A 114543-nucleotide genomic window follows, 5' to 3' on the forward strand; every position below is an offset into this window, starting at 1 on the left:
CTTCACTTCGCGGCCGCGTTCGCCGATCAGTCCGACCACGACCACCTCGGCCGACGTGAAGCGCGCCATCATGCCCAGCAGCACCGACTTGCCGACGCCGGAACCGGCGAACAGGCCGATGCGCTGGCCACGGCCGACGGTGAGCAGCGAATTGATCGAGCGGATGCCAGTGTCCATCGTGCGGCGTATCGGTTCGCGCAGCAGCGGATTCACCGCACGACTGGCCACCGAACGCGAATGCCGCGTAATGACCGGGCCGAGCCCGTCGAGCGGACGGCCGGCGCCATCGACCACGCGGCCGAGCAGGGCGTCACCGACCGGCAGGTGCTTGGCGCGGTCGGATGCACGCCGGCGCGGCTCGAGTCTTTCAGTCGGGGTGGGGCGCTGCGGTACCGCTTCGAGCGGAATCACCTGCGCGCCAGGCGCAAGCCCGACGACGTCATCGGTTGGCATCATGAACAGTTTGTCGCCGTTGAAACCCACCACTTCGGCTTCGCAGCTGTTGCCGCCCGGCACCATGATGCGGCAGCCGGAACCCAGCGGCAGCTTCAGGCCGGCAGCTTCCATCACCAGACCGTTGATGCGGGTCAGCCGCCCCGCGTGCAGATACGGGTTGACGCGTCCGGCCAGCGTGCCGCAGTCGGTCATGAAACCCGCCCACTTCGCGACGTGCGGGTTCGCTACCGCCGGTGCGGTCGCCTCCGGCGATGCGGTGTCCGGCGCATTGTCGAGCGAAGCCTCGTCGGCTGCGATGTCCGGGGTGTCAGTCATGTTCTATCCAGTCCGCGTCATCGATCAGCGCCTCGACGATGCGTGTCCAGCGCGTGGCCAGCGTGGCGTCTATGTGACTGCCGCCTGCTTCGATCTTGCAGCCGCCGCGCGCGATCGCCGCGTCCTCGAATATGCGGTGGCCGGCATGCGCCAGCTGGTCGCCGGCATGCGAGCGCACGAGTGACGCGTCGTCAGGGTTCAGATAAACCGCCGTGTGCTGATGTGGCAGCTGGTTGATCGCCTCACGCACCACCCCCACGATCACTTCCGGTTTGACCGCGATCGCCTGCCGCACAACCTGGCGGGCGATCTCCACGCCCAGGTGCAGCACCCCCTGCGCCACTTCGGTGTCGAGCGACGCCAATGCCTCGTCGAGCTGTTCGATCACGCTGTGCAGGCGCATCGCTTCCATGCGCACGCGCGCCGTACCTTCTTCGTAGCCGGCGGCATAGCCTTCGCGGTGTGCGTCGGCCTGCAGCTTCTCGAGCTCATCGGCCGTGGGCAGCTTGAATTCGGGTTGTGTCTCACTGTCCGCTTCCGCTTCGGCTTTCTCGTCTGTTGTCGGTGCCGGCGTTGCAGATGCGCGGCCACGCGACCCGCCCTGAGCCTCTCCGATGCCCGCAGTCGGCGCGATGCCTTGGTCGAACACTTCGAGCTTCCAGTGCGTGAAAGCGAGTGCGCCGTCCGGTGTCATCGGTTGCATCCGCATGCGGTGCTGGCATTGAACCGGATCACAGCATTTCCTCGCCGCCCTTGCCGCCCATGACGATCTGGCCCTCTTCCGCCAGACGACGTGCGATCTTCAGGATTTCCTTCTGCTCGCCCTCGACTTCGGACAGCTTGACCGGGCCACGGCCCTCGAGGTCTTCGCGCAGCGATTCGGCGGCGCGCGACGACATGTTCTTGAAGATCTTCTCGCGCAATTCGGGCGAGGCGCCTTTCAGCGCCAGTACCAGCTGGTCGCCGCTGACTTCGCGCAGCAAGGTCTGGATGCCGCGATCGTCGATGTCGAGCAGGTTCTCGAACACGAACATTTCATCGACGATCTTCTGTGCCAGTTCCGCGTCGTATTCCTTGACCGCATCGAGGATGGCCGATTCATTCGCGCTGCCGACAAAACCCAGTATTTCGGCGGTTGCCTTGATGCCGCCGAGCGCGGTCTTCTTCATCTTTGCCGAGCCCGCAAGCACGCGTGACATCGCGTCGTTCAGCTCCTTCAGTGCCACCGGCTGCACGCCGTCCAGCGTGGCGATGCGCAGGATGACGTCGTTGCGCAATCGTTCCGAGAACAGTTTCAGCACCTCGGCGGCCTGGTCGAATTCCAGATGGGTCAGGATGGTGGCGATGATCTGCGGGTGTTCGTTCTTGATCAGGTTGGAGATGGTGGCGGCGTCCAGCCATTTCAGGCCTTCAATGCCGGCGGTGTCCGAGTCGTTCAGGATGCGCGACAGCAGGTGGCCGGCGCGTTCCTCGCCGAGCGCCTTGGTCAGCATGTTGCGTATCAGGGTTTCGTCGGCCGAAACGCGGCTGCCTGCCGACGTGGCTTCGTCGAACAGGTCGAGCACCTCGGTCACCTTTTCGCGCGGCACGTTGCGCAACCCGGCCATCGCGGTGCCGATTTTCTGCACCTCGCGCGGACCGAGATGCTTGAGCACCTCGGCCGCGGCGTCTTCGCCCAGCGTCACCAGAAGCAGGGCGCTACGTTCGATTCCAGCATCATTCATCGCCGTTCACCCAGTGCTTGATCACTTCCGCGATCGCCTTCGGATCATTCTTCGCCATCGTGCGCGCCGCTTCGAGCTTGGTTTCGAAATCGAGCGCGGCGCGCGCCTCCGGTGACAGTTCGAGTTGTGCTGCCGCGCTGCCGGGCAGGGCTATTGGCTGGCCATCGGCATCCAGCGTGACGTCGCGCACGTCTTCCTCGTCGCGCTCGACCGGCTCGGTCAGCGTGCGCACCAGCGGCTTGAGCACACCGAACAACAGGTAGGCGGCGACGCCGGCGACCAGCAGGTACTTCAGCAGGTCGCCTGCCATGCCGGTCAGTTCCGGGTCCTTCCAGATCGGCGTATCGATCACCTCCTGCTGCACTTCGGTGAAGGGGGCCGACGCCACGTTCAGCGTGTCGCCGCGCGCTTCGTTGAAGCCCATCGCCTCACGCGTCAGGTCGTTGATGCGCTTGAGTTCGTCGTCGGTCAGCGCCACCGGCGTGGCATTGCCCTTGTCGTCGGTCTTCACCTTCTGCGCCACCAGCACCGCCACAGAGAGCCGGCGGATCTGGCCGGTCGGCTGGCGTACGTGCTGCACCGTCTTGTCCAGCTCGAAATTGGTCGTCGAATCCTTGCGTGTGTTGATCGGCACCATCGGCGGGGTGCCGGGGGCGCCCTCCGCAGCCGGTGTTCCCGGTGCCGGCGGGGTGGTGATCGGTGCGGTGGCCGGCGTCGGCGGCTGATTGGTCAGCGCACCCGGCACGCCACCGGCGGCCGGCTGGTTGCTGACCGATTCGCTCATCTGCTGGCTGCGGATCGCGGCGTCCGGCGTCGGGTTCGGCTTGTAGGTTTCGGCCGTCTGTTCGGTCTGGCTGAAATCGATGTCGGCGGCGGTCTGCACGCGGTAGTTGCCGCGTCCCATGAGTGGCTCCAGCATCGCTTCGATGCGCCGGATGGTGGATGCCTCGATCTCGTTCACGTACTTCAACTGAGTCGGGTTGAGCGCCGCGCCGTCCTTCAGGTCGCGGTTGCCAGACAGCAGATTGCCGTTCTGGTCGAGCACCGACACGTTTTCGGTGGCCAGCTGAGGCACGCTCGATGCCACGAGGTGCACGATGCCGCCGACCTGTTCCGGGCTCAGCGTGCGGCCGCCGAGCAGACCGAGCACCACCGAGGCCGACGGCTTCTGGTCGTCGCGCAGGAAGGCGCTCTGCTTCGGAATGGCCAGATGCACGCGGGCGTTGTCCACTGCGGCCAGCGTGCCGATGGTCTGCGCCAGCTCGCCTTCCAGCGCGCGCTGGTAGGTCACCTGCTCGGAAAACTGCGATTGCCCCATCTTCTGCTTTTCCATCAGCTCGAAGCCGATGGAGCCGCCGCGCGGCAGGCCCTGGGCGGCCAGCTTCAGCCGCGCGTCGTGTACAAACTGCGACGGCACCAGAATGGCGTGACCGCCTTCGGAAAATTTGTACGGTACGTTCTGCTGCTGCAGCATCGCGACGATGGCGCCGCCGTCCTTGTCGTTGATGTTGGAGAACAGCACTTCGTAGTCGGGGCTGTTGCTCCACAGCGTGAGGCCGACCAGTAGCGCGATCGCCATTGCGAGACCGCCAGCCAGTCCCATCTTCTTCTGCATCGGCAGGGCAGCCAGCCTCTGCTGGGCCAGCGCGAGCGGGGTCGCTGCTCCGGCGAGGGCGGTGTTCGGATCAAGTACGGCGTTTGCAGCGGCCATGTTTCGTCTCGCGCAGGTGACGGATGAAGGGTCTGCGGCAGGCAGACCTTGCAGGATGAGACGGATTGTCGGCGTCCCTCGCGCGAGCCGTTCCGCGGATAAGGCGGGTTTTTGGGCGGCTGATCCGCCCGAAAACGTGGCCTGCGCCTTGCTACGCTGGCACGGTCGATCAATTCCTGCGCCTGCCGGCGCTCCGTACATGGCCGAACCCGCTGCTGCCACTGCTGCCGTCACCACCGCCACTGCCGCGGACGCGCCGCGCATTGCGCCGGAGGAAGCGGCACGCCTGGCCGAAGCCTTCCGCCTGTTCAATGCCGCGTCGGCGGAGCTGTCGGAAGCCTACGGCACGCTGGAACGTCAGGTCGCCAGCCTGACCGAAGAGCTGGCCGCGGCCAATGGCGAGTTGCGTCGCCAGTATGAACAGAAGGCGCGCCTGACCGACCGGTTGACCACCTTGCTGAACCAGCTGCCGGCGGGTGTCGTCGTGGTCGATGGTGCCGGCGAAATCGAACAGTCCAACCCGGTCGCGTTCGACATGGTGGGCGCGCAGGCGGGGCAGTCGTGGTCGTCCTGTACCGGCCGGCTGGTTCAGGCCGATGCCCCCGCCGAATGGGACTGCACTGACAGCGAGGGCGCGCACCGGCGGTTGTCGGTCAGCGACGCGCCGCTGACCGGCGAGAACGCCCGCATCGTGCTGCTGCATGACATGACGCGCCAGCACGCGCTGAAGATTGCCGCCGCCCGCAACGAACGTCTGGCTGCGATGGGCGAAATGGCCGCCTCGCTGGCGCATCAGCTGCGCACGCCGCTGGCCGCCGCCACGCTTTACGTGGGCACGCTGATCGGCCGCGAACTGCCGCCGGCCGACATGCGTTCGATTGCGTCGCGCGCGCAGGACAGATTGCGCCATCTTGAGCGGCTGATCCGCGACACATTGATGTTTGCGCGCGGCGAAGTGCTTGGCCGCGAGGCGATCGACATCGCAGGATTGCTTGAAGAGTTGCGCCACACCATCGAGCCGGTGGCGCGTGCCGCTGGCGTCGAACTGATTGTCGATGCCGCATCGGCAGTCGGCACGGTGTCGGGCGATCGCAAGGCGGTTGCCAGTGCGCTGGTCAGCCTGCTCGAAAACGCGGTGCAGGCCTGCGGCACGGAGGGCGAAGTCTGCCTGTCGGTCGGCACCGATGGCAATCGCCTCGGTTTCACCGTGCGCGACACCGGGCAAGGCATTGCGCCGGAGATTCAGGAAAGACTGTTCGAACCCTTCTTCACCACCCGTGATGAAGGAACCGGACTCGGGCTGGCGATCGCACGCGGTGTGGCGCGCGTGCACGGCGGCGACATCGAATGTGTGTCCGCGCCTGGCGCGGGCAGCCAATTCACGCTGCGCCTGCCGATCACGGCAGGCAGTGGTGCCCCGGAAGACGTGCTGGAGAAGCTGCAATGAGTGAAAAGCTGAACATTCTGGTGGTCGAGGACGAACCGAATCTGCGCGATGCGCTGTGTCTGGCCATCGAATGCGCCGGCCACCGCGTGATCGGTGCGGCCGACGGCCCGCAGGCGCTGCGCATGATCGAGCGCAACACGGGCGAGCACGCGCTGAATCTGGTCATCACCGATCTGAAGATGCAGCCGATGGACGGGCTGACGCTGCTGCGTGAAATCCGCGCCCGCGAAGCCGCGCTGCCGGTGCTGCTGATGACGGCCTTCGGTGACGTCGAGAAGGCGGTGGCCGCGATGCGCGCCGGCGCCTGCGACTTCCTCCTCAAGCCTTTCGAGCCGGACGTGCTGCTCGCCCATATCGATCGCTATGCCGCACCGGTGGTGACACCGGCCGACATGGTGGCGGAGGACGCGCGCACCCGGCAGGTACTCGGTCTCGCTGCGCGGGTCGCCCGCTCCGAAGCCACTGTGCTGCTGACCGGCGAATCGGGCACCGGCAAGGAGGTGTTTGCGCGCTACATCCACCAGCAGTCGGCGCGCGCCGCCATGCCGTTCATTGCGATCAACTGTGCCGCCATTCCCGACAACCTGCTCGAAGCGACGCTGTTCGGCTACGAAAAGGGCGCGTTCACCGGTGCCGCCGCCGCGCAGGCCGGCAAGTTCGAACAGGCCAATGGCGGCACGCTGCTGCTGGACGAAATTTCCGAAATGCCGCTGGCGCTGCAGGCCAAGATGCTGCGCGTGCTGCAGGAGCGCGAGGTGGAGCGGGTCGGCGGCAAGAAGCCTATTCCGCTCGACATCCGCGTGCTGGCGACCAGCAACCGCGACATGGAAGCCGAGGCGCGCGCTGGCCGCTTCCGCGAAGATCTGTATTACCGCCTGAACGTGTTCCCGATAGGCATTCCGTCGCTGCGCGACCGCCCGGGCGACATCGTGCCGCTGGCCCGCCACTTTCTTGCCGACTGCGCGAAGGCGCAGGGTCGCGTGCTGCGGCTCGGCAATTCGGCAGCGGCAATCCTTGCCGGCCACGACTGGCCCGGCAATGTGCGCGAACTGGAAAACACCGTGCAGCGCGCCGCCATCATGGCACCCGATGACCTGATCGAAGCCGAGCACATCATTCTCGGTGGTCAGCGCAGCCTGTCGCGCCCGGTCGCAGTGCCGGGACCCGCGCCCGAGCCGGTCATGCCGACGCCCGCAGCCAACGATGCACCGCCCAGTGCCACGCCTGACGCGCCGTTGAAGGTGAGGTCGGTGCGCGACATGGAACGCGACCTGATCCTCGAAACGCTCGCGGCGGTGGGAGGCTCGCGCAAGAAGGCGATCGAGAAACTGGGTATTTCCGAGCGCACGCTGCGGTATAAACTGGCGCGCTACAAGGCAGACGGGTTGCTGCGGGAAGGTTGAATAGCGCCATGCAGCGCGTTGGCCCGGGATTTGCTAAAGAATCTGCAACCGGGTCAAAACCCCTGAACGGGCAGTCCGCGGGCGGCATTTTTTGCCGCCGGTCGGCGAAGCGTCGGACAGCAATGCCGTACGGCAACGGAGAAATGACATGAACACCAGCCTGAACCAGATGATCACCGAACTGCGCTCCACCGCGCAGGTCGCCGCCGGCAAGCCTGCCGCTCAGGCGGGCGCTGATTCGGGGGCTGACTTCGGCGATGCGCTGAAGAACGCGATCGAGCAGGTCAATGCGGCTCAGGCGCAAGCCAAGCAGATGTCGGAAGGTTTCATCACCGGCACTTCGGAGGCCAATCTGCAGGACGTGATGATCGCGTCGCAAAAAGCCAGCCTGTCTTTCCAGCAGATGGTGCAGGTGAGGAACAAGCTGGTGAATGCCTACCAGGACATCATGAACATGCCGGTCTGACCGCTCGGACCACTCGGGAAAACCGGCCGTCGGCCGGTTTTTTTTTTGCCTGTCAGCGGCGGCGCCATGCCAGCAGCGCGAGCAGGCCGCTGGCGAGCAGGACGGCCGGGGCGGGTTCCGGCACCGCGCTGACATAGGCCTGACGGTAGTCGAAACCGGAATCGCCAAGCGCGGAATAGGTGCTGGTCGGCGCACCTTCGGCGGTTGTCAGCATCACGATGCCGCCCCAGCCTATCGTGTTGCCGAGGTTGGAGAAGGCCGCGAACTGACCGGACGAGGGTTCGTAGGGCGTGCTGCCAAGGCTGACCGAAGCCGAGGCATTGCCACCCAGGCTGAACGGAAGCACCGTACCCAGTATCACCGGCACCGTGATGTCGAGGTTGCCGAACCGGCCGTCACCCAGCAGGCGCGGGTCGCTGCCCGGGGTCCAGTCATGCAGCAGGCTGCGAAACGTGGACGACGAGCCGAGCGTGGCGGTGAAGCTCCAGTACGACGAGGCGTTCCAGCCACCGTTCCAGCTGTTGCTGCCTTGAATGCCGAGGTCACCCGACACACTGACGCGGTAAGTGAGCAGCGCGGCTGTACCGGCGGCGAGCCCGGGTGCGCTGATGATCAGTGTGTCGCTGAAGCTGGCGTGGGCGGTGGAACTGGCCGCCACGGCGAGATTCAGGTTGTAGTCCGGATTGTTCAGGCGCACGTTGGCGTCGGCCACGACGTGAACGCCACCGGGTTCGGCCCGCGCCGTGCTCTGCGCGCCGCCTTCGATCACCCTGTTGCCGCTGCTGCTGAGCACCGCGCTGGAAGCCGCCGAACCACCGGGCACGGTAGCACCGTGGTTGGTCTGGTCGTTAGGCCCGTTGGCAACGCTCGATAGCGATGCAGCGGTGGTGCCCGTCGAGTAGTAGGCGGCGTGGGCACCTGCGCTGCCCAGTGCGCAGACGATCAGTGCGCAGCCAAAGCGGCGCGTGTGCGCCTGCAGAAACGGGACGTTGAACATGGACCAGCCTTTCCGGAGAGGGAGGGAGCGACGGCTGTCATTCAAGCACCGAAGTGCGTCAAACGCATCGGACTAGGCGAAACGACTGAGTCACCGCGTCGATCCCGCGACGCGCTAGGGCGCCGATAGCCATCGGCAAGGTCAGGTCAGGCACGTGAGTCTGCAGTTGACAATGATTCTCATTTAACGGATTCTTCACTCGTCCGCGGTGACGGCTTCCGAATGACATGGAAGTCGTCACCGCGGCGACTGCAAGCCAGGCGTCGACACCCCGTCCGTCACCCAGCAAGTCCTTCGCCAGCCACCGCCCGGCCCGCACGGGCACGCAAGCCGTCCGTTCCGCAGTTCGCGCCCGACCTGCCAGCAGCGACCGTATCGGTCCGCCAGCCTCCGACTGCACACCCGTCATGTCGCAAAGCCATGCCCTTCAGTGCGACCGGGTGCAGATAACTTTCAAGATCCAAGAGGTGACACGATGACCATCCGCACACATGCCCCGTATGCCGCCGCTGCCCTGATGCTGGGGGCACTGCTGACCGTTACGCCCGCGCACGCGGTGACGATAGACGTGACCGAAGACGTCACGACGTCTTCCTTCTTCCAGGGCGCGAATGCCGTGCGCGGCTATGCGGGCGACAACCGACCCGTGTTCCGCGTATCGACGGGAAATCCCTTCGGCACGATCGGCGCAGAAACCATCTATCTCGCGTTCGATTACGACTTCTCGTCCTTCACCGGACCGGTCAGCGCGCTGCTGACGGTGCAGTCGACGAGCGGCGGATTCGGTGCCGACGCCAGCGCCGACACCCCCTTCACCGTGTCGGCGCACGGTGTGGCCGCCAACCCGTTCACAGCGATCAGCGATGACACGAATCCCGCGGGCAGCGTGAGCTGGCTGAACTTCTACAACCAGAGCATCCTGCCGGCCGACGCCGCGGCGCGCAGTGTCGTGACCGGGCCGGGCGCCGTCAGCTTCGATGTGTCGGCACTGGTGGGTAGCTGGATCAGCGGCGGCAATGCGGTGCAGGTGATCGCTCTGACCGGCCTCAACGACACCTCGGGCAACGAATTCCTGCATGGCTTCCTGAACAACACCGAAGCGCCCGGTTCGGTCTTCCTGACGGTTTCGGCGGTGCCCGAACCCGAGACCCATGCGATGTTGCTCGCCGGTCTCGGCCTGCTGAGCCTGGCGCGTCGCCGCCAGCGCGCTGCCGGGGAAACGCGGTGAGCGGCACGATCCTTCCGTTACGTCAGCTGGTCGGCGCACTGACCCTCGCCGGACTGTTTGTCGCAGCGCCCGCATCGGCCGGCCACTATCCGATGTACGCCAGCTGGGCCCAGCCGGACGGACCCGGCAGCGATCTCACGCTGACCTACAGCTTCAGCAATCTGCTCGACGGAGGGCTGCGCGATGCAGCCGGCGTGGCGCTGCCGGTGTCGGTGCTGCGCAGCGCGTTCGAGCAGGCGCTGTCCGATTATGCGGCGGTGCTGCCCATCCATTTTGTCGAGCAGACCGATGGTGGGCCGATGCCGGAAACCGGCGAATACGACCCGGCTGGTCTGGCCGACATCCGGGTCGGTCTGGTCGCCCACATCAGCGACGCGAATGCCTACGCCTACTTCCCGTTTTCGCCTGCCAGTGGTCTGGCGGGCGACATCGTGTTCAATGCCGGACGCTTCGGTGCCGGCTGGACGCCGCTGTGGTTCTATGCGGTGGCTCAGCACGAACTCGGACATTCACTGGGCATGGGGCACTACGACAGTGGCGATGCGCCAGCGGCTGCGCCGGCGCAGCTTTCTGTCTACGAAGGTCCGGTGTTCGCGCTCGACGGCGAAATGGTCAGTGCGCTGCAGGGTGTCTATGGCAGCGGCACCGGTTCGGTCACGCCGCTGTCGGCGGTGCCCGAACCGCACGCCTGGGCCACGCTGCTGGGCGGCCTGGGTCTGGTCGCCGCGCGGGCTCGCCGCGCCGCATGCGCGGGTTGCCGCGGGGAGACCGGCCATGCGTGATCGCACACCGAAGTCATGGCGACGCGGCGCACCGATGCGGCTGCTCGCATGCCTGCTGATCGCTTCCGCGTCGCCAGCTTCCGCACTCGAGATCGAATTCGACTACACCTACGACACGCGCGGCTTCTTCACCGACCCGGCGACCGGTGCACCGCGCATCGATCGCCGCGCCTTGCTCGACCTGGCCGCCTCCCATTACAGCGGCTTCACGGATACGCTGAGCGCGATTACGCCGGCTGAGGGCGACCAGTGGTCGGTGTCCTTCCTGCACCCGAGTCTGGGCGGGCCTGGCGTGACGCTGAACAACGTCGCCATCGAAGCCGACACGTTGCGCATCTACGTCGGCGGCTCGCCGTCGGCGCCGGGTGTGCTGGGCTTCGCCGGTACCGGCGTCAACCTGCAGGCCACCGGCAGTGCCGCTTTTGTCGACGCGGTCATGACGCGTGGCCAGCTCAACACCACCGGTCCGGATGCCAGCGACTACGCCACGTGGGGCGGCTACATCTGGTTCAACGCCAGCAATGACTGGTACTTCGGCGCGGACGCCGGAGGGCTGTCGACCGGCGGCCCGGATTTCCTGACCACGGCCACGCACGAAATCGGTCATATCCTCGGTTTTGGCGAAGCCGATTCGTGGCGGGCGCAGATCGATGCCAACACCGGTCTGTTCACCGGCGCAGCGTCGGTGGCGGCGTACGGGGGCGGCGTGCCGCTCGACCGCTACGGCAGTCACTGGGCGGAAGGAACGAACAGCGTGCGTGATGGCCGGTTGCAGGAAACGATGATGGATCCGAGCACGCCCTTCGGCGAACGCCAGTTGCCCACCGCGCTCGACTATGCCGGCTTCGCCGACATGGGGTGGCAGGTGTCGGCAGTGCCGGAGCCCGACAGTGCGTTGATGCTGCTGGCCGGCCTGACCCTGATCGGTCTGCGGGCGAGACGCGCTGTCGGTATCCGTCGCGACGCGTGATGAATCTGGATCCGGTCGAAATCAAGGCCTTCGTGCCGGCCACCGACCTCGAACTGTCGCGCCGGTTCTACCTCGCGCTCGGTTTCGAAGTGTCGTGGACGGACGACCGCCTCGCATACGTTCGCCACGGCCACGTGAGCTTCCTGCTGCAGGCGTTCGACGCGCCGGCGTTTGCCCGGCAGTTCCAGATGCATCTGCTGGTTGCCGACGTCAACGACTGGCACGCACATGTCGTGTCCACCGATATCGCCCGCCGCTTCGGTGTGTCGGTCGGCGGGCCCGAAGACCGGCCGTGGGGCATGCGGGATCTCGTGTTGTTCAATCCTGCCGGCGTGCTGTGGCGCATCGCCCGGAATCTTCCGCAAACGGGCTGACGGGCGCGCCTGTCGCTTGTCGCCATCGGGGCCTACACTCGTGGCGGGAGGACGACAACGATGAAAATCCGATTTCTGGGCGCCGCCGGTACGGTGACCGGCTCGCGCTATCTGCTGACGCACGAGGGGCACTCGCTGCTCGTGGATTGCGGCCTGTTCCAGGGCGTGAAGAACATCCGCAGTCGCAACTGGAAGCCATTTCCGGTCGATGCGGCCGGGCTGTCGGCCGTCGTGCTGACGCATGCCCATCTCGACCACTCCGGCTACCTGCCGCGGCTGATGCGCGAAGGCTTCGACGGGCCGGTGTGGGCGACGCCGGCCACGCGGGAACTGGTGGACATCCTGCTCGAGGACAGTGCCCATCTGCAGGAAGAAGACGCACGTCACGCCAACAAGTACGGCTACAGCAAACACCATCCGGCCGAGCCGCTGTACACGGCGGATGACGCGCGTCACGCGATGAAGCATCTGCGCAGCACCGGTTTCGGCGAGCCGTTCACGATCGGCCCGTATCGCGTCACCTTCCAGCGTGCCGGGCACATCCTCGGCGCGGCCAGCGTCTGCATCGAGTGCGCCGGGCAGCGCATCACCTTCAGCGGCGATCTGGGGCGGCCGGACGATCCGGTGATGCACGCACCCGAGCCGCTGCCCGACACCGACTGGCTGGTGGTCGAGTCGACCTATGGCGACCGCCTGCATCCCGAACATGACCCGTTCGCCACGCTGGCCGACATCGTCAGCCGCACCGCAGCGCGCGGCGGCACGGTGCTGCTGCCGTCGTTCGCGGTCGGGCGCGCCCAGACGCTGATGCATCTGCTGGCGACGTTGATGGACGAGCGACGCATTCCGGCCTTGCCGGTCTTCCTCGACAGCCCGATGGCGATCGACGTGACCGGTGTGTTTCGACGTTACCGGCACGAGCACCGGCTCAGTCAGGAGGCGTGCGACCGCATGCGTGACGCGGTGACCTTCACCCGCACGCCGGAGGAGTCGGAAGCGCTGTCGGGCAACCGTTATCCCAAGGTGATCATCGCGGGGGCCGGTATGCTCAACGGTGGCCGCATCCTGCATCACCTGCTGGCGTTTGGCGCCGACCCGCGCAACACGGTCGTGCTCGCCGGTTACCAGGCCGAAGGCACGCGCGGCGACGCGCTGCTGAAGGGCTCGCGCAGCCTGCGCATCTTCGGCCGAGATGCGCCGATCGCTTGCGAAGTGGCCAAGGTTGACGGCGTGTCTGCGCACGCCGACTACCGCGAGATTCTCGACTGGCTGCGCCCGGTCGGGCGCGCGCCACGCCGTGTATTCGTGACGCATGGCGAAGCGACGGCGGCGGACAGCCTGCGCCAGAAGCTGGAGCACGAGCTGGGGTGGTCAGCCGTGGTGCCCGAACAGGATGAAACCTATGTGCTCGACTGACGACCGGGCTGTGGGCACATGGATCCGGCGGCGGGTCGTATGAAGGTGCAGCGGGCGTGCCGCGTTGCGGCCCTGGCCTGTTCGCTTTGGCTGGACGGCGTCGCGCACGCTGATGTAGCGGACGTTGCGGCGACCATATCGTTCGCCGCGATCGTCGTGGCTTCCGCTGCGCCCGAGCCCGCGGTCGATCCCGGCGCGGTCTGCCCGCCGACCGACGGCTGCCCGGCCTGTCCGCCGCCGCAGATCGTCTGTGCCTCTCCGCCTGATCTGCTTCCCGACCTGCCACCGGATGAACGTGTCTGGGTCCGATGGGGCAAGGATGCAGCCGGCGCGCTGCTCGGCATCCTGTTCGGTACGCTGCTGTCGCTCTACGTGACGGTGGTGTTCGACCGCTACAAGCGATTCCGCGAAACGCTGATCGACATCGCCCAGGCACGCCTTCATAACGATGCCTACCCGACGGCCGTCACCGGACTGCAACCGGTGCGCGACGCCGCGGTCGCCTACGCCCAATTGCTCGAGCGCAAGCAATGGACGCTCGATGCCGACGGCCATCTGGACGCGGCTGCCGAGGTCGGCAGGCTCACCGCGTTTGCGCGGCTGTCCGCGCTGTGCATCGAAAACCTGCTGCATGGCACCACCCGCGGACTGACCCCGGATGCCTACCTTGCGGCCTTCCAGAGCGAATACAACCGGATCAACGGCCAGCACTTCGTGCAGTTCGAACAGCGCCTTTCGCCGGATCGGGGCGCCTTGCTGCGACCCTGGCCGCGGCCGCCGGCACCGCTGGCGCGCAAGGTCGTTCCGGTTGATTTTTTCGACCTGCTGCTCGGCTGATCCGGACCGGCGCCATCCGTCGTCTGGCACGGACGAAAAAAGGGCTTCGCACCCCGCGGTGCAAAGCCCCTGAAGTTCGCGCGAACCGAAGCCCGCGCGAGGTGCAGCGTGCTCAGGCCCTGCGCATGCGGCGGCGCGCCATCAGGCCGATCAGACCGAGACCGGACAGCAGCATGCCCCAGGTTTCGGGTTCCGGCACCGGCGCCATGAAGGAGGCCGACGTGAAGCCGCGCAGGTTGGCGTTCAGTGCGCCATTGAACGTCGCCAGACCGGTGCCCAGGTCGATCGAGTACAGACCGCTGTCGCCGTTGTCCAGCGTCAGTGCCGCCCAGCCCATGCCGCTGGCGTCGATTTCGAAGCCGTTGGCGCCGATCACGTTGCCCGAAATGCCGAGCGAACCGATGGTCGTGATGGTCGGAGCATTGAAGGCGGTCGGCGCGACGTGCAGCGTATCGGTCGTGGTGTTCAGGTAGTACAGCGCAGTCGATGCCGGGCCGCTCATCGCCGAAGCGTCCGAGTTGGTGTAGGCGACGGCGCTGAAGCCGGACGGGACGACGCTGGCGGCATTGCCGATGACACCTGTATCGACGTTGATCGCCAGGTTCTGACCGACGTTGCTGACGTAACGCAGCGACCCTGCTCCGGCGAAATCGGCCACCGGATTGAAGTCGATGCCGTACGACAGCGACGGGTTGACCAGCGGGGTGTCGAGTGCCGCCATGAAGGTGGCCATGCCGCTCGACACGTCAAGCGTGTAGATGCGGTTCAGGCTGCTGACGCCATACACCATGTTGTTGCTGGGGCGCAGATCGATGCCGAGGATACGTTCGCCGGCGCCCAGACCGGTGATCGACGTGAAGGTGGCGGCTGAACTGTTGCTGCTGCTGATCATGCCGATTTCATTGCCGGTCGTCAGACCGATGAATTCGGCAGCACTGGCCGGCGTTGCAAGGGCGAGCGCGACGGTGGATGCTGTTGCCAGAAGGGATGTTCTGTACTTCCGGGTTTTTTCGTACATGTCTGACCTCTCCGAAGAAAATGGTTGGGGAAATGGACGAGACCGCAACTCGAGAGCGCGTCGTCGTTCCCTCTACTCGGCAGAGGACAAAACGGATGCAGGTGTCACAGAACATTCTTGTTTCGTGGCAGAAGAATCTGCGACGGGGCAAAAAATCGTTCTTGATCAGCCGTATGGGTGGTTGGTCCTAAGGTTCAGATCCGCGGTGGCGGCTCGTTTATCAGCGCCCAGAAAACGCCCAGGTTGGTCACAGTGCGCGAAAACTGGTCGAAATCCACCGGTTTCACGACGTAGGCGTTGATGCCCAGGTCGTAGCAGCGGCGCAGGTCCGGATCTTCGCGCGAAGAGGTCATGATCACCACCGGAAGGGTGCGCAGGCTGTCGTCGCGGCGCATTTCGACCAGCATGTCGATACCGCCCATGCGCGGCATGTTCAAGTCGAGCATCATGAACAGAGGCTGGCCACCTTCGCGCGCGGTGAAGCGGCCGCGCTTGTAGAGGTAGTCCAGCCCCTCCACCCCGTCGCGAACGATGACGATATCGTTGGCGAGCTTGAGCTCGCCAAGGCTGAGCAGCATCAGTTCGACATCGTTGGCGTTGTCCTCGACAACCAGAATGTCACGCAAGTGCAGGGGCATTTCTTACTCCTGTGAAGGGGTCTGCCGGACGTTCGGCAGCAGTGCGGGCCAGCCGCGGCAGGGAGACGAAGAAACTGGCGCCTGCGCCTGTTTCGCCGGTGGCCCAGACGCGGCCGCCGTGACGCTCCACGATGCGCTTCACGTTCGCCAGCCCGATGCCGGTGCCTTCAAATTCGCTCGAATGGTGCAGGCGCTGGAACACGCCGAACAGCTTGCCCGAATACTGCATGTCGAATCCGGCGCCGTTGTCGCGGATCCGGAAAACAAGGTCGTCGCCGCTGGCATCGATGCAATCGACTTCGATCACTGCCGGTGCACGGTCGCGCGAATACTTCAATGCATTGGCCATCAGGTTGTAGAGAACCTGGTAGAGCAGCTTCGGATCGGCCTGCACGTCCGGCAGCAAGCCGACCTTCAACTCGACGACACGACTGTCCATGTCGGGGGCAAGTTCTTCCACCACCTCGGCGATCAGCGTGTTCATGTCGCAACGCTCGCGGCGCATCTCGGTGCGGCTGGCGCGTGAAAATGCGAGCAGACCTTCGACGATATTGCTCAGGTGATGGACTGATGCCCGGATGCGCTCGATGTAGCGCTGAGCCGGGTGGTCAGGAGGTGCCGGGTGCTTGTCGGCCAGCGCGCGCGCGAATCCTTCTATGTGCCGCAGCGGACCGCGCACGTCATGAGAGATGGCGTACGACAGCGATTCGAGTTCGTCGATCTGTTGCTTCATCTGGCTGTTCAGCGTGCGCAGTTCGGCTTCGTACTGCTTGCGGCGGGTGATCTCGGCCTTCAGTTCGGTGTTGGCCCGGCTGAGTGATTCGGGGCTGGGCAGCGACAGCGCGATCGGGATCAGCCGCCACAGCATGATGGCGGTTGCGATCGACACGCCTGCGGTGAATAGACGCAGCCAGCCGTCAAGCCAGAAATCCGGATACCACAGGGTCCACACATCCATGACGTGGGTGATGCCGCAGGCCATGATGAAGATGCCGAACATCACGAAGATCGGGCCGAAACTCAGATCGGTGCGACGGCGCACGAAGGTCCACAAGGTGACCGGGATCGTGAAGTAGGCGACCGCGATCAGCACGTTGGCTACGACATGCAGCAGTACCAGGTCCTTCTGCCACGAGAAACAGTAGCCGTGGGGCAACAATGTCTGCAGTTCGTTCACCATATTCATTGCCTCTCGGTCTCGATCGTGAATGGCACTGCCGTTTGCACCATCGTAAGACCTTAGCGCGCTTATTAGTTGCCGTCAGCAACGGAACGATCTGCAGCAAGGCGCGAATGCAGTGTCGAGTCGTGGCTAGTCGACGCTGCGCGCACTTGTACGTTCCTGCTCGATGCGCAGGATGTAACGCTGGATCAATGCATCGGCGGTGGCCGGCAGGCCGATGAACTGGCAACCGGCACGAAGCTCGCTGCCGCCGCGCTCGGTGACGCGGAACATGTTCCGTACCTGAAGTGTGGCGGTGATGGTGCCCAGTTCGGGCAACATTATCTGGCACTGGTCGATCAGGCTGTCGACCGACAGGTTCAGACTGCTCGGCGGCGCCACGACGGCCAGGCCTCCGCCCGAAATGTCCACGATGTTTGCTTCTGTCATGCGTCCGTTGCCGTCACCGGTCGGGATCAGGCAGCGCAGGCGCGGATTGGGCGGCACGATGAGGCGATAGTAGTCACGTCGCTGCAGGCGCAGCATGCGCGTCGGCAGCGGAATCTCCAGCGCCCGGCCACCCTCGAAATCGACGCCGCGGCAGCGCGGAACCATGAATTGCACCTTCACCTTTTCCAGCGAGGTAAGGCAGACGAGTGGTGAGGACTTGAGCGCCTTTTCGAGGTGCTTCTCGTCCCGCGGCGCATCGAGCACCACGGCGCCGCGCGCTTCGTCGATGTCCAGTACAGCGGTCAGAAAGGATTCGTTCGAACGGCCGGCATAGACCGAGATGTTGGCCTTCTGGTCCTTGATCGCGCGCAGGTAGAACAGGATGTCGGTCGTGCCGTCCAGCACGTAGCGGGCGAAGTCGTCGGCTTCTAGCAGATCGAACCGGATGTCCTCGGTCATGGAATGCGTCCTGTCGGTGTGCCGCGCCTGCTTGTGCAGGACTGCGGCGGTGCGTTGGAGGGTAGGTCAGGCTGGTACCCTGATGGTCGATGGCGGAGCGGCGTTCAGCCCCTTTTCGACACGATAGATCCACGCCAGCAGTTCGGCTACGGCGACATACAGTTCGGGCGGGATGCGCTGGTCGAGATCGAGCCCCATGAGCAGCGCAACCATTTCACGCGATTCATGCACGAAGACGCCGGCTTCCCGCGCGCGCCGGATGATTTCGTCGGCCACCAGCCCTTTGCCCTTGGCCACGACGCGCGGCGCGGCATCACCGGCACCGTAGGCCATGGCGACCGCCTGGGCGCGGGCAGATTGCGTCATGCCAGCACCTGCGCGCCAGCGGGATCGGACGTGTTGTCTTCGGCCGACCCGGTCATATCACTTTCGACGACAGGTTCTGCATCGACGAAGGTCACCTGACCCAGACGCAGTCCGGCGTCGCTCATGCGCTGCTGCAGCTCCAGCAGGGCGCCACCCATGCGCAGCCGCGCATCCGGATCACTGGAAAAATTGAGTGCGATACCGTGATCGCGCCACAGCGTGAGGGACGTTTCGACTTCCCCGAGACCGGGCAGCACCAGACGCAGGCGCGAGGTCCAGGGTACATCGGCGTCTGCCTCTGCAGCAGCCTCGTCGGCGCGTCCGTCGGCGCGCGGGTCGTCGATCTCGATCTTCATCATCTGCCCTGGCCAGGCAAGACCTTCCCAGGCGAGCGAGTGCTGTGCCAGGCCCAGCAACTGGTTGTGCACCAGCGGTCGCAATTCGGCGGGCGTTGCGGAATCTGCGCGCGCGGCTTCGGCCCTTTCGGGGGCGGATGCGTCGCTGACCTGTGCGAATTCTGCGCCGGCCCGTGCGAGCGGTGCGGCATCGGCGCGCTGCGGGGTGGCCGGCGTCGCACGGGTGGGGGGATCAAAGGCACGCTGCGGTTCGCGCTCGGTGGATTCGATCGTGCGCTCGCCGCTGACCCACTGCGCCTGGTGCGACTCGTAGAACAGGCCGCTCTGGCCGATCGCGTTGGCCAGCCGGCCGGCGATAAGTGGCGTTGCGGCGGCATCGGTCACATTGGCGCTCGCACGCAGCATGGCCGGATCAATCAGTGCCTGCCCGGCGGACAGGCGAGTCGGCGGTGGTGTCGGGCGGTCGAGCAGGGCGCTGATGGCGCGCGCCGGCTCGCTGATGCTGACATCGGCAGTTTCGCCGGTCGCGGACTCCGGGACCAGCGTGGCAATGAGTGTCTGCGCATTGCGCGCAACGTGGGTGAGGGTGACCGTGCTGCCTTCGCGCGCACCCTGCGGAAGCTGCAGCGTGACCAGCTGGCCGGCCACCTGAGCGCGCGCGCGCCCGTCCTGCAGGTTCTGGATGATCTGAGCGGTGTAGCGTTCGCCGGGCTGGAATTCAGGCAGCTGTTCGCCGATCGGGCTGACCGGACCGGCGACCTGTACCGAGCCGCGGGCCAGTTCCGCAAGACGTTGCGAGATGCCCGGCAGCAGGTTGTACATGTGTTCAGCCGTTTTCGGCCCGGCCTGCCGGCAGCTTGCCCAGGAACACCTTGACCTGAGCCATCCAGGGTTCGATGTGGCGGCGCACTTCGGCGTCGTGGGCGAGTATCTGTTTCATCAGCGCAACCTTGCGGGCACGCTCGGAGGGCGAAGTCGCCTCTTCGTCGTTGTCCGCGATGCGCTGGCGCAGCGCGGACACGTCGAGTTCGAGCGTGACCAGGCGGTCCCAGTCGTTGGCGCGCGCGGCATCAACCATGTGACTGGAGATCTGGTGCATGTCTTCGAGCAGGGGCAGTGAATTCATGTCGTCGGGCCGTCGTGCAGGAGGTACCGGTTAGTCAATGAGCGTACAGGCGGTCGGCGGTTCGGAGGCGCACATGTAAGTGGTAATTACCGTGCAATTTCTGCTTTTGCCTACATGGGCGCGCCTTGCGACAGCTTCTGCCTGATTTCTTCCCAGGCATCCTTCAATTCGCCCAGCAGGTGACTGACTTCTTCCAGTGCTGCGCGGTCGTTGTGGGCATTGGCGTGCAGCAGTCGCGCGCACATGTAGTCGTAGAGCGCGTACAGCCGCTGCGCCAGTTCGCCGCCGGCATCCAGATCCAGGCTCACCTTCAGACCGTTGCCGATGATGTCGATGGCACGCGAAATCGACAGGCCCTTGCCGGCGGTTTCACCCATTTCCATCTGGTGGCTGGCGGTGGACACCGACATCAGCGCACCGTCGAACAGCATCAGGATGAGCAGGTGTGGGTCCGCACCGGCCACCCGGGTTTCCATGCCGACCTGTGCGTAAGCCATGTGAGGATTCGAAAGCGATGCAAACATGAAAGTCCCTTTTTTCCGGTCGAGCTGACTGCATCAGCTCGACGAGATCGTCGGCAGATTGGCCAGTTGTTGCGTCAGATAGTTGCTGGTGGCGGTCATGTTGCTGATCAGTGTGTCGAGGGCGCTGAATTGCTTGCGGTAGCGCGCTTCGATCGTCAGCAGGCGGTCGGACATCGCTTCGGCGCGTTTCTGGTACGCCTTGGCGGCTGCGGTCAACCCTTCGGTGCGGCTGGAAATAAGGCCGCCGGCATCGATCATGTCGTCCATCAGGCTGGTCAGGCGGCTCCCCATGCCCTTGACGTCGTCGAAGCCGCGGAAAAGTTTCTCGACGTTGCCGTTGTCGAGCGCAGTCGTGAGTTTGGTCGAGTCGATTGCCAGCTTGCCGTCCTTCTCTACCGATACGCCGATGGACGACAGATTCAGGCCGGGGGCGATCGAGGTGCCGACGAGGGCACTCAGGCGGTTGCGCAATCCCAGCATCGTGCTCTCGCCATTCAGCGTGGCGGCCTGGTTGGTCTCCGTGTTGTAGCTGGTCTGCGTCTTGATGACGCCGAGTGCATCGTTGTAGGCCTTGACGAGACGCTCGACGCCGCTGCGGGCGACGCTCGTGTCATTGGTGACCGACACCACGGTCGGGGCGCCGACGTTGGTCTTCTTCAGGCTCAGCGTCACGCCCTCGATCGCATCGGTCAGCGTGTTCGTACTCGATGTGATGGCGATGCCATTGACCGTCAGCGTGGCATCGGACGCAGGAATCATCTGCGACAGGCGCGACGTGCCGCCGGTCGATGCGTCGTAGATCAGGCGCGACAGCCCTGCGTCATCGGTGTTGTTGCCGTCGTCGTCGGTGGCGGTGATCTTCACCGTGTTCTCGGTTCCGCCATCGACCGAGCGCAGCACCAGGCGTTGGCCGGTGCCGTCATTGACGAGCGAGGCGGTGACGCCCGCGTCGGCGTCGTTGATGGCGTCGCGCACGTCGGCCAGCGTCATCGCATCGGTGCCGATGGTGATGTTGACGGCGGCCTTGTCCGGGTTGGCGGTGAATGCGCCGGCGTTGTATTTGCCCAGCTGTATGGTCAGCGTGCCGCTGCCGACGCTGGCCGTGGTGCCGGCGAACTGGCCGGACGCCACCACCTGCGATTCGGCGAGCGTGTTCACCTCAAGTGTGTAATTGCCGGCGACTGCCGTTTGCGTGCCGGCAACTGTTGCCACGTCGGCGTTGCCGATTGCTGCTTTGCGTGCGGTAAAAGTTGCCGCATTCGACAGCGCGGTGGCGGCAGACTGGATGGACGACAGCGCACCCTTGATGGAACCGTAGGCGGAAATCTTTGCCTGTACGCCGGCTTCCTTCTGCGCGAGCAGCGTCAGGGGGCGCTGCTCGAGTGTCATCAACTGCGATACGAGGCCTGAAACGTCAAGCCCGGAGCCGATTCCTGCGGAAGAGATCGCCATGATGCCGGGCCCCTCAGGCCTTGCGCTCGATCAGACCGCTCTGGCCCTTGCCGAGCGCGCGCGCAATCGCGATCAGTTCCTCAGACGGGATCTGCCGCAGGATTTCCTTGGTGCTTGAATCGATGAGTCTCACGATTGTCTTCCCTGTTTCCTTGTCAATCGTGAAAAGCAAATTCTGGTCCACCGGTTGAATCTGGCGACGGATTTCATTCACCGTCTGTTCGATCTGTTCGCTTGTGAGCGAGGTGTTCTGCGCGGGTTGTTCACGAACACTGGCGGACACCACGACATTCACTCCGGTGCTCTGCGTGAGGGCCGGAGTGAGCGGTGGCGAGGTACTTGGGACTGGCTGGATCGCCATGACGATTTCCCCTTGCAGTTAGCGGGGCACGGCGAACCGTGCCCCGTTTCTTTCAATTGCCGCTGCTTAGCCGCGGAGCAGGCTGAGCACGTTCTGCGGCAGCGAGTTGGCTTGCGCCAGCATCGCCGTACCCGCTTGCTGAAGGATCTGCGAGCGGGTCAGATTGGCGGTTTCCATCGCGAAGTCGGCATCCTGGATGCGGCTGCGGGCTGCGCTGACATTTTCCGATGTGGTCTGCAGGTTGCTGATCGTGTTCTGCACGCGATTCTGGATGGCACCCAGCGAAGCGCGTTGCGTGTTGATCGACTGCAGCGCGGCGTCGATGACGTCGATGGCGGAATTTGCACCGCTTTGCGTACCCACGTTGATCGAAGCGACCGCCGACAGCGAGCTCGCGTTTGCCGTGGTGGCAGTGAAGAGGCCGCCGGCCGAAGCGCTGGTGACCGAGAAGGCGTCCGACGACGAGAACTTCAGCGTACCGCCGACCGTCGAGGAGTCCGTGGTGGCAGTGGCACCTGTCAGGACAACCGCAGCACCGGCCGTTGCGCTGGTGAATGCGTTGCGGCCCTGCAGGCTGATATTGCCGGCACCGGCAAAGTCGGTGAGCGAGATGTCTGCGCCGTTTTCCGACTTCAACGTGACCGAACCGCCGCTGACCGTGGCGGTAATGCCGGTGGTGGCCGCGTAGTTGTTGATTGCGGTCGAGAGCGAACTCAGATCGGAGGTATTGCCGATGGTGGCCGACACGGCGACACCGGTCGTGTTTTCGCCGAACAGCGTGAAGGTGTAGGTGCCGGTGGCGGTCAGGCCGCTCAGCGTGGCTTCGGTCGCCGCCGTTGCGCTCACGCCGGTGGTGGCGCTCTGCGCATTGACGGACGCAGCGACAGCCTTGGCCGTATCGGCGAGATTCACGGCAACCGCTGCGGTGCCGAGCGAACCGGTCACGGTCAGATCTTCGGCCGCGACGACGGTGTTGGCGACACGGGCGCCGGCACCGGCTGCGAGGGCGGCTGCATTGTTCAGCGTGCCGTTGGCGCTGACGGTATTGGCACCGATATTGGTGGCCTTGGTGTTGCTGAGGCTGATGCCGATCGACTGGTTGGCGTTTGCGCCGACCTGGAAATACTGGCCGGAGAACGAGCCATCGAGCAGGTTCTTGCCGTTGAACTGGGTCGTCGAAGCGACGCGGTTGATTTCCTGCTGCAACTGCGAGACTTCCTGCTGCAGGGCCTGACGGTCGCTGGCGCTGTTCGAATCATTGGCGGCCTGAACCGACAATTCACGCATGCGCTGCAGACCTTCGGTGATCGAGCCCATCGCGCCTTCGGCCGTTTGCGTCAGCGAAATCGCGTCATTGGCGTTGCGCACAGCCTGGTTCAGACCGCGCACCTGGGAGGTCATGCGTTCCGAGATGGCGAGGCCGGCGGCGTCGTCCTTGGCGCTGTTGATGCGCAGGCCCGATGACAGGCGCTGCAGCGAAGTGGCGAGCGAGCTCTGCGAAGAGTTCAGGTTGCGCTGCGCGGTAAGCGACGGCACGTTGGTGTTGATGGTTTGCGGCATTTTATTTCTCCTGTCACGAAGTAGTGTGTAGTTACGGCGCTCCGGGCTGCATGGCCCGCTGTTGATGTCGCCGATGTTTCAAGTAACGGAGTTGCCGCTGCAAACTTTAGCGGGGCACCTTAATGAAAGCCTTTGTCGTCTTGGCTTCCAGGCGGCTGCCGATATGAAATGGCTTGCCCTTGCGGCATGTACGGGCGTTCATGCTCACGTGAGGTTGCCGCTGCAATCTCTTTTGCCTGCAAGGTCGGCCCGATTGGTGCTGCGGTCATCGTGCCGGACCTGCTCAGGACTGTTACGGAATGTCAGCGGAGCGGGCTGTGAGTGGCTGCTGACGGGCCGCTCAGTGGCCGCCGTGGTGCGTAACGGGCAGGGTTTACGTTGGGCATCGCCTGCGGCTCACCCCAACCTACGAGTGCTTCCCATGGCGGCGGTGCGGTCGGCAGTGCGTAGGTTGGGGTGAGCCGCAGGCGATGCCCAACAACCCAGCGTTGATCAAACCCCACGTCCGCATGAAAAGCACTCGTAGGTTGGGGTGAGCCGCAGGCGATGCCCAACAACCCGACGTCGATCAAACACCTCATCAATATGGAAGGCGCTGATTGCTGCGACGTCTGGCGATCGCTGACCGGGGGCGTGTGCAAACTGCGCACCGCATGATCACCCTGGAACCGATTGCGCTTGGCACATGGCTTCGCGCCGGGCGCGCATGCCTCCCGATCAGGAAGGGCCGCCAGCACCGGCAGCCCGGCGCAGATCACGATTGAATGTTGTCGGCAACGTGGAATGGACGACGGGCGAGGCGACTGCCGGCCCGGCTCACGCGGCGATCGGCTGTTCGGGTGCGATGACCACGCGATTCTTGCCGGTTGCCTTGGCCTGATACATGGCCACGTCGGCGCGCTCAATGGCCGACGTCTGCGGTTCTTCCTGGCCGACTACGGTGACGCCGGCGCTGAAGGTAATCAACAGCTTGTCGTTGTTGGCCAGGAAATAGCGTTTCGTAAGTTCGCGCTGCAGGCGCTGCAGCACGATGACCGAATCCTCGACCGAGGTTTCCGGCAACAATATGACGAATTCCTCGCCGCCGTAGCGCGACAGCGTGTCGTGCGGACGCAGGCAGTCGCGTACCGTGCCCACCAGGTGCAGCAGCGCCTCGTCGCCTGTGTTGTGACCGTAGGTATCGTTGAGACGCTTGAAGTTGTCGATGTCCAGAACGGCAAGGCACAACATCGAACCGCGCCGTGCGGCGCGCGACACTTCCTTGGCGTACGACTCTTCCAGCCCCTTGCGGTTGAGTGCGCCGGTCAGCGGGTCGTGGCGCATCTTTTCGCTGGTCTGTTCCAGTTCGATCTGCAGGCGCTGGATTTCGTTTTCTGCGGCACGCACGCGGTCACGCATGTTGTCGACCTCGGCACGCGACTTTTCGGTCGTGGCACGCATGGAATGCGTGGCGGCGATCACTTCGGCGATGACGTCCTGCAGCGAACCGATGTCGTCGGCGGCAGCGATCGTTTCCGCATAGCCTTCCATCTTTTCACCGAAGCCCGATGTGGCTTCGGTGAAGCTGCCGAGCTGCTCGACGAAACCCGCCAGCATCAGCTTGATCTGGTGCTTCGCGTCGTCGATGTTGCCGCGCAGCGAGCCCTGACGCTCGATCACTTCGCGCAGCCTGCGCTCCACTTCATCCAGTTCGCGCGCGGTCAGCGGGTGATCGCACAACGCACGCAGCGAATCGATCTGACCGCGCATCCAGCGGTCGTCCAGCACGAGTTCGCCGATATTCTTCAGCAGCAGGTCAAGCAGCGACAACAGACCGGCGCGGATTTCGGCCTGATCGTCGACCACCCAATTCAGGCGATAGACAAGGTTGCGCAACTTGGACGCCAGATCATCGACGCCGCTCATGTCGCGCACGTCGCGCAACGCCTGGCCCAGCATAAGGGCTTCATCGCGCACTTCGGGCGCCGAAATCAGCAGGCTGCCCACCACACTTTCGAGCGTGCTGGCGAACAGGTCGCGCAGCGCGGCATCACTGTTGTCCAGCGCAGAAACGATATTGTGGGCGCCATGGCCATGATGCTCGGCAGCGGATGCCTCACTGCTCTCGCACGATTCCCAGTTGTCGGCAAGCTTGCTCAGGCGCGCGTAGAGGGCGTCGAGTTCGCCGCTGGACGAATCGAGCACCTGCTGGATGGCCACCTGCTTCTGTGCGTAGGTGATCGAGTCGTGATTGCGTTCGAATTGCTTGAACAGGTCCTTGAGCAGCGCCGTCCATTTGCGCTGAGGCGCCGCCTGGGCGCGCAGCAGGCCGACCAGCGATCCGCTGATCGCCGACCAGCTGCGGCTGACGACAGCGCTTTCGAGCCGTTCGACGAATTCGATCTGCGATTGATTGAGGCGGGGCAGGGTGCTGCAGACCAGCTTCAGCGCGCGTTCCGGGAACAGGTCGTCGGCCTTGGTGCCGGCAATTTCGTGATAGAGCGACCGGTAATTCTCCGGTGTGGGCTGAAGCTGACGCATGGCGAGACGTCGCAAGGCTTCACGGGCGATTTCGAGCGGCTGCATGGCGTCAGACATTTCAGTGGCAATTCACAGTCCGTAACGAATGCATACAACGGCACGCGGACGACGGGCTTTAGGGCGGAACCGCAAGTTATTCCACACTCCACAGCGAGAGGCAGGCGGACAGCCGACCTCAGTCGGTGAGCCCGTGCTTGAGGCCGTAGTGGGTCAGCTCTGCGTTGTTCTTCATGCGCATCTTTTCCAGCAGGCGTGCACGATAGACGCTGACCGTCTTGACGCTGAGGCTCAGTTCCTCGCCGATCTGCGTCAGCGTCTTGCCGGAGGAAATCATCACCAGCGTCTGGTACTCGCGGTCGGACAATTTCTCATGCGGCGGCCGCTCGTCGTCGTCTGTGATCGCATTGGCCAGTTCCATCGCCAGCGTGGGTGAAACGTACTTCTTGCCGCTGGCGACCTGACGGATCGCGGTGACCAGCTGTTCGGGTGCGCTCTGCTTGGTCAGATAGCCGGAGGCGCCGGCTTTCAGCGCGCGGATCGCGTACTGGTCCTCCGGGTGCATCGACAGTACCAGAACCGGCAGGCGCGGAAATTCCTTGCGCACCAGCTTCAGTGTGTCGATACCGTTGCGGTCAGGCATCGAAACATCCATCAGCACGAGGTCGAAGCTGCCGTCGCGGAGTTTGTGCATCGCTTCGACACCGTTCTGCGCCTCGCCGGTGACCAGCAGGTCAGGACTGTCGGACAGGATCTGGCGCAGCCCGGAGCGCACGATGGCGTGATCGTCTGCAATAAGTATACGGATGCTGCTCATCGGGAGAACTCCAGTACGGTGCGGCGGCAGGCCGGCACCCTCAGCAGCAGGCGGGTACCGCCATGTTCCCGGCTGCTCGCTTCAAAACGTCCGTTCAGGTGCACCACGCGCTCGCGGATGCCGCGCAGGCCGAATGATTTGGGCTTGTTCAGGTCTTCCGGCGCGAGGCCGCGGCCATCGTCGCCCACTTCGAGCACGATGTCGTCGTCTTCCTGGGTCAGACGCACTTCCACAGTGTGCGCGCCGGCGTGCTTGGATACATTGGTAAGTGCTTCCTGGAACACACGGAACAGCGCGATGGCGGTTTCCTCGTCCGGGTCGATGTCGTGATCAATGCACAGCAACTCGCACTTCAGGCCGGTACGGGCGGCAAAGTCTTCCGCATGGCTCTCGACCGCAGGCGCCAGGCCGAATTCCTTCAGGATGCCCGGTCGCAGTTCGCGTGCGATGCGCCCGACCGTGGTGATCGCGTCATCCACCAATTTGCCCATGCTGACCGAGCGCGCCTTGATCGCGTCCGGATTGGGCGCGGTCTTGTTCGCCAGCAGCGACACTTCGAATTTCAGCGCCACCAGCAGGCCGCCCAGCTCATCGTGGATGTCGCGCGCAATGCGTTCGCGTTCCTCTTCCTTGGCGATCTGCAGGTGCGATGACAGCTCGGCCAGCTGGCCGCGCGACTGGCGCAGCTCGCGTTCGGTCAGCTTGCTCTGCGTGATGTTGGAAACGATGCCTTCCCAGATCAGCACGCCGGACGCGAGCACGCGCGGCGACGAGCGCAGGTTCACCCACTTGATGTCCTCATCGGGCAGGCGGATGCGGCCGTCCCAATTCACCGTCGCATGGGTATGTGCCGACAGATGCATCGCGCGGTCGAGCTCCGGCATGTCGTCCGGCAGGATCATGTCGAGAAAACGACGCGGCGCAGCCACCAGCTCACTGGCCTTGAAACCGAGCAGCGCGAGGCAGCCTTCGCTGACGAACAGGAAGCGCCAGCCACCGTCGTCGTGTCGCAGCAGCTGGAACACCATGCCGGGAATGTTGGCCGCCAGTGCGCGAAAGCGCGCCTCGCTATCGCGTACGGCATCCAGCGCGCTGTGCCGCTCGGCCCGGTTGCGCGCCTCGCGCATTTCGCGCTCGACCGCCGGAATCAGCCGGTCGAGCTTGCCCTTGCTGAGATAGTCATGCGCGCCAGCCCGCATCGCCGACACTGCAATATCTTCCTCAATGACGCCCGAAACGATGATGAAGGGCAGGTCGAGCTCCAGCTTCTGCAGGATGGACAGCGCCGCCATCGCCGAAAAGCGCGGCATGTTGTGATCCGACAGCACCAGATCCCAGGTGCGCGACGACAGCGCCTCGCGCAGCGACCGCTCGTCTTCCACCCGTTGCGACCACACCTGATAGCCGGCCGCCCGGAAGCGATGCAGCAGCAGCAGTGCGTCGTCCTCGGAATCCTCGATCAGCAGCACATTCAGCGGACGAGCCGTCGAATGCGCGGCATCGGTCCCGGTCAGGCGATTTGCGGAAGGGCCCGGAACGGGCACGGGCGTGACGGTATCGGGCATCGGGCGGGGGTCTCCTTCCGCGGCAAACGGTTGCACCGCGCTGACATGCGGAGACATGTTCATGATGATTCGAGTTTAATCCATGCCGGATGCCATGAGTCACCGATGGGCGCGCCATGCCCGGCGCACACCAGATATAATCCGCCGCGCGCCGCTTTAGCTCAGTTGGTAGAGCAACCGCCTTGTAAGCGGTAGGTCGTCAGTTCGATTCCGACAAGCGGCACCATGAATACGGTCGTCAAAGCCAACTTTCGCGAGTTGGCTTTTTCTTTTCAGGGCTTTGTGCAGCGGTCGGGATCCGTGCTCGACATCCGGGTCCTGCGCTGCAGACCGGCAAAAAAAAGCCCGCACGGGGCGGGCTTGTGGAAGGAGAGGGCCTGACTGCCCGGGAGCAGTCGCGACGACTGAACACTAGTCGATGCACGGCCGAGCGGTTGTTGCCAGTTGCAAGCAAGTATTGCTGCGGTGTCAGCGTGCAGGCCGTCTGCCGATCAGCGCTCCGGGAGATCGGCGCCGCTCAGCGCAGCTGTTCCGGCCCGCGGGCGATCAGCATGTCGGCGACGGTCCGGACCGACGGCCAGTCCTTCATCGCCTCGATGGCCTGGCCGAAACCGGCGGCGGCGGATTGCTGCAGGGACTTCTCGGCCATTTCGAGCAGGCTGGCGGAGTATTCCTTCATCGCCCGGTTCTGCAGGGTGACGAAGTCGTCGTACAGCGCGGCCGGCGCGTCGACGGTGGGCGTTGTTCCGGCGTTCGCCGCCGCGGCCATGCCCTGCAGCAGCGAAAACACGAAACGGCCGAGCGCGCGCTGGGCGTCGGCGGATTCGGGTTGGCCGAAGAATGCAGGGTCGAACCGGATCGCGGGCGCTTCCGTGTCGGTGCCACGGCGGCATTCGACGCGGCCATCGGCGTCGAGGCGCAGCGTAAGTTCATCCTTGTTGTCGGGCAGGCTCATGGGGGTCATCCTTCAGGCGTGGCGCGGGTCTGACACGATGCAGCCGTTGTCGGCCGTCGTGAAGGCGCGCAGATCGTGGTCGTCAGCTTCGAGCCAGCAGGCGCGGTCGCGCCAGTCGGCAATGACCCAGCGGTCACAGGCGACGGCATCCACTTCGAGCGCGTGATGGGCCGGACGGTGGGTGTGGCCGTGGATCAGCAACGTGCACGCGTGGTGGCGCAGCACGGCGGCGATGGCCTCGCCGTTGGCATCCATCAGTTGTTCGGCCTTGCCGGCGACGGCCTGCTGGCTGCGCTGGCGCAGGTCTGCGGCGATCGCGTGGCGCTCGGCGAGCGGGCGGGCGAGAAAGGCGGCTTGCCAATCGGCATGGCGCACCATGCGGCGGAACTGCTGATATGGCAGGTCGTCGGTGCATAGCGTATCGCCATGCATCAGCAGCGCCTGCCGACCGGCGATGTCGCACAGCAGCCAGTCGCCATGAAGCGTGGCGCCGGTGGCGGCGGTGAATCCGGCGCCGAGCAGGAAGTCGCGGTTGCCGGGCAGTACATGGATGTCGGTGCCGGCGTCGCTCAGCGCGCGCAATGCGGCGATGATAGGGCGGTGTTCGGGCATATCGGCGTCTTCGTCACCGACCCACACCTCGAAAATGTCGCCCAGCAGGAACAGCCGCCGGGCGTCGCGCGCGCGACCTTCGAGCAGGTGCAGGAAGGCCGCGTTGAGGTCTGGCGTGGCGGACGACAGGTGGAGATCGGAAGCAAACAGGTCCATGCGTCGTCGCGCCAGCGCGCTCAGGCCACTTCGGCGCGTTCGATCAGCACATCCTCGACCGGCACGTCCTGGTGGAAGCCGGAACGACCGGTACGCACTGCCTTGATCTTTTCGACCACATCCATGCCTTCGCTGACCCGGCCGAACACGCAATAGCCCCAGCCGTCCTGTGCCTGGTCCTTGTCAAGGAAGAGGTTGTTGCCGACATTGATGAAGAACTGCGAGCTGGCTGAATGCGGGTCCGACGTGCGTGCCATGGCGACAGTGCCGACCGTATTCGAAAGTCCGTTGGCCGACTCGTTCTTGATCGGTGCCTGGGTGTCCTTCTGCTTCATGCCGGGTTCGAAGCCGCCGCCCTGGATCATGAAGTTGCCGATCACGCGGTGGAAAATGGTGTTGTTGTAATGACCGGCCTCGACATAGGCGAGGAAGTTGGCGACCGTCTGCGGTGCCTTTTCAGCGTCGAGTTCGAGCGTGATGACGCCGTGGTTGGTGTGCAGCTTGACCATGTGAATCTCCGTAAGCGGGGCCGCGCAGGGCGACCGTGGGTGGGGCGGGTGGGCGCGAGTCGTGGCGACGACGCGCCGGGGTTCAGGGCTGGACTTCGACGACACGCGCGGACTGGATGACGACCGGTGTCAACGGTACGTTCTGATGCGGCCCGTTGTTGCCGGTACGGACGTTCGCGATGCCGTTGACCACTTCCATGCCCTTGATCACCTTGCCGAACGCGGCGTAGCCGAAGCCGTCGCGCGACGGATAGTCGAGCGGGCGATTGTCGACCAGATTGATGAAGAACTGGGCGGTGGCCGAATGCGGATCGTTGGTGCGGGCCATCGACAGATAGCCCGGCGCGTTGCGCACGCCCTTGCTCATGGCCATTTCAGCTTCATTCCGGATCGGCGCGCCAACCGCTTTCTGATTCATCTGGGCGTCAAAACCGCCACCCTGGATCATGAAACCGTTGATCACGCGGTGAAAGATCAGGCCGTCGTAGAAACCGGACTTCGCGTACTGCAGGAAGTTGGCAACGGTGGCCGGTGCGGCTTCCGGGAAGAGTTCGATCAGGATCGGACCCTGACTGGTCTTGAGTTCGACCTGCGGATTGGCGGCGAGGGTGGCCAGCGGGACAAGGCTGGCGAGCAGCGCGAGCAGAAATTTCTTCATGAGGATGACTCCGGGTTGGGGGGTAGGGAATTCACGCGGGCATGCAACCGGACAGACGGGTGAAGGGCGGCCGGATTCAGCCTTCGCCTTCGAACACGATGCGCCAGCGGCCATCCTCCCGCTGCCAGTACTGCTGCTTGAGCATGCGGTTCGACAGATTGTCACTGCGGTAATCCTGTTCGAAAGTGACTACGACCAAGTCTTCGCGGCCGGGGTTGCGGAAGGTGCTCAATTTGTCCACACCGACCTTGATCCACTTCTTGCCGGCATTCACGGCGCGCTTCTGGGCCGCAAACGCCGCAAGATCCTTCTTGCCGGCGCTGAATCGCGCGGAATAATGCGACAGGAAGCGATCGACGTCACGGCTTTCCCAATCGCGGCGCCACTGTTCGTGTGCCTTGTTGAATTCGCGGCGTTCTGACCGCCAGTCGTCCAGCGTGAGCCATTCCACCGAGTCGCTGATGATGACCGGCACCGATGCGCCCTGAAGGTGGTTGTTCAGCGCGAGGAAATCTGAATTGGCCAGCACGACGCAGCCGTCGGACGCACGCGGCGGGCGCGAGAACGTATCGGAGGGTGTGCCGTGCAGCCAGATGCCGTGGCCCTTGCGACCTTGCTTGCGGTCCCACGCGTTCGGGTAATTGATCGGCAGCGCGCCGGCCCCATAGAAATCGGTCAGCCGTTCCGGTGGCAGGAAACCGGTGACTTGATAGACACCCAGCGGCGTCTTCTTGTCGCCTTCGCGCATCTTTTCGATGCCCAGCCGGCCATGCGACACGTAGTAGTCGGCAATGAAGCGCGGCTGACCGTCGACGTTCTCGTACAGATAGAGTCTCGAGCGGCGAGTGTCGACGACCACCGCATGACGTTGCGACGCCTGCAATTGCAGCAGGTAGCGCGGCACGCGATCGGTCGGCGGCTTGTCGCGGTAGGCGCGGATGCGCGCCACGGCTTCATCGCGCAGGTCGGCGAGCCGTTCTTCCGGGGCGTTCGGTGCATTGCCTATCGTGGTCAGCGCGCTTGACCGGGCCATCAGCAGGTCGCCCCGAATCAGGTGGCCAAGCCGGAAGTTGGGCCAGATCTGCAGCAGGGCATCGACCTGTTCGAGCGCCAGCCCCAGCTTGTTGCGCTCGATCTGGCGGAACACCTGTTCGAGCATCGGCTCCGGACCGCTGTCGGAATAGCGCACGGCGTCGCCTGACTGACCCGAGCCGATGGCGAGCGGGACGATCAGCGACGACAGGCACAGCGCGTTGCGCAGGACGCGCGCGACCGCGCGTCCGGAGAGAAACCGCATCGCCGTCATCCGCCGACGCGCTCCCGCTGGATCATCCAGCGACCATCACGGCTCACCAGCACCAGCGTCTTGGTGGTGGAGCTTTTCAGGCCGACGGCCTTGTAGTGCTGGCGGAAAGTTGCCTTGACGCGATCGGCGCCGTCACGGGTGACCTGCACGTTCTCGACCCGTACCTCGATGGCACCCGGTTTGTCGATGCGCGCCCGTCGTTCGGCCTCCCAGGCCTTGCGCGATTTCTTGCCGGGGACTTCGAACGTGCTGTCGTACAGCGCGAGGTAGGCGTTTACGTCCTTGCGCGCCCAGGCGGCGGCCCAGCCCTCGATGGTTCGTGTGATGTCTGCCACCGGCAGCCCGGCAGCGCCGTCGGTCGGTGAGACCGCCGCCACAGCGGGGGGTGTTGCTGCCGGAGTCTCCGTTGCCGTTGCCGTGGCAGCGGGCGAGGCAGCCTTTGCGGGTTCCGGCGGCTTGGGCGGGGCAACGGCGACCGGCGGCGTGACCGCTGCGACAGTCGGCTGCGGCGTGGCCGCAAGCGTACTGGAGGAAGCCGGTTTGCTGCCGCTGCGCGGGGCGCTGCCGACCATTTCGCGGATCAGGTTCAGTTTGCTCTGCGCACCGATGTTCGAAGAATCAAGCTGCAGTGCCCGGTCGTAGGCCTGGGTCGCCATGCGGGCGTAGATGTCGCCCAGATTCTCGTGCGCGACCGCATAGCTCGGGTGGGTACGGATGGCCATTTCGAGTGCCGTCTTGGCCTTGTCGAACTGCTTCTGCTGAGCGTAGAGCACGGCCAGGTTGTTGTAGGGCTCCGGCAGTTCAGGGTAATCCTCGGTCAACTTCTGGAATACCGACGTTGCTTCCGGCACGCGACCCAGCTCGGTCAGGATCAGTCCCTTGAAAAAACGGCCCTGCGGATCGCGCGGCACTTTTGCAAGAAACAGGTCGATCTGTTCCAGTGCCTGCTGTGGCTGCTTTTGTCGCAGCAGCTTTTCAGCTTCCTGAACGCTGTTGGCGAAGGCCGGCTGGAGCGATACGCCGAGCATGATCAGGGCGGCTGCGATGTGCGATGCGAGCGGCAGACGAAAACGTGTCGAAGAGGCCATGTGTTAGACTTTTTGGCGTGAAACCGTCGTTTGACAGACCCGAATCTTATCAAGAAGGCGTGCCGACGTCCTGCTGTTGCGCCTGAATTCCGAACCGACCCGCCCGCGCGGTCTGCGCGTGCCCCAAGCACCCTCCGTTTGGCCCACACCAATGCTCAAAATCTACAACACCATAGGCCGCGAGAAGCAGGCATTCCTTCCGATCGAGCCGGGCCGCGTGCGCATGTACGTGTGCGGCATGACGGTGTATGACTACTGTCATCTGGGCCATGCCCGGGTGATGGTGGTGTTCGACATGGTGGCACGCTGGCTGCGCGCGTCGGACTATGCCGTCACCTATGTCCGCAACATCACCGACATCGACGACAAGATCATCAGGCGTGCGGCCGAAAACGGCGAATCGATGCGCGCGCTGACCGACCGCTTCATCGCGGCGATGCACGAGGACGCCGATGCGCTCGGCGTGCTGCGCCCCGATCACGAGCCGCGTGCAACCGAATTCGTGCCGCAGATGCAGTCGTTGATCGAGCGGCTGCAGGAGAAGGGGTTGGCTTACCGTGCCGCGAGCGGTGACGTCAATTACAGCGTGCGCAAGTTCGCCGGTTACGGAAAGCTGTCCGGCAAGTCGCTTGACGAACTGCGCGCCGGCGAACGCGTGGATGTGAATGACGGCAAGCAGGATCCGCTCGACTTCGTGCTGTGGAAGCACGCCAAGCCGGCAGAACCCGCTGACGCGAAATGGACCTCGCCGTGGGGGGACGGTCGGCCGGGCTGGCACATCGAGTGTTCCGCCATGAGTTCGCAGCTCTTGGGTGATCATTTCGACATCCATGGCGGTGGCGCCGACCTGCAGTTTCCGCACCACGAGAACGAGATTGCCCAGAGTGAGGGTGCGCACGGGCACGCCTTTGTCAATTACTGGATGCACAACGGTTTCGTGCGGGTCGATGACGAGAAGATGTCGAAGTCGCTCGGCAACTTCTTCACCATCCGCGAAGTGCTGAAGCAGTACGACCCTGAAGTGGTGCGCTTCTTCATCCTGCGCGCGCACTACCGCAGCCCGCTCAACTACTCTGACGCCCACCTCGACGATGCCCGCGGCGCGTTGAGCCGCCTGTATACAACGCTGAAGAACGTCCCGCCGGCGGATGTACGGCCGGACTGGACCACACCGGCCGGCCAGCGACTGCGCGCCGCGATGGATGACGATTTCAATACGCCGGAGGCGATGGCGGTGCTGTTCGAACTTTCGAACGACGCCAATCGCAGCGGCGACCCTGCCGTTTCGGGCGAACTACGTGCGCTGGCCGGCGTGCTCGGACTGCTGGAACGATCTGCGGAAGAATTCCTCCAAGGGCGAGCGCAGGCAGGCGGACTGGACGATGCGCAGATCGATGCACTCATCGAACAGCGCATCGCTGCCAAGAAGGCGCGCGATTTTGCGACTGCCGATCGCGTACGGGACGAATTGAAGCAACAAGGCGTCATACTGGAAGACTCTGCCGCCGGTACCACCTGGCGACGGGCTTAGCGGAATTTCACCGGGGGTAGGGTGCGCGCGATCACGATCAAGTCGGCCTGGCACGGCCACAGCGACTGCCAGAAATGCGGCGTGCGCCGCAGCGCACTGTTTGCCGATCTTGTCGAGTCCGATTTCGCGCTTCTCCACGACCAGATCGACGACTTCGATTATCCGTCCGGCGCAGTCATCTATCACGCCGGTGCGCACGGCGAGTGGCTGTTCACGGTGCGCAGCGGTGCGGTCAAGCTGGTGCGCTACGGGGCGGACGGCACCCAGCGCATCCTGCGCATCCTGGGTCGCGGTGACGTATTCGGTCTTGAAGCACTGGTGAGTCCGGCCTATGACCACACCTCGATTTCGCTGTCACCGGTCGCGCTGTGCCGGATTCCGCGTGTGCTGGTCGAGCGGCTCAACCGGGACACGCCGCGCCTGCAGAAACCCCTGCTCGAACACTGGCATGCCGCGCTGGCCGAAGCCGACGCCTGGCTGGCCGAACTGACGGCAGGTCACGCCGACGTGAAAACCCGGGTCGTGCGCCTGCTGCTGCGCCTCGGCGATGATATCGAACCGGGCCGGGCCATCCGTCTGAGTCTGGAAGACATCGGCGCCATTCTCGGTGCAGCGCCGGAATCGGCAAGCCGCGCGCTCGGCATCCTGCGCCGCAGCAATCTGCTGTCCGATGCGCCTGACAGCCGCCATCACTGGCTTATCGATCGGGCGGGCCTCAAAGCGCTCGTCGCACCACCGGCAGAGGACTGATCCGCGCTTTGGCGCCGTCCGCCACACGCCTGCCGGCGCCCAGAGAATCGCGGCATTCGTGATTCTTATAGCAGACATAAGATGCCGTTATCTATAAAGTGCGACCTCCGAAAGGAAGGCGCAGGTCACCCCGCCTGCGTCAGTACCTGTCCGATGCATGGGCCCACCCGGCCTGATGCGGGTTTCGTTCAAACGGTTGAACCGGACGGCACGCGGCAGCTGCCGCGTCCCGCCCAGCGTGGTTTATGGAGAGCGTCTCATGAAAGTCGTCTTGTCGCCCGAGCAGATCCGCTCCGGCGAAATACCCGTTCCGGCATGGGTCAAGAGCCGCAAGCTGGTCACATGGGTCGCCGAAGTGGCGGCGCTCACCCAACCCGATGCCATCTTCTGGTGCGACGGTTCGGAAGAGGAATACGACCGTCTGTGTGCCGACATGGTCGCATCGGGCACGATGAAGCGCCTCGATCCGGTCAAGCGCCCGAATTCCTATCTCGCGCTGTCCGACCCGTCCGACGTCGCGCGCGTCGAAGACCGCACCTACATCTGCTCGGCGCGTGAGGAAGATGCCGGCCCGACCAACAACTGGATGGCGCCTGCGCAGATGCGCGAAACGCTGACCGGTCTGTTCCGCGGCTGCATGCGCGGTCGCACCATGTATGTCGTGCCGTTCTCGATGGGCCCGCTGGGTTCGCACATTTCGCAGATCGGCATCGAACTGTCCGACTCGCCGTATGTGGCGGTCAACATGCGCATCATGACCCGCATGGGCCGCGCGGTGTACGACGTGCTGGGCAGCGACGGCGACTTCGTGCCCTGCGTGCACACGGTGGGCAAGCCGCTGGCGGCGGGCGAGAAGGATGTGCCGTGGCCGTGCAACGCAACCAAGTACATCGTTCACTACCCGGAAACGCGGGAAATCTGGAGCTTCGGCTCGGGCTACGGCGGCAACGCTCTGCTTGGCAAGAAGTGCTTCGCGCTGCGCATCGCCTCGACCATGGGCCGCGACGAGGGCTGGCTGGCAGAACACATGCTCATTCTCGGCGTGGAAAACCCGCAGGGTGACAAGCACTACGTTGCAGCGGCTTTTCCGTCCGCCTGCGGCAAGACCAATTTCGCGATGCTGATTCCGCCCAAGGGTTTCGAGGGCTGGAAAGTCACCACCATCGGCGATGACATTGCCTGGATCAAGCCGGGCAAGGACGGCCGTCTGTATGCGATCAACCCGGAAGCGGGCTACTTCGGCGTGGCACCGGGCACCAATCAGAACACCAACGCCAACTGCATGGCGTCGCTGGCGTCCGACACCATCTTCACCAATGTTGCGCTGACCGATGACGGCGACGTGTGGTGGGAAGGCATGACCAAGGAGCCGCCTGCGCACCTGATCGACTGGCAGGGCCGCGACTGGACGCCCGCCATCGCGAAGGAAACCGGTGCCAAGGCGGCGCATCCGAATGCGCGCTTCACCGTCGCGGCGACGCAGAACCCGGTCATCGACCCGGCCTGGGACAACCCGGCCGGCGTGCCGATCTCGGCCTTCATCTTCGGTGGCCGCCGTTCGACCACGGTGCCGCTGGTGACCGAGGCACGCAACTGGGTCGAGGGCGTCTACATGGCGGCCACGATGGGCTCGGAAACGACCGCTGCGGCGGCTGGCCAGCAGGGCGTGGTGCGGCGTGACCCGTTCGCCATGTTGCCGTTCTGCGGCTACAACATGAGCGACTACTTCAGCCACTGGCTCAAGCTCGGCCAGAGCATCGAAGCCAGCGGGCAGACGCTGCCGCACATTTTCTGCGTGAACTGGTTCCGTACCGACGAGAACGGCAAGTTCGTGTGGCCGGGCTTCGGCGAGAACATGCGGGTGCTCAAATGGATGCTCGACCGCGTGGCGGGCCTGGCAAACGGCATCGAGCACCTGTTCGGCACCACGCCGCGCTATGACGATCTGAGCTGGACCGGGGTCGATTTCAGCCGCGAACTGTTCGAGCGCATCACGTCGATCGACCATGCGGCCTGGCAACTCGAGATCGAGTTGCACAACGAGCTGTTCTCGCGCCTGCAGAATCGCCTGCCGCCTGCCCTGTCGGCGGTCAAGGAGCGGATCGAGAAGAAGCTGGTCGCCTGATCGAAGGCGCACCGCTGAATGAAAACGCCCGCATCATGCGGGCGTTTTCACGTATGGCGTCCCGAAACGGCAGCGCCGGGGTTCAGCCGGCGAAGAAGTTCTTCATCTTGTCCATCCATGACTTGGCGCGCGGGCTGTGGCTCGCTTCGTCGCTCAGGTTGATGTCGTCGAATTCCTTCAGCAGTTCCTTCTGGCGTGCCGTCAGATTGACCGGCGTTTCGACCACCACGTGGCACATCAGGTCGCCCGGGGTGCTGCTGCGCACGCCCTTGATGCCCTTGCCGCGCAGGCGGAACACCTTGCCGGACTGGGTTTCCGACGGAATCTTGATCTTGGCGGCACCCTCCAGCGTCGGAATCTCGATTTCGCCGCCCAGTGCGGCGGTGGCGAAGCCGATCGGCATTTCGCAGTGCAGGTCGTCGCCCTCGCGCTGGAACACGCTGTGCGGCTTGATGTGGATCTGCACGTACAGGTCGCCTGCCGGGCCGCCGCCCTGACCATGCTCGCCTTCGCCGGCCAGCCGGATGCGGTCGCCTTCGTCGATGCCGGACGGAATCTTCACCTGCAGCGTCTTGCTCGACTTCACGCGGCCGGCGCCATGGCAGGTGCCGCACGGGTCCTTCACCATCTTGCCGGTGCCATGGCATTTCGGGCAGGTCTGCTGGATCGAGAAGAAGCCCTGCTGCATGCGCACTTGCCCCACGCCATTGCAGGTCGTGCAGGTGACCGGCTTGGTGCCCGGCTTCGCACCGGTGCCATCGCAGGTGCCGCACTCGTCCATGGTCGGAATGCGGATGCGCGTGTCGGTGCCGCGGGCCGCTTCTTCGAGCGTGATCTCCAGGTTGTAGCGCAGATCGGCGCCGCGATAGACCCCGCTGCGCCCGCCGCCCGCCCGGCCGCGACCGGCTGCATTGCCGAAGATTTCGCCGAAGATGTCGCCGAAGGCATCACCGAAACCGGGGCCTGCGCCACCGCCGCCCCCCACATTGGGGTCGACACCGGCGTGCCCGTACTGGTCATAGGCGGCGCGCTTCTGCCCGTCCGACAGGATTTCGTAGGCCTCCTTGGCTTCCTTGAACTTGTCTTCCGCTTCCTTGCTGTCCGGATTGCGGTCCGGGTGGTATTTCATCGCCAGCTTGCGGTAGGACTTCTTGATCTCGTCGTCGGATGCGTCCCGATTGACGCCGAGGACGTCGTAAAAATCGCGTTTTGCCATTCGTTATCACCACAGATACGCCAAGGCACAGAGGAGCAGGGTGCGACCCTGCGTCTCTGTGCCCCGGCGGTCAGGTCGCCATCGGCAACCGGAAGACGCGCAGCTTACTTCTTGTCGTTCACTTCGGTGTACTCGGCATCGACCACGTCGCCGTCGTCCTTGCCCGAGCCGCCCGGTGCGGAACCGGCTTCACCGGCAGCGGCCTGCTGCTGGGCGTACATCGCTTCGCCCAGCTTCTGCGCTGCGGTCGACAATGCGGCGCTCTTGGCTTCGATCGCTTCCTTGTCGCCTGAACGGATGGCCTCTTCGGTTTCCTTGATCGCGGCTTCGATCGCGTCCTTTTCGCCGGCATCGACCTTGTCGCCGTGCTCGGTCAGCGCCTTGCGCGTCGAATGCACCAGTGCATCGGCCTGGTTGCGCGTATCGGCCAGCTCGCGTGCGCGACGGTCGTCTTCGGCATGCAGTTCGGCGTCCTTCACCATCTTCTGGATTTCGTCTTCCGACAGGCCGGAATTCGCCTTGATGGTGATCTTGTTTTCCTTGCCGGTCGCCTTGTCCTTGGCGCCGACATGCAGGATGCCGTTGGCGTCTATGTCGAACGTCACCTCGATCTGCGGCAGGCCGCGCGGAGCCGGAGCGATACCTTCGAGGTTGAACTCGCCGAGCGACTTGTTGCCGCTGGCCATTTCGCGCTCGCCCTGGTAGACCTTGATGGTGACTGCCGGCTGGTTGTCGTCGGCGGTCGAGAAGGTCTGCGAGAACTTGGTCGGCACCGTCGTGTTCTTCTGGATCATCTTCGTCATGACGCCGCCCAGCGTTTCGATGCCCAGCGACAGCGGGGTCACGTCGAGCAGCAGCACGTCCTTCACGTCGCCCTGCAGCACGCCGCCCTGGATCGAGGCACCGACCGCAACGGCTTCGTCCGGATTCACGTCCTTGCGCGGCTCGCGGCCGAAGAATTCCTTCACCCGCTCCTGCACCTTGGGCATGCGGGTCATGCCGCCGACCAGGATGACGTCGTCGATGTCGCTCACCTTGACGCCCGAATCCTTGATCGCGATGCGGCACGGCTCGATCGAACGCTCGATAAGCTCTTCCACCAGCGACTCGAACTTGGCACGCGTGATCTTGATCGCGAGATGCTTCGGCCCGGTCGAATCGGCGGTGATGTAGGGCAGATTGATTTCGGTCTGCGCACCCGACGACAGTTCGATCTTGGCCTTCTCGGCCGCTTCCTTCAGGCGCTGCAGCGCGAGGATGTCCTTCTTCAGGTCGACGCCCTGGTCCTTCTTGAACTCGTCGATCACGTAATCGATGATGCGCTGGTCGAAATCTTCGCCGCCGAGGAAGGTGTCGCCGTTGGTCGCCAGCACTTCGAACTGGTGTTCGCCATCGACATCGGCGATTTCGATGATCGACACGTCGAACGTGCCGCCGCCGAGGTCATACACCGCGATCTTCGAATCACCCGGCTTCTTGTCCATGCCGAAGGCGAGCGCCGCTGCGGTCGGCTCGTTGATGATGCGCTTGACGTCCAGACCGGCGATGCGGCCGGCGTCCTTGGTGGCCTGACGCTGGCTGTCGTTGAAGTAGGCGGGCACCGTGATGACGGCTTCGGTGACTTCCTCGCCGAGGTAGTCCTCGGCGGTCTTCTTCATCTTGCGCAGCACTTCGGCCGACACCTGCGGCGGCGCAATCTTCTTGCCGCGCACTTCGACCCAGGCGTCGCCATTGTCAGCCTTGGAAATCTTGTAGGGCATCAGCGCGATGTCCTTCTGCACTTCCTTCTCTTCGAAGCGTCGACCGATCAGGCGCTTGACCGCGAACAGCGTGTTCGCCGCATTGGTGACCGCCTGACGCTTGGCCGAGGCGCCGACCAGGATTTCACCGTCTTCGGTGTAGGCGACGATGGACGGCGTGGTGCGTGCACCTTCCGAATTCTCGATCACCTTGGGCTTGCCGCCTTCCATGACGGACACGCAGCTATTGGTGGTGCCCAGATCGATGCCGATGATTTTTCCCATGTTCGGGGTCCTCTATATATATAAGTGTGTGTCGGGAGCGAAACGACCGCTTGGCCTCAGATGTGGGCGCATTCGCCCACATTTCAAGGGGTCATTCAGCTGGCTGCCCTGGAAACGATCACGAGGGCAGGGCGCAGCACGCGTTCATGCAGCAGATAACCTTTCTGCAGTACCTGAACTACGTGATTCGGCTCGCCCGGCGCCTCGATCTGGCTGATTGCCTGATGGCGGTGCGGGTCGAACTTCTCGCCGAGCGGATCTGTTTCCTCGATGCCGGCGCCACTGAAGGCCTGCTGCAGCTGCTTGAGCGTCAGTTCGACACCGGAGCGCAGTGTCGCCACGTCGGACGACTGGTCGGCGAGCGCCGCTTCCAGACTGTCCTTGACCGGCACCATCGCGCTGGCGAATTTCTCGGCCCCGAACTTGCCCGCCTTCAGCACATCCTCGGCCGTGCGGCGGCGCATGTTCTCGGTTTCGGCCTTGGCGCGCAGCAGGGCGTCCTGCAATTCGGCCACCTTGAGTTCTGCAGCGGCAAGCGCCGGATCGGCGGTGGCTGTCTGTGTGTCGTCGGTGGCTGCGGCATCGGCCGGCAGCTCGTTCGGCAGGTCTTGCGGGGTCTGATCGGTCATGCAGCGATTTCCTCTGGCTTTCGGACCCGATGCACTTGGGGCTGAAGCCGGGCGATTTCAAGCCCCGCCGACCGGTATGGTTTGTGCCACGGCGTCTGCCGGCAAAAAATTGCGGTCTGCGCAACAGATTCAAGCCGGCACGGGCAAGTGCTTTTGTTCGTTTACGGCCGATGCCCTATCATTGCGGCTGTTCATGACGCCTCCATCGCACTTCAAGAATGCTTGATCGCATTGGCAAATACAGGGTTATCCGGGAAATCGGCAAGGGCGCGACCGCCACCGTATACCTATGCAAGGCCGATGACATCGAAGAACTGGTCGCTGTAAAGCTGGTCGACTTCGGCGACAAGAACCGCGATCAGGGCAAATGGTCGCGCCGCATGCGCAAGTTGTTCCTGACCGAAGCGGCGATCGCCGCCAAACTCAACCACCCGAACATCATCCGCATCTTCGACGCCCAGGTGGAAGAGGGGCGCGCCTATCTGGTGATGGAATACATCGAGGGCGAAGCACTCGATCACTACTGCGAATTCAACAAGATGCTGCCGCTGCCACGCGCCGTCAGCATCGTGTTCAAGTGCTGCATGGCACTCGACTACGCGTTCAAGCAGGGTGTGGTTCACCGCGATATCAAGCCGGCCAACATCCTGATCGGCGCCAATGACCTCGTGAAGGTCACGGATTTCGGGCTGGCGCTGAATGTCGCGAAGGAAAACGACAAGGATTCGACCTTCATCATGGGCGTGGGCTCACCGGCCTACATGAGTCCGGAACAGGTGAAGGGCTATCCGCTGAACCAGAAGACCGATCTGTATTCGCTCGGCGTGGTGCTGTTCCACCTGCTGACCGGACGGCTGCCTTTCCGCGCCAAGCATCCGGCCCAGCTGATCTACAAGATCATCAATGCCGATCCGCCGTCCGCGTCGCAGCTGAATCCGGAAGTGCCCGAAGGCATGGACCGGGTGATCCGCAAGGCGCTTGAGAAGGATCTGTACTCGCGCTACAAGAATGGAGCCGAATTCGCGAAGGATCTGTCTTCGGTGCGCTTCAAGCTGCTCGACGACAGCTATGTGCCGCCGGATACCACCCGGTTCAACATCCTGCGCAAGATGGCTTTCTTCACCGAATTCGACGATGTTGAAGTATGGGAGGTGCTGCGCTTCTCCGGCTGGCGCCAGTTCGCCGAGAACGCGGTGATGATGCGCGAAGGCGATACGGACAACCGCTTCGGCCTCATCGTGTCGGGACAGGCCCAGGTCAGCGTCGGCGGTCGACTGCTGGCCGAACTGGGTGTTGGCGAAGTGGTCGGCGAGATGGGCTATCTCGATCCCAAGCATGTCAGCCGGTCGGCCACGGTGATCGCCACCGCCCAGATCACCTTCCTCGAAATCAACCCGTCGGCCCTCACGCTCGCGTCCGAAGAGTGTCTTGAACACTTCCGTGGCCAGCTGATCAGCACTATCGTGCAGCGTCTGGTCCGCGCCAACGCCGCTCTCGCCGCACAGGGCGAAGAAGTCATGCTGCCGACAGAGTCCGGTTTCTGCGTCGCCGGTGTCGGGCTTGATCTCGAACTTGCGCCTGATCCGCCGCTCCGTCGCTGAACGACGCCGCCTGGCGGTCCGGACACACTTCACGACCCGCCTGTTTCATCGTGAAACGCAGCCGCTCAGGCCGCTAAAGTTTCGATCCTGCGGGCCGAAACTCTCCTCACAGGCACCCGGCCAACCCGGTGCTGATCGGAAGGAGACCGACCTTGAGCCGCAATTCAGTTTATGGCATCAGCCGCGTGGATAACGAAGCCAGCCGGACGCATGGCTGGCTCGTGACCATCCAGCGACGTGGCGTGATACACCGCAAGCACTTCAGCGATGGCGTGTTCGGCGGCAAGCAGAAAGCGTTCACCGCCGCCAAGCAGTTCAGGGACGACATCATTGCGAAGTTTCCGCCGTTCTCGCTGCGCGAGTATTCGAGCATCGTCAAGAAGAACAACCGCTCCGGCGTCGTCGGGGTGTGCCGTTACTGTGCGTCGGAAACGCGCGACATGCCGGAAGAGAAACAGCGCTGGTTCTGGGTGGCTTCATGGCCACTGCCATCGGGTCGGCGCAAGCGGGTGAAATTCTCGGTCAACAAGTACGGTGAGGAAGGCGCGTTCAAGATGGCACTGAAGGCGCGCAAGGACGCGCTGAAGAAGCTCGACGGCCAGTTCGATCCTGGCGCATCGCGCCGCAGTCGCCCGCGCCGTGCCAAGAATGACGAAACGTCGGTGGCCGAAGCACGCGCTGCTTGAAAGATGGTCAGCACATGAAAAAGGCGACCTCCGGGGGTCGCTTTTTTTTGTCACCAGCTGGGCAGCACGCCGCTATTTCAGTGCACCGAAAGACTTCGCGCGTTCGGCCTGCAGGGCCAGCTGATCGGCCACCGGACTCGCTTCGTCCCACCAGTGACCCAGTTCGCGTCGCACGATGCGGCCCAGTGCGTCAATCCAGTCGGCACGCTCGTTCAGGCAGGCGATGTACTGGAAGGTCTTGCCGCCCTTGCCGATGAAGGCTTCACGGTTTTCCACCGCGATCTCCTCCAGCGTTTCCAGGCAGTCGGCCACGAAACCCGGGCAGATCACGTCCACGCTCTGCAGGCCCTCCGCGGCGAGCTTCTCAAGCGTCGGCTGCGTATACGGTTCGAGCCAGCGCGCCTTGCCGAAGCGCGACTGGAAGGTAACCAGATACTGATCCTTCGCCAGCCCGAGCGCTTCGGCGAGCAGCCGGCCGGTCTTGTGGCACTCGCAGTGGTAGGGGTCACCCTGTTCCAGATGGAAGTGCGGCACGCCGTGGAAGGACATGACCAGCTTGTCCGCGCGGCCATTCTTCGCCCAGTGCTCGCGCACGCTGGCAGCGAGCGCACCAATGTAGCCGCCGTCGGCTGCGAAGGCTCTCAGATAACGCAGCTCCGGCAGGTTGCGCCAGCGCAGCAGGGTCTGCGCCAGTTCGTCTATCATCGAACCGGTCGTGCTCGATGCCGCCTGCGGATACATCGGCAGCATCAGGATGCGCGTGCAGCCATCCATCTTCATCTGCTGCAGCACGTCGCCGATGGCCGGACTGCCGTAGCGCATGGCAAATCGCACATCGATGTCGGGCTGACCTTCGGCAATCATCCAGCCGCGCAGCAACTTGGCCTGGCGTTCGGTATGCACGCGCAGCGGCGAGCCTTCATCGGTCCACACCGAGGCATACTTTTCGGCTGACTGTTTCGGGCGCACGTTCAGGATGATGACGTTCAGGATGAACCACCACACGGCCTTCGGAATCTCGACCACGCGGTCGTCCGACAGGAACTGCTTGAGGTAGCGCCGCAGCGACGGGGCGTCCGGCTTGTCCGGTGTGCCGAGGTTCACCAGCAACACGCCAGTGCGCGCGGGCTGGCCATGGGTGTAGGACGGTTCGGCGTTGAATCGTGACATGGGCTCGTTGGGGTTGCGGTGCGCGCATCCATGGCGCGCCCGGTTCGGGTGGTTCGGGTCAGGTCTGGCTCAGCGCGCTCGACAGCAGCTTGGCGGTGACGTCGACAATCGGAATGACGCGCTCGTACGCCATGCGGGTCGGGCCGATCACGCCGACGCTGCCGACCACCTGACCCTGTATTTCGTAGGGCGCGGTGACCACGCTGCATTCGTCGAGCGGTGCCAGACCGGATTCACCGCCGATGAACAGCTGCACGCCTTCGGCCTGCTGCGAAAGATCGAGCAGACTGGCCAGCTGGGTGCGCTGGTCGAACAGTGAAAAAAGCTCGCGCAGACGGGACATGTTCGAAGCCAGATCATCCACTGCCAGCAGGTTGCGCTCGCCGGAAATGACGTACTGGCCCTTGTCGCCGGAAAAGGCCTCGTTGCCTGCCTGCAATGCAGCCGCCATCAGCGACGTCAGATCGCCGTGCAGCTTCTTCAGTTCCGCCTGCAGCCGGCCGCGGATTTCCTCGAAATCGAAACCGACGTAGTTCTGGTTCAGGAAATTGGCCGCGCTGACCAGCTCCGCTGGCGAGAAATTGCGCTCCGTCAGCAGGATGCGGTTCTGCACCTCGCCCTGATCGGTCACGATGATCAGCAGGATGCGCTTGTCGGACAGGCTGAGGAATTCGATCTGGCGGATGCGCACCATCTGGCGACGCGGCGCCACCACGATGCCGGCGAAATGGGTCAGCTGCGACAGCAGTTGCGAGGCCTGGCCGACCAGCACGCGCGGGTCGGCCGGGCGCAGTTCACCCTTCAATTCGCTGATCTGGCCCGGCTCCAGCGGCTGCACCGACAGCAGGCTGTCGACGAAGAACCGGTAGCCGCGAGGCGTCGGAACACGGCCGGCCGAAGTGTGCGGGCTGGTGATGAAGCCCAGCTCTTCCAGATCCGACATCACGTTGCGTATCGTGGCCGGCGACAGGTCCAGTCCCGAATACTTCGAAAGCGTGCGGGAGCCGACCGGCTGACCGTCGGCGATGTAGCGTTCGACCAGGGTTTTGAGCAGCAGTCTGGAGCGGTCTTCGAGCATGACTTCGCGGTGTGTGGGCGCTTCCGGCTTCAGATTCTAGAACGATGCCGCGGGTGCGACGGTGTCAGGCCCGGATATTGACACAGGCCGGCCCGCTCTCGTCGGCTTCGCGGTCGATCGCGGCCTTTGTGGTTTAATTCGACGATGGATAAAACCCCACCGTCGTTCGGCTGCGTCGCCCTGATTGGCAAGTACCAGAGCGCGGAGGTGGGCGAATCGATGCGCACGCTCGCGCACTGGCTGCGCGATTCCGGCTGCGAGGTGCTGATCGAGCAGGATTCGGCGGATGCCTTGTCCGGCAACGATTTCGAGCCGGCTGCATTCGACGGGATCGGCCGGCGCGCCGGGCTGGCGGTGGTCATCGGTGGCGATGGCTCGCTGATCAGCGCGGCCCGCAAGCTGGCGCCGCACGCCGTGCCGCTGGTCGGCGTCAATCAGGGAAGACTGGGTTTTCTGACCGATGTCGCCCGTTCCAACATGCTGTCGGCGATGGAAGCCCTGATGGCAGGGCAATTCACCCGCGAGCGCCGTGCGCTGCTGCAGGCAGGGGTGCTGCGTGACGGGGAGTCGGTTTTTTCGGCGCTTGCGCTCAATGATGTCGTGCTGTCCAAGGGCGACCTGGGCCGCATGATCGAGTTCGAGGTCCGGGTGGACGACGAATTTGTATACAGCCAGCGCTCCGACGGGCTGATCATTTCAACGCCGACCGGTTCGACCGCCTATTCGCTGTCGGCCAACGGGCCCATCGTGCATCCGTCGCTCGGAAGCATGCTCATCGTTCCGCTGTGTCCGCACGCCTTGTCGTCGAGACCGATTGCGCTGAGTGACAGTTCGGTACTGGATGTCCGGTTGTTTCTGCGGCATGACGCGCGCGCCCATTTCGATGGCCAGGAACATTTCAATCTGCAGGGTGGAGACTGCCTGCGCATCGAGCGATCGCCCTATTGCGTAACCCTGATGCATCCGCCCGGCTACAGCTACTTTTCCATGTTGCGCGAAAAGCTCCGCTGGAGCGAGGCGCCGAAAGAGGCCTGAGCTTTTCCCGTTCCGCCCGATTTACATCACCGATCCGAATCCTCACCGCGCTGCATGCTCGAACGCCTTTTCATCCGCGATTTCATCCTTGTTGACCAGCTCGAACTCGACTTTTCGGCCGGCTTCGGTGCGCTGACCGGTGAAACCGGGGCCGGCAAGTCCATTCTCGTCGATGCGCTCGGCTTGCTGCTTGGCGCGCGCGCCGACGCATCGGTCGTACGGCTCGGGCGTGAGCGGGCGGAGCTGTCGGCCGAATTCGTGCTCGCACCGGACAGTCCGGCGCGCGACTGGCTGGTTGCGCAGGATTTCGAATGCGACGGCGACCGGGTCATCGTGCGACGGGTGATCGACAGCGGCAGCCGTTCGCGTGCCTGGATCGGCGGCGCGCCGGCCGGCATCGCGCAGCTGCGCGAACTGGGTGGGCTGCTGGTCGACATCCACGGCCAGCATGCGCACCAGGCCCTGATGCGCGAATCGGCGCAGCGCGAGTTGTTCGACCAGCACGCCGGTCTGCTGGCCGAGGTCACGGAAGTCACGAAGCTTTATCGGGAATGGCAGGCGCGCGAGCAGGCGCTGCTGCGCGCCGTGCAGGACAGTGATGCGGCCGTGCGCGATCGCGAACGCCTGCAGTGGCTGGTCGAGGAGCTCACCGTACTGGCGTTCGAACCCGCCGCCTGGGCGGCGCTGCAGCAGGAACACAGTCGGCTGGCGCATGTCACGCAACTGCTCGAAGGCAGTGCCGAGGCGCTCGCGCTACTGGAGGAAGGCGAGGTCGCGCTGGATGCGCAACTCGCCCACATCGCTGCCGTGCTCGGCCGCTTGCAGGGGTTCGATGCGGCGCTGGGCGAATGCTGCAGCCTGATCGATTCGGCGTCGGCCCAGGTCGGCGAAGCCGCACGCGCGCTGCGCGCCTACGTACATCGGCTCGATGCGGACCCGGCTGCGCTGGCACGTGCCGATGATCGCATTGCGGCCGTGCTCGGCGCCTCCCGCAAGTATCGCTGCGAGCCGGACGACCTGCCGGCGCTTCTGGCCGACAGCCAGCTGCAGCTCGACCGGCTGGCCGCCGACGCGGATCCGGCACGGCTTGAGCAGGCGCGCGACGCAGCGCGCAGCGCCTGCCTGCAGGCGTCGACACGGCTGTCAGCCGCACGCAGGCCGGTGGCTGAGCGCCTGTCGGCCGAGGTGACCGCAGCCATGGCCGAACTGGCGATGCAGGGTGGCCGCTTCGAAGTCGCACTTCATCCGCTGGCGGAACCGTCGGCCACCGGTCTGGAAGAGATCGAGTTCCGTGTGTCTGCCAATCCCGGGCAACCCCTGGCACCGCTGGCGAAAGTCGCGTCGGGCGGGGAACTGTCGCGCATCGGACTGGCGATCCAGGTGATCGCCAGCGCACGCAGCGGAACGCCGACGCTGGTATTCGACGAAGTGGACGTCGGCATCGGCGGCCGGGTGGCCGAAGTGGTGGGGCGTCAGTTGGCGCGGCTGGGCAAGGCGCGCCAGGTGCTGTGCGTCACCCATCTACCCCAGGTCGCCGCACGCGCCGACTGGCAATGGTCGATCGCCAAGCGCAGCCAGGCGGGGCAGACGGTCAGCGCGGTGAACACGCTCGATGACGCGGCAAGGATCGAGGAAATCGCACGCATGCTGGGCGGCGAGGTCATCACCGACACCACGCGGGCACACGCGAAGGAAATGCTGGGCGAGCGCCCGGCGAAGTGATCAACCCGGTTCGGATCGGCCGGGTTCGCGCTGCGGTTTCTTCTTGTTCGGGCAGGCTTCGGTCGTGCAATTGGCGAAAATCGTCAGTGCGTGGTCGTGCACCGCGAAGCCGTGATCCTTGGCAACCTTAATCTGGCGGCGCTCGATTTCCGCGTCGTAGAACTCTTCCACCTTGCCGCACTGGATGCAGACGAGGTGATCGTGGTGGTGACCTTCGTTGAGCTCGAACATCGCCTTGCCGGATTCGAAGAAGTGGCGTTCCAGCAGACCGGCATGCTCGAACTGGGTCAGCACCCGGTAAACGGTGGCCAGACCGATGTCCATGTCTTCCTGCAGAAGCGCCTTGTAGACGTCTTCAGCGCTCATGTGACGCACATCCGCGCGCTGGAACAGCTCGAGGATTTTCAGTCGCGGCAGGGTGGCTTTCAGGCCGATGTTCTTCAGGTTGTGCGAGTTTGCGCTCATGGGCAAGGCTGACGGCAATATCAAGGTCGCTATAATATAGACTTTCGTCTCCCGTCCGGCGTCGCGCCGCGAGCGGGCCGATCTGCCCGAAGCCCTAACCGAGTCCCGTCCAGCGATGTCCTTCGCCCCCGTGGTAGTTGTCCGCTACGCTCTTGCCGCTCTGATTCCGGTGCTCGCGGGATGCACCAATGTGCCTTCGACGCTCGACGTGACCAATCGTCTGAACCCGTTCCGCATCGATATTCGCCAGGGCAACCTGGTGACCCAGGAAATGGCTTTCCAGCTCAAGCCCGGCATGTCGCGCGACCAGGTGCGTTTCGTGCTCGGGTCGCCGATGCTGGCTGATGTATTCCATCCGGACCGCTGGGATTATCTGTACTACTTCAAACCGGGCAACAAGCCGGAAGACACCCAGCAGCGCCGCCTGATCGTCTATTTCGAGGATGACAAGCTGGTCAGCCTCGGTGGCGACGTGGTGGGCGCGGAAGACGCTGATCTGAACCAGCCCGAGGCGCCGCGTACCCGCACGATAGATCTGGGCGAGGTTGTCGCGCCGAAATGACGAGGCGCGGGGTCATCGCGGCACATTTCACGTTTGAAAGGATTCCATGTCACCGATGCGCATAGCGATCGCCGGGGCGTCCGGCCGCATGGGCCGCATGCTGATCGAAGCGACGTCGCGCGATGAAGGCGCCCGGCTGGTCGCGGCCCTTGACCGCCCGGATTCGGCCGCCATCGGCGAAGACGCGGCAGCCTTTCTGGGCAGCCCGGCCGGCGTGCCGATCAGCAGCGATGTCGATGCGGCTCTGGCCGGGGCCGACTTCCTGATCGACTTCACCCGTCCGGAAGCCACGCTGGCCCACCTTGAAGCCTGCCGGCGCCACAACGTGAAGATGATCATCGGCACGACCGGCTTCAGCGACGTGCAGCGCGCGCGGTTGGTCGAGGCATCACGCGACATCGCCATCGTGTTCGCGCCGAACATGGCGGTCGGTGTGAATGCGGTGTTCCGGCTGCTCGACGTCGCGGCACGCATCCTGAACAGCGGCTACGACGTCGAAGTGATCGAGGCGCATCACCGCATGAAGGTCGATGCGCCGTCCGGTACTGCGCTGCGCATGGGAGAGGTGGTGGCCGACGCACTTGGCCGTTCGCTGGCAGACTGCGCCATCTACGGCCGCGAAGGGCATACCGGCGAGCGGCAGGACACGACCATCGGGTTTTCCACGATACGGGGTGGCGACATCGTCGGTGACCACACCGTGCTGTTCGCCGGCCTTGGCGAGCGCATCGAAATCACCCACAAGTCGGCCAGTCGCATGCCCTATGCGCTGGGCAGCCTGCGCGCCGCGCGCTGGCTGGTCAGCCGGGATAGCGGTCTGTACGACATGCAGGACGTGCTGGGTCTGCGCTGAGCAGTGGGTACCGAGCCGCCCGTGTCCCGGTTCTTCAGCCCGCCGTTGTACGGCCGTTAATTCAGCAGGTTCTACCTGTCCCGGATTTCCATGCACCCAGCGCTGTCCACCTTGTTGCTGCAGCACCTCGGCCTGCCATCGATCGATGAAGCAGCAGTCGCGCAATGGCTTGCCGGCGGGCCGTCAGCGGCTGCGCTGGCTGAGTCGCTGCAGCGCATCGACCAGTTGCTCGAGGCCGGCGACACAACCGATGCGTCGCGCCACCGCTGGCAATGGGTGCCGTCGAGTTCGCGCTTCGAGGTGTCGGCCGAGTTCAAGGTGGCGCTGGGTTACGGCCCGACCGATCTGCCGGATCTGCTTCCGGTATGGCGCGACATCGTGCATGCCGACGACGCAGCCGCCTTCGACCAGTGGCTCGAAGACAGACTCGCAAGCATGGCAGACGACGCCTCCATGGACTGCCGTTTCCGGCACGCCGATGGCCGCACGGTCTGGGTCAGGCTTGAAGCCGGCTCGTCCGAGCGAGACGAACGCGGCCGCGTTATCCGGGTATCGGGTCATCTCGGCCAGATCGATGCACGCCGGCAGGCCGAAATAGAACTGCTGCTGGCCAAGGAGAAGGCGGAGGCGGCCAGCCGGGCCAAAAGTGACTTCCTGGCCAACATGAGCCACGAAATCCGGACCCCGATGAACGGCATCATGGGCATGTCCGAACTGATGCTCGACACCACGCTCGACAGCGAACAGGCCGAGTACGTGCGTGCCATCAAGACGTCGGCCGATGCGTTGCTGGTCATCATCAACGACATCCTCGACTTTTCGAAGATTGAAGCCGGCAAGCTCGCAATCGAACAGGTCGAGCATTCGGTCGGGGAAGTGGTCGGCGACGCTGCACGCGGTCTTGCCATCGCGGCGCAACACAAGGGGCTGGAGCTGTACTGCCGTCTGTCGCCAGATCTGCCGGTGCGCATGCTCGGCGACCCCGGGCGCCTGCGGCAGATTCTGGTCAATCTGATCGGCAATGCCGTTAAATTTACTTCGCGCGGTGAAGTCGAGATCGGCTGCGAGACAACTGGTACCCCCGTAAGTTGTGGTAACGAGGTCGAACTTCATATCTGGGTGCGCGATACCGGGATCGGCATCGACACCGCGAAGCAATCCGTGGTGTTCGAAGCATTTGCACAGGCCGACACGTCAACCACGCGGCGCTTCGGTGGCACCGGGCTCGGACTGGCCATCTGCAACCGTCTCGTGTCGCTGATGGGTGGCCGTCTGTGGCTGGAGAGCGTGCCCGGGCAGGGCTCGACCTTTCATTTCACGCTGCGCGGCATGGTGATCGAACAGGCCACGCTGCCGGCGCACTTTCGCCGCTTCGCAGGTCGCCACGTGCTGCTGCTCGAAGACCACCTGCCCTCACGCGGCGTCGTGGCGGCCATGCTCGGCGACATGGGCGCCTCGGCGCTGGCGGTCAGCTCGGTCCAGGCGGCGCGCCAGGCACTCAAACAGGCACACGAATCGGGGCGCCCGTTCGACATCCTGCTGGTTGACCGCACCTTGCCGGATGCCGACGCCTTCGACTTCATTTCGGCCTTCTGCGAGGGGCCGAACCGGCTCAACCGCGTCGTGATGATGTTCAGCGGCTCCAATCAGGCGGCCGACAACGCGCATGCCCGATCGCTGGGTGTACGCGGCCGCCTGCACAAGCCGTTTTCGGCCAACGAGCTTGCCGGCGCGCTGGCCGAGGCGCTCGCCACCCAGCCGGACGACGGTGCAGCGGAAATGGACGACTTTGCTTTTGCCATCGGAGACCTCGATATCGAGCGCTCGCTGGCGCACGAAGGTATCGGCAACGCGCGCAAGCGGCGTGTGCTGCTGGCCGAAGACAATCCCGTCAATCAGCTGGTGGCCGTGCGGACGCTTGAACGCGCGGGATATGTCGTGACGGTCGCGTCCAATGGTCAGGAAGCGCTGGATCTTCTGGAGCGCGACCACTTCGAGGTGGTGTTGATGGACGTGCAGATGCCGGTCATGGGCGGCATCGAGGCGACGCGCGCCATCCGTGCGCGCGAACAGCGACGTTCCTGGGTGGTCGATACCGACAATGTCCAGCACATGCCCATCATCGCGATGACCGCCAATGCGATGAAGGGTGACCGCGAGCTGTGCCTTGAAGAGGGCATGGATGACTACATCAGCAAGCCGGTCAAGGCGGACGAACTTCTGGCGACGCTGGAACGTGTGCTTTCGCGCAGCGAATCCGACGGCACGCCGGTCAGTACCGATTTCAACGGTGTGGTGGTCGATGCAGAGCCGGCCGAGTCGCCGGTGATCGATATTTCACATACGCTGGAAACGCTGGAAGGTGACCGCGCGATGGCCTTGCGCGTGATCGATGTGTTCCTCGGCGAGTTGCCGGAACTGCGTAGCGGCCTCAATGTATGCATCCAGCTGGAGGACAGCGCCGGCGTTGCCCGCATCTGCCATCGCCTGCGGGGTTCCCTGTCGGTATTCGGCGCCGCGCCGGCCGAAGCCGCCGTATCGAAGCTCGAGGACAGCGCCCGCGCGGGCGACGTGCCGGCGCTGGTCAGCCAGCACGAGCGGGTGGATGTTCATCTGGCCAGGTTGTCCGATGCGCTGCTCGACGCGCGCGATGCGGTGATGGCGCCCGCGGCCTAGGATACTGCCGTGCAGACTCCGGGCTGGCTCCAGTCCGAGCGGCGCCCGCGAAATTGCGCGGCGCACCACCGGCAAGGTATAATTCGACAATCAGCGGGAGCGCCCAGACCGGCGTCTCCCGCTTCGCATATGTGGCGCTTGCGTGCGCCGCCGTCCCCCGAACAGATTTCAGGAGTTATTACGTGTCCGCCCATGCGCCCGCGCTGCTCGCACTCGCCGATGGATCGGTCTTTCACGGCAAAAGCATCGGAGCGGAAACGATCACCACGGGCGAGGTGGTGTTCAACACCGCGATGACCGGCTATCAGGAAATCCTGACCGACCCGAGCTACACCCGCCAGATCGTCACGCTGACCTATCCGCACATCGGCAACACCGGTATCAACCATGAAGACGTCGAAGCCGGCCGCGTTTTTGCCGCCGGTCTGGTCATTCGCGACCTGCCGTTGCGTTCGTCCAACTTTCGCAGTCACCAGACGCTGGACGCCTATCTGCGGGAGCAGGGCATTGTCGGCATCGCCAATATAGATACCCGCAAGCTGACCCGAGTGCTGCGCGAAAAGGGCGCGCAGAGCGGTTGCCTGATGGCCGGCAAGGTCGATGCGGCCGAGGCGGTTTCCCAGGCCAGGGCGTTCGCCGGCCTGTCCGGCATGGATCTGGCGAAAGTCGTAAGTGCCAGGGAGCCTTACGAATGGACCGAGGGCGAGTGGCAGCTCGGCCGCGGGTTCGTGATGCCGGACGCCACCCCGCGTCATGTCGTGGCCTACGATTTCGGCGTCAAGCGGAACATCCTGCGCATGCTTGCCAGCCGCGGCTGCCGGCTCACCGTAGTGCCGGCGCAGACCCCGGCAGACGTGGTGCTGGCGATGAAACCTGATGGCGTTTTCCTGTCGAACGGCCCGGGAGATCCGGAACCCTGCGATTACGCGGTGACCGCCATCCGGACCTTCCTCGATCGCAAGGTGCCGACTTTCGGCATCTGCCTCGGCCATCAGTTGATGGGGCTCGCTGCGGGGGCCCGAACGTTGAAGATGAAGTTCGGCCATCATGGTGCGAATCATCCGGTGAAGGACAACGATTCCGGCCGCGTGCTGATCACCAGCCAGAATCATGGCTTTGCGGTGGATCCGGCGACGCTGCCGGCCAATGTGCGCGTGACCCATGTATCGCTGTTCGACGGCAGCCTGCAAGGCATGGCCTGGACCGACCGTCCGGCCTTCTGCTTCCAGGGTCACCCCGAAGCCAGCCCGGGGCCACATGATGTGGCCTACCTGTTCGACCGATTCGTGAAGATGATGGAGCAGGGGAAAGGGCCCAGAGGCTAAGGACTGGCGGAAAGCTTGCGGGCGGCGGAGCCGCCCGGAAATTCAACCCTAGCCCCTGATTCCTGGTCCCCAGCCCCTCAGACAAAATGCCCAAACGTACAGACATTCAAACCATCCTGATCATAGGCGCCGGCCCCATCGTCATCGGCCAGGCCTGTGAATTCGACTACTCCGGCGCCCAGGCCTGCAAGGCCCTGCGCGAAGAGGGTTACCGCGTCGTGCTGGTCAACAGCAACCCGGCAACCATCATGACCGACCCGGGCATGGCGGATGTGACCTACATCGAGCCGATCACCTGGCAGATGGTCGAGAAGATCATCGAAAAGGAACGCCCGGACGCCCTGCTGCCGACCATGGGTGGTCAGACCGCGCTGAATTGCGCGCTTGATCTGGCCCGTCACGGCGTGCTCGACAAGTACAAGGTCGAACTCATCGGTGCCAAGCAGGAAGCGATCGACAAGGCCGAGGACCGCGAGAAGTTCAAGCGCGCGATGACCAGGATCGGGCTGGGCTCTGCCCGCTCGGGCATCGCCCATTCGCTGGAAGAAGCCCTGCAGGTACAGGCCAGCATCGGCTTTCCGGCCATCATCCGCCCGTCGTTCACGATGGGCGGCAGCGGCGGCGGCATCGCATATAACCATGAAGAATTCGTCGAAATCTGCAAGCGCGGGCTCGAAGCCTCACCGACCAGCGAACTGCTGATCGAGGAATCGCTGCTCGGCTGGAAGGAATTCGAGATGGAGGTCGTGCGCGACAGCGCCGACAACTGCATCATCGTGTGTTCGATCGAAAACCTCGATCCGATGGGTGTGCACACCGGCGACTCGATCACCGTGGCGCCGGCGCAGACGCTGACCGACCGCGAGTACCAGATCATGCGCAACGCTTCGATCGCCGTGCTGCGCGAAATCGGCGTCGACACCGGCGGATCGAACGTGCAGTTCTCGATCAACCCGGAAGATGGCCGGATGATCGTCATCGAAATGAACCCGCGCGTGTCGCGCTCGTCGGCCCTGGCGTCCAAGGCGACCGGTTTCCCGATTGCAAAGATCGCCGCCAAGCTGGCAGTGGGCTTCACGCTGGACGAGCTGCAGAACGACATCACGGGGGGCGCTACACCGGCGTCCTTCGAGCCGTCGATCGACTACGTGGTCACCAAGATTCCGCGCTTCGCGTTCGAGAAGTTTCCGCAGGCCAATGACCGTCTGACCACGCAGATGAAGTCGGTCGGCGAAGTCATGGCCATGGGCCGCAGCTTCCAGGAATCGATGCAGAAGGCGCTGCGCGGTCTGGAAGTCGGCGTATATGGTTTCGACGAGATCGAATCCGACCCCGACGAGATGGAGCGCGAACTGGCGCTGCCCGGCCCGAACCGGATCTGGTACGTAGGGCAGGCCTTCCGCAACGGCATGAGCCTGGATGCCGTGCATCAGCTGACCAAGATTGACCCCTGGTTCCTGGCACAGATCGAAGACATCATCCTGACCGAGCGCGCCTTCTTCGGCCGCAGTCTGAAGAGCGTCGACGCCGCGATGATGCGCGACCTCAAGCGCAAGGGTTTTGCCGACCGCCGGCTGGCCCGGCTGTTCCAGTGCGACGAAACCGCGCTGCGCCTGCACCGGCAGACGCTGGGCGTGAGGCCCGTATACAAACGGGTGGACACCTGCGCGGCGGAGTTCGCGACCGATACCGCCTACATGTATTCGACCTATGAGGACGAATGCGAATCCAACCCGACGTCGGCGCGCAAGATCATGGTGCTCGGCGGTGGTCCGAACCGTATCGGCCAGGGCATCGAATTCGACTACTGCTGCGTGCATGCAGCGCTTGCACTGCGCGAAGATGGCTTTGAAACCATCATGGTCAACTGCAATCCGGAAACCGTATCGACCGACTACGACACCTCGGACCGACTCTACTTCGAGCCACTTACACTGGAAGACGTGCTGGAAATCGTCGCCATCGAGAAGCCGGTCGGCGTCATCGTCCAGTTCGGCGGCCAGACGCCGCTCAAGCTGGCGCGTGACCTGGAGGCCAACGGCGTGCCCATCATCGGCACCAGCCCGGACATGATCGATGCCGCGGAAGATCGCGAACGCTTCCAGAAGCTGCTGCAGGAACTGGGGCTCAGGCAGCCGCCGAACCGCACGGCGCGGGCCGAAGACCAGGCGGTGCGTCTGGCGGCGGAAATCGGCTACCCGCTCGTCGTCCGTCCGAGCTATGTGCTGGGCGGCCGGGCGATGGAAATCGTGCACCAGCAGTCTGACCTCGAACGCTACATGCGCGAGGCGGTTAAGGTGAGCAACGACTCGCCGGTGCTTCTCGACCGCTTCCTGAACGATGCGACCGAAGTCGACGTCGATGCCTTTTCCGATGGCACCCAGGTGATCATCGGCGGCATCATGGAGCACATTGAGCAGGCGGGCGTGCATTCGGGCGACTCTGCCTGCTCCCTGCCGCCGTTTTCGCTCACGCCCGAACTGTGCGACGAATTGCGTCGCCAGACCGAGCTGATGGCGCGCGGTCTCAATGTGGTGGGCCTGATGAACGTGCAGTTCGCCATCCAGCGCGACGCCACTGGCGACACCGTGTATGTGCTGGAAGTGAATCCGCGTGCCTCGCGCACCGTGCCCTTCGTTTCAAAGGCCTGCGGGCTGCCACTGGCCAAGATTGCCGCGCGCTGCATGGCCGGCCGTTCGCTGGCGGATCAGGGCGTCACGCGCGAAGTCGTGCCGCCGTACTTCTCGGTCAAGGAAGCGGTATTCCCCTTCGTCAAGTTCCCGGGGGTGGACACCATCCTGGGTCCGGAAATGAAATCGACCGGTGAAGTGATGGGCGTCGGGCGCACCTTCGGCGAAGCCTTCGTGAAAAGTCAGCTGGCCGCCGGCGTCAAACTGCCGCGCAGCGGCAAGGCCTTCATCTCGGTGCGTCCGGCCGACAAGCCCAAGGCGGTCGATGTGGCGCGCGAACTGCACGAACTCGGCTTCACGCTGGCCGCGACACGCGGCACCGCGGCAGCGATTGCGGCCGCCGGTCTGCCGGTGACTGCGGTCAACAAGGTAAATGAAGGCCGCCCGCACATCGTCGATATGATCAAGAATGATGAAATTTCTTTCATCGTGAATACCGTGGATGAAAAGCGCAGTGCAATCAATGACTCGCGTTCAATCCGCACGAGCGCGCTGGCGAGCCGGGTGACCCTGTTCACGACGGTTGAAGGGGCGCGTGCCGCGTGTGCAGGCATGCGCATTTCCGAACTCGAAACTTACGCGCTGCAGGCTCTGCATGCGCAGATGGACTGACATGAGCGTACCTCTTACCGTGGCCGGTGCCGAAAAGCTGAAGCTGGAACTGCACCGCCTCAAAACCGTAGATCGTCCGGGCGTGATCGCCGCGATTGCCGAAGCACGCTCGCATGGCGACCTGTCCGAAAACGCCGAGTACGACGCGGCGAAGGAGCGTCAGGGTTTTGTCGAGGGGCGCATCCAGGAAATCGAAGGCAAACTCGCCAACGCGCTGGTCATCGATCCGAAGACGCTGGACGCCGAAGGTCGAGTGGTCTTCGGTGCAACGGTCGATCTGGAGGACGTCGGCGCCGGCAAGCCGGTCAGCTACCAGATCGTCGGAGACGATGAAGCCGACCTGAAAGCGGGCATGATTTCGGTGAATTCGCCGATCGCCCGTGCGCTGATCGGCAAGTACGCGGGCGACATGGCCGAGGTGCAGGCACCGGGCGGTGTGCGCGAGTACGAAATCGTGGATGTGCGCTACGTTTGAAAAACCGCCGCCGCGGCCGGGTGCTTACCGGCCGCGCGCCTTGAACGTACTGGCGGGTTTGGCATTGCGTGCCACACCGCGTCGGCCGGCGACCGGCTTGGCGGGTTTGCTGCGCGTTGGCACCGGTTTGCCGGCGGAGGGCTTGTCGCCTGCATTGGCACGCGTCTTGCGCACCGGTGCGGCAGGCGGTGCCGCCACGACGTGCAGTTCAGGATTCGGGCGGTACAGCACGAGAATGTTGCCGATGCGCTGGATCGGCGCCGCGCCGAGCGCCTCGCAGGCCGCTGTCAGCCAGGCGTCGCGCTGTTCGCGCTCGGCATCGAACACCCTCACCTTGATCAGTTCGTGCGAATTCAACGCGAGCTCGATCTCCTTCAGAACGGCATCCGTCAGCCCGTTCTGGGCAATCATCACGACCGGTTTGAGCGGATGGGCGCTTGCGCGAAGGGCGCGGCGTTCGTCAGGCGAAAGGGTCAACATGTGCTTAATCCGTAAAGGCGCGCAAGTCTAAGTCATGGCAAAGAACAAAACCAGCCGCCAGTGGGTGCACGACCACATCAACGATCCTTACGTCAAGCAGGCGCAGGCGCAGGGCTATCGTTCGCGCGCCGCCTTCAAGCTGCTGCAGATCGACGAGCGCGACCGCCTGCTTGGCCCCGGCAAGGTGGTGGTCGATCTGGGCAGCACGCCCGGCGGCTGGTCGCAGGTGGCGGCGAAGAAAACTTTGCCGGGCGGTCGCGTGATCGCGCTCGACCTGTTGCCGATGGAGCCCGTGACGGGTGTTCATTTCATCCAGGGCGACTTCCGCGAAGACGATACGCTCAGCCAGCTGGTGTCGGCACTGGACGGTCGGCCGGTCGGGCTTGTATTGTCGGACATGGCCCCCAATCTGACCGGAATAGCGCTGACCGATCAGGCCCGTTCGATCCACCTGCTCGAACTGGCGCTGGAGTTTTCCCGCGAATACCTGAAGAGCGGCGGCGACATGCTCGTAAAGGTATTCCAGGGCACCGGCTTCGATGCGTTGCGGCGCGACATGGAACAGCTTTTCGACACCGTGTCCGTGCGAAAACCTGACAGTTCGCGCGACCGCAGTGCAGAGGTGTATCTTCTGTGTCGCGGCAGGCGCGGCGATCCGTCTGCCTGAAAAGTCGTGCCCCGGACCCGGAACATAAAGCGCCTTGCCTGGTCTGTCTGTTGCTGCATTGATCCGGCCGGTTCCCCGGCCATCGTGATACTGAGGAATTGCCTTGAACAACATGTTCAAAAATCTAGCAATCTGGCTCGTGATCGGCATCGTGCTGATGACGGTTTTCAACCAGTTCAACCAGCGCCAGACAGCACAGGGCACGGTCGAGTACTCCGAATTCCTTGACGAGGTCAAGGCAGGGCGCATTGCGAAGGTTGAAATCCAGGGTCGGACGCTGAATGCGGCGACCGTGGATGGCAAGCGCATCACTTCCTACGCGCCGCCGCAGGACATCTGGCTGGTCAGCGATCTGCTGAAGAGCAATGTCAAGGTGGTCGCGAAACCGGAGGAAGAGCAGAGTTTCCTGATGAGCATTTTCGTGTCGTGGTTCCCGATGCTGCTGCTGATCGGCGTCTGGATCTTCTTCATGCGTCAGATGCAGGGTGGCGGCCGTGGCGGCGCGTTCTCGTTCGGCAAGTCAAAGGCCCGGCTGCTCGATGAATCGACCAATACCATCACGTTCGTCGATGTCGCGGGCTGCGACGAGGCGAAGGAGGAAGTGGTCGAGCTGGTCGAATTCCTGCGTGATCCGTCGAAATTCCAGAAACTGGGTGGCCGCATTCCCAAGGGCGTGCTGCTGGTCGGTTCACCCGGCACCGGCAAGACGCTGCTCGCGAAGGCGATCGCCGGAGAAGCCAAGGTTCCCTTCTTCTCGATTTCGGGCTCGGATTTCGTTGAAATGTTCGTCGGCGTGGGCGCGGCGCGCGTACGCGACATGTTCGAACAGGCCAAGAAGCAGGCGCCATGCATCATTTTCATCGACGAAATCGATGCGGTCGGTCGTCAGCGTGGCGCGGGCATGGGCGGTGGCAACGACGAGCGCGAACAGACGCTGAACCAGCTGCTGGTCGAAATGGACGGCTTCGAAGGTCAGACCGGCATCATCGTGATCGCTGCGACCAACCGTCCGGACGTGCTCGATCCCGCACTGCTGCGCCCGGGGCGCTTCGACCGCCAGGTCGTTGTACCGCTGCCGGATATCCGTGGTCGCGAGCAGATTCTTGCGGTGCATATGCGCAAGGTGCCGCTGGCACCTGACGTCAAGGCGGAGATCATCGCCCGCGGTACGCCCGGATTCTCCGGTGCCGACCTGGCCAATCTGGTCAATGAGGCGGCGCTGTTCGCTGCGCGTGGCAACAAGCGCGTGGTCGACATGGAAGACTTCGAGCGCGCCAAGGACAAGATCATCATGGGTGCCGAGCGCCGCACGATGGTCATGGACGAGGAAGAAAAGCGGAACACCGCCTATCACGAGTCCGGTCACGCAGTCGTCGGCATGCTGCTGCCCAAGTGCGATCCGGTGCACAAGGTGACGATCATCCCCCGTGGCCGTGCGCTGGGCGTGACAATGTCGCTGCCCGAGAAGGACCGCTACAGCTACGACAAGGAATACTGCCTGCAGCTCATTTCGATGATGTTGTCAGGGCGCATCGCAGAAGAGATATTCATGCACCAGATGACCAACGGTGCGGCGAACGACTTCCAGCGCGCGACCGATCTGGCCCGCAGGATGGTGACGCAATGGGGTATGTCGGATCTGATGGGCGCCATGGTGTATGGCGAGGAGGAGGGCGAGGTTTTCCTCGGCCGTTCGATGGCCACCCACCGCAACATGTCGGAAACGACCATGCAGCGCGTGGATGCCGAAATCCGCCGCATCATCGATGACCGTTACGCCGAAGCGCGGCGCCTGCTTGAAGAGAACCGCGACAAGGTCGAGGCGATGACCCAGGCACTGCTGGACTTCGAAACCATCGACGCCGACCAGATCGACGATGTGATGAACAGCCGGCCGGTTCGCCCGCCGAAGCCGACGTCGCGTCCGCCGAAGCCTTCGGCCGACAGCAACACGCCGGGTGCCGCCCCGAGTGCCGCTGCGCCAGCCTGATCGACGCCGTGCTGCAACCCCGACCGGAGGCTGATGCCTCCGGTTTTCTTTTGTGAGCGCCATGAATACATCGTCCGCCGACAGAAATTTTCACTGCGGTGACTACCGCCTTCTGCTCGACCGCCCGTTGATCATGGGCATCATCAACGCCACACCGGATTCATTCTCGGGCGACGGCGTGGCCTTCGACCTCGAACGCGCTGTGGCGCAGGCTCAACAGTTCATCGCCGATGGCGCAGACGTGCTGGACATCGGTGGCGAATCGACCCGTCCGGGCTCCGATCCGGTCTCTGCGGAAGAAGAGCTGCGCCGCGTCGTACCGGTCATCGAAGCGCTGTCCGGCCTCGGCGTGCCGCTGTCGATCGACACCTGGAAACCGGAAGTAATGCGGGCTGCATTGGCCGCGGGCGCGTCGCTGGTCAATGACATCAACGGCCTGCGTGCTCCCGGCGCTCTGGACGTTGTCGCGGCGACCGATGCCGGCGTGTGCATCATGCACATGCAGGGCACGCCGCAAACCATGCAGGTTTCGCCGAGTTATGCCGATGTATGCCGTGAAGTGACTGATTTCCTTCTGCAAAGCGCGCGGCGGGCGCAGGATGCGGGCGTTGACCGGTCGCGGATCATGCTCGATCCGGGTTTCGGTTTCGGCAAGACCCCGGCGCACAACCTGGAATTGATCCAGGGGCTGACTGATCTGGCCGGATGCGGTTACCCGTTGCTGGTCGGTCTGTCCCGCAAGTCCGTGCTGGGGCGGCTGACCGGGCGCCCGGTGTCCGACCGGACCGCGGCGAGTATCGCGGCGGCGCTGGCTTCGGTGGCGCGTGGGGCATGGATGGTACGGGTACACGATGTGGCGGCGACGCGTGACGCGCTGGCTGTCTGGCAGGTCGCAGGGATTTTCCCCGACTGCCCTTGAGGAGACAAACAAGATGTCGAGACGTTATTTCGGTACTGATGGCGTGCGTGGCCGTGTCGGTCAGGCGCCGATCACCCCCGATTTCGTGATGCGGCTCGGCTATGCAGCCGGACGCGTGCTGGTGGCCACCGAACACCTGCCAGCCGGAGAGCATCCGGCGGTACTGATCGGCAAGGACACGCGGGTGTCGGGCTACATGCTCGAAGCCGCCCTGGAAGCAGGCTTTGCTGCAGCCGGGGTTGATACCATGCTGGCCAAGGTGGTGCCGACACCGGCCGTCGCCTATCTGACACGTGCGCTGCGCCTGCAGGCAGGCGTCGTGATCAGCGCCTCTCACAACCCGTTCGAAGATAACGGGATCAAGTTCTTCTCCGCGCGCGGCACCAAGTTGCTCGACGAGGTCGAACTGCAGATCGAGGCATTGCTCGACGAACCGATGGGCTGCATGGAGTCGTCGCGACTGGGTAAGGCGCGCCGTATCGAGGATGCACCGGGCCGTTACATCGAATTCTGCAAAAGCACCTTCCCGACCGAACTCGACCTGCGCGGGCTGAAGATCGCGGTCGACTGCGCGCATGGTGCGGCGTATTCGATCGCGCCCAAGGTATTCCACGAACTGGGTGCCGAAGTGGTTTGCGTGGGTTGCAGCCCGAACGGCATGAACATCAATGACGGCGTGGGTGCCACGGCGCCGGCATCGCTGTCCGAGGCGGTCCGCACCTACGGTGCGGACATTGGCATCGCGCTGGACGGCGACGCCGACCGCCTGATGATGTGCGACGCTTCCGGCCGCATCTACGATGGCGACGAATTGTTATACGTGATCGCCGGCCAGCGGCTGCGCGAAGGCCGCCTGAACGGTGTGGTCGGCACGCTGATGACCAATCTGGCGCTGGAGCATGCACTGCACGATATGGGTGTCGGTCTGGCACGCGCCAAGGTCGGCGACCGCTACGTGCTGGAAGCGCTGCACAAGCAGGGCTGGCGCCTGGGTGGCGAGAATTCGGGTCACATCATCGATCTCGATCGCCATACGACAGGTGACGGCATCGTCGCGGCACTGCAAGTGCTCGCGGCGCTGCGCTCGCAGGACGTGAGTCTCGATCAGGCCTGCTCCGGGCTGAAACTCTATCCACAGAAGCTCGTCAATGTGCAGCTGCGCCCGGGATTCGACTGGTCCAAGGCACCGATCATCGATCAGACGCGCATCGAAGTCGAAGGTGAACTGGCCCAGCGTGGTCGCGTGCTGCTGCGTCCGTCGGGCACCGAGCCGTTGTTGCGCGTCATGGTCGAAGGTCAGGATGCGGCGGAAGTCGGTCGGCTCGCGCTGCGACTGGCCGAAGTCGTCAAGTCCGCGATGGCTGCCTGACGGCACTGCAGTCTTCGTCAGGAAATGCCGCCTCCGCATATGCGGGACGGCATTTTCTTTTTGCTGCATCGTTTTTGTGCAAGCGGCTTGTCGCGTGTAGATTTCCGCCCTTCAAGTCAGGCAGGACACGACCATGCGTTTCGACACGCTCGCCATCCACGCAGGGTATTCGCCGGATCCGACCACCTAGGCGATGGCGGTACCGATCTATCAGACCACCCGCTACGCCTTCGACGACACCCAGCACGGGGCCGACCTGTTCGACCTCAAGGTCAAGGGCAATATTTGCACCCGGATCATGAACCCGACCAGCGACGTGCTGGAACAGTGCGTCGCCGCCCTCGAAGGCGGCATCGGCGCACTGGCGCCGGCCTGGCGGCGATCACCTACGCAATCATGCCCATCGCCAAGGCGGGCACCAACATCGTCGCTACCTCGGCGCTGTAAGGCGGTACCTATACTCTGTTCGCACACACGCTGAAGCTGATCGTCGACAACACCTTGCCGTCGCCCTGGCTGACACGGCCGCTCGAGCACAGCGCCGACCTCGTCGTGCATTCACTCACCAAGTACATGGGTGGCCACGGCACCAGCATCGGCGGCATCATCGTCGACGGCGGCCGTTTTCCGTGGACCGAGCACAAGCCGCGCTTCCGCCGGCTGAACGAGCCGGAAGTGAGCTATCACGGCGTGAACCACACCGAGGCGCTGGGGCCGGCGGCCTACATCGGCCGGGCTCGCACGGTGCCGCTGCGCGACATGGGCGCGGCGACTTCGCAGTTCAACATCTTCCTGATACTGCAGGGGCTCGAGACGCTGGGGGGTGCGCATGGACCGCCACTGCGAGAACGCGACCGTGATTGCCCGTCATCTGCAGCCGCGTCTCAAGGTACAGTGGGTCAAATACGCGGGGCTGCCGGACCATTCGAGCCACGGCCGGATACAACGCTACTTTGGCGGGGGGCAGCTCACCTTCGGCGTCAAGGGCGGTCGAGAGGCCGGGCGCGCTTCCAGGACGCGCTCAAGCTGATCACCCCGCTGGTCAATATCGGCGACGCCAGGTCGCTGGCCTGCCATCCGGCCTCGACCACCCACCGCCAGCTGTCGCCGGACGAGCTGAGGCGGGCCGGCGTGTCGGAAGACATGGTGCGCCTGTCGATCGGCGTCAAGCGCATTGACTACAACGTGGACGATCTGGAACAGGCGCTGCTGACCGTATGACGACGCTCGGTCGGGTGGTTCGATCAATTATTACACCTTCACATGTTTGTAACAAAGTCTTCATAGACTGCGCAGGTCGCATCGAAATCGATGACACCTTACGGAGACTACTGATGAACGTACGCAAGATCGCCACCCTGACCGCCGCCCTTGGCGCCCTGTTTGCATCCGGCTCGGCTCTCGCTCAGGCGCTGATCAAGATCGACGGTTCCAGCACCGTATTTCCGGTGACCGAAGCGGTTGCCGAAGAATTCATGAAGCTGAAGAAGGGCAAGGTGCAGGTGACCGTGGGGATTTCCGGCACGGGCGGCGGTTTCAAGAAGTTCTGCCGTGGCGAAACTGCGATCCAGGACGCTTCGCGCCCGATCCTCGAGAAGGAAATGGCGGACTGCAAGGCAGCAGGCATCAAGTACATCGAACTCCCGGTTGCCTTCGACGCACTGACCGTCGTGATGAACCCGAAGAACACCTTCCTGAAGCAGGCGACCGTCGAAGAACTGAAGAAGATGTGGGAGCCGGCCGCCCAGGGCAAGATCACCAAGTGGAATCAGGTCAATCCGGCTTGGCCCGATGCGCCGATGAAGCTGTTCGGCGCAGGTGCCGACTCGGGTACCTTCGACTACTTCACCGAAGCCATCGTCGGCAAGTCCAAGTCCAGCCGCGGCGATTTCACCGCGTCGGAAGACGACAACGTGCTCGTGCAGGGCGTGTCGCGCGACGTGAATGCGATCGGCTACTTCGGTTACGCGTACTACGCGGAAAACAAGGACAAGCTGAATGCGGTGCCCATCGTCAATCCGAAGACCGGCAAGGCAGTGCTGCCGTCGCTCGAAGCGGTGATTGCCGGCGAATACCAGCCTCTGTCGCGTCCGATCTTCATCTACGTGAATGCGGCTGAAGCAAGCCGACCGGAGGTGAAGGAGTTTGTCGACTATTACCTCAAGGAAAGCGCGGAGCTCGTCAAGGAAGTGAAATACGTTCCGCTGACGCCTGCTGACTACAAACATGCGCATGAAAACTTCGAAAAGCGTCGTACCGGTACGGCTTTTGGTGGTGTTGCCGAGGTGGGTGTGACGATTTCTGAACTGCTCAAGCGCGATCCCAAGGAATAAGAATCGCGCGCTGCGGCCCCGGGGCTCTCCCGGGGCTTTTTGTTGTCCAGTCGCCGCGGCTGCCAGCGGCCGATAGAATGAGCGCCCCACAATGTCCGCCAACGCCCCGCCCATGTCAGCACCTTTGTCGAGTGCGACCGATACGGTCAGCGACCGCTTGCGCAAGCGCGCATCCCGTCACGTCAAGGAAAGGCTGATTGAATTCATTCTCTTCGGCGCAGCGTCGATTTCGGTGATCACGACGATCGCCATCGTCTATGTGCTGTTCAACGAGTCACTGACCTTGTTCGAACATGTGTCGTTATGGGATTTCCTGACTGACACGCAATGGACGCCGCTGTTCGACGATGCCCACTACGGCATCATGGTGCTGCTGTCCGGCACCCTCACCAGTTCGTTTGTCGCACTGGCAGTGGCTCTGCCGCTGGGCACCATCATCGCGATCTATCTGTCCGAATTCGCATCGTTCAAGACGCGCGAAATTGCCAAGCCCTTTCTTGAGCTTCTTGGTGGCGTGCCCACCATCGTCTATGGCTATTTCGCGCTGACGGTGGTGACACCCATTCTGCAGAAGATCTACCCGGAACTGCCCGGCTTCAGCCTGCTGTCGGCGGGTCTGGTGATGGGCATCATGATCATTCCCTACGTCAGCTCACTTTCGGAGGACGCGATGCGCGCGGTTCCAATGAGCTTGCGCGAGGGCTCATACGCAATGGGGGCGACCCGTCTGCAGACCGCGCTGCGCACCGTGGTGCCGGCGGCGACATCCGGCATCGCCTCGGCCTATATCCTGGGTATTTCGCGGGCAGTCGGCGAAACGATGATCCTTGCAGTAGCTGCCGGCATGCAGCCCAATTTCACGTTGAACCCGTTGGAGCCGGGCGCGACCATCACGTCCTACATCGTGCAGGTTGCGCTGGGCGACCTGCCGCATGGCTCGATCGGATACCAGACGATCTTTGCGGCCGGCCTGACGCTGATGCTGCTGACCCTGTGCTTCAACCTGCTTGGCTATTACCTGCGCAAGCGCTTCCGTGAGGTGTACTGAGCGATGAATCAACAGGATATCCAGGTCATCCGGGCGATGATCACGCGCCACAAACGGTGGGACATGATGTTCGGCGTGCTGGGCTTGCTCGCATTGATGATCGGCGTGCTGACCTTCACCGCACTGTTTGCCGAAATGGCGATCAAGGGCGCCGAGCGCCTTGACTACGATTTCTTTACCAGCTTCCCGTCTCGCCGCGCAGGCAGCGCCGGCATCCTGACAGCCTGGGTCGGCACCATTCTGGTCATGATCGTGACAGCGATGTCCGCCGTGCCACTCGGCGTTGCCGCCGGTATCTATCTTGAGGAGTACGCGCCAAAGAACTGGGTGACCGACATCATCGAAATCAACGTGACCAACCTCGCTGGCGTGCCCTCCATCGTGTATGGCTTGCTGGCGCTGGGGTTGTTCGTCTACAAGTTCGGTTTCGGTCAGAGCGTGCTGTCGGCCGGCCTGACGCTGGGACTGCTGATCCTGCCGGTGGTCATTGTGGCGACCCGGGAATCGATCCGCGCGATTCCGCAGATGGTGCGCGAGGGCTCGTACGCCTGTGGCGCCACCACATGGCAGACGGTGAAAGACCACATCCTGCCGTACTCGAGTGCCGGCATCCTGACCGGCATCATCATCGGCATGGCCCGCGCGATCGGTGAAACCGCGCCCATCATCACGATCGGCGCGCTGACCTTTATCGCGTTCCTGCCGCCTGCGCCGATTGGTGACGTGGCGCCCTTCATCAATTTCGACTGGCTGTTTGCGCCCTTTACGGTGATGCCTATCCAGATGTTCAACTGGACATCCCGCCCGGAAGCCGCCTTTCAGGTGAATGCAGCAGCGGCCGGCTTTGTGCTCGTGCTGATGACGCTCGCCATGAATGGAACTGCAATCTGGCTGCGCTACCGTCTGCGCCGCAACATCAAGTGGTAAGTGGCTCCGCCCCCTGCATTCTGAGAGATCCGACATGAATACCGTGACCGACGCGAACATCGCCACCAAGGCCGAGGTGCAGAACCTCGATTTCCACTACGGCGCCTTTCATGCCCTGAAGGGCATCAACATGCCGGTGCATGAGAAGAAGGTGACGGCGCTGATCGGCCCGTCGGGTTGTGGCAAGTCGACGCTGCTGCGCTGCTTCAACCGCATGCACGATCTGTATCCGGGTAATCGCTACGACGGCAAGATCATTCTGTACCCGGACAACACCAATCTGCTCGACCAGGACGTCGATCCGATCGAGGTGCGCATGCGCATCAGCATGGTGTTCCAGAAGCCGAATCCCTTTCCCAAGTCGATTTATGAGAATGTCGCCTACGGTCTGCGCGTGCGGGGCGAGAAGCGCCGTTCGGTGATCGACGAGCGCGTCGAGGAAGCGCTGCGCGGCGCGGCACTGTGGGAAGAAGTCAAGAACCGCCTGAACGAGCTGGGTGCCAATCTGTCCGGCGGGCAGCAGCAGCGGCTGTGCATCGCGCGCGCGCTGGCGACCGACCCGGAAATCATCCTGTTCGATGAGCCCACATCGGCGCTGGATCCGATTGCTACCGCGAGCATCGAGGAACTGGTGACCGAACTGAAGGACAAGGTGACTATCCTCATCGTGACCCACAACATGCAGCAGGCGGCGCGTGTCAGCGACTACACCGCCTACATGTTCATGGGCGAACTGATGGAGTTCGGCCTGACCGACCAGATCTTCATCAAGCCGCAACGCAAGGAAACCGAAGACTACATCACCGGTCGATTCGGCTGACCTGCATCCGTCCGACGTGCGAACCCCGGATTTTTGCGCAGCCATGCGCTAGAATCCGGGGTTTTGCTTTTGGCAGGTGACTGTGGCGGCGATGCGAACACTGGTGGTGGGCAACTGGAAGATGCATGGGTCGAAGGCGGTGAACGCCGACCTGCTCAAGGCCTTGCGCGATGCGCCGGCCCCGGGTTTCCCGGTGGCGGTCTGCGTGCCGTTCCCCTATCTGCATCAGGCAGCTGATCTGCTTTCGGGGTCTTCTGTCGGCTGGGGTGCCCAGAACCTGAGCGAGCACGTGAAATACGGTGCTTACACAGGCGAAGTTTCGGGCGCGATGCTTGCGGATTTCGACTGTCGATACGTGCTCGTGGGCCATTCCGAACGTCGCGCGCTTTACGGTGAGAGCGATGCGCTGGTCGCGGTGAAGATAGAAGCCGCGCTGGCATCCGGTCTGGTTCCGGTTCTGTGCGTGGGTGAAACACTGGACGAACGCGAACGTGCCGTGACCGAGTCCGTGGTCGAGCGGCAGCTGACGGCGGTGCATCAGCGCATCGGAAGCGAGGCCCTGGCGCGCTGCGTGATTGCCTATGAACCCGTGTGGGCCATCGGCACCGGCGTGACCGCCACGCCGGCGCAGGCACAGGCGGTGCACGCCTTCATTCGTGCGCGCCTCGAAGCACTGTGCGGTGCGGCGGTCGCGGCGCGCATATCGATTCTTTATGGCGGCAGTGTCAAGCCGCAAAACGCAGCCGAACTTTTCAGCCAGCCTGACATTGACGGCGGTCTTATTGGCGGCGCGGCGCTGGTGGCGGGGGACTTCCTCGCCATCGTTGCGGCTGCTGCTGCATCCTGAGGTGATTTGATGGGCATCGTTTTTTCAGTCGTACTTTCGATCCACGTTCTGGTCGGAATTGCCGTGATCGTTCTTGTGCTGCTGCAGCATGGCAAGGGCGCCGACATGGGCGCCGCGTTCGGCGGTGGTGCATCGGGCAGCCTGTTCGGCTCGTCGGGTTCGGCCAACTTCCTCAGTCGCGCCACCGGCGCGCTCGCTGCCGTGTTCTTCTGCACCAGTCTCGCGCTGAGCTACATCGCGACCAATCAGCCGCGCTCCGGCGCGAGTTCGGTCATCGACGCAGCCAAGAGTGTGACGGTGCCTGCCGTGCCGGCTGCGCCTCAGGCCCCGGAAGTGCAGAATCCCGATTCGAAGGCTGCCGATATCCCCAAGTAGGTTTCGGCTGATGTGAAACGCGCTATACTCCGCGCGTTTCACGCTGCAGTGCAACGTGATGCAGGGTCCATCCGGCCCTGCATCGATGTCGGCCCCGGACTACTCACCGTGTCGCCGGAACAGTTTTTACGCATGAACAACCCGTCATGTTGATCGAATATTTCCCGGTCCTGCTGTTCATCCTGATCGGTGTCGCCTTCGGTTTCGTGCCGATGCTCGCCGGCAAGCTCGTCGGACCCAGTCGTCCCGACCCCGAAAAGTTATCTCCCTACGAATGTGGCTTCGAGGCGTTCGAAGATACGCGGATGAAGTTCGACGTCCGCTATTACCTCGTGGCCATCCTGTTCATCCTGTTCGACCTTGAAATCGCCTTCCTCTTCCCGTGGGCCATCGTGCTCGAAGAGATCGGCATGTTCGGTTTCGTGGCGATGATGATCTTCCTCGGCATCCTCGTTGTGGGGTTTGTCTATGAATGGAAGAAGGGCGCACTAGACTGGGAATGAAGGCGCTGGCTGTTCCCCCGGTACTTGCAGTTTTTTTCGACGGATTGAGCGATGAGCATTGAAGGTGTACTGCAGGAAGGCTTCGTCACGACGCAGCTGGACAAGCTGATCAACTGGACGCGCACAGGATCGCTGTGGCCGATGACCTTCGGCCTGGCCTGTTGTGCCGTCGAGATGATGCAGGCCGGTGCGTCGCGCTATGACCTTGATCGCTTCGGCATCGTGTTCCGTCCCAGCCCGCGCCAGTCCGATCTGATGATCGTCGCCGGCACGCTGTGCAACAAGATGGCACCAGCGCTGCGCCGTGTTTATGACCAGATGCCCGAGCCGCGCTGGGTGCTGTCGATGGGGTCATGTGCCAACGGCGGCGGTTACTACCATTATTCCTATTCCGTGGTGCGCGGCTGTGATCGCATCGTGCCGGTGGATGTCTATGTGCCGGGCTGTCCTCCGACAGCCGAGGCGTTGATTTACGGTCTGGTGCAACTGCAGAACAAGATTCGCCGCACCAGCACGATCGCGCGTTGAACATCATGAGCTCACGGCTTGAATCCCTGCGCGAGTCATTGCTCGCGCAGTTCGGCGAACGCCTCCGGACAACGACGTCCGCGCTCGGCGAACTGACCCTGGAAGTCGGTTCGGCCGACTATCACGATATGGCGCTCGCGCTGCGCGACAACGCGGACGTGCCGTTCGAACAACTGATCGACCTGTGCGGCATCGACTATTCGACGCATGCGACACGCTCGTCCGGTGCGCGCTACGCTGTGGTGTGCCACCTGATGTCGGTTGCGTCCAACCTGCGTCTTCGTCTGCGCGTGCTGATCCAGGACGACGATTTCCCGGTCATCGCGTCGGTGAACGACGTCTGGCCCGCCGCCAACTGGTTCGAGCGTGAGGCGTTCGACCTGTTCGGCATCATGTTCACCGGCCACGGCGACCTGCGCCGTCTGCTGACCGACTACGGATTCGTCGGCCATCCGTTCCGCAAGGATTTCCCGATTTCCGGTCACGTCGAAATGCGCTACGACCCGGACCAGAAGCGCGTCATCTATCAGCCGGTCAGCATCGCACCGCGCGAAGTCACGCCGCGCGTCGTGCGCGAAGAGAATTACGGGGACGTCGGTCATGGCTGAAATCCGCAACTACACGATGAACTTCGGGCCCCAGCATCCGGCGGCCCACGGTGTGCTGCGTCTGGTGCTCGAACTCGACGGCGAAGTTGTCCAGCGCGCGGATCCGCACATCGGCCTGTTGCATCGCGGCACCGAAAAGCTGGCCGAGACACGCACCTGGATCCAGAGCGTGCCGTACATGGACCGGCTCGACTACGTGTCGATGATGTGCAACGAGCACGCCTACTGCATGGCGATCGAGAAGTTGCTGCAGCTCGAGGTGCCGGAACGTGCGCAGTACATCCGCGTCATGTTCGACGAAATCACGCGCATCCTGAACCACCTGTTGTGGCTGGGCGCGCACGCGCTCGACGTCGGCGCGATGACGGTGTTCCTGTATGCCTTCCGCGAACGCGAAGACCTGATGGACGCGTACGAGGCCGTGTCCGGCGCGCGTCTGCATGCCGCCTACTACCGTCCGGGCGGCGTCTATCGCGATCTGCCCGATTCGATGCCGAAGTACGAGCTGAACAAGTTCAAGAATGCAGATGCCATCAAGCGGCTGAACGAGAACCGCAGCGGTTCGATGCTCGACTTCCTGCAGGATTTCACCGACCGCTTCCCGCGTTACGTCGATGAGTACGAAACGCTGCTCACCGACAACCGCATCTGGAAGCAGCGCCTGGTCGACATCGGCATCGTGACGCCGGAGCGCGCCAAGGCGCTTGGCTTCACCGGCCCGATGCTGCGTGGTTCGGGCATCGCCTGGGATCTGCGCAAGAAGCAGCCGTATGAAGTGTATGACCGCATGGATTTCGACATCCCGATCGGCACCAATGGCGACAGCTACGACCGCTATCTGGTGCGCATCGAGGAAATGCGCCAGTCCAACCGCATCATCCGTCAGTGCATCGACTGGCTGCGCGTCAATCCCGGCCCGGTCATCACCGACAACCACAAGGTGGCGCCGCCGTCGCGTGAAGCGATGAAGGGCAATATGGAAGAGCTGATCCACCACTTCAAGCTGTTCACCGAAGGCATCCATGTGCCGGAAGGCGAATGCTATGCGGCGGTGGAGCACCCCAAGGGCGAGTTCGGCATCTATGCGGTGTCCGACGGCGCGAACAAGCCCTACCGGCTGAAGATTCGCGCCCCCGGCTTCGCGCATCTGGCCGCGATGGATGAAATGTCGCGCGGCCACATGATTTCCGACGTGGTCGCCATCATCGGCACGATGGACATCGTGTTCGGCGAGATTGACCGGTAAGAGATCGATGAGTGATCGATGAGCATGGACAGAATGACTTTCACGCTGACTGAAGCGTCGTGCGCGGCGATCGACCGCGAAGTCGCGAAGTATCCCGAAGGCCAGGCCATTTCGGCCGTCATGGCCGGCCTGCGCATTGCGCAGGAACAGAATGGCTGGCTGTCGCCGGACGCGATCGAAGCGGTGGCGCAGCACCTGCGCATTCCGCCGATGGCGGCGATGGAGGTGGCGACCTTCTACAACATGTACGACGTGAAGCCGGTCGGCCGCTGGAAGGTCACCGTCTGCACCAATCTGCCCTGTGCGCTGTCGGGCGGCGAGCAGGCGGCTGAATACGTGAAGGAAAAGCTCGGCATCGGCTTCAACGAAACCACGCCCGACGGCCGTTTCACGCTGAAGGAAGGCGAGTGCATGGGCGTCTGTGGTGACGCGCCGGCCATCATCGTCAACAACACGCGCCTGTGCAGCTGGATGACCCGCGAACGCATCGACGCCCTGCTGGACGAACTCAAATGAATGCCGCGACCGAACTGCCCGTGATCCTGCTTGCAGGACTGGATGGCGACCGCACCTGGGGTCTGGCCGACTACGTGAAGCGCGGCGGTTACGCCGCCCTGCGCAAGATCCTCGAAACCGGCATGACGCAGGAACAGGTCATCGCCGAGGTGAAGAAGTCCGACCTGCGCGGCCGCGGCGGTGCGGGTTTTCCGACCGGCCTGAAGTGGAGCTTCATGCCGCGCCAGTTCCCGATGGACAAATACGTCGTGTGCAATTCCGACGAAGGCGAACCGGGCACGTTCAAGGACCGCGACCTGCTGCGCTACAACCCGCACATGGTCATCGAAGGCATGATCATCGCCGGTTTCGCGATGGGTTGCAGCCGCGGCTACAACTACATCCACGGCGAAGTGTGGACCTTGTACACCCGCTTCGAGGAGGCGCTCGCCGAAGCGCGCGCCGCAGGTTTCCTCGGCAGGAACATCATGGGCAAGGGCTTCGATTTCGAGCTGTTCGCCCACCATGGCTGGGGTGCTTACATCTGCGGCGAAGAAACCGCATTGCTCGAATCGATCGAAGGCAAGAAGGGCCAGCCGCGCTTCAAGCCGCCGTTCCCGGCCAGTCACGGCCTGTACGGCAAGCCGACGACGATCAACAACACCGAAACCTTCGCGGCCATCCCGTGGATCATCGCCAACGGCGGCGAACAGTTCCTCGCGCTGGGCAAGCCGAACAACGGCGGCACCAAGATATTCTCGGTGTCCGGTCACGTCAATCGTCCGGGCGTGTATGAAATTCCGCTCGGTACGCCGTTCGCCACATTGCTCGACATGTGCGGCGGCATGCGCGGCGGGCGCAAGCTCAAGGCGGTCATTCCGGGTGGCTCGTCGGCACCGGTGCTGCCGGCCGATGTCATGATGGACTGCACGATGGACTACGACGCCATCGCCAAGGCCGGCTCGATGCTGGGTTCAGGCGCGGTCATCGTGATCGACGAAAGCGCCTGCATGGTGAAGTCGCTCGAGCGCCTGTCCTATTTCTATCACGAGGAATCGTGCGGCCAATGCACGCCGTGCCGCGAAGGTACCGGCTGGCTGTACCGCATGGTGCATCGCATCGAGCACGGTCAGGGCCGTCCGGACGACCTCGATGTACTCGACAACGTCGCCACCAATATCGCCGGCCGCACCATCTGTGCGCTGGGCGACGCGGCGGCGCTGCCGGTCAAGAGCTTCATCAAGCACTTCCGCTCCGAGTTCGAATATCACATCGAACACAAGCGCTGCCTCGTCCCGGTCGACGTGCAGCGCGAAGGCAGCCGTATCTACGTGGACCACGCAGCATGCTAGAGATCGAAATCGACGGCCAGAAGCTGGAAGTGCCGGACGGCAGCACGGTGATGGACGCCGCCAACCGTCTGGGTGTGCACATTCCGCACTTCTGCTATCACAAGAAACTGTCCATCGCGGCCAATTGCCGCATGTGTCTGGTGCAGGTCGAACGCGCGCCCAAGCCGCTGCCGGCGTGTGCCACGCCGGTCACCAATGGCATGAAGGTGCAGACGCACTCGGATCAGGCCATCACTGCGCAGAAGGGCGTGATGGAATTCCTGCTGATCAACCACCCGCTCGATTGCCCGATCTGCGATCAGGGCGGCGAGTGCCAGCTGCAGGATCTGGCGGTCGGCTACGGTGCCTCGGCATCGCGCTATCAGGAAGAAAAGCGCGTCGTGTTCAACAAGAACCTCGGCCCGCTCATTTCGACCGACATGACGCGCTGCATCCACTGCACGCGCTGCGTCCGTTTCGGTCAGGAAATCGCCGGTGTCATGGAACTGGGCATGGCGAACCGCGGCGAGCATTCGGAAATCATGGCCTTCGTCGGCCACACTGTCGATTCCGAACTGTCCGGCAACATGATCGACCTGTGCCCGGTCGGTGCGCTAACCTCCAAGCCGTTCCGCTACTCGGCCCGTACCTGGGAACTGTCCCGTCGCAAGACCGTGAGTCCGCATGACAGCCTCGGCACCAATCTGGTGGTGCAGGTCAAGCATGACCAGGTCATGCGCGTGCTGCCGCTGGAAAACGAAGAGGTCAACGAGTGCTGGATTTCCGATCGCGACCGCTTTTCGTATGAGGCGCTGAACGGCGACCAGCGTCTGACCAAGCCGATGATCAAGCAGGACGGTCAGTGGCTTGAAGTCGACTGGCAAACCGCGCTCGAATACGTCGCCAACGGGCTGCGCCGCGTGGCGCGCGACCATGGCGCCGGCAAGATCGGCGTGCTGGCCGCACCGTACTCGACCACCGAAGAACTGTATCTCGCCGGCCAGCTGGCACGCCGGCTGGGAGGCAATATCGATCACCGCCTGCGTCAGAGTGATTTTTCACTCGACGGCAAGCTGTCCGGTGCACCGTGGCTGGGCATGAAGATCGCGGACGTGTCGAAGCTCGACGCGGCCCTGGTGGTCGGCAGCTTCCTGCGCAAGGACCATCCGCTGATCGCCCAGCGTCTGCGTCAGGCCGCGCGCCACGGCACCAGGGTCAGTGCGCTGGGTGTCGATGGCAGCGACTGGCTGATGACATTGCACGAACGCATCACCGTTGCGCCGGCTGCGATGGCGGCCGAACTGGCCGCGCTGGTACGCGCCGCAGCGCAGATCCGCAGCGTTGCCGTACCCGCAGGCGTCGACGCCGGCCCGGTGACGGATGCCGGGCTGCGCATTGCGCAAAGCCTCATTGATGAAGGCGAGGGCGGTCGCGCGATCTTCCTCGGCTCGGTCGTGCAGCAGGCGGGCAATGCCGCCGCGCTGCATGCACTGGCGCAGGCACTGGCCGACATCACCGGCGCACGGTTCGGCTATCTGGTCGAAGCGGCCAACAGCGTCGGCGCCCAGGTGGTGGGCGCGCAATCGGGCCTGAATGCGCGCGACATGCTCGCGGCCGGTCTGCACGCCGTGGTGCTGCTCAATACCGAACCGGAGGTGGATTCCGCGAATCCGCCCGCCGCACTTGCAGCGCTGAAGGCAGCCGATACGGTCATCGTGATGTCGCCGTTCAAGACGGGTCTGGATTACGCCGACTGCCTGCTGCCGATATCGCCCTTTACCGAAACGTCCGGCACCTACGTGAGCTGCGAAGGCCGCATCCAGAGCTTCCATGCCGTCGTGCGCCCCAAGGGTGACACGCGGCCGGCGTGGAAGGTGCTGCGTGTGCTGGGCAGCCTGCTTGAATTGCCGGGCTTCGATTTCGATACGTCGGAAGCCGTGCGTGACAAGGCGCTGTCCGGTGCAAGCGGCTGGCTGCCCGATGCGGCATTGGGCAATGTGGCGACCGGCGTCAGTCTGGCGAGCACCGCTTCGCCCGACGGGCTGCAGCGCGTTGCCGACTTTCCGATCTACCGCAATGACGCCACGGTGCGTCGCGCGCCGGCGCTTGCTGCAGCGCGTGACTCGGCGGCGCCGGTTGCCCGCATGCACAGCGCAACGGCTGCACAGTTCGGTCTGGCGGCCGGCAAGCGGGTGCGCCTGCGCGGAGCGGCGTCGTCCTGCGAACTGGATCTGGCACTCGATGACACGGTGCCGGCCGATTGTGTCCGTGTGGCGGCCGGCTGGCCGCAGACGGCAACACTGGGCAGCCTGACGGGCACCCTGACAGCGGAGGCGGTGTAATGGATGCGCTGCTGCAACCCGTGCAGGAACTGCTCGGCGCCGCCTGGCTGCCGGTATGGACCGTGGTCAAGATCTTCGCGATTATCCTGCCACTGCTCGGCTGCGTCGCCTACCTGACGCTGGCCGAGCGCAAGATCATCGGCTGGATGCAGGTGCGCAATGGCCCGAACCGCGTCACCTTCTTCGGCATCAAGTTTCTCGGAGGTCTGGCGCAGCCGATCGCCGACGGCCTGAAGCTGCTGTTCAAGGAAATCGTGCTGCCGTCGGCATCAAGCAAGATGCTGTTCGTGCTGGCACCGGTGCTCGCCCTCGCGCCTTCGCTGGCTGCGTGGGCGGTGATTCCGTTCAGCGAAGGTCTGGTGCTGGCCGACATCAACGCCGGCCTGCTGTACATCATGGCCATCACGTCGATGGGCGTGTACGGCGTCATCATCGCCGGCTGGGCGTCGAATTCGAAGTACGCCTTCCTCGGCAGCCTGCGTTCCGCCGCGCAGATCGTCAGCTACGAAATCGCGATGGGCTTCGCGCTGGTGACCGTGCTGATGGTGTCGCAGAGCCTGAACCTGTCCGACATCGTGCGCGGGCAGGGTGAGGGCATGTTCGCCGACATGGGTGTCGGCGTGCTGTCGTGGAACTGGCTGCCGCTGCTGCCGATGTTCGTCGTCTACTTCATTGCCGGCGTGGCGGAAACGAATCGTTCGCCGTTCGACGTCGTCGAAGGCGAGTCGGAAATCGTCGCTGGTCACATGATCGAGTACTCGGGCATGGCGTTCGCGCTGTTCTTCCTGGCCGAATACGCGAACATGATCCTGATCGCCTGCCTCACGTCGATCATGTTCCTGGGTGGCTGGCTGTCGCCGGTGGGCTTCCTGCCCGACGGCATCTTGTGGCTTGCCGCCAAGACTTCGCTTTGCCTGTTCTTCTTCCTGTGGCTGCGCGCGACCTTTCCGCGCTATCGCTACGACCAGATCATGCGTCTGGGCTGGAAGGTGTTCATTCCCGTCACCATCGTGTGGCTCGTGTTCATCGGCGGCTGGATGATGTCTCCGCTGTCGATCTGGAAGTGAAGGACGCGTCATGGGATCGATGAAAGACATGTTTGGCGGTCTGATGCTGACCGAACTGCTGAAAGGCATGGCGCTGACCGGCCGGCACCTGTTCGCACGCAAGATCACCATCCAGTTTCCGGAAGAGAAGACGCCGCAGTCGCCGCGTTTCCGCGGCCTGCATGCGCTGCGCCGCTACCCGAACGGTGAAGAGCGCTGCATCGCGTGCAAGCTGTGCGAGGCGGTGTGCCCGGCAATGGCCATCACGATCGAATCCGACCAGCGCGACGACGGCACGCGCCGGACCACGCGTTACGACATCGACCTGACCAAGTGCATCTTCTGCGGTTTCTGCGAAGAAGCCTGTCCGGTCGACGCCATCGTCGAAACGCGTGTGCTCGAGTACCACGGCGAAAAGCGTGGCGACCTGTACTACACCAAGCAGATGCTGCTCGCGGTCGGTGACCGTTACGAAGGCCAGATCGCCAGCGACAGGGAAGCGGACTCGAAATACCGCTGACGGGTGCCGGTCCGCGCGGTGCGTGGGCGGTACTTCAGGGAACGGACAAGAACGACATATATAGATGATGGATTTCCATACCGCAGTCTTCTACTTTCTCGCCACGATTCTGGTGCTGGCGTCGCTGCGCGTGATCACCGCGCGCAACCCGGTGCACGCGGCGCTCTATCTCGTGCTGGCCTTCTTCACGGCGGGTGGCGTGTGGATGCTGCTGCGCGCCGAGTTTCTCGCCATCGCGCTGGTGCTGGTCTATGTCGGGGCGGTGATGGTGCTGTTCCTGTTCGTCGTGATGATGCTGGACATCAACATCGAACGTCTGCGCGAAGGTTTCTGGGCGAATCTGGTGCCAGGTCTGATCGTGGCCGGCCTGATGCTTGCCGAAATGGTGGCCGTGCTCGGTGCGCGCTACTTCTCGGCGGCCGGTGCGCCGGCGCCGGAAGCGCCGGGAGCCGACTACAGCAACACCAAGGAACTGGGCCGCCTGATCTACACCGAGTACGTGTATCCGTTCGAGCTGGCGGCAGTCATCCTGCTGGTGGCCATCATCGCCGCCATCGCGCTGACAATGCGCAAGCGCAAGGACACCAAGTTCCAGGACCCGGCGAAGCAGATTGCGGTGCGTCGCGAAGACCGCATACGTCTGGTGTCGATGCCGGCCGAAAAAGACTGAGACAAGAAGCGCACGACATGACATCACTGCTCTCCCTATCGCTGTCCCACTTCCTCGTGCTGGGCGCGCTGCTGTTCGCGATCAGCGTCGTCGGCATCTTCCTGAACCGGAAAAACCTCATTGTGCTGCTGATGGCGATCGAACTGATGCTGCTGGCGGTGAACATGAATTTCGTCGCCTTCTCGCATTACCTGGGCGACCCGTCCGGCCAGATCTTCGTTTTCTTCATCCTCACCGTAGCCGCCGCGGAATCCGCGATCGGGCTGGCCATCCTCGTGGTGCTGTTCCGCAACCTGAACACCATCCACGTCGATGATCTCGACAGCCTGAAAGGTTGAGCGACATGACCTCGATGCAAAAGCTCTATCTGCTCGTCCCGCTGGCACCGCTGATCGGCGCGATCATCGCCGGCCTGTTCTGCCGTGTCATACCGCGCTGGGTGGCGCACAGCGTCACCATCCTCGGCGTCGCCGTGTCGCTGGTGGCGTCGTGGGTGATCTTCCAGGACGTGCAGGCCGGCAACAGCTTCAACGGAGCGCTCTACACCTGGGCGACCAGCGGCAGCCTGACGATGGAAATCGGTTTCCAGATCGACAAGCTCACCGTGATGATGATGCTGGTCGTCAATTTCGTGTCGCTGATGGTGCACCTCTACACCATCGGCTACATGGCGGAAGACCCCGGTTACAACCGTTTCTTCTCCTACATTTCGCTGTTCACCTTCTCGATGCTGATGCTCGTCATGAGCAACAACTTCGTGCAGCTGTTCTTCGGCTGGGAAGCGGTCGGTCTGGTGTCCTACCTGCTGATCGGTTTCTGGTTCAAGCGCCCGACCGCGATCTACGCCAACCTGAAGGCCTTCCTGGTGAACCGCGTCGGCGACTTCGGTTTCCTGCTGGGCATCGGCCTGATCGCCGCCTACGCCGGCACGCTCAACTACGCCGAAGTGTTCGCCAAGCGCGAGGAACTGGTTGCCATGACGGTGGCCGGCACCGACTGGCCGCTGCTGACCGCCGTGTGCATCTGCCTGTTCATCGGCGCGATGGGCAAGTCGGCCCAGGTGCCTCTGCACGTCTGGCTGCCGGATTCGATGGAAGGCCCGACGCCGATTTCGGCGCTGATCCACGCCGCGACGATGGTGACGGCCGGCATCTTCATGGTGACCCGCATGTCGCCGCTGTTCGAGCTGTCCGAAACCGCACTGTCCTTCGTGCTGGTGATCGGCGCGACGACGGCGCTCTTCATGGGCTTCCTCGGCATCATCCAGAACGACATCAAGCGCGTCGTCGCCTACTCGACGCTGTCACAGCTCGGCTACATGACGGTGGCGCTCGGCGTGTCGGCCTACTCGGCGGCGGTGTTTCACCTGATGACGCACGCCTTCTTCAAGGCGCTGCTGTTCCTCGGCGCCGGCTCGGTCATCATGGGCATGCACCACGACCAGGACATGCGCAACATGGGTGGCCTGTGGAAATACATGCCGATCACCTGGTTCACGTCGCTGCTCGGTTCGCTCGCGCTGATTGGCGTGCCCTTCCTGTCCGGCTTCTACTCGAAGGATTCGATCATCGAGGCGGTGCATTTCTCGACCATCCCCGGCGCGGGCTACGCCTACTTCTGCGTTGTCGCCGGTGTGTTCGTGACCGCCTTCTATTCGTTCCGGATGTACTTCCGCGTGTTCCACGGCCCGGAGAACTTCGGCAAGGCGCACCACGAGCATCACGATGCGCCCGCACACGACGCGAAGGCGGCTCTCGCCGCACACGATGATCACGCCCATGCGGCTCACGGTGACGATCACGCGGTGCACGACGACCACGCCGACGAACACCACGGACTGGCACCGGGCGAAAAGCCGCACGAGTCCCCCTGGGTGGTCTGGCTGCCGCTGGTGCTGCTGGCGATTCCGTCGGTCGGCATCGGTTTCTGGACGGTGCAGCCCATGCTTTTCGGCGACTGGTTCTCCGGTGTCGTCGAAGTGCTGCCGCAGCACGACACGCTGGCCGAACTCGGACACCACTTCACCACGGCAACCGGCATGGCACTGCATGGCGTGACTGCGCTGCCGTTCTGGCTGGCATTGGGAGGCGTAGTGCTGGCCTGGGTCATGTACATCGCGATGCCGTCGCTGCCGGGCCGCGTCGCACCGATCTTCCGCCCGATCAACACGCTGCTCGAAAACAAGTACTACTTCGACAAGTTCAACGAGGTGGTGTTTGCCGGTGGCGCGCGTGCGCTCGGTCGCGGCCTGTGGTCGGCCGGTGATCGCGCAGTGATCGACGGCGTGCTGGTCAATGGCTCCGCTTCGGCCGTCGGCGCCTTTGCGCGAATGGCGCGCGGCATCCAGACCGGTTACATCTACCGCTACGCTTTTGCAATGGTGATCGGCGTCTGCCTGTTGCTGCTGTGGAGGCTGGGCTTCAAGTGATGGGGTGCGGGCGGCGCAGCTGCCGCCTGCAGCGTGTGATTCAAGGGAGTGCTTCTGCACAGCGGGCCGGACCGATCGTTGAGCAAGCCAGACAAATAAAGAAATGACCGATATTCCCCTTCTCAGTCTCGCCATATGGTTGCCGATTGCCGGCGGCCTGCTGGTGCTGGCCAGCGGCGATGGCCGCAATGTCGCGTTCTCGAAGCTGATCGCGCTCGTGACCGCGATCTTCGGCTTCCTGATCACGATTCCGCTCTACACCGGCTTCGATCCGTCGAGTGCGTCGATGCAGTTCGTCGAACTGATGCCGTGGGTGCGCGACTACAACATCAACTACCACCTCGGCGTCGACGGTATTTCGATGCCCTTCGTCATCCTGAACAGCTTCATCACGCTGCTGGTGATCATGGCGGGCTGGCAGGTGATCGAAACCAAGGTGTCGCAGTACAACGCGGCCTTCCTGATCATGTCGGGTCTGCTGAACGGCATCTTCTCCTCGCTCGACGGCATCCTGTTCTACGTCTTCTTCGAGTCGTCGCTGATTCCGCTCTATCTGGTGATCGGTATCTGGGGCGGCAAGAACCGCGTCTACGCCGCGTTCAAGTTCTTCCTCTACACGTTGCTCGGCTCGCTGCTGATGTTGATCGCGCTGCTCTACCTGTTCCACAAGAGCGGCAGTTTCGCCATCCTCGACTGGCACCGCGAGCCGCTGGCGATGGCGGCGCAGTCGCTGATCTTCTGGGCCTTCTTCGCGAGCTTTGCGGTGAAGGTGCCGATGTGGCCGGTGCATACCTGGCTGCCGGACGCCCACGTCGAAGCACCGACCGGCGGTTCGGCGGTGCTGGCGGCAATCGGCCTGAAGCTCGGTGCCTATGGTTTCCTCCGGTTTTCGCTGCCGATCGTGCCGGATGCCGCGACACACTTTGCGCCCGTCGTCATCGGCCTGTCGCTGATCGCGGTGATCTACATCGGCCTGGTCGCGCTGGCGCAGACCGACATGAAGAAGCTCGTCGCGTATTCATCGATTTCGCACATGGGTTTCGTCACCCTCGGCTTCTTCATCTTCAATCCGCTCGGTATCGAAGGCGCGTTGGTGCAGATGATTTCGCACGGCTTCGTGTCGGCTGCGATGTTCCTGTGCATCGGCGTCCTGTACGACCGCATGCACACCCGCAACATCGGTGACTACGGCGGCGTGGTGAACACCATGCCGAAGTTTGCGGCCTTCTTCCTGCTGTTCGCGATGGCCAACGCCGGACTGCCGGCGACGTCCGGTTTCGTCGGCGAATTCATGGTGGTGCTCGGCGCACTGCAGTTCAACTTCTGGACCGGCTTCGCCGCTGCGACCACGCTGATCCTCGGCGCGGCCTACACGCTGTGGATGTACAAGCGCGTCATTTTCGGCGCGGTCGCCAATAGCCATGTTGCCGAACTGAAAGACATCAACGCCCGCGAAATGCTGATCCTCGGCGTTCTTGCCGCATGCACCCTGGCCATGGGCATCTGGCCGCAACCGGTGACTGAAATCATGCACGCGACCGTGAACCAGCTGCTGGGACACGTTGCCGTTGGCAAGCTCTGACGGACACACAGAATGAACTTCCCACTGCCTGACCTCTATCCCGCATCGGCCGAAATCTTCGTGCTGGTGATGGCCTGCGTCGTGTTGCTCGCCGACCTGTTCAAGTCCGAGCGCCATAACTGGCTGCCCTACATCCTCACGCTGAGCACGCTGGTCGGCGCCTTCGTCATCCAGGTGGCGACGGCCGGAGCGGACACGACGCTGACCTTCAGCGGCATGTTCGTCGACGATCGCCTGTCCGACGTGCTGAAGAGCTGCCTGTATCTGACGGTGTTCGCAGTCGTCATCTACAGCCGTGGCTACCTCGAAGTGCGCGGCATGGAACGCGGCGAGTACTACCTGCTCGTGCTGTTCGCCACGCTGGGCATGCAGGTGATGATTTCCGCCAATCACTTCCTGACGCTCTATCTCGGCCTCGAACTGCTGTCGCTCGCGCTGTATGCGCTGGTGGCGCTCGACCGCGACTCCGCACGCTCGACCGAAGCGGCGATGAAGTATTTCGTGCTCGGCGCGCTGGCTTCGGGCCTGCTGCTGTACGGCATGTCGATGGTGTATGGCGCGACCGGAACGCTCGAAATTTCGGCCATCGCACGCAAGTTGTCCGACCCGACCACCAATATGGAAGTGCTGCGCTTCGGCCTCGTGTTCCTGGTCGCAGGCCTCGCGTTCAAGATCGGTGCCGTGCCGTTCCACATGTGGATTCCCGACGTCTATCACGGCGCGCCGACGCCGATCACGCTGCTGATCGGTTCGGCGCCCAAGCTGGCCGGTTTCGCGATGGCGATCCGACTGCTGGTCGACGGACTGCCGACGCTGGCCGATGAATGGCAGCAGATGCTGATGCTGCTGGCGGTGCTGTCGATCGCGCTCGGTAACATCGTCGCCATCGCACAGACCAATCTGAAGCGCATGCTGGCCTATTCGACCATTTCGCACATGGGCTTCATGCTGCTTGGTCTGGTCAGCGGCGTCATCGAGCTGCGCGCGTCCGGCGACATCCACCTTTCGTACGCCTTCGGCAGCGCGATGTTCTACACCATCGCCTATGTGCTGATGAGCGCTGCCGCCTTCGGCGTGCTGCTGCTGCTGACCCGTGCCGGGGTCGAAGCCGAGGAACTGGACGACCTGAAGGGACTGAACAAGCGCAGCCCGTGGTTCGCCGCGGTGATGATGATGGTCATGTTCTCGATGGCCGGCATCCCGTTCTTCATCGGCTTCTTCGCCAAGCTGGCCGTGTTGCAGGCGGTCGTCGCAGCGGGTTATCTTTACATCGCGGTGTTCGCGGTGATGATGTCGCTGATCGGCGCCTATTTCTACCTGCGCGTCGTCAAGCTGATGTACTTCGATGCGCCGCAGGATGAAGCCCCCATCGTGGCATCGACCGAAATGCGCGCGCTGCTGTCGGTCAATGCACTCGCGATCGCACTGATCGGGCTGATGCCGCAGTCCTTGCTGTCGCTGTGTGCCTCCGCGCTGGGGCAGACGCTGAAGTAATGAAGGATCCCCTGATCGAAACCACGGTGGACAGTCGTCAGGTTTACGACGGCGTGCTGCTGAAGGTCTATCAGGATCAGGTGGCGCTGCCGGATGGCACGCAGGCGGTGCGCGAGTACATCCGCCATCCCGGGGCCGTGGTGATCATCGCGGTGCTGCCGGACGGCAACATGCTGTTCGAACGCCAGTTCCGCTACGGTCCGCGGCGCACCTTCATCGAATTTCCCGCCGGCAAGATCGATCCGGGCGAGCCGCCCGAAAAGACGGCCGTGCGCGAGCTGCGCGAGGAAACCGGCCATGAGGCCGACGAATGGAAGCATCTGGGCACGATGCATCCGTGCATCGGCTACTCGGACGAACGGATAGAAATCTTCCTCGCGCGTGGTCTGCGCCATGTCGGCGCCAATCTCGACGCAGGCGAGTTCCTCGAGGTAATTCCACTGTCTCTCGAAGCCGCGATGTCCGCCGTCTGGCGCGGCGAGCTGACGGATGCCAAGACGCTGTCCGCCCTGATCTGGGCGCAGCGGGTGTTCCGGCAGGGGTTCTAGCCCGGGTTCGAGACTTACGCAGGCGTCGGCACAACGCTGCCGACAGCAAGGCGCACCATCATCGCGTCGGCAATGCGCGAAATCGGCTGGTCCTGACAATGCGCCAGAAAGGCGCTTGCCGCACCCAGCCCCGGAATCTCCAGGTCGGGCGACACTTCCAGCAGCGGCAGCAGCACGAAGGCACGCAGATGTGCACGCGGATGCGGCACGTTCAGCGTATCGGTGCTGATCTGCCGGTCGTCGTACAGCAGCACGTCCAGATCAAGGGTGCGCGGCGCGTTCAGGAACTCACGCACGCGACCGTGCGTTCGTTCGATGGCGAGCAGCGCGTCCAGCAACGCCTGCGGTTCGAGCGTGGTGCGCACGCGCGCAATGGCATTGATGAAGTCGGGCTGGTTGTCGTAGCCGATCGGCGCCGTGCGGTACAGCGACGAGCGGCGCTCCAGCGTGATGCCGGGCGTGGCGGCGATTTCATCGAAGGCGGCCAGCACCTGCGCTTCCGGATCGGCGAGATTGCTGCCCAGACCGATGTGGGCAATGCTGTCGCGGCTCATGGCGTGTTCTTTTCAGGTTCAACGGATCGACGGACTTTAGCACTGCTGCCTGCTGCCGCCTGGCGGGCTCACCCGCGGCGACATAGGGTTGCTACGGGACCGGGGCGCTGCAGTCATCGCGCGGATCAGCCTGCCACCGAACAGGCGCACCCGCGTGGTGGGTGTCACACCCGCGAGCGCATCAGGCGCGCCTTTTCGCGCTCCCAGTCGCGTTCTTTCTCGGTCTCGCGCTTGTCGAACTGCTTCTTGCCCTTGGCCAGCCCGATTTCCAGCTTGATGCGGCCGCGGGTGTAGTGCAGGTTAAGCGGCACCAGCGTGTAGCCGGCGCGCTCGACCAGACCGATCAGCTTGCTGATCTGTTCGGCGTGCAGCAACAGCTTGCGGCTGCGCGTCGCGTCCGGGTGGATGTGGGTCGAGGCGGACAGCAGCGGCGATACATGCATGCCGATCACGAAAACCTCTTCGCCCTTCAGCACGACATAGGCTTCCTTCAGCTGCGTGCGGCCGGCGCGGATGGCCTTGACCTCCCAGCCTTCCAGCACCAGTCCGGCCTCGAAGCGCTCTTCGATGAAGTAGTCGTGAAACGCTTTCTTGTTTTCGGCGATGCTCATGTGGGGTAACCGGTGACCGGGGAATCTGCTGCAGTGGCTTGAACGAGAGGCTGCGCGAGAGGACGCTGCACAGCTAGAATTGCGATTTTACCTTCTGAAGACATGGCCGAAGTCCGAAAAACCGTGCTCATCGAGCGCAGCGCGGAACAGATGTTCAGGCTGGTCGACGGCGTCGAGCATTACCCCGAGTTTCTGCCGTGGTGCGGCGGCAGTGAAGTCATCGAGCGCACCGACACGTTGACGCGTGCGCGCATCGACATCAACTACCACGGCGTGAAGGCGCATTTCGCGACCGCCAATGCCAAGGTGTTCCCGCACAGCATGACCATTCGACTCGTCGAAGGTCCGTTCAAGTCGCTCGACGGCACCTGGGCCTTCACGCAACTCGGAGATAGGGCGTGCAAGATCGAATTCAACCTGCGCTACGAGTTTTCCAGCCGCCTGATCGAAAAGGTAGTCGGCCCGGTGTTCAGCCACATTGCGAACACCTTCGTCGAGGCTTTCGTGAAGCAGGCGGATCGCATCTACGGCAAGGAGGCCTGACGTGAGTGCAAGCATCCGCGTCCAGGTCATTTACGCCTTGCCCGAGCGGCAGGACCTCGTGACCATAGAATTGCCCGAAGGGGCCACGGCCGTGCAGGCGGTCGAAGCGTCCGGTCTGCTGCAGAAGTATCCGGACATCGATCTCGCGCGCAACAAGCTTGGGGTGTTCGCGAAGCTGGTCAAGCCGGATCAGGTGCTGCGCGACCGTGACCGGGTGGAAATCTACCGCGCGCTGATCGCCGATCCCAAGGAAGTGCGCCGTCAGCGTGCAGCCGAAGGCAAGGTGCTGAAGAAGGGCGGTGGCGAGCGGGGCGGAGAGGCTGAAACGGCAGCCTGAGCGTGTCGCATGACCTCTACCGCTACTTGCACCACTCCGACACCGACTGCTGCGCGTCGGCGGTTTCCGTAGCCCGCGTCGCGTCGTCGATGAACTCGCGTTCGCCCTGGGCGTTGTAGCGCACGATGCGCTGACCGGACTGCAGTGCCGCAAGCTTGTTGCGCGCCCGCGTGCAGTTGGCGTCGGCCTTTTCCTTCTCAGCCCTTTCCTTTGCTGCCTTGGCTTCTTCGGCCGCAGCCGCCTCACGCCGCTGCTGAAAGCTCTGCAGCTTCTCCTGCAGATTGCTGTTGGAGGTGTCAGCCGCGGGCGGCGCGACCTTCACGTCCTTGCGGATGGCTTTTGCACCGGGCGGCGGGCTGTCCGAAAACACCGGATTGCCGTTTGCGTCCTTGTACTGATAAACCTGCGCGGTCGCTAGCAGCGGCAGACACGCCAGGGCGATGAACGCCAGTCGAAGATACACGTCAGAAACTCCTGCCCGAAATGAGTGAGGGTACTGCAGCGATCGCCTCCGCGCCTGCTGCAGCCAGCCGCGTGGAGCGGCGTATAATACGTTTTTGACAGATTGGAAAGTAGTCATGCGTGTTATCCAGAAGGCGCTGACCTTCGATGATGTGCTGCTCGTGCCGGCACATTCGAGTGTTCTGCCACGCGATGTAAGCCTCAGTACCCGTATTTCCCGCAATATCCACGTCAATCTCCCCCTGCTGTCCGCTGCGATGGACACTGTCAGCGAAGCGCGTCTTGCGATTGCGCTGGCCCAGGAAGGCGGCCTCGGCATCATTCACAAGAACATGACGGCAAAAATGCAGGCCGCTGAAGTGTCGAAGGTGAAACGGTTCGAAGCCGGTGTGCTGAAGGATCCGATCACCATCTCTCCCGACATGACGGTTCGCGAGCTGCTCGGGTTGACACGCAGTCACCGCATTTCCGGTTTTCCGGTGCTCGACGGCCCGCGCGTGGTCGGCATCGTGACCAACCGCGACCTGCGTTTCGAAACCAATCTCGACCAGCCGGTCGCGCGCATCATGACGCCGCGCGAGCGGCTCATTTTCGTGCATGAAGGCGCCTCGCTCGACGAAGCGCGCACGCTGATGCACCGCAACCGCCTCGAACGCGTGCTGGTGCTCGGCGAAAACGACACGCTGCGCGGCCTGATCACGGTCAAGGACATGCTGAAGTCGACCGAACATCCTTTGGCCGCGAAAGATCCGCACGGACGGCTGCGCGTCGGCGCGGCCATCGGCGTCGGCGAAGGCACCGAAGAGCGCGCTGCGGCGCTGGCAGAAGCCGGCGTCGACGTGATCGTCGTCGATACCGCGCATGGCCACTCGCAGGGCGTGCTCGACCGCGTACGCTGGGTCAAGCGCACCTTTCCGCATCTGGACGTGATCGGCGGCAACATCGCCACGGCCGATGCGGCTCGCGCACTGGTCGATGCGGGGGCCGACGGCGTCAAGGTCGGCATCGGCCCCGGTTCGATCTGCACCACGCGCATCGTCGCCGGTGTCGGCGTGCCGCAGATCACCGCGATCGACAACGTGGCGACCGCGCTGGCATCGACCGACGTGCCGATGATCGCCGACGGCGGCATCCGTTTTTCGGGCGACATCGCCAAGGCTGTGGCCGCCGGCGCCAACGCCGTCATGCTGGGCGGCCTGCTGGCCGGCACCGAAGAGGCGCCGGGCGAGATCGAACTGTTCCAGGGGCGCTCGTACAAGTCCTACCGCGGCATGGGTTCGCTGGGCGCGATGCAGCAGGGTGCGGCCGACCGCTACTTCCAGGATCCGGCGTCGAATGCCGACAAGCTGGTGCCCGAAGGCGTCGAAGGCCGCGTTCCGTACAAGGGCCCGGTGGTCAATGTGATCACCCAGCTGATGGGCGGCCTGCGCGCGTCGATGGGCTATTGCGGCTGCTCGACGGTGGACCAGATGCGCAGCACCGCGCAGTTCGTCGAAATCACGTCGGCCGGCATCCGCGAGTCGCATGTGCACGACGTGCAGATCACCAAGGAAGCGCCGAACTACCACGTTGAATGAGGGGCTAGGAGCTAGGGGCTGGAGGGGCCGGGGCTGGATGAGCGAGGTGCGCAGCTATCGCGATTTGCTGGTCTGGCAACGAGCAATGGATCTCGCCCTTGCTGTCTATGCCCTGAGCCGGAGTTTCCCTGAGGGCGACCTGAGGGCGAGCGCTTCGCACTGGTGAGCCAGTTGCGACGCGCCGCTGTGTCGGTCCCTTCGAATATCGCCGAAGGCCATGCAAGAAGCTCAACGCGTGATTTCCTGCGTTTTCTGTCGATCGCAGCCGGCTCTCTTGCCGAGATCGAAACCCAGCTCCTTCTCTCGCATCGCCTTGATTACGTGGATGCGCAACGAATGAACGTCACGCTGAAGGACGCCGATGAACTCGGCCGGATGATCAGAGGTCTGCAAGCCTCCCTCTCGTCGCGCCTCGCGGACTCACCCTAGTCCCCAGCCCCTGTCCCCTGACCCCTGAATCCCCCATGCACAACAAGATCCTCATCCTCGATTTCGGCTCCCAGGTCACCCAGCTCATTGCCCGCCGCGTGCGCGAGGCGCACGTGTATTGCGAAATCCACCCGGCCGATGTGAGCGACGACTTCGTGCGCGGCTTCGGTGCGCAGGGCGTCATCCTGTCCGGCAGCCACATGTCGGCTTATGAGGAAGAAACCGACCGTGCGCCGCAGGCGGTGTTCGAACTGGGTGTGCCGGTGCTGGGCATCTGCTACGGCATGCAGACCATGGCGCAACAGCTGGGCGGCAAGGTGGAAGCCGGCACCGTGCGCGAATTCGGCTACGCCGAAGTGCGCGCGCGCGGCCACACGAAGTTGCTCGACGGCATCGAGGATTTCCGCACCGAGCAGGGCCACGGCATGCTCAAGGTGTGGATGAGCCACGGTGACAAGGTGACCGAACTGCCGCCCGGCTTCAAGCTGATGGCGTCGACCGACAGCTGCCCGATCGCCGGCATGGCCGACGAGGCGCGCCGCTTCTACGGCGTGCAGTTCCACCCCGAAGTGACACACACGGCGCGCGGCGCCGACATCCTGCGCAAGTTCGTCCTCGACGTCTGCGGCTGCGCCGCCGACTGGATCATGGGCGACTACATCGAAGAGGCGGTTGCACGCATCCGTGAACAGGTCGGCGACGAGGAGGTCATCCTCGGCCTGTCAGGCGGCGTCGATTCATCGGTCGCGGCGGCGCTGATTCACCGCGCCATCGGCGACCAGCTCACCTGCGTGTTCGTCGATCACGGTCTGCTGCGCCTGAACGAAGGCAAGATGGTGATGGACATGTTTGCCGGCCGGCTGCACGCGCGGGTGATCCACGTCGACGCGGCCGACCAGTTCCTCGGCCACCTGAAGGGCGTGTCCGACCCGGAAGCCAAGCGCAAGATCATCGGCCGCGAATTCGTCGAAGTGTTCAAGGCGGAAGCCGCCAGGCTGAAGGCGGGCGGACAGGGCCACAAGGGCGCCACCTTCCTCGCCCAGGGCACCATCTACCCGGACGTGATCGAATCCGGTGGTGCCAAGAGCAAGAAGGCCACCACGATCAAGAGCCATCACAACGTCGGCGGCCTGCCGGAACAGCTCGGGCTGAAGCTGCTGGAACCGCTGCGCGAACTGTTCAAGGACGAAGTGCGCGAACTGGGCGTGGCACTCGGCCTGCCGCGCGACATGGTGTATCGCCATCCTTTCCCCGGCCCGGGCCTGGGCGTGCGCATCCTCGGCGAAATCCACCGCGAGTACGCGGACCTGCTGCGCCGCGCCGACGCCATCTTCATCGAAGAACTTCGCAACACCCTCGACCCGGCCAGCGGCAAGAGCTGGTACGACCTGACCAGCCAGGCCTTCGCCGTGTTCCTGCCGGTCAAGTCGGTCGGCGTCATGGGCGACGGTCGCACCTACGAGTGGGTCGTCGCGCTGCGCGCGGTGCAGACCCAGGACTTCATGACCGCCCACTGGGCCGAACTGCCGCACAGCCTGCTCGGCCGCGTCAGCAACCGTATCATCAACGAAGTGCGCGGCATCAATCGGGTGGTGTATGACATTTCAGGCAAGCCGCCGGCGACGATCGAGTGGGAATGAGGGCTGGCAAGTCCTTGGTCCGATTTGGACGCAAATTCAGCCTCACGTCGCATTAGCCTTCTCCTGAATACGGCGACATTGATAATGAAGCGCGGCGAATGATTCGACTTCATCGAGGAACCGACAATCGTCGACCATGTGCTGGTAGTCGGTGGCCAACCTGGCTAAAGGACTGTCGTCGGGTATGAGGCGCAGTCCGCGCGAGACGGCGGTGTGGTAGTCGATCGGTTCGCCATCCAGGCTTTTCTCCGCAAAGAAGATGCTCTTGTGATCAGCCAGCCAGCGCCGTGTCCGCGATCGCCAAGTCAACGAAGCCTACGGCATCCAACCGGGTCACGTCGTGCCAGTAGCGAGCGGACTGGTCACCCCCTCAAAAGGCGCCTTGCGTGCAGAAGACGTGGATCGCAATGGCCTTCCGCGTCGCCTCGGGAAACTCCACCCCGACAGACGTGCGGCGGCATCGCAGTAAATAGGTAAGGAGGGCACACCCGGATGCGTCGGTAGCCTGAACAAGTGCCTCCAGGGGTTCTTCGACGGATAGCTCGAAAAACTCAGCCGTGCGGCACCAGCGCGCTGACTTCCTGCGCCATCCACGTCGGAAGACGCGCACGCGCTGACACCACTTCCTTCATCTCGGCTGGCGGCAGTTTGGCGCACAGCGCCCGTACAGCGGCTCCCGCCTTTTCAGGCCCCAACCACGCTAGCGCCCGCACCACGTCGCCAGCGGTGCGGCCAGGAAAGATCAACTGCCACACCGGTGCATGCCTGAATTCGACGGTCTGCGCCCCCAACGTCAGGCACCGGCTGGGGCCGGACGTCAGATAGACGGCCCGAATTGGCATCTGGGTGGTGAGGCCCAACGCATTGGCGGCCGCCGCGCCATGCGACACGATGATTTCCCCGCGCTGGACGGCAAGCCCCTCGACCATCTTGGCAGTCGAAGGCGCCCGGGAGCCGAAGCGGCTCTCGACCGGCGGGAAATAGATGCCGCGGCCCGCACGCAGAAGGGCGCCGCGCTGCACGAGGCGGGACAGAACCTGATCCACGGCCGCCCGGTTTCCTAGGTGGAGCAATTCCTTGGCGACCAAAGGCGTGCCCTCGGGCAACCCAACGGCGTGCTCCAGAACTTGTTTGGCGAGGGTTTGCATTGGGAAGGCTCCGACTGGTAGAAGCATGATAGAGTTTCTGACAGCCTTCAAGGTGTAAGACGCGGATGACTGCAGCTATCTCGATGGGTACGCACCGTTGCCCGACGTTTGCGTAGGCGAACTTCTGGGGGCACCGATCGCATCGATATCTCGAGGTGAATTTGTGCCGCCCACTCGAAAGGATCGCCTTGGCCTATTGCGGCTTAGATCTGCAGCACATTGGAAGGCCTTGAGTGCCGTTCAACGCCCGTGCGGCGCGCTTCGGTTTCACCACGCGACCCCGCCCTCGGCGGACCTTCCGACTTCCATAACCGTAGGTCTTATCTAACCGCATGGCACGTCCCTACGCCACCGAAATGTCTAAGCTCGCGGAGACGTTCTCCTGGGCGCTCTCATGCGACATCACGGCGTTGCGCCAGGCGGTGCGGACCGCTGGCCTGTCATCGCTGATGGCAATTGGCTCCGGAGGTTCCTTAACAGCGGCTCACGCGCTGGCGAGCCTTCACCGTAGGCGGACGGGCCATTTGGCTGCGGTAGCCACGCCGCTTGAGGCCATCTTCGAGCCAATTTCGTCGGCGACTTCAAGTTGGCTCGTTAGCGCCGGAGGGTCCAATGTCGACATCATTGCCGCCTTTCATGCATTGGTGGCTCGCGAGCCTCGGCAACTCGCCGTGATGTGCGGCAAGGCCGACAGCCCACTCTCCGCCGCGGCGCTCGCGCATCCGTTTACTGATCTAGTCGTCTATCCTCCGCCCGCTGGCAAGGACGGCTTTCTTGCGACGAACTCGCTGCTCGCATTCGTCACACTTTTAACGCGTGCGTATGCTGTCGAGTTCGACCAAGGGGATTCGCGCTTTGACGAGGAATCCAGCGCACTGCTCGCGCTTCTTCGTGACGCAGAAAGATGGGACCAATGGAAAACGTTGCTGCAGCCGGCTTGGGGCCGGGCAACGACGCTGGTTCTACACGGGCCCACCACGCGGATCGGCGCGGTCGATCTGGAATCGAAGTTCACCGAAGCGGCGCTTGGAAACCTCCAGATTGCCGACTTCCGCAACTTCGCGCACGGTCGTCACCACTGGTTAGCCAAGAGAGCCGATGAGAGCGCCGTCATTGCGTTTGTATCTGCGGCCGACGAAGAGCTTGCGCTGAAGACCCTCGACCTGATCCCGACTTCAATTCCGCAAGTCCGTTTGCCAATCGCTGGCTCGTCCGAGTGTGCCATGTTGGCCTCACTCTTTGCTGCGCTCAAGATCACAGGATGGGCCGGTGAAGCTCGGGATCTCGACCCAGGTCGTCCCGGCGTGCCCGATTTCGGGCGCAAGCTCTATCACTTGGCACTGCCCAAGCCACCGCGCAGAAGTGCCGCGCAGTCAATGAAAGACGACGATGTGGTGGCTATAGAGCGCAAGGCGGGTCAGCCTGTCGCTCGACTCGAACGTCAAGAGAATTTGCCGTGGTGGTCAGAAAGCCTAGGCGCCTTCCGACGCAGACTTAAGGAAGCACGTTTTGCCGGTGCGATCCTCGACTATGACGGGACATTGGTCGACTCGCGCTCGCGGTTCGACCCGCCGTCCGATGCGATAGCAGCCGAACTGTCGCGTATTCTCTTCTCGGGCGGCCGGATCGGCGTGGCAACCGGGCGTGGCGCGTCGGTTAGACGTGACCTCAGAACCGTCGTACCCCGCGAGTGCTGGGACCGCGTGCTGATTGGCTACTACAACGGCGCCGAATTGGGGCTGCTGTCCGACGATGCGGTACCCGACTCGACGGAGACAGTCTGCGAGGAGTTATCTGCGGTTGCGAGTGCTCTGCGCTCCCAGACCGAACTCGTCGACATTGCGAGCCAGACGGATCGCAGATACCAGATTACGCTTGAAGCGCGACGGCCCACCACCGAGGGTCGTCTCTGGGATCTGGCGCAGCAGACTCTGCTGCTCACCGCCCGACGTCATCTTAGCGTCACGCGTTCAAGCCACTCCGTGGATGTCGTCGCACCGAACGTAACCAAACTGAATGTCTTGCAACGGCTTCAGGCCAATCATCCGGGAACCCACTGGCTAGCTATCGGAGATCGTGGTCGATGGCCGGGCAACGACTACGAGCTTCTCAAGACCCCGTACGCGCTTAGCGTGGACGAGTTGAGCGTTGATTCCGAAACATGCTGGAACCTCGCGCCGCGAGGCCAACGAGGCATCGAAGTGACCCTCGTCTACTTGCGTGCGCTCGTCAATGAAGGCGCGGCCCTTCGATTCGACTTGTCTGCGCGATGAACCAGGAACTCGGGCTGAGGATACTGAGCGGAATTCTCCAATGGAATGACGAACAGGCTCGTCGAGAGTTCGAGTGGCTCCGCCTGATGGCTCGGCTGAAGTACGACGGTTATCGAGACTTCCAGGCTGGGATGCGGTTTGTCGAAAGCCTCGCAACTTGGTTGCAGCAGTTCGAACGGGCCGAAAGGCAGGTGGCCTACCGATTCCTGCGAACGACCTTGCTTTACATCGGTCCCGCAGAAATCCAGCGCCTCGTCGAGCAGTTCTATCCGCGTGTCGTTCGAGACAGGTTGGTGCGAACGGTCGCAGCCCAGCAAGGCATTCCGCTTTATCGCGTGCTCGCGAGCCCGCTGGCAACTGCGGCAATCGAACGTCTGCGACGTCAGACGCTCTTCATGGGGCTGAGTGATGGAGCCCGGATCGACATTGTTCGGCACTCGAACGTCGGTATCTTGACCAACGAACAACTGGTTGTCGCCACGCAGGTCGATAAGGACAAGTGGCAGGATCTGCGCGACTCGCTGCGAGGTGATCTGAAGGATAAGACGGCGCGGTTCTCGATCGTCTACCTGATTGACGATTTCATGGGTACCGGCACGTCGCTCCTTCGATACGATGAATCCAAGACAAAGTGGAAGGGCAAGCTGATCAAGTTCAAGGACTCGCTGGCCAACGCCCTTGAAACGCTGGACGAGAGTGGATTGCTCGAGCCGGGCTGGCAGCTGTGTGTTCACCACTACATCGGTACCAAGGCTGCCTGCGATGCCGTAGAAGCCCGTGAGCGCGAAGCTCGCGCTGCGCTGGCCGGCGAGGGATGGGCTCAGGCGACTCATTTTAGTTTCGGCACCACACTGCCCGAGGATCTGCCCGTCGACAAGGTCCCGGGTCGTCACGATGACTTCATCGCCCTGACGCGCAAGTACTACGACCCTGTGTTGCGAACGTCGCACACCGACGTGGGCGGTGTCGAACACTTGGGCCTGGGATACGGTGGGTGCGCCTTGCCGCTCGTGCTCGACCACAACACGCCCAACAATTCGGTTGCTTTACTGTGGGCAGAAACGGAAGGCGGCGCTCGCGATGGCGGCGTGCAGGCTGCTGCTATGCGACCACTCTTTCGTCGGCGGCAGCGTCACGCTTAACGATCATGTCCAACCCTTTCGAAAAGCGAGCGACCGAATACCTGCGCGATGACGAGGCCTTCTTGGCGGTCGTGACACCGGAGCCGCTGACTACGTTCTTTCAACGGTATGCCGAAGAAGGGTCGTTGTACGACCGCCTGGCGGTCATCGTCGGCACGCCGGGAAGTGGGAAGACGACGCTCGCGCGATTGTTCCTTTACCCGACTCTCCGTACGCTGCTGCGCAACAGCAGTCTTAGCACACACAAGGCGTTGCTAGACTCTCTCACGTCCTGCCGTGCCATCGGTGACGAGGGGCCAATCATCGTCGGAGGGCGTATCCCGCTCGAAGCGGAATACCGTGAGTTCTGGGAGTTTCCTTACTCGGAAGATCTCAAAGGAGGACTGATGACGGCGCTGCTCCAGGCGCGCGCGGTGCTCGCGTGGTTGCGTAGCCTCACGGATGCCGGGATTCTTCTCGAAAACATATCGATCAGGCCACGCCCGGGTTCCGAAGCAGCGTTAGCAGCGATCGGCGGACGCGATGGCCCATCGTTGTTTGCCCGCGCATCGCAGGTTGAGTTAGCGATTTACAAGGTCTCTGCAGCGCTCGTCCCTCCGGACGTGAGCGAGATTGATGCTGATGCAGCTGCCGGCTATCGCCCCTTCGATGTCATCGAAGAGATTGTCTTCAGGGGTGCCGATCGTGAAGTGAGTGCCCGGCCGCTAGTCATTTTCGACGATGCCCACAGCTTGCATCGGGCGCAGCTGCAACTGCTCATTCGTTGGCTGACGCGACGTGAGTTCAAAGTGTCCCGCTGGATCCTCATGCGCCTCGACGCGCTGCATCCCTCAGACGTGCTTTCCGATAGCTCGCGGGGCGACGACGACGAGGAGCCCGGAATCAAGCGCTCTCGGGAGATCACAAGCATCTGGCTGCAGAGCAGCGACGACCGAGCGCAGCAACGCCGCTCGTTCCGCAAAATGGCCAAGGACATGGCCAACCGCTACCTACAGCAGATGGACGTGTTCAATCGACGCCGCCTCAACAGTCTGGGCGATCTCCTTTCTACGCAAGCCGAGGCGATCGCGCCTAGCAAGGTCGAGCAGCTGCGGGGCGCTGTTGCCGCCATGCAGCGGCGTCACGGGGTGTCGGCCAAGCGCCGGCAAGCCATCGAAGAAGAAGTCGATCGATATCTACAGGCGAGCGGTGAAGGAGGAGAGGATGTACGACTCGCGATGATGTCCATACTCTTCGCGCGCTATGCCAACCGAGTTCCTCAGCGCGGGCTTTTTGATGCCAATGCTATAGACGTCGATGCCGCAGACGGCAATGCTGCCGACGTCGAGCCAGCCAAGCCGCTCACGGCGGACTCGGATGTCGCAGAAGGGGCACGCGTTCATCTGCTCCATCGTTACGATCGGCCCTATTTCTTCGGAATAGACATCCTTTGCGATGCGAGTTCCGAGAATGCCGAGCAGTTTCTCCAACTTGCTGGCCGACTGGTCTCGCAGTCGGAGACCCAGCTCATCCGTGCCAAACCTCCGACGCTGACTAGCGGCATGCAACATACGTTGCTGCGGGAGAAAGCCGGCGAAATCCTTCGGGATTGGGACTTCCCGCAGCACCAATTAGTCCGCAGACTGGCCGATGGCATCGCCAAAGAATGTCTGAAGAAGAGCCTTGAGCCCAATGCCTCACTTGGTGGCGGTGCATCCGCATTTGGTATCCCTCAAGACGAGTTTGATGAAATTCCCCGAAGACACCCGGCGCTTGCGCGTGTTCTGCAGTTCGGGGTGGCCTACAACAGCTTCATGCTCGTCCCGAACCACGGAACAAAGAAGAAGATTTGGTGCTTGGTCGAACTGGGCGGGACGCTGCTTTTGCACCATGGGCTGACGCTGCGCCGCGGAGGATTTCTCGAACGGCGCGCTGACGATCTGCTCAAGCTGCTGGGCGATCATTGAGATGGCTCGCTCACTTCGTTGGGATCCCTGCATCTCGCATCGCGGAGATGAAGTACGCGACTTCATTAAGGACTACTTCAGCGATGCGTCCCGCCGTGTTCTCTTCATAGCGGGCGCCGGGTTCGATCCTCGTTCCGCCGTCGTCGGAGGATCAATCGCCGAGTCATGCAAGGACCTCCGTGCATTTTTAGTGAGGGAGAATCGCCCAGACGCCGCGCCGGCTCTGGTCGAGCGTGCAGAGGTCAATCGGCTTGCGTTGGAAGGGTTGTTCGAGAAGTGCGAGATTGTCGACCTTGACATCTTCGGTAGTGACGGTGCCGTGGTTGGCGGCCGAAACATCGTGGCTAAGCTCAACAGGCAGGACTTCAGCGATCGGACCGATGTGGTGATCGATATGAGCGCGTTGTCGGTCGGCACGAGCTTCCCGATGGTCAAGTACCTGTTCGAACGCGGCAACCAGGCGCGCCCTCCAGCAAATATTCATGTGTTCGTGGCCCATGACCCGCGGCTCGACGATGCGATCGTGCCAATTGCCGGGGATGTCCCAGGTTATGTACACGGCTTTCGAGGGCCGGCGACCCTGGAAAGTACGGTGCGTGCGGCGAAGTTGTGGCTGCCCCAGCTCGCCCGGGAACGCAGGGGTGCATTGCTACGCCTGCACAGTTTCGTCGACCCGCACGACACTTGTCCAATCCTGCCGTTTCCGGCAAGCAATCCGCGCCATGGCGACGAACTCGTCGCCGATTTCATCGCCGAGTTTGAGAACGCCTGGTCCGTCGATACGCGCAACGTTGTTTACGGCGCTGAGGACGACCCGCTTGATCTGTACCGAACCATCCTGCGGCTTGATGACCTTCGCCGGCCCGTCTTTCAGGAGTTTGGTGGATCGCTGCTTGTACTGTCGCCGGTTGGCAGCAAGATCATGGCACTGGGGGCGCTGTTGGCAGCGCTCGAACGGGACTTGCCGGTAGCTCACCTTGAGTCCATCGGGTATACTTTTACCCATGCTGCCGACGTTGAGCCGCCCGCGCCGTTCTTGATGCATGTCTGGCTGGAGGGCGACGTGTATCCCCAGCCGCGGCCCCTGCTGAACAGCACCTGGAAGCCCGCTGCATGAACGAATCCCCCGCACTTCGGCCGAAGATTTTCGGCACTGGACTGATCGCGCTCGATCTCGTGATGAGCGCAGATCGAAGTGAGCCCGCGCACGCGTGGGCCGGGGGCACGTGTGGCAACGTTTTGGCCATTCTCGCGCTGTTGGGGTGGGATGCGTTTCCGATTGCGCGCCTTAATAGGGACGCTGCATCGCAGCGCGTTCGAGCCGATCTGAAGAAGTGGGGTGTTCAGCTCAAGTTCGCGAGTTGCGGCCCCACGACGGACACGCCGATTATTATTCAGCACATTCTTCGTTCGGGCGACGGGGCGCCACGGCATCGCTTTTCTTGGTCATGCCCGCATTGTGGTAGCTGGCTTCCGAGCTTTAAGCCAGTCACTATCAAGGCCGCGGAGCCGGTGACTGAGCATTTCCCGGGAACCAAGGCGTTCTTCATGGACCGTCTCTCGCCAGCGGCGTTGCTGATGGCGAGGAGCGCTGCCGACAATGGCGCGGTCGTGATCTTCGAGCCCTCCGCAAAGTGCGACGAAAACCAGCTTGCACAAGCGGTGAAGCTCGCTCATGTGATCAAGTATTCGGACGAAAGATTCGCATCGGTGCCCGGTACCATGGAATCGGGCAGCGCCACGTTGGTGGAAGTTCAAACCTTTGGAGCACACGGCCTACGCTATCGTCATCGATTCGGAACCGGTGTTTCGAAGTGGAGTTCCTTGGACGCAGTACAGGCGTCAGTCCTAGCCGACACCTGTGGTTCAGGTGATTGGTGCACGGCCGGATTGATCTCACTGTCGTGCGCTGGTGGCGCTGAGGGTTTGCGCCGCGGAGGGGCCGTGTTGGTGGACTCGGCACTTCGGTTTGGGCAAAAGCTCGCCGCTTGGAACGTGGGATTCGAAGGTGCGCGCGGTGGGATGTACGCCAACGAACGGGCCACGCTGGAGCGCCTCCTTCACGACCTAGCCGCAGGAGGCACCGGCTTGTCAGATATCGGTTCCACTCTCGGGCGCCGCAAAGTGGCACGTGTCACTTGTCCCGCTTGCCCGCCACAGAGGCGACCCGCTCCGTCCGTTGCGACGACCCGCTGAATTCGGGAGCCCCGCAGGTGTTGACTCTGCCGCGCATGCAAAATGCGTACGCCCACTACCAACATGACAGCTTTCTGCGGCGGGCGCGACGGTAAAGACCCATGTCGATCACAGCCAAGTCCATTCTCGATTTTCGACAGCTTTCGCGGGCTGTACGAAATGACGATTAGTCGCTGAAGGCTCGAGAACCGATGTACTCGACTTAAGGCTGGACTCGGTCTGACGTGTATCACGCAGGCGCTTCACATCCTCGCCAAAGATGCTGTGCAGGCTTGGGCTGGTTTTCTCGAAGGCCCCGCGCAAGTGTTGAGCGACAGTTTCAAAATCGCCCTAATCGACTGTAGCAGTAAGCGCGCCCAAGTCGGCGATTGGCGAACGCCCAGCTGTCTTTGGCTAACTCGATCACCCGGGCTGGGCTCGGTGCCGATGAATCGTCCCGGGCTTTGCCGTGGCTCGCTGGGGTTAAGTCAGGCCGCCACCAATGAGACGCCTATGGTTTAGGTCTGTTGTAAATAGATCACTATGAGTGATCTTTTTTTCCTTGACCAAACTTTCAGGCATTGACGAGAGTTCATGAAATCTGTGTTTTGAGCACCATGAGTGATCAAAACCCAGGAAAAACTGAACCTTTTTCGGGTCAAGCTGTGCGACACGCGCCTGGGGCCTAGTCGCTGGCTGCGGGCACATGGCTACTCCAACAGCCTCGTCGCGCGCTATATGGGCAGCGGCTGGCTGGTGTCGCCATCTGCAGTGGGAGGGTGTGGTTCGCAGCCTGGAGGTGGGGAGCGGATGTCGCTGTATGTCGTCGGCCGCTTCGCACTGAGCCGGCAGGGGCACGAGCACTACCTGCCTTCGGCCGCACACCCAAAGGCACGCGCCAGCGTAGTCTTGGGCGTCGCCTGACCGGCGCATGTTTATTTCACACTTCACCGGGACACCGACACCATGCTGAAGGACAAGACCGCACTCGTCACCGGCTCCACCTCTGGCATCGGGCTGGGCATCGCTCACGGCCTCGCCGCTCAGGGCGCCAACGTCATCCTCCATGGTTTCGGCGATCTGGCCGCCACTGCGCGGCTGACGGCGGAATTCGCCGAGCGCTACGGCGTCCGGGTGCGCTACGACGGTGCGGACATGCGCCGGCCCGAAGCGATCGAGGCCATGATGGCCGGGGCGCTGGCGGAGTTCGGCTGCGTCGACCTGCTGATCAACAATGCGGGCATCCAGCATGTGGCGCCGGTGGACGAGTTTCCGGTCGAACAGTGGGATGCCATCCTCGCGATCAACCTGACGGCCGTCTTCCACACCACGCGGCTCGCACTGCCGGCCATGAAGCGCCGGGGCTTCGGCCGCATCGTCAATATCGCCTCCGCCCATGCGCTGGTGGCCAGTCCGTACAAGTCGGCCTATGTCGCGGCCAAGCACGGCGTGGCCGGGCTCACCAAGTCGGTGGCGCTCGAAGTGGCCGAAGCGGGTATCACGGTCAACGCAGTCGCCCCGGGCTACGTGCGGACGCCACTGATCGACGCGCAGATCCCGGACACCGCCCGGGCACGCGGCATCACGGCCGAGGCCGTCGTCCGCGACGTGCTGCTGGCCGCACAGCCGACCAGGAAGTTCGTGACGGTCGAGCAGGTGGCTGCGCTGACGTGCTTCCTGTGCAGCGACGATGCCGCCTCGATCACCGGCGCTGTGTTGCCGGTGGATGGCGGCTGGACGGCGCACTGAGCGCTCGGCGGGGGCACTGTCCCGCGGAACCGGGCTCTGAGCGAATCAGACTTCAGCCACGACTGAAAGAACCGCTTCAGGCAGGGGCGGCGCCTGGCGTGGGATGTAAGGGGCCAGCGATGTCGGATCGGCCTCGATAGCGTTGCATGCCGATCGTGGTCCTCTTCAGTGTTCTTCCAGAGAGGGATCTACCGGGAGACGCTCCTTCCCCGCGAAAGGAAGCGCGAAAATCTGATCATTAAATGCCCAAGATCTTGGGCGTTATCGAATTTTTTGCCTGGTTTGGTGATTTTCTCGCTCATGCTCGACTTGTGCTCGGTGTCGTAAAAGCCCAATATATTGGGCATTGAGTGCATGGAGTGCCTGGTTTAATGAGCAAATTTGTGATGCCCCTGCAGGCCACCGAGCAGGTTGCCCAGTTGGGTCAGCGCATCCGGGTGGCGCGGATTCGGCGCGGCTGGTCAGTTGCCGATCTCGCCAGCAAGGCGGGGATCAACCGGAACACGCTCACGGCGCTGGAACTCGGTAAGCCCGGTACGGCGGTTGGCGTGTGCTTCACGGTACTGTGGGCACTCGGCCTGGACAAGTCTCTGTCCGCTGTTGCGGATCCCGACAGCGATCTCCACGGCAAGGCGCTCGAAGCGTCGCGCCGTCCGAAGCGGGCTGGCAAGGCCCGCAAGGCGAGCGACGACTATGACTTCTGAGCGCGAAGCCTATGTCTACATTCAACTCCCGGGCACGTTGGAAACGGTGCCGGCAGCGCTGCTCAGGTTGCAGACGCTGCCCGACGGCACACAGATAGGGCGGTTTCGCTACGGCGACCGCTACCTTCAGCGCCAAGAGGCGGTTGCACTCGATCCGTTCCAGCTGCCTCTTGCCAGGGAAGTCTTTGCGTTCACCCAGCTCAAGGGGATTCCCGGTGCGGTTCGAGACGCCGGCCCCGACGCCTGGGGACGGCGCGTGATCGAGCACAAGCTGGAGCGCAGCGCGGCTGACCTCCAGGAAATCGACTATCTGCTACAGGGTCCGCAAGACGGGGCAGGGTACTTGAGCTTCGGGCTGAAGGCCGAACCGCCCGCGCCCAAGCGGCAGTACAACCGCACGCACCAGTTGGCCGAGCTGATCGCCGCTACACAGGCGATCGAAGAGGGCCGCCCGGTGGCCGCCCATCTGCTCGAACAGCTTGATCCAGGCACCAGCATGGGTGGTGCGCGGCCGAAGGCCACGATCGAGGATGCGCAAATTCTCTGGCTTGGCAAGTTTCCCGCCAGACATGACCGCGTCAATCTGCAGCGGGTCGAATTTGCGACGCTCGACCTGGCTCGGAGATGCGGCCTGAATGTCACACAGGCGCGGCTCCAGCCCGTTGGCGAGAGCGACGTGCTGATGCTGCAGCGGTTCGATCGCGACTACACCGACAAGGGTTACCTGCGCTTCGGTCTCGTCAGTGGCCTGACCGTGCTCGACTGCGGCGATAGCCACCTGGACCGGGAACGTTGGTCCTACCCGTTGATGGCCGATAACTTGCGCCGCTGGTCCGACAAGCCGGAAGCCGACTGCGCCGAACTCTTCAGGCGTATGGTCTTCAATGCTGCCGTGACCAACAACGATGATCATCCGCGCAACCACGCTCTGCTACGCAGGCAGAAGGGATGGCGGCTGTCGCCGGCCTACGACCTCGTGCCCGCACCCGTGGTCAGCCTGGAGAGGCGCGACCTGGCCTTGACCGTCGGCGACTACGGTCGCACGGCCAGCATCTACAACCTCCTGTCGCAGGCGGGGCGTTTCGGCTTGTCAGCGGAAGAGGCGCGCGGGCAAATCGATCGGCTCGTCGATATCGTCCGGCATTGGCGAGACGGCTTCTTCGCCTGCGGCGTGTCAGCCAGGGACATCGACTACATCGCCCCGGCCATCCTGCCTGATTGCTTCTTCTGCGAGAGGCGTCCCGATGCGTGAGGCGCAATACCGACTTGCACCTGTGACCAGGCCAGCACGCCATCCTGCAACCGATCCGAAAAACATTTGCAATCGTGGGCGCCGAGGGAGGCGATCTCTGCGGCCATCCGGTCGGTGCTGCGGTATTGGAGGCGGACCAAGCGGGCGTCTTCACGCTGGCAGTGACGGTAAAGTACGATGTCCAGATCCCGCAAAGCTGCATTCATGCGGGGTTTCCATCCCTCGGAAACCATCGAGTGGGAATGAGGCGTCGCCGGAGCATTCCGGGTACGTGCTGTGACGTACAGACCTGTCGCGGCGGAGTGTCCAAGCTGATCAATCCTGCCGTCGAGGTGCCAGCATGGATGTCGGTTGACCTCAAGCGGACCGATTCACCCCGTGGCTGCATGGATCGAGGATTCCGGTGGTTAACTTTTCTCGAAGGCAGTTTGTCTCGTCGGCACCGGCCCTCCTGGGCGGTGCGTCGCTGTTGTCGGCGTGCACGCAGGAGCCTGACCCCCAGGGCTACGAGGCGGTCGCGGCGCGAACCTGGCGCGTCGGTTCCGTGGCCGGCACCGAAGGCACAGCGCTCAGCGAGGAACTCGTTCGCTGCGCGACGCTTGCACCGTCGAGTCACAACACGCAATGCTGGAGGTTCGTCCTCGAAGAAGGGGCGATCACGATCCTTCCCGACCTGTCGCGTCGGTGTCCCGCCGTCGATCCAGACGACCACCATGTTTTTGTCTCGCTTGGCTGCGCCGCAGAGAACCTGATCCAGGCCGCGTCCGCCCATGGACTCGAGGCCGTCGCCAGCTTCGACGCCATCCGCGACGTCGTCCGATTGACGCTGGCACCCAAACCCGCCCAGGCCTCGCCCCTGTTCGATGCGATTCATGCGCGGCAGTGCACGCGTGGCGACTATGACGGCAAGCCGCTGTCCATGGAGGAACGGGTCCTGCTCGAACGTGCCGGCACTTCGAGCAGTGTGCGGATGCTGCTGTGGGCCGATCGCCCGTCCATGGAACGCGTGCTCGACTATGTCGTTCAGGCCAATACGGCCCAGATGGCGGACCCGGCGTTCGTCAAGGAACTCAAGTCCTGGATCCGGTTCAATGGCCCCGACGCGGTTCGCACCCGGGATGGCCTGTACAGCGGGTCGACAGGAAACCCGTCCATACCGGCGTGGCTGGGTGAGCTTGCCTTCGACTGGTTCTACACACCCAAGAGCGAAAATGACAAGTACGTGCGTCAGATCCGCAGTTCTGCCGGCATCGCCGTGTTCGTCGGCCAGGCCGACGACAAGGCGCACTGGGTGGAGGTGGGGCGTTGCTACGAGCGGTTCGCGCTGCAGGCAACGGCGCTTGGCATCCGCAACGCTTTCCTGAACCAGCCCGTTGAAGTTCGATCGATCCGGCCGCAGTTCGCCGCCGCGATCGGACTGAACGGCCAGCGTCCCGACTTGGTGGTGCGTTTCGGTCGCGGACCGGCGTTGCCATCGTCCCTGCGCCGGCCGGTCAAGGCCGTGCTGGTTTAAGCGTCACATGGTCCGGGGAAAAGGAATGCGAATGACGTGAATGGCGGGGATCGGGGGGATCGCCCTGGTCCTTTGCATGCTGGCTCCTCGCAGCCGAAGGGCTGGCGGCTGTGCGTCAGGCAGTGGGAGCAAGGCGCGGGGTGTGCCAGCTTCGTCAGGTGTCAGGCTGCTTTGCATCCCCGCCGCGGTAGTCATCGAAATGACAAAACTCCGTTTTCCATCAATGTCATGCGAACGCCGGCCTGAATTCTTCTTACGCTGTGTATGCGGTCCGGCGAACACGCGCGGCGTGTGCCGATCAGGGAATTGCGTTGTGGTTCCGCGCAAACCCGGGGGGAAATGAAAGACTTATCTGTCGTCGGTTGGCATGGTTGAAAGGCGCGGGCCTGGCGGCGGTGTTCCTGTCCTCACCGGCGTCGGCTGGCATTCAGGACATCGCGGGGTATGAGGGCGTTCGTGTTTATGAAGTCACCTTCGTGCTGGCGCATTCGGCCGACTTCGCGGCGGGCGACGCCAGGCTGACGTCGAAGCTTGATGGGGCAGCGTTGTCCCAGGCGGGTCGCGATTTCGGGTTTTTCAACGGCTACGAAAACTACGATCTGCATTTTTCCGACGCAAGTGGCTCGCTCGACCCCCTCGGCAGCTACCTGACCACCGACGGCAACTGCGACGTGCCGTTTCAGTGTTTCAACCTCACCGAGGTGGCGATCCTGGTCAATGGAGCCGAGCAGTTTGCGACCGGTGTGGTTCGCGCGGCGTACGGCCAGCCGGGTTCGTTTGTGCTTTGCGTGCGATGGAATTTATAACGCCATCAAGCGGGCGGCCCGCTGTAAGACGTCCCGACACCCTTGCACGGGCCGGCCTCGACCGGCCGGTGCAGGGCACTGCCATCTGAGGCGTCGGGCAATCGACTCCGGCAAAAATCGATAACTGCTGGTTTCCCGGCGGATTTCGGGTTGCGTACCGGCGTCGTCGCGGTGCAAGCTAGGTGACCCGTCAAATCATTACGTGTCACATGAGCGAAACAGGTGCGCCGGACGCGACGAGCATACTGATCGTCGACGACATGCCGGAAAACCTAGAAGTGCTGGATGGCCTTCTGCGTGCAGCGGGGTATTGCGTGAAGGCGGCGAACAACGGGCGCTCGGCGCTGCGCCTTGCGAAGGACGCGGAGGCGCCGTCATTGATCCTGCTCGACGTCATGATGCCCGGCATGGATGGCTACGCCGTGCTCGATGCGCTGCGTGCCGACCCGGCAACGCGCGACATCCCGGTCATTTTCGTCACGGCGCTTGCCGGCGCTGGCGACGAAGAGGCCGGGCTGGCGCGCGGGGCGGTCGACTACATCGCCAAACCGCTCAAGCCACTGGTCGTGCTGGCTCGCGTGCGTACCCAGCTGCAGGCCAGGATGGCGCGCGACGTACTGCGTGACCAGAACACGTGGCTGGAGCAGGAGGTCGCGCGGCGCATGACGGAAAACGACCGCATCCAGGCGGTCAGCATCCGTGCCCTGGCCGAACTGGCTGAAACGCGCGACCAGGAGACCGGCGCGCACATTCTGCGCACGCAGATCTACGTGCGCGTGCTGGCCGAACAGCTCGCCATGCATCCGCGCTTCGCATCCACACTGACGCCGGCCTACATCGAGCTGCTGGTGCGGTCCGCGCCGCTGCACGACATCGGCAAGGTGGGCATCCCGGACGCCATCCTGCACAAGCGGGGCAAGCTTGACGACGCGGAATGGACGGTGATGAAGACACACGCTCTGCTCGGTGCGCAGGCGATCGAGCGGGCCGAATGCGAAAGCACCGGATCAGGTGGCGACGAACCGGTCGGTTTCCTGTCGCTGGCCAAGGAAATCGCGCACTGGCATCACGAGCACTGGGACGGAAGCGGCTACCCGGACGCGCTGGCCGGCGACGCGATCCCGGTGTCGGCCCGCCTGATGGCGCTGGCTGACGTGTTCGATGCCCTGAGTACCTGTCGGGTCTACAAGGCGTCCTTTCCTGCCGATCAGGTGAAGCGCGAAATCCTTGCCGGACGCGGCACCCACTTCGATCCGGACGTGGTGGACGCCTTCGTCGCGTGCTACGACGCCTTCATCGACATCGCGCAGCGCCATGCCGACGCCCATTGACCACGAGGTGCAGCAGGATCTGGCTGTGGCGCGCCAGCGCGCCAGCCGCGGCGTGCTCAACGTCGTGCTCGGCTATCTGATCATTTCGGGACTGTGGATACTGTTGTCCGATCAAGCGCTCGAGATGGTCACGCCCGAGGGGCCTGTCCGCACGCGCTTCAGCATTTTCAAGGGATGGTTCTTCGTCACCGTCACTGCGGTGGCGCTGTATCTGCTGATGCGGCGCCTGGTCAGCGGAACGATGGATGTACTTGACCGCGAAATGCGTCTGCAGGCCGAGCGCAGGCAGGCAACTTCATTGCTTGATTCCTTCGTCAACAGTTCGTCCGACCCGATGTTCGCCAAGGACACCGACGGGCGCTATCTGCTGTTCAATCCCGAGTCCTGCCGCCTGCTGAACACCACCGAAGATGCCGTGCTCGGCCGCGATGACCGCTCGGTGCATCCGCCGGCCGAAGCGCAGCAGGTGATGGAAAACGACCGCCGGGTGATGCAGCAGAACCAGGTCATCCGCTTCGAGGAAAGGCTGGTCACCGCCGATGGCGAACGTGTCTTCCTCAGTACCAAGGGTCCGATGCACGATCCATCGGGTCGCGTGATCGGGCTGTATGGCGTGGCACGCGACATCACCGATCGCTTCCGCGCCGAAGCCGCGCTGCGCGAGAGCGAGGCGCGTTTCCGCTCGCTGTTCGAACAATCTCCGGTCGCCTATCAATCGCTCGACGAGCAGGGCCGTTTCCTGAGCGTTAATCCCGTGCTGTGCGAACTGATCGGCTATGCGCCGGAACAACTGATCGGCCGCCTGTTCGGCGATGTATGGATGCCTGCGGCGCGCGATCACTTCCCGTCGTGCTTCGCCAGCTTCCTGCAGAAAGGGCAGGCGCAACGCGAGATCCGGCTGCAGCATCGCGATGGTCATGAAGTCGTCGTCTGGATGGTCGGTCGCATCCAGCGGGACCTTGATGGAAAGTTCGTCTGCACGCACTGCATCCTGGCCGACATCACCGAGCGCACGGCGGTGGCCAGTGCCCTTAAGGAGCGGGAAGAACTGCTGCGCGAAATGGGCGAAATGGCGCATATCGGTGCCTGGTCGCTGGACGTGGCGAGTGGTCGCGTCAGCTCGACCGACGAGGTCATGCGCATCCACGATATTGCTCCGGGCGACGAAGCAACGCTGGCGAGCGGGCTGGAACGTTTCGACGGCGAACATCGCCGCCGCCTCGAAGCGGCCATCCGGTCGGCCATCGACGCGGCGCAGCCCTATGACCTCGAACTGGAAATGACCAGCGCGACCGGCCGCCGAAAGTGGGTACGGGCGGTCGGTTCCCCGGTCAGCGACGGCAGCCGGGTGGTGCGCCTGCGCGGCACGCTGCAGGACGTGACCGACCGCAAGCGGGCCGAACAGTCGATCCACATGCTGTCGCAGGCGGTCGAGCAGAATCCCGCCGGCATCGTCATCACCGATTCGTCCGGGCGTGTCACCTATGTCAATGACGCCTACCTGAAACTGTCCGGGCTGGGGCGCAGCGTGTTGATCGGATGCGACCTGCGTTCGCTGTACATGCCGTCCGACCAGGATGACGCGCACCCGAGCCGCGCCATGCGGCTGGCGCTCGATGAGGGGCGCGCCTGGAAAGGGGAATTCACGGTGCGTCGCACCGATGGACGGGACGCGCTCGAATACCTGGGCATGACGCCGATCCGTCAGCCGGACGGCCACATCAGTCACTACGTGACAGTCACCCAGGACATTTCCGAACGCAAGCGCATGGAGGAAGAGCTGCAGCGCCACCGCAACCGGCTGGAAGAACTGGTGCTCAGCCGCACGTCGGAACTGGCGCTCGCAAAGGAGGCCGCCGAGGCGGCCAACCGCTCGAAGAGCCTGTTCTTCGCCAACATGAGCCATGAAATCCGCACGCCGATGAACGCCATCGTCGGGTTGGCCCATCTGCTGTCGCGTTCCGGGCTCGATGCCGTACAGCGCGAGCGGCTGACCAAGATCGAGGATGCGGCCGGCCACCTGCGCCACATCATCGACGATGTGCTCGACCTGTCGAAGATGGACGCCGACAAGCTCAAGCTCGAAGCAGTGGAATTCAGCATCGATTCGCTGCTCGACCAGATGCGCTCCATGCTGCTCGAACGTGCGCTCGAACGCGGTCTGTACCTGCATGTCAGCAGTGAAGACATGCCACCGCTGCTCGTCGGTGACGTGATCCGCCTGCGGCAGGCCTTGCTCAATTACCTCAGCAATGCGGTGAAATTCACCGAGCACGGCGGCATCACGTTGACCGCACGCCGGGTGGACGAAGGCGACGAACAGGTCGATGGCACGGTGATGATCCGGTTCGAGGTCAGCGACACCGGTGTAGGCGTTGCACCGGCAGAGCTCGGGCGCCTTTTCCGCACCTTCGAGCAGGCCGACGCATCCACCACCCGCCGCTACGGCGGCACCGGTCTCGGTCTTGCGATCACACGCCAGCTGGCCCGACTGATGGGCGGCGACGCGGGTGCTACGAGCGAACCGGGCCAGGGAAGTACTTTCTGGTTTACTGCCCGGCTGGCGCTGCATGACGGACAGACCGCAGTGCGCGCCGTCAGCGAGAGCCCGGACGACGCGGCGGGTCGCTTGCGCACGCGGTATGGCGACGCACGCATCCTGCTGGTCGAAGACAACCCCATCAATCGCGAAGTGGCGCTCGCCCTGCTGGAAGAGGCCGGCCTCGTCGCCGACATCGCCGAGGACGGCGTCCAGGCTTTGGAGCGCGCGCGCGATACGCGCTACGACCTGGTGCTGATGGACATGCAGATGCCGCGCATGGACGGCGTCGAGGCAACGCGCCGGCTGCGCCGGTTGCCCGGCTGGAGCGCTGTGCCCATCCTCGCCATGACCGCCAATGCCTTCGATGAAGATCGGCGCACCTGTGCCGATGCCGGCATGGATGACTTCATATCCAAACCGGTCGAACCGGTCGATTTCTACGGCATGTTGCTGCGCTGGCTCGATACGCGCAGGCCGCGCAGTGCGCCTGCGGCACCTGTCGAATCGGCGGGCGACCCCGATCCTGAGGCGCTGCACGGCCTGCTCGAAAGTCTGCTGCCCCTGCTTGAAGCGGGTGACACGCGCGCCCGCGTGCTGGTGCGGGAATCGTCGTCGGTGATCGATGCACTGGGCGAGCCCGGACGGCGCCTGCAGCGCGAGCTGTCCGCATTCGACTACGACGCTGCATTGCTGACCGCGAAGAAATTGAGCCAACGCAACCCGGCCTGAGTGGAAAATTGCAGGAAACGCGGCACACTGTGATCTGTCCAACGTAAGAATTTGTAAGCCAGCCCTCTCTTTCTGGCCAGCAAACTGCCCGATCCGAAATGCGCCTTTGCGTAGTGTCTCGATCCATCATTCTGCTGGCTGCCTGCCTGGCCCTTGCGGCGTGCAGCGGCCCGCCGGAGCTGCCGTTGCGGGTCGGCCTCAACCCCTGGCTGGGCTATGACCCGCTCGTTCTGGCGCGCGAGCGCGGTCTCACCGATCCGGCCGAACTGCGCATCGTCGAACTCGAATCGAGCAGCGAAAGTGCGCGGCAGCTGCGCAACGGGCTGCTTGACGCGGCCGGCCTGACGCTGCCCGAAGCGATCGAACTGGCAAGTTCGGGCGTGGATATCAAGGTAGTGGCCATCCTCAGCCTGTCAAAAGGGGCCGACGCCGTGGTCGCCAAGCCCGGCTTCGCGAACGCAGCGGCGCTGAAAGGCGCTCGCATCGGCATGGAGAACAGCGCACTGGCCGATGTGATGTTGCAACGCCTGCTCGAAGCCGGTGGCTTGCAGCGCGATGCCGTGTCGCTTTTCAGGCTGCCGTTGGTCGAGCACGAAGTCGCCCTGACACGAGGCCGTGTTGATGCAGTCATCACCTTCGAGCCGGTCCTGTCCAGCCTCGTGGCGGCCGGCTACCACGTGCTGCTCGACAGCGCCAACATGCCGGGCGAAGTGGTCGACGTGCTGGTGATCCGCGGCGATGCGCTGGGCGCCCGGCCGGCCCAGGTACGGGCCCTGCTGCGCGCCTTCGAGGATGGCCGGCTGGCGCTGCTGGCGCAGCCGCAGGAAGCGGCACAGATGCTGGCAGCCGGCACCGATCTGGACACGGCGTCCTACCTTCGCGCACTCGACCAGGTGCGCCTGCTGGCGCTGGAAGACAGCGTGGAACTGTTCGATGCGGTGCCTGAGGCCCGCGTGCTGGCACTCGCACAATTGATGACCGACCTGAAGGCCAGTCAGCGCGTCATGGCCGAACCTGACTGGACCAATTTGTTCGACGGGCGCGTTGCGGCGGATGTTCTGGCGGCGAGGCAGCGGCCATGACGCTGCGCCTGCCCGCCCGCACGCTGGTTCCGCTGCTCATCACCGTGGTGGCGCTGGTGATGGTCGGCTTCGATCACATGCTGCAGCGGGCCGACTACCGCCTGCGCGTGGAACAAGAACAGAAGCAGCTGCTGGTCGAGCGGCTGGGTATCGAACAGTCGGCGCTCGATGAACTCATCCTGCAGAACCGGACATTGCAGCTGCGACGTGCGGTGGCCGAACTGGCCTTGCGCCCCCACCTGACGCACGCCTATCTGACCGCGCCCGGCGGCCGTGTCGTCGGCTCGCTTGCGCGTGCCGATCTGGGGCAGTCGCTGCCAGACATCCTCGCGGCCGACACACGCGGCGGTGGGGTGCTGCTGGATGCGCCGCGCGCGCCCGACAACTCGCTGCTGGTGCAGTTGGATGCCTCGCGCACCGCGCTGACTGGCCTTATGGCTCTTGAAGGCGGCCACCAGCTTTTCGTGCGTTCGGACCTGACCCAGCCGTACAGTCAACGACTGCATGCCAGCCGCGTCGAACTGTGGCGGCATGCGCTGCTGATCCTTTGCTGGTCCTTGCTGCTGTCGCTGTTCCTGCACCTGTTCTGGTTCCGCCGCGCTGCGCAGCTGACCAACGCTGTACGGGCGTTCGGACAGGGTCGGCTCGATACCCGCGTCGACCTCGGCGGGCGCGACGAACTTGCCGAGATCGGTTCCGCATTCAATGATATGGCGGTGCGGCTGCAGGCGCAGCACGCTGCGTTGCTGGACAGGGAGCGGCAGTTCCGCGCCATGTTCGAGCAGGCGGGCGTGGGTGTGGCACGCATCGACAGTCGCCGCGGCCACTTCATGTCGGTCAACAAGAAATACAGTGAAATCATGGGCTACACCGACGCCGACATGCGCCGCCTTGATTTCATGCGCGTCACGCACCCGGAGGATCTCCCGGGTAATCTGGCGTTGCTCGACTCGCTCAAAAGAGGTGAGATCCGCGAGTTTTCGATTGAACATCGGGTGTTCCACAAGGACGGCCGCGTCATCCGGGTCGCACTGAGCGTGTCGCCGCTGTGGGCGCCCGGCGCCGAGCCCGACTATCATCTGGCGGTGATTCAGGACATCACGGCGCGGCACGAGGCGGAACAGGCGCTCAAGCTCGAGCGGAACCGCCTGAGTGCAGCAGAGCGCATCGCCGGCCTGGGCAGCTGGGAGTATCACAGAGCCACCGGCGGAGGCTGGTGGTCGGAACAGATGCACGCGTTTTTCGGCCTTGATCCGGCCGACGGTGTCCCCGCACCCGAGCAGTATCTGAATCTGCTGCACCCGGACGACCGTGATCTGGTGGGGCGTGTGATGGGTCTGCTCGCACAGGGAGCGACCGAAGTACCCATTTTCGTCCATCGCACCTCGCCGGATATCGGGCCCGTGCGCCACCTGCGACCCAGCGTGCAGATGATCACCGACGATGCTGGCGGCGTGGTCAAGTACGTCGGCACGCTGCTCGACGTCACGTACCAGTTCGAAGCCGAGCAGGCCTTGCGCGCGTCCGAGGAGCGGCTGCGCGCCACGCTCGAACAGGCGCCGAACGTGGCAGTGCAATGGTTCGACGCGCAAGGCCTCGTGCTGTACTGGAACGGCGGGTCCACCCGGCTGTATGGCTGGCACCCGGACGAGGCGATCGGGCGCAGCATCGACACCCTGATGCACACGCGGGAAGAGGCCGACGCGTTCCGTGAATCGTTTGCGCAGATCGTGCGCAGCGGACAGTCGATCGGACCGTCCGAATATCTGGTCCGGCACCGCGACGGTTCACCGCGCTGGATCGAAGCGACGCTGTTCAGCATCCCCGGGCTCGACAAGGACCCGATCATGGTTTGCATGGATGTCGACATCACCGC

At 63.5% G+C, this 114543-nt stretch carries 105 protein-coding genes, 1 tRNA gene and 1 pseudogene (2 of these 107 running past the window's edge); 70 read left to right on the plus strand and 37 right to left on the minus strand.

Annotated elements, in window-relative coordinates:
- The 4 genes in view from fliI to fliF are tightly spaced (at most 37 nt apart) and all read right to left on the minus strand, a layout consistent with a single transcriptional unit that may run on beyond the window.
- On the minus strand, positions 1 to 771 hold the 5' portion of the coding sequence (gene fliI / locus NMQ14_RS06835) for a flagellar protein export ATPase FliI (protein ID WP_306441127.1). Its footprint begins 723 nt before the window's first position; 771 of the gene's 1494 nt are visible here — the first part of the coding sequence; it begins with the start codon at positions 769 to 771; the stop codon falls past the left edge of the window.
- Positions 764 to 1465, minus strand: a complete 702-nt coding sequence (locus NMQ14_RS06840) for a flagellar assembly protein FliH (RefSeq protein ID WP_257094654.1) — start codon at positions 1463 to 1465, stop codon at positions 764 to 766. The genes fliI and NMQ14_RS06840 overlap by 8 nt, the downstream gene beginning before the upstream one ends.
- Before the next feature lie 37 nt (positions 1466 to 1502).
- Positions 1503 to 2495, minus strand: a complete 993-nt coding sequence (fliG, locus tag NMQ14_RS06845; RefSeq protein WP_257094656.1) for a flagellar motor switch protein FliG — start codon at positions 2493 to 2495, stop codon at positions 1503 to 1505.
- Positions 2488 to 4206 (minus strand): flagellar basal-body MS-ring/collar protein FliF, encoded by a 1719-nt coding sequence (gene fliF, locus NMQ14_RS06850; protein WP_257094658.1) that lies wholly within the window; start codon positions 4204 to 4206, stop codon positions 2488 to 2490. The genes fliG and fliF overlap by 8 nt, the downstream gene beginning before the upstream one ends.
- Positions 4207 to 4405: 199 nt before the next feature.
- Between fliF and NMQ14_RS06855 the strand changes: the two genes are divergently transcribed.
- The 3 genes from NMQ14_RS06855 to fliE all read left to right on the plus strand — a co-directional run bounded on the left by NMQ14_RS06855 (position 4406) and on the right by fliE (position 7522).
- On the plus strand, positions 4406 to 5653 hold the full coding sequence (locus NMQ14_RS06855) for a PAS domain-containing sensor histidine kinase (protein WP_257094660.1): 1248 nt from the start codon (positions 4406 to 4408) through the stop codon (positions 5651 to 5653).
- Complete coding sequence (locus tag NMQ14_RS06860) at positions 5650 to 7056, plus strand: sigma-54 dependent transcriptional regulator (RefSeq protein WP_257094663.1); 1407 nt, start codon at positions 5650 to 5652, stop codon at positions 7054 to 7056. Before NMQ14_RS06855 ends, NMQ14_RS06860 begins: the two co-directional genes overlap by 4 nt.
- 148 nt (positions 7057 to 7204) lie before the next feature.
- Positions 7205 to 7522: a flagellar hook-basal body complex protein FliE gene (fliE, locus tag NMQ14_RS06865; RefSeq protein ID WP_257080755.1), complete on the plus strand. Its 318-nt coding sequence runs from the start codon at positions 7205 to 7207 to the stop codon at positions 7520 to 7522.
- Positions 7523 to 7574: 52 nt separating this feature from the next.
- Here the strand turns inward: fliE and NMQ14_RS06870 are convergent, their stop codons facing one another.
- Positions 7575 to 8519, minus strand: coding sequence for a hypothetical protein (locus NMQ14_RS06870; RefSeq protein ID WP_257094665.1), 945 nt, complete (start codon positions 8517 to 8519; stop codon positions 7575 to 7577).
- Positions 8520 to 8994: 475 nt separating this feature from the next.
- Here NMQ14_RS06870 and NMQ14_RS06875 point away from each other — a divergent pair, with 475 nt between their 5' ends.
- The 6 genes from NMQ14_RS06875 (at position 8995) to NMQ14_RS06900 (ending at position 14126) form a co-directional block, all read left to right on the plus strand.
- Positions 8995 to 9747, plus strand: a complete 753-nt coding sequence (locus NMQ14_RS06875) for a PEP-CTERM sorting domain-containing protein (RefSeq protein WP_257094667.1) — start codon at positions 8995 to 8997, stop codon at positions 9745 to 9747.
- Positions 9744 to 10529, plus strand: a complete 786-nt coding sequence (locus NMQ14_RS06880; RefSeq protein WP_257094669.1) for a PEP-CTERM sorting domain-containing protein — start codon at positions 9744 to 9746, stop codon at positions 10527 to 10529. Before NMQ14_RS06875 ends, NMQ14_RS06880 begins: the two co-directional genes overlap by 4 nt.
- A complete protein-coding gene (locus NMQ14_RS06885; RefSeq protein ID WP_257094671.1) occupies positions 10522 to 11499 on the plus strand; it encodes a PEP-CTERM sorting domain-containing protein in 978 nt (325 codons plus the stop codon). The genes NMQ14_RS06880 and NMQ14_RS06885 overlap by 8 nt, the downstream gene beginning before the upstream one ends.
- Positions 11499 to 11873: a VOC family protein gene (locus NMQ14_RS06890; protein ID WP_257094673.1), complete on the plus strand. Its 375-nt coding sequence runs from the start codon at positions 11499 to 11501 to the stop codon at positions 11871 to 11873. The genes NMQ14_RS06885 and NMQ14_RS06890 overlap by 1 nt, the downstream gene beginning before the upstream one ends.
- Before the next feature lie 60 nt (positions 11874 to 11933).
- Complete coding sequence (locus tag NMQ14_RS06895) at positions 11934 to 13289, plus strand: MBL fold metallo-hydrolase RNA specificity domain-containing protein (RefSeq protein WP_257094674.1); 1356 nt, start codon at positions 11934 to 11936, stop codon at positions 13287 to 13289.
- A gap of 156 nt (positions 13290 to 13445) precedes the next feature.
- Entirely contained in the window at positions 13446 to 14126 is a 681-nt protein-coding gene (locus NMQ14_RS06900; RefSeq protein ID WP_257094675.1) for a hypothetical protein, read from the plus strand.
- Positions 14127 to 14238: 112 nt separating this feature from the next.
- On the opposite strand, the gene NMQ14_RS06905 is transcribed toward NMQ14_RS06900, so the two are convergent.
- The 14 genes from NMQ14_RS06905 to NMQ14_RS06975 form a co-directional block, all read right to left on the minus strand.
- Entirely contained in the window at positions 14239 to 15144 is a 906-nt protein-coding gene (locus NMQ14_RS06905) for a DUF4394 domain-containing protein (protein ID WP_257094676.1), read from the minus strand.
- A gap of 194 nt (positions 15145 to 15338) precedes the next feature.
- The gene (locus tag NMQ14_RS06910; protein ID WP_257094677.1) at positions 15339 to 15782 is read right to left on the minus strand and encodes a response regulator; all 444 of its coding nucleotides are present in this window, start codon (positions 15780 to 15782) and stop codon (positions 15339 to 15341) included.
- A complete protein-coding gene (locus tag NMQ14_RS06915) occupies positions 15763 to 16968 on the minus strand; it encodes an ATP-binding protein (protein WP_257094678.1) in 1206 nt (401 codons plus the stop codon). The genes NMQ14_RS06910 and NMQ14_RS06915 overlap by 20 nt, the downstream gene beginning before the upstream one ends.
- Before the next feature lie 126 nt (positions 16969 to 17094).
- Positions 17095 to 17853, minus strand: coding sequence for a flagellar brake protein (locus tag NMQ14_RS06920; protein WP_257094679.1), 759 nt, complete (start codon positions 17851 to 17853; stop codon positions 17095 to 17097).
- Between the two features lie 66 nt (positions 17854 to 17919).
- Positions 17920 to 18219, minus strand: a complete 300-nt coding sequence (locus tag NMQ14_RS06925; RefSeq protein WP_257094680.1) for an EscU/YscU/HrcU family type III secretion system export apparatus switch protein — start codon at positions 18217 to 18219, stop codon at positions 17920 to 17922.
- Entirely contained in the window at positions 18216 to 19397 is a 1182-nt protein-coding gene (locus tag NMQ14_RS06930; RefSeq protein WP_257094681.1) for a flagellar hook-length control protein FliK, read from the minus strand. The genes NMQ14_RS06925 and NMQ14_RS06930 overlap by 4 nt, the downstream gene beginning before the upstream one ends.
- A gap of 4 nt (positions 19398 to 19401) precedes the next feature.
- The gene (locus NMQ14_RS06935; protein ID WP_257094683.1) at positions 19402 to 19701 is read right to left on the minus strand and encodes a flagellar protein FliT; all 300 of its coding nucleotides are present in this window, start codon (positions 19699 to 19701) and stop codon (positions 19402 to 19404) included.
- Positions 19702 to 19811: 110 nt separating this feature from the next.
- Positions 19812 to 20198, minus strand: a complete 387-nt coding sequence (fliS, locus tag NMQ14_RS06940) for a flagellar export chaperone FliS (protein WP_083224169.1) — start codon at positions 20196 to 20198, stop codon at positions 19812 to 19814.
- A 60-nt stretch (positions 20199 to 20258) separates the two neighbouring features.
- Complete coding sequence (gene fliD / locus NMQ14_RS06945; protein WP_257094685.1) at positions 20259 to 21677, minus strand: flagellar filament capping protein FliD; 1419 nt, start codon at positions 21675 to 21677, stop codon at positions 20259 to 20261.
- Positions 21678 to 21690: 13 nt separating this feature from the next.
- Positions 21691 to 22038 (minus strand): flagellar protein FlaG, encoded by a 348-nt coding sequence (locus NMQ14_RS06950; RefSeq protein ID WP_257080767.1) that lies wholly within the window; start codon positions 22036 to 22038, stop codon positions 21691 to 21693.
- Between the two features lie 66 nt (positions 22039 to 22104).
- Positions 22105 to 23598, minus strand: a complete 1494-nt coding sequence (locus NMQ14_RS19705) for a flagellin (protein WP_306441128.1) — start codon at positions 23596 to 23598, stop codon at positions 22105 to 22107.
- A gap of 816 nt (positions 23599 to 24414) precedes the next feature.
- Positions 24415 to 26175 (minus strand): diguanylate cyclase, encoded by a 1761-nt coding sequence (locus NMQ14_RS06965; RefSeq protein ID WP_257094687.1) that lies wholly within the window; start codon positions 26173 to 26175, stop codon positions 24415 to 24417.
- A gap of 118 nt (positions 26176 to 26293) precedes the next feature.
- Complete coding sequence (locus NMQ14_RS06970) at positions 26294 to 26932, minus strand: response regulator transcription factor (RefSeq protein WP_257094689.1); 639 nt, start codon at positions 26930 to 26932, stop codon at positions 26294 to 26296.
- The gene (locus NMQ14_RS06975) at positions 26929 to 28497 is read right to left on the minus strand and encodes an ATP-binding protein (RefSeq protein WP_257094690.1); all 1569 of its coding nucleotides are present in this window, start codon (positions 28495 to 28497) and stop codon (positions 26929 to 26931) included. The genes NMQ14_RS06970 and NMQ14_RS06975 overlap by 4 nt, the downstream gene beginning before the upstream one ends.
- A 150-nt stretch (positions 28498 to 28647) precedes the next feature.
- Here NMQ14_RS06975 and NMQ14_RS06980 point away from each other — a divergent pair.
- A tRNA-Thr gene (locus NMQ14_RS06980) sits at positions 28648 to 28723 on the plus strand.
- Positions 28723 to 28878, plus strand: a complete 156-nt coding sequence (locus tag NMQ14_RS06985; RefSeq protein WP_257094691.1) for a hypothetical protein — start codon at positions 28723 to 28725, stop codon at positions 28876 to 28878. The genes NMQ14_RS06980 and NMQ14_RS06985 overlap by 1 nt, the downstream gene beginning before the upstream one ends.
- 136 nt (positions 28879 to 29014) lie before the next feature.
- Here the strand turns inward: NMQ14_RS06985 and NMQ14_RS06990 are convergent, their stop codons facing one another.
- The 6 genes from NMQ14_RS06990 to NMQ14_RS07015 form a co-directional block, all read right to left on the minus strand.
- Positions 29015 to 29452, minus strand: coding sequence for a hypothetical protein (locus tag NMQ14_RS06990; protein ID WP_257094692.1), 438 nt, complete (start codon positions 29450 to 29452; stop codon positions 29015 to 29017).
- 12 nt (positions 29453 to 29464) lie between these two features.
- Positions 29465 to 30220 carry a UDP-2,3-diacylglucosamine diphosphatase gene (locus NMQ14_RS06995; RefSeq protein WP_257094695.1) on the minus strand — a complete coding sequence of 252 codons (756 nt, stop codon included), beginning with the start codon at positions 30218 to 30220 and terminating at the stop codon, positions 29465 to 29467.
- 20 nt (positions 30221 to 30240) lie between these two features.
- Entirely contained in the window at positions 30241 to 30729 is a 489-nt protein-coding gene (locus tag NMQ14_RS07000; RefSeq protein WP_257094697.1) for a peptidylprolyl isomerase, read from the minus strand.
- Between the two features lie 82 nt (positions 30730 to 30811).
- Positions 30812 to 31387: a peptidylprolyl isomerase gene (locus tag NMQ14_RS07005; RefSeq protein WP_257094699.1), complete on the minus strand. Its 576-nt coding sequence runs from the start codon at positions 31385 to 31387 to the stop codon at positions 30812 to 30814.
- A gap of 76 nt (positions 31388 to 31463) precedes the next feature.
- A complete protein-coding gene (locus tag NMQ14_RS07010; protein ID WP_257094702.1) occupies positions 31464 to 32684 on the minus strand; it encodes a murein L,D-transpeptidase family protein in 1221 nt (406 codons plus the stop codon).
- A 5-nt stretch (positions 32685 to 32689) separates the two neighbouring features.
- Entirely contained in the window at positions 32690 to 33781 is a 1092-nt protein-coding gene (locus NMQ14_RS07015) for a tetratricopeptide repeat protein (RefSeq protein ID WP_257094705.1), read from the minus strand.
- Positions 33782 to 33932: 151 nt separating this feature from the next.
- Here NMQ14_RS07015 and cysS point away from each other — a divergent pair, with 151 nt between their 5' ends.
- The 3 genes from cysS to NMQ14_RS07030 all read left to right on the plus strand — a co-directional run bounded on the left by cysS (position 33933) and on the right by NMQ14_RS07030 (position 38187).
- Complete coding sequence (cysS, locus tag NMQ14_RS07020) at positions 33933 to 35312, plus strand: cysteine--tRNA ligase (RefSeq protein WP_257094708.1); 1380 nt, start codon at positions 33933 to 33935, stop codon at positions 35310 to 35312.
- Between the two features lie 21 nt (positions 35313 to 35333).
- On the plus strand, positions 35334 to 36062 hold the full coding sequence (locus tag NMQ14_RS07025; protein WP_257094710.1) for a Crp/Fnr family transcriptional regulator: 729 nt from the start codon (positions 35334 to 35336) through the stop codon (positions 36060 to 36062).
- A 259-nt stretch (positions 36063 to 36321) separates the two neighbouring features.
- Positions 36322 to 38187: a phosphoenolpyruvate carboxykinase (GTP) gene (locus tag NMQ14_RS07030; RefSeq protein ID WP_257094712.1), complete on the plus strand. Its 1866-nt coding sequence runs from the start codon at positions 36322 to 36324 to the stop codon at positions 38185 to 38187.
- 82 nt (positions 38188 to 38269) lie between these two features.
- Here NMQ14_RS07030 and dnaJ read toward each other — a convergent pair whose 3' ends face one another.
- From dnaJ to grpE, 3 genes are all read right to left on the minus strand, one after another.
- Positions 38270 to 39403 carry a molecular chaperone DnaJ gene (dnaJ, locus tag NMQ14_RS07035; protein ID WP_257094713.1) on the minus strand — a complete coding sequence of 378 codons (1134 nt, stop codon included), beginning with the start codon at positions 39401 to 39403 and terminating at the stop codon, positions 38270 to 38272.
- 104 nt (positions 39404 to 39507) lie between these two features.
- Positions 39508 to 41427 carry a molecular chaperone DnaK gene (gene dnaK, locus NMQ14_RS07040; RefSeq protein ID WP_257094715.1) on the minus strand — a complete coding sequence of 640 codons (1920 nt, stop codon included), beginning with the start codon at positions 41425 to 41427 and terminating at the stop codon, positions 39508 to 39510.
- A 95-nt stretch (positions 41428 to 41522) separates the two neighbouring features.
- Entirely contained in the window at positions 41523 to 42056 is a 534-nt protein-coding gene (gene grpE, locus NMQ14_RS07045) for a nucleotide exchange factor GrpE (RefSeq protein WP_257094717.1), read from the minus strand.
- A 218-nt stretch (positions 42057 to 42274) separates the two neighbouring features.
- On the opposite strand from grpE, the gene NMQ14_RS07050 reads away from it, so the two are divergent.
- Positions 42275 to 43657: a serine/threonine-protein kinase gene (locus NMQ14_RS07050; RefSeq protein ID WP_257094719.1), complete on the plus strand. Its 1383-nt coding sequence runs from the start codon at positions 42275 to 42277 to the stop codon at positions 43655 to 43657.
- A 152-nt stretch (positions 43658 to 43809) separates the two neighbouring features.
- Positions 43810 to 44343, plus strand: a complete 534-nt coding sequence (locus NMQ14_RS07055; protein WP_257094721.1) for an AP2 domain-containing protein — start codon at positions 43810 to 43812, stop codon at positions 44341 to 44343.
- A gap of 72 nt (positions 44344 to 44415) precedes the next feature.
- On the opposite strand, the gene hemH is transcribed toward NMQ14_RS07055, so the two are convergent.
- Complete coding sequence (hemH, locus tag NMQ14_RS07060) at positions 44416 to 45513, minus strand: ferrochelatase (protein WP_257094723.1); 1098 nt, start codon at positions 45511 to 45513, stop codon at positions 44416 to 44418.
- A gap of 58 nt (positions 45514 to 45571) precedes the next feature.
- Positions 45572 to 46591 (minus strand): heat-inducible transcriptional repressor HrcA, encoded by a 1020-nt coding sequence (gene hrcA, locus NMQ14_RS07065; protein WP_069039970.1) that lies wholly within the window; start codon positions 46589 to 46591, stop codon positions 45572 to 45574.
- 144 nt (positions 46592 to 46735) lie between these two features.
- Here hrcA and NMQ14_RS07070 point away from each other — a divergent pair, with 144 nt between their 5' ends.
- Together NMQ14_RS07070 and recN are read left to right on the plus strand one after the other, a co-directional pair.
- On the plus strand, positions 46736 to 47626 hold the full coding sequence (locus tag NMQ14_RS07070) for an NAD kinase (protein WP_257094725.1): 891 nt from the start codon (positions 46736 to 46738) through the stop codon (positions 47624 to 47626).
- A gap of 54 nt (positions 47627 to 47680) precedes the next feature.
- Positions 47681 to 49348 carry a DNA repair protein RecN gene (gene recN, locus NMQ14_RS07075; RefSeq protein ID WP_257094727.1) on the plus strand — a complete coding sequence of 556 codons (1668 nt, stop codon included), beginning with the start codon at positions 47681 to 47683 and terminating at the stop codon, positions 49346 to 49348.
- Here the strand turns inward: recN and fur are convergent, their stop codons facing one another.
- On the minus strand, positions 49349 to 49813 hold the full coding sequence (fur, locus tag NMQ14_RS07080; protein WP_069039973.1) for a ferric iron uptake transcriptional regulator: 465 nt from the start codon (positions 49811 to 49813) through the stop codon (positions 49349 to 49351). It abuts the gene before it with no gap.
- Between the two features lie 115 nt (positions 49814 to 49928).
- Between fur and NMQ14_RS07085 the strand changes: the two genes are divergently transcribed.
- From NMQ14_RS07085 to greA, 6 genes are all read left to right on the plus strand, one after another.
- Positions 49929 to 50375 (plus strand): outer membrane protein assembly factor BamE, encoded by a 447-nt coding sequence (locus NMQ14_RS07085; RefSeq protein ID WP_257094728.1) that lies wholly within the window; start codon positions 49929 to 49931, stop codon positions 50373 to 50375.
- Between the two features lie 55 nt (positions 50376 to 50430).
- Positions 50431 to 51228, plus strand: coding sequence for a 4-hydroxy-tetrahydrodipicolinate reductase (dapB, locus tag NMQ14_RS07090; RefSeq protein ID WP_257094730.1), 798 nt, complete (start codon positions 50431 to 50433; stop codon positions 51226 to 51228).
- 90 nt (positions 51229 to 51318) lie between these two features.
- Positions 51319 to 53904 (plus strand): response regulator, encoded by a 2586-nt coding sequence (locus tag NMQ14_RS07095; protein WP_257094732.1) that lies wholly within the window; start codon positions 51319 to 51321, stop codon positions 53902 to 53904.
- Positions 53905 to 54086: 182 nt separating this feature from the next.
- Complete coding sequence (gene carA, locus NMQ14_RS07100; protein WP_257094734.1) at positions 54087 to 55229, plus strand: glutamine-hydrolyzing carbamoyl-phosphate synthase small subunit; 1143 nt, start codon at positions 54087 to 54089, stop codon at positions 55227 to 55229.
- 86 nt (positions 55230 to 55315) lie between these two features.
- Complete coding sequence (gene carB, locus NMQ14_RS07105; protein WP_257094737.1) at positions 55316 to 58531, plus strand: carbamoyl-phosphate synthase large subunit; 3216 nt, start codon at positions 55316 to 55318, stop codon at positions 58529 to 58531.
- A 1-nt stretch (position 58532) separates the two neighbouring features.
- Positions 58533 to 59006 (plus strand): transcription elongation factor GreA, encoded by a 474-nt coding sequence (gene greA / locus NMQ14_RS07110; protein ID WP_257080792.1) that lies wholly within the window; start codon positions 58533 to 58535, stop codon positions 59004 to 59006.
- Positions 59007 to 59030: 24 nt separating this feature from the next.
- Here greA and NMQ14_RS07115 read toward each other — a convergent pair whose 3' ends face one another.
- Entirely contained in the window at positions 59031 to 59486 is a 456-nt protein-coding gene (locus tag NMQ14_RS07115) for a YhbY family RNA-binding protein (protein WP_257080793.1), read from the minus strand.
- Between the two features lie 34 nt (positions 59487 to 59520).
- Between NMQ14_RS07115 and NMQ14_RS07120 the strand changes: the two genes are divergently transcribed.
- From NMQ14_RS07120 to NMQ14_RS07245, 26 genes and pseudogenes are all read left to right on the plus strand, one after another.
- The gene (locus NMQ14_RS07120; protein WP_257094739.1) at positions 59521 to 60153 is read left to right on the plus strand and encodes an RlmE family RNA methyltransferase; all 633 of its coding nucleotides are present in this window, start codon (positions 59521 to 59523) and stop codon (positions 60151 to 60153) included.
- 103 nt (positions 60154 to 60256) lie between these two features.
- Positions 60257 to 62143 carry an ATP-dependent zinc metalloprotease FtsH gene (gene ftsH / locus NMQ14_RS07125; protein ID WP_306441129.1) on the plus strand — a complete coding sequence of 629 codons (1887 nt, stop codon included), beginning with the start codon at positions 60257 to 60259 and terminating at the stop codon, positions 62141 to 62143.
- Between the two features lie 61 nt (positions 62144 to 62204).
- Positions 62205 to 63062 carry a dihydropteroate synthase gene (folP, locus tag NMQ14_RS07130; RefSeq protein WP_257094743.1) on the plus strand — a complete coding sequence of 286 codons (858 nt, stop codon included), beginning with the start codon at positions 62205 to 62207 and terminating at the stop codon, positions 63060 to 63062.
- A gap of 13 nt (positions 63063 to 63075) precedes the next feature.
- On the plus strand, positions 63076 to 64431 hold the full coding sequence (glmM, locus tag NMQ14_RS07135; protein ID WP_257094745.1) for a phosphoglucosamine mutase: 1356 nt from the start codon (positions 63076 to 63078) through the stop codon (positions 64429 to 64431).
- Between the two features lie 193 nt (positions 64432 to 64624).
- A pseudogene (locus NMQ14_RS07140) lies at positions 64625 to 65652 on the plus strand (O-acetylhomoserine aminocarboxypropyltransferase/cysteine synthase family protein).
- A gap of 113 nt (positions 65653 to 65765) precedes the next feature.
- Positions 65766 to 66764, plus strand: coding sequence for a PstS family phosphate ABC transporter substrate-binding protein (locus NMQ14_RS07145; RefSeq protein WP_257094747.1), 999 nt, complete (start codon positions 65766 to 65768; stop codon positions 66762 to 66764).
- Positions 66765 to 66855: 91 nt separating this feature from the next.
- Entirely contained in the window at positions 66856 to 67812 is a 957-nt protein-coding gene (gene pstC, locus NMQ14_RS07150; RefSeq protein WP_257094749.1) for a phosphate ABC transporter permease subunit PstC, read from the plus strand.
- A 3-nt stretch (positions 67813 to 67815) separates the two neighbouring features.
- Positions 67816 to 68739 carry a phosphate ABC transporter permease PstA gene (gene pstA / locus NMQ14_RS07155; protein ID WP_257094751.1) on the plus strand — a complete coding sequence of 308 codons (924 nt, stop codon included), beginning with the start codon at positions 67816 to 67818 and terminating at the stop codon, positions 68737 to 68739.
- Between the two features lie 34 nt (positions 68740 to 68773).
- Positions 68774 to 69559 (plus strand): phosphate ABC transporter ATP-binding protein PstB, encoded by a 786-nt coding sequence (gene pstB, locus NMQ14_RS07160; protein ID WP_257094753.1) that lies wholly within the window; start codon positions 68774 to 68776, stop codon positions 69557 to 69559.
- 91 nt (positions 69560 to 69650) lie between these two features.
- Entirely contained in the window at positions 69651 to 70406 is a 756-nt protein-coding gene (gene tpiA, locus NMQ14_RS07165; RefSeq protein WP_257094755.1) for a triose-phosphate isomerase, read from the plus strand.
- 9 nt (positions 70407 to 70415) lie between these two features.
- Positions 70416 to 70781: a preprotein translocase subunit SecG gene (secG, locus tag NMQ14_RS07170; protein WP_257094757.1), complete on the plus strand. Its 366-nt coding sequence runs from the start codon at positions 70416 to 70418 to the stop codon at positions 70779 to 70781.
- 146 nt (positions 70782 to 70927) lie between these two features.
- The gene (locus NMQ14_RS07175; RefSeq protein WP_069039991.1) at positions 70928 to 71284 is read left to right on the plus strand and encodes an NADH-quinone oxidoreductase subunit A; all 357 of its coding nucleotides are present in this window, start codon (positions 70928 to 70930) and stop codon (positions 71282 to 71284) included.
- Between the two features lie 51 nt (positions 71285 to 71335).
- Positions 71336 to 71812 (plus strand): NADH-quinone oxidoreductase subunit B family protein, encoded by a 477-nt coding sequence (locus NMQ14_RS07180; RefSeq protein WP_018411439.1) that lies wholly within the window; start codon positions 71336 to 71338, stop codon positions 71810 to 71812.
- A gap of 5 nt (positions 71813 to 71817) precedes the next feature.
- Entirely contained in the window at positions 71818 to 72420 is a 603-nt protein-coding gene (locus NMQ14_RS07185) for an NADH-quinone oxidoreductase subunit C (protein WP_257094759.1), read from the plus strand.
- On the plus strand, positions 72413 to 73666 hold the full coding sequence (locus tag NMQ14_RS07190; protein ID WP_257094761.1) for an NADH-quinone oxidoreductase subunit D: 1254 nt from the start codon (positions 72413 to 72415) through the stop codon (positions 73664 to 73666). Before NMQ14_RS07185 ends, NMQ14_RS07190 begins: the two co-directional genes overlap by 8 nt.
- A 33-nt stretch (positions 73667 to 73699) precedes the next feature.
- Positions 73700 to 74182, plus strand: coding sequence for an NADH-quinone oxidoreductase subunit NuoE (gene nuoE, locus NMQ14_RS07195; protein WP_069039993.1), 483 nt, complete (start codon positions 73700 to 73702; stop codon positions 74180 to 74182).
- Positions 74179 to 75513, plus strand: a complete 1335-nt coding sequence (nuoF, locus tag NMQ14_RS07200; protein WP_257080806.1) for an NADH-quinone oxidoreductase subunit NuoF — start codon at positions 74179 to 74181, stop codon at positions 75511 to 75513. The genes nuoE and nuoF overlap by 4 nt, the downstream gene beginning before the upstream one ends.
- Entirely contained in the window at positions 75507 to 77834 is a 2328-nt protein-coding gene (gene nuoG, locus NMQ14_RS07205; protein WP_257094763.1) for an NADH-quinone oxidoreductase subunit NuoG, read from the plus strand. The genes nuoF and nuoG overlap by 7 nt, the downstream gene beginning before the upstream one ends.
- Positions 77834 to 78901, plus strand: a complete 1068-nt coding sequence (gene nuoH / locus NMQ14_RS07210) for an NADH-quinone oxidoreductase subunit NuoH (RefSeq protein ID WP_257094765.1) — start codon at positions 77834 to 77836, stop codon at positions 78899 to 78901. Before nuoG ends, nuoH begins: the two co-directional genes overlap by 1 nt.
- 10 nt (positions 78902 to 78911) lie before the next feature.
- Positions 78912 to 79400 (plus strand): NADH-quinone oxidoreductase subunit NuoI, encoded by a 489-nt coding sequence (gene nuoI / locus NMQ14_RS07215; protein ID WP_371132733.1) that lies wholly within the window; start codon positions 78912 to 78914, stop codon positions 79398 to 79400.
- A gap of 67 nt (positions 79401 to 79467) precedes the next feature.
- Positions 79468 to 80070 carry an NADH-quinone oxidoreductase subunit J gene (locus NMQ14_RS07220; protein ID WP_257080809.1) on the plus strand — a complete coding sequence of 201 codons (603 nt, stop codon included), beginning with the start codon at positions 79468 to 79470 and terminating at the stop codon, positions 80068 to 80070.
- A gap of 17 nt (positions 80071 to 80087) precedes the next feature.
- Positions 80088 to 80408, plus strand: coding sequence for an NADH-quinone oxidoreductase subunit NuoK (gene nuoK, locus NMQ14_RS07225; protein ID WP_069039998.1), 321 nt, complete (start codon positions 80088 to 80090; stop codon positions 80406 to 80408).
- A 5-nt stretch (positions 80409 to 80413) separates the two neighbouring features.
- A complete protein-coding gene (nuoL, locus tag NMQ14_RS07230) occupies positions 80414 to 82498 on the plus strand; it encodes an NADH-quinone oxidoreductase subunit L (protein WP_257094767.1) in 2085 nt (694 codons plus the stop codon).
- A gap of 103 nt (positions 82499 to 82601) precedes the next feature.
- Positions 82602 to 84080, plus strand: a complete 1479-nt coding sequence (locus tag NMQ14_RS07235) for an NADH-quinone oxidoreductase subunit M (protein WP_257094769.1) — start codon at positions 82602 to 82604, stop codon at positions 84078 to 84080.
- A gap of 12 nt (positions 84081 to 84092) precedes the next feature.
- On the plus strand, positions 84093 to 85574 hold the full coding sequence (gene nuoN, locus NMQ14_RS07240; protein ID WP_257094771.1) for an NADH-quinone oxidoreductase subunit NuoN: 1482 nt from the start codon (positions 84093 to 84095) through the stop codon (positions 85572 to 85574).
- The gene (locus tag NMQ14_RS07245; protein ID WP_257094772.1) at positions 85574 to 86122 is read left to right on the plus strand and encodes an NUDIX domain-containing protein; all 549 of its coding nucleotides are present in this window, start codon (positions 85574 to 85576) and stop codon (positions 86120 to 86122) included. Before nuoN ends, NMQ14_RS07245 begins: the two co-directional genes overlap by 1 nt.
- A 14-nt stretch (positions 86123 to 86136) precedes the next feature.
- On the opposite strand, the gene folK is transcribed toward NMQ14_RS07245, so the two are convergent.
- A complete protein-coding gene (folK, locus tag NMQ14_RS07250) occupies positions 86137 to 86676 on the minus strand; it encodes a 2-amino-4-hydroxy-6-hydroxymethyldihydropteridine diphosphokinase (RefSeq protein WP_257094775.1) in 540 nt (179 codons plus the stop codon).
- Between the two features lie 164 nt (positions 86677 to 86840).
- The gene (gene smpB / locus NMQ14_RS07255) at positions 86841 to 87287 is read right to left on the minus strand and encodes an SsrA-binding protein SmpB (protein WP_069040003.1); all 447 of its coding nucleotides are present in this window, start codon (positions 87285 to 87287) and stop codon (positions 86841 to 86843) included.
- Between the two features lie 102 nt (positions 87288 to 87389).
- Here smpB and NMQ14_RS07260 point away from each other — a divergent pair, with 102 nt between their 5' ends.
- A complete protein-coding gene (locus NMQ14_RS07260) occupies positions 87390 to 87830 on the plus strand; it encodes a type II toxin-antitoxin system RatA family toxin (RefSeq protein WP_257094776.1) in 441 nt (146 codons plus the stop codon).
- 1 nt (position 87831) lies between these two features.
- Positions 87832 to 88167 (plus strand): RnfH family protein, encoded by a 336-nt coding sequence (locus NMQ14_RS07265; protein WP_257094777.1) that lies wholly within the window; start codon positions 87832 to 87834, stop codon positions 88165 to 88167.
- Between the two features lie 22 nt (positions 88168 to 88189).
- On the opposite strand, the gene NMQ14_RS07270 is transcribed toward NMQ14_RS07265, so the two are convergent.
- Complete coding sequence (locus NMQ14_RS07270; protein WP_257094778.1) at positions 88190 to 88630, minus strand: DUF4124 domain-containing protein; 441 nt, start codon at positions 88628 to 88630, stop codon at positions 88190 to 88192.
- Positions 88631 to 88745: 115 nt separating this feature from the next.
- Between NMQ14_RS07270 and guaB the strand changes: the two genes are divergently transcribed.
- The 3 genes from guaB to guaA all read left to right on the plus strand — a co-directional run bounded on the left by guaB (position 88746) and on the right by guaA (position 92275).
- The gene (gene guaB / locus NMQ14_RS07275) at positions 88746 to 90206 is read left to right on the plus strand and encodes an IMP dehydrogenase (protein ID WP_257094779.1); all 1461 of its coding nucleotides are present in this window, start codon (positions 88746 to 88748) and stop codon (positions 90204 to 90206) included.
- Between the two features lie 162 nt (positions 90207 to 90368).
- Positions 90369 to 90635: a four helix bundle protein gene (locus NMQ14_RS07280; RefSeq protein WP_257094780.1), complete on the plus strand. Its 267-nt coding sequence runs from the start codon at positions 90369 to 90371 to the stop codon at positions 90633 to 90635.
- Positions 90636 to 90670: 35 nt separating this feature from the next.
- The gene (gene guaA, locus NMQ14_RS07285; protein ID WP_257094781.1) at positions 90671 to 92275 is read left to right on the plus strand and encodes a glutamine-hydrolyzing GMP synthase; all 1605 of its coding nucleotides are present in this window, start codon (positions 90671 to 90673) and stop codon (positions 92273 to 92275) included.
- 42 nt (positions 92276 to 92317) lie between these two features.
- Here guaA and NMQ14_RS07290 read toward each other — a convergent pair whose 3' ends face one another.
- Together NMQ14_RS07290 and NMQ14_RS07295 are read right to left on the minus strand one after the other, a co-directional pair.
- A complete protein-coding gene (locus NMQ14_RS07290) occupies positions 92318 to 92584 on the minus strand; it encodes a hypothetical protein (protein ID WP_257094782.1) in 267 nt (88 codons plus the stop codon).
- Between the two features lie 242 nt (positions 92585 to 92826).
- The gene (locus tag NMQ14_RS07295) at positions 92827 to 93423 is read right to left on the minus strand and encodes a DUF6088 family protein (protein ID WP_257094784.1); all 597 of its coding nucleotides are present in this window, start codon (positions 93421 to 93423) and stop codon (positions 92827 to 92829) included.
- A 332-nt stretch (positions 93424 to 93755) separates the two neighbouring features.
- Here NMQ14_RS07295 and NMQ14_RS07300 point away from each other — a divergent pair, with 332 nt between their 5' ends.
- From NMQ14_RS07300 to NMQ14_RS07370, 15 genes are all read left to right on the plus strand, one after another.
- On the plus strand, positions 93756 to 95696 hold the full coding sequence (locus tag NMQ14_RS07300) for an HAD family hydrolase (protein ID WP_257094786.1): 1941 nt from the start codon (positions 93756 to 93758) through the stop codon (positions 95694 to 95696).
- On the plus strand, positions 95693 to 96838 hold the full coding sequence (locus NMQ14_RS07305) for a hypothetical protein (protein WP_257094788.1): 1146 nt from the start codon (positions 95693 to 95695) through the stop codon (positions 96836 to 96838). The genes NMQ14_RS07300 and NMQ14_RS07305 overlap by 4 nt, the downstream gene beginning before the upstream one ends.
- 5 nt (positions 96839 to 96843) lie before the next feature.
- Positions 96844 to 98784, plus strand: coding sequence for a hypothetical protein (locus NMQ14_RS07310; protein WP_257094790.1), 1941 nt, complete (start codon positions 96844 to 96846; stop codon positions 98782 to 98784).
- A gap of 1 nt (position 98785) precedes the next feature.
- The gene (locus NMQ14_RS07315) at positions 98786 to 99901 is read left to right on the plus strand and encodes a hypothetical protein (protein WP_257094791.1); all 1116 of its coding nucleotides are present in this window, start codon (positions 98786 to 98788) and stop codon (positions 99899 to 99901) included.
- Positions 99898 to 100980: a carbohydrate kinase family protein gene (locus tag NMQ14_RS07320; RefSeq protein WP_257094793.1), complete on the plus strand. Its 1083-nt coding sequence runs from the start codon at positions 99898 to 99900 to the stop codon at positions 100978 to 100980. Before NMQ14_RS07315 ends, NMQ14_RS07320 begins: the two co-directional genes overlap by 4 nt.
- A 600-nt stretch (positions 100981 to 101580) precedes the next feature.
- Positions 101581 to 101883, plus strand: coding sequence for a hypothetical protein (locus NMQ14_RS07325; protein ID WP_257094795.1), 303 nt, complete (start codon positions 101581 to 101583; stop codon positions 101881 to 101883).
- A gap of 42 nt (positions 101884 to 101925) precedes the next feature.
- Positions 101926 to 102708, plus strand: a complete 783-nt coding sequence (locus tag NMQ14_RS07330; protein ID WP_257094796.1) for a 3-hydroxybutyrate dehydrogenase — start codon at positions 101926 to 101928, stop codon at positions 102706 to 102708.
- 371 nt (positions 102709 to 103079) lie between these two features.
- Positions 103080 to 103412 carry a helix-turn-helix transcriptional regulator gene (locus tag NMQ14_RS07335; protein ID WP_257094798.1) on the plus strand — a complete coding sequence of 111 codons (333 nt, stop codon included), beginning with the start codon at positions 103080 to 103082 and terminating at the stop codon, positions 103410 to 103412.
- Positions 103402 to 104664, plus strand: a complete 1263-nt coding sequence (locus NMQ14_RS07340; RefSeq protein ID WP_257094801.1) for a type II toxin-antitoxin system HipA family toxin — start codon at positions 103402 to 103404, stop codon at positions 104662 to 104664. Before NMQ14_RS07335 ends, NMQ14_RS07340 begins: the two co-directional genes overlap by 11 nt.
- A gap of 403 nt (positions 104665 to 105067) precedes the next feature.
- Complete coding sequence (locus tag NMQ14_RS07345; RefSeq protein ID WP_257094802.1) at positions 105068 to 106177, plus strand: hypothetical protein; 1110 nt, start codon at positions 105068 to 105070, stop codon at positions 106175 to 106177.
- Positions 106178 to 106539: 362 nt separating this feature from the next.
- The gene (locus NMQ14_RS07350; RefSeq protein WP_257094804.1) at positions 106540 to 106983 is read left to right on the plus strand and encodes a hypothetical protein; all 444 of its coding nucleotides are present in this window, start codon (positions 106540 to 106542) and stop codon (positions 106981 to 106983) included.
- A 209-nt stretch (positions 106984 to 107192) separates the two neighbouring features.
- Positions 107193 to 108314, plus strand: a complete 1122-nt coding sequence (locus tag NMQ14_RS07355; protein WP_257094806.1) for a two-component system response regulator — start codon at positions 107193 to 107195, stop codon at positions 108312 to 108314.
- Positions 108298 to 111585: a PAS domain-containing hybrid sensor histidine kinase/response regulator gene (locus tag NMQ14_RS07360; protein WP_257094808.1), complete on the plus strand. Its 3288-nt coding sequence runs from the start codon at positions 108298 to 108300 to the stop codon at positions 111583 to 111585. Before NMQ14_RS07355 ends, NMQ14_RS07360 begins: the two co-directional genes overlap by 17 nt.
- Positions 111586 to 111698: 113 nt before the next feature.
- Positions 111699 to 112667: an ABC transporter substrate-binding protein gene (locus NMQ14_RS07365; protein ID WP_257094810.1), complete on the plus strand. Its 969-nt coding sequence runs from the start codon at positions 111699 to 111701 to the stop codon at positions 112665 to 112667.
- Positions 112664 to 114543: the 5' portion of a PAS domain S-box protein gene (locus tag NMQ14_RS07370; protein WP_257094812.1), read on the plus strand. 1141 nt of this gene lie beyond the right edge of the window; 1880 of the gene's 3021 nt are visible here — the first part of the coding sequence; the start codon lies at positions 112664 to 112666; its stop codon lies beyond the right edge, outside the window. The genes NMQ14_RS07365 and NMQ14_RS07370 overlap by 4 nt, the downstream gene beginning before the upstream one ends.

Source organism: Methyloversatilis sp. XJ19-13, from assembly GCF_024580155.1.
Lineage (GTDB): Bacteria > Pseudomonadota > Gammaproteobacteria > Burkholderiales > Rhodocyclaceae > Methyloversatilis.

Bases quoted from the DNA above. Each gene is read 5' to 3' on its own strand.
- NMQ14_RS06840 (WP_257094654.1), bottom strand. From the start codon at position 1,465: ATGACACCGGACGGCGCACTCGCTTTCACGCACTGGAAGCTCGAAGTG.
- fliG (WP_257094656.1), bottom strand. From the start codon at position 2,495: ATGAATGATGCTGGAATCGAACGTAGCGCCCTGCTTCTGGTGACGCTG.
- fliF (WP_257094658.1), bottom strand. From the start codon at position 4,206: ATGGCCGCTGCAAACGCCGTACTTGATCCGAACACCGCCCTCGCCGGA.
- NMQ14_RS06855 (WP_257094660.1), top strand. From the start codon at position 4,406: ATGGCCGAACCCGCTGCTGCCACTGCTGCCGTCACCACCGCCACTGCC.
- NMQ14_RS06860 (WP_257094663.1), top strand. From the start codon at position 5,650: ATGAGTGAAAAGCTGAACATTCTGGTGGTCGAGGACGAACCGAATCTG.
- fliE (WP_257080755.1), top strand. From the start codon at position 7,205: ATGAACACCAGCCTGAACCAGATGATCACCGAACTGCGCTCCACCGCG.
- NMQ14_RS06870 (WP_257094665.1), bottom strand. From the start codon at position 8,519: ATGTTCAACGTCCCGTTTCTGCAGGCGCACACGCGCCGCTTTGGCTGC.
- NMQ14_RS06875 (WP_257094667.1), top strand. From the start codon at position 8,995: ATGACCATCCGCACACATGCCCCGTATGCCGCCGCTGCCCTGATGCTG.
- NMQ14_RS06885 (WP_257094671.1), top strand. From the start codon at position 10,522: ATGCGTGATCGCACACCGAAGTCATGGCGACGCGGCGCACCGATGCGG.
- NMQ14_RS06890 (WP_257094673.1), top strand. From the start codon at position 11,499: ATGAATCTGGATCCGGTCGAAATCAAGGCCTTCGTGCCGGCCACCGAC.
- NMQ14_RS06895 (WP_257094674.1), top strand. From the start codon at position 11,934: ATGAAAATCCGATTTCTGGGCGCCGCCGGTACGGTGACCGGCTCGCGC.
- NMQ14_RS06905 (WP_257094676.1), bottom strand. From the start codon at position 15,144: ATGTACGAAAAAACCCGGAAGTACAGAACATCCCTTCTGGCAACAGCA.
- NMQ14_RS06910 (WP_257094677.1), bottom strand. From the start codon at position 15,782: ATGCCCCTGCACTTGCGTGACATTCTGGTTGTCGAGGACAACGCCAAC.
- NMQ14_RS06915 (WP_257094678.1), bottom strand. From the start codon at position 16,968: ATGAATATGGTGAACGAACTGCAGACATTGTTGCCCCACGGCTACTGT.
- NMQ14_RS06920 (WP_257094679.1), bottom strand. From the start codon at position 17,853: ATGACCGAGGACATCCGGTTCGATCTGCTAGAAGCCGACGACTTCGCC.
- NMQ14_RS06925 (WP_257094680.1), bottom strand. From the start codon at position 18,219: ATGACGCAATCTGCCCGCGCCCAGGCGGTCGCCATGGCCTACGGTGCC.
- NMQ14_RS06930 (WP_257094681.1), bottom strand. From the start codon at position 19,397: ATGTACAACCTGCTGCCGGGCATCTCGCAACGTCTTGCGGAACTGGCC.
- NMQ14_RS06935 (WP_257094683.1), bottom strand. From the start codon at position 19,701: ATGAATTCACTGCCCCTGCTCGAAGACATGCACCAGATCTCCAGTCAC.
- fliS (WP_083224169.1), bottom strand. From the start codon at position 20,198: ATGGCTTACGCACAGGTCGGCATGGAAACCCGGGTGGCCGGTGCGGAC.
- fliD (WP_257094685.1), bottom strand. From the start codon at position 21,677: ATGGCGATCTCTTCCGCAGGAATCGGCTCCGGGCTTGACGTTTCAGGC.
- NMQ14_RS06950 (WP_257080767.1), bottom strand. From the start codon at position 22,038: ATGGCGATCCAGCCAGTCCCAAGTACCTCGCCACCGCTCACTCCGGCC.
- NMQ14_RS19705 (WP_306441128.1), bottom strand. From the start codon at position 23,598: ATGCCGCAAACCATCAACACCAACGTGCCGTCGCTTACCGCGCAGCGC.
- NMQ14_RS06965 (WP_257094687.1), bottom strand. From the start codon at position 26,175: ATGTCTGACGCCATGCAGCCGCTCGAAATCGCCCGTGAAGCCTTGCGA.
- NMQ14_RS06970 (WP_257094689.1), bottom strand. From the start codon at position 26,932: ATGAGCAGCATCCGTATACTTATTGCAGACGATCACGCCATCGTGCGC.
- NMQ14_RS06975 (WP_257094690.1), bottom strand. From the start codon at position 28,497: ATGCCCGATACCGTCACGCCCGTGCCCGTTCCGGGCCCTTCCGCAAAT.
- NMQ14_RS06985 (WP_257094691.1), top strand. From the start codon at position 28,723: ATGAATACGGTCGTCAAAGCCAACTTTCGCGAGTTGGCTTTTTCTTTT.
- NMQ14_RS06990 (WP_257094692.1), bottom strand. From the start codon at position 29,452: ATGAGCCTGCCCGACAACAAGGATGAACTTACGCTGCGCCTCGACGCC.
- NMQ14_RS06995 (WP_257094695.1), bottom strand. From the start codon at position 30,220: ATGGACCTGTTTGCTTCCGATCTCCACCTGTCGTCCGCCACGCCAGAC.
- NMQ14_RS07000 (WP_257094697.1), bottom strand. From the start codon at position 30,729: ATGGTCAAGCTGCACACCAACCACGGCGTCATCACGCTCGAACTCGAC.
- NMQ14_RS07005 (WP_257094699.1), bottom strand. From the start codon at position 31,387: ATGAAGAAATTTCTGCTCGCGCTGCTCGCCAGCCTTGTCCCGCTGGCC.
- NMQ14_RS07010 (WP_257094702.1), bottom strand. From the start codon at position 32,684: ATGCGGTTTCTCTCCGGACGCGCGGTCGCGCGCGTCCTGCGCAACGCG.
- NMQ14_RS07015 (WP_257094705.1), bottom strand. From the start codon at position 33,781: ATGGCCTCTTCGACACGTTTTCGTCTGCCGCTCGCATCGCACATCGCA.
- cysS (WP_257094708.1), top strand. From the start codon at position 33,933: ATGCTCAAAATCTACAACACCATAGGCCGCGAGAAGCAGGCATTCCTT.
- NMQ14_RS07030 (WP_257094712.1), top strand. From the start codon at position 36,322: ATGAAAGTCGTCTTGTCGCCCGAGCAGATCCGCTCCGGCGAAATACCC.
- dnaJ (WP_257094713.1), bottom strand. From the start codon at position 39,403: ATGGCAAAACGCGATTTTTACGACGTCCTCGGCGTCAATCGGGACGCA.
- dnaK (WP_257094715.1), bottom strand. From the start codon at position 41,427: ATGGGAAAAATCATCGGCATCGATCTGGGCACCACCAATAGCTGCGTG.
- grpE (WP_257094717.1), bottom strand. From the start codon at position 42,056: ATGACCGATCAGACCCCGCAAGACCTGCCGAACGAGCTGCCGGCCGAT.
- NMQ14_RS07050 (WP_257094719.1), top strand. From the start codon at position 42,275: ATGCTTGATCGCATTGGCAAATACAGGGTTATCCGGGAAATCGGCAAG.
- hemH (WP_257094723.1), bottom strand. From the start codon at position 45,513: ATGTCACGATTCAACGCCGAACCGTCCTACACCCATGGCCAGCCCGCG.
- hrcA (WP_069039970.1), bottom strand. From the start codon at position 46,591: ATGCTCGAAGACCGCTCCAGACTGCTGCTCAAAACCCTGGTCGAACGC.
- NMQ14_RS07070 (WP_257094725.1), top strand. From the start codon at position 46,736: ATGGATAAAACCCCACCGTCGTTCGGCTGCGTCGCCCTGATTGGCAAG.
- recN (WP_257094727.1), top strand. From the start codon at position 47,681: ATGCTCGAACGCCTTTTCATCCGCGATTTCATCCTTGTTGACCAGCTC.
- fur (WP_069039973.1), bottom strand. From the start codon at position 49,813: ATGAGCGCAAACTCGCACAACCTGAAGAACATCGGCCTGAAAGCCACC.
- NMQ14_RS07085 (WP_257094728.1), top strand. From the start codon at position 49,929: ATGTCCTTCGCCCCCGTGGTAGTTGTCCGCTACGCTCTTGCCGCTCTG.
- dapB (WP_257094730.1), top strand. From the start codon at position 50,431: ATGCGCATAGCGATCGCCGGGGCGTCCGGCCGCATGGGCCGCATGCTG.
- NMQ14_RS07095 (WP_257094732.1), top strand. From the start codon at position 51,319: ATGCACCCAGCGCTGTCCACCTTGTTGCTGCAGCACCTCGGCCTGCCA.
- carB (WP_257094737.1), top strand. From the start codon at position 55,316: ATGCCCAAACGTACAGACATTCAAACCATCCTGATCATAGGCGCCGGC.
- greA (WP_257080792.1), top strand. From the start codon at position 58,533: ATGAGCGTACCTCTTACCGTGGCCGGTGCCGAAAAGCTGAAGCTGGAA.
- NMQ14_RS07115 (WP_257080793.1), bottom strand. From the start codon at position 59,486: ATGTTGACCCTTTCGCCTGACGAACGCCGCGCCCTTCGCGCAAGCGCC.
- NMQ14_RS07120 (WP_257094739.1), top strand. From the start codon at position 59,521: ATGGCAAAGAACAAAACCAGCCGCCAGTGGGTGCACGACCACATCAAC.
- folP (WP_257094743.1), top strand. From the start codon at position 62,205: ATGAATACATCGTCCGCCGACAGAAATTTTCACTGCGGTGACTACCGC.
- glmM (WP_257094745.1), top strand. From the start codon at position 63,076: ATGTCGAGACGTTATTTCGGTACTGATGGCGTGCGTGGCCGTGTCGGT.
- NMQ14_RS07145 (WP_257094747.1), top strand. From the start codon at position 65,766: ATGAACGTACGCAAGATCGCCACCCTGACCGCCGCCCTTGGCGCCCTG.
- pstC (WP_257094749.1), top strand. From the start codon at position 66,856: ATGTCCGCCAACGCCCCGCCCATGTCAGCACCTTTGTCGAGTGCGACC.
- pstA (WP_257094751.1), top strand. From the start codon at position 67,816: ATGAATCAACAGGATATCCAGGTCATCCGGGCGATGATCACGCGCCAC.
- pstB (WP_257094753.1), top strand. From the start codon at position 68,774: ATGAATACCGTGACCGACGCGAACATCGCCACCAAGGCCGAGGTGCAG.
- tpiA (WP_257094755.1), top strand. From the start codon at position 69,651: ATGCGAACACTGGTGGTGGGCAACTGGAAGATGCATGGGTCGAAGGCG.
- secG (WP_257094757.1), top strand. From the start codon at position 70,416: ATGGGCATCGTTTTTTCAGTCGTACTTTCGATCCACGTTCTGGTCGGA.
- NMQ14_RS07175 (WP_069039991.1), top strand. From the start codon at position 70,928: ATGTTGATCGAATATTTCCCGGTCCTGCTGTTCATCCTGATCGGTGTC.
- NMQ14_RS07180 (WP_018411439.1), top strand. From the start codon at position 71,336: ATGAGCATTGAAGGTGTACTGCAGGAAGGCTTCGTCACGACGCAGCTG.
- NMQ14_RS07185 (WP_257094759.1), top strand. From the start codon at position 71,818: ATGAGCTCACGGCTTGAATCCCTGCGCGAGTCATTGCTCGCGCAGTTC.
- NMQ14_RS07190 (WP_257094761.1), top strand. From the start codon at position 72,413: ATGGCTGAAATCCGCAACTACACGATGAACTTCGGGCCCCAGCATCCG.
- nuoE (WP_069039993.1), top strand. From the start codon at position 73,700: ATGACTTTCACGCTGACTGAAGCGTCGTGCGCGGCGATCGACCGCGAA.
- nuoF (WP_257080806.1), top strand. From the start codon at position 74,179: ATGAATGCCGCGACCGAACTGCCCGTGATCCTGCTTGCAGGACTGGAT.
- nuoG (WP_257094763.1), top strand. From the start codon at position 75,507: ATGCTAGAGATCGAAATCGACGGCCAGAAGCTGGAAGTGCCGGACGGC.
- nuoH (WP_257094765.1), top strand. From the start codon at position 77,834: ATGGATGCGCTGCTGCAACCCGTGCAGGAACTGCTCGGCGCCGCCTGG.
- nuoI (WP_371132733.1), top strand. From the start codon at position 78,912: ATGGGATCGATGAAAGACATGTTTGGCGGTCTGATGCTGACCGAACTG.
- NMQ14_RS07220 (WP_257080809.1), top strand. From the start codon at position 79,468: ATGGATTTCCATACCGCAGTCTTCTACTTTCTCGCCACGATTCTGGTG.
- nuoK (WP_069039998.1), top strand. From the start codon at position 80,088: ATGACATCACTGCTCTCCCTATCGCTGTCCCACTTCCTCGTGCTGGGC.
- nuoL (WP_257094767.1), top strand. From the start codon at position 80,414: ATGACCTCGATGCAAAAGCTCTATCTGCTCGTCCCGCTGGCACCGCTG.
- NMQ14_RS07235 (WP_257094769.1), top strand. From the start codon at position 82,602: ATGACCGATATTCCCCTTCTCAGTCTCGCCATATGGTTGCCGATTGCC.
- nuoN (WP_257094771.1), top strand. From the start codon at position 84,093: ATGAACTTCCCACTGCCTGACCTCTATCCCGCATCGGCCGAAATCTTC.
- NMQ14_RS07245 (WP_257094772.1), top strand. From the start codon at position 85,574: ATGAAGGATCCCCTGATCGAAACCACGGTGGACAGTCGTCAGGTTTAC.
- folK (WP_257094775.1), bottom strand. From the start codon at position 86,676: ATGAGCCGCGACAGCATTGCCCACATCGGTCTGGGCAGCAATCTCGCC.
- smpB (WP_069040003.1), bottom strand. From the start codon at position 87,287: ATGAGCATCGCCGAAAACAAGAAAGCGTTTCACGACTACTTCATCGAA.
- NMQ14_RS07260 (WP_257094776.1), top strand. From the start codon at position 87,390: ATGGCCGAAGTCCGAAAAACCGTGCTCATCGAGCGCAGCGCGGAACAG.
- guaB (WP_257094779.1), top strand. From the start codon at position 88,746: ATGCGTGTTATCCAGAAGGCGCTGACCTTCGATGATGTGCTGCTCGTG.
- guaA (WP_257094781.1), top strand. From the start codon at position 90,671: ATGCACAACAAGATCCTCATCCTCGATTTCGGCTCCCAGGTCACCCAG.
- NMQ14_RS07295 (WP_257094784.1), bottom strand. From the start codon at position 93,423: ATGCAAACCCTCGCCAAACAAGTTCTGGAGCACGCCGTTGGGTTGCCC.
- NMQ14_RS07300 (WP_257094786.1), top strand. From the start codon at position 93,756: ATGGCACGTCCCTACGCCACCGAAATGTCTAAGCTCGCGGAGACGTTC.
- NMQ14_RS07305 (WP_257094788.1), top strand. From the start codon at position 95,693: ATGAACCAGGAACTCGGGCTGAGGATACTGAGCGGAATTCTCCAATGG.
- NMQ14_RS07310 (WP_257094790.1), top strand. From the start codon at position 96,844: ATGTCCAACCCTTTCGAAAAGCGAGCGACCGAATACCTGCGCGATGAC.
- NMQ14_RS07315 (WP_257094791.1), top strand. From the start codon at position 98,786: ATGGCTCGCTCACTTCGTTGGGATCCCTGCATCTCGCATCGCGGAGAT.
- NMQ14_RS07320 (WP_257094793.1), top strand. From the start codon at position 99,898: ATGAACGAATCCCCCGCACTTCGGCCGAAGATTTTCGGCACTGGACTG.
- NMQ14_RS07330 (WP_257094796.1), top strand. From the start codon at position 101,926: ATGCTGAAGGACAAGACCGCACTCGTCACCGGCTCCACCTCTGGCATC.
- NMQ14_RS07335 (WP_257094798.1), top strand. From the start codon at position 103,080: ATGAGCAAATTTGTGATGCCCCTGCAGGCCACCGAGCAGGTTGCCCAG.
- NMQ14_RS07340 (WP_257094801.1), top strand. From the start codon at position 103,402: ATGACTTCTGAGCGCGAAGCCTATGTCTACATTCAACTCCCGGGCACG.
- NMQ14_RS07355 (WP_257094806.1), top strand. From the start codon at position 107,193: ATGAGCGAAACAGGTGCGCCGGACGCGACGAGCATACTGATCGTCGAC.
- NMQ14_RS07360 (WP_257094808.1), top strand. From the start codon at position 108,298: ATGCCGACGCCCATTGACCACGAGGTGCAGCAGGATCTGGCTGTGGCG.